General features: G+C 71.3%; 91 protein-coding genes, 1 tRNA gene, 3 pseudogenes and 1 CRISPR repeat array (1 of these 96 running past the window's edge). Of the genes and pseudogenes, 49 read left to right on the plus strand and 46 right to left on the minus strand.

Going from position 1 to position 115,343, the window contains the following annotated elements; genetic code table 11:
• Positions 1-117, plus strand: a pseudogene (locus tag AB0G74_RS10770) (electron transfer flavoprotein subunit alpha/FixB family protein); the annotation flags it as partial.
• A gap of 112 nt (positions 118-229) precedes the next feature.
• Here the strand turns inward: AB0G74_RS10770 and AB0G74_RS10775 are convergent.
• The 3 genes from AB0G74_RS10775 to AB0G74_RS10785 form a co-directional block, all read right to left on the minus strand.
• Positions 230-472, minus strand: a complete 243-nt coding sequence (locus tag AB0G74_RS10775; RefSeq protein WP_361143209.1) for a CopG family transcriptional regulator — start codon at positions 470-472, stop codon at positions 230-232.
• Between the two features lie 136 nt (positions 473-608).
• Positions 609-2,237, minus strand: coding sequence for an ATP-binding protein (locus tag AB0G74_RS10780; protein WP_361143211.1), 1,629 nt, complete (start codon positions 2,235-2,237; stop codon positions 609-611).
• On the minus strand, positions 2,234-3,046 hold the full coding sequence (locus AB0G74_RS10785; protein WP_361143214.1) for a response regulator transcription factor: 813 nt from the start codon (positions 3,044-3,046) through the stop codon (positions 2,234-2,236). The genes AB0G74_RS10780 and AB0G74_RS10785 overlap by 4 nt, the downstream gene beginning before the upstream one ends.
• Positions 3,047-3,284: 238 nt before the next feature.
• On the opposite strand from AB0G74_RS10785, the gene AB0G74_RS10790 reads away from it, so the two are divergent.
• Positions 3,285-4,841, plus strand: a complete 1,557-nt coding sequence (locus tag AB0G74_RS10790; protein ID WP_361143217.1) for an alpha/beta hydrolase — start codon at positions 3,285-3,287, stop codon at positions 4,839-4,841.
• 99 nt (positions 4,842-4,940) lie between these two features.
• Here the strand turns inward: AB0G74_RS10790 and AB0G74_RS10795 are convergent, their stop codons facing one another.
• The gene (locus AB0G74_RS10795; RefSeq protein ID WP_361143219.1) at positions 4,941-5,861 is read right to left on the minus strand and encodes an NAD(P)-binding domain-containing protein; all 921 of its coding nucleotides are present in this window, start codon (positions 5,859-5,861) and stop codon (positions 4,941-4,943) included.
• A gap of 163 nt (positions 5,862-6,024) precedes the next feature.
• Between AB0G74_RS10795 and AB0G74_RS10800 the strand changes: the two genes are divergently transcribed.
• From AB0G74_RS10800 to AB0G74_RS10810, 3 genes are read left to right on the plus strand one after another with little or no spacing between them, the layout of a single operon-like run.
• Positions 6,025-6,594, plus strand: a complete 570-nt coding sequence (locus AB0G74_RS10800; protein ID WP_361143221.1) for a hypothetical protein — start codon at positions 6,025-6,027, stop codon at positions 6,592-6,594.
• A gap of 34 nt (positions 6,595-6,628) precedes the next feature.
• The gene (locus tag AB0G74_RS10805) at positions 6,629-7,192 is read left to right on the plus strand and encodes a VOC family protein (protein WP_361143224.1); all 564 of its coding nucleotides are present in this window, start codon (positions 6,629-6,631) and stop codon (positions 7,190-7,192) included.
• Entirely contained in the window at positions 7,176-8,009 is an 834-nt protein-coding gene (locus AB0G74_RS10810) for a MerR family transcriptional regulator (RefSeq protein WP_361143227.1), read from the plus strand. The genes AB0G74_RS10805 and AB0G74_RS10810 overlap by 17 nt, the downstream gene beginning before the upstream one ends.
• 57 nt (positions 8,010-8,066) lie before the next feature.
• Here AB0G74_RS10810 and AB0G74_RS10815 read toward each other — a convergent pair whose 3' ends face one another.
• The 3 genes from AB0G74_RS10815 to AB0G74_RS10825 form a co-directional block, all read right to left on the minus strand.
• Positions 8,067-13,007 carry a DNA repair ATPase gene (locus AB0G74_RS10815; protein ID WP_361143230.1) on the minus strand — a complete coding sequence of 1,647 codons (4,941 nt, stop codon included), beginning with the start codon at positions 13,005-13,007 and terminating at the stop codon, positions 8,067-8,069.
• Between the two features lie 624 nt (positions 13,008-13,631).
• Positions 13,632-15,641: a flotillin family protein gene (locus tag AB0G74_RS10820; protein ID WP_361143233.1), complete on the minus strand. Its 2,010-nt coding sequence runs from the start codon at positions 15,639-15,641 to the stop codon at positions 13,632-13,634.
• A 57-nt stretch (positions 15,642-15,698) separates the two neighbouring features.
• Entirely contained in the window at positions 15,699-16,268 is a 570-nt protein-coding gene (locus tag AB0G74_RS10825) for a hypothetical protein (RefSeq protein ID WP_361143480.1), read from the minus strand.
• A 153-nt stretch (positions 16,269-16,421) separates the two neighbouring features.
• Here AB0G74_RS10825 and AB0G74_RS10830 point away from each other — a divergent pair, with 153 nt between their 5' ends.
• Complete coding sequence (locus AB0G74_RS10830; RefSeq protein WP_361143483.1) at positions 16,422-17,468, plus strand: helix-turn-helix domain-containing protein; 1,047 nt, start codon at positions 16,422-16,424, stop codon at positions 17,466-17,468.
• 15 nt (positions 17,469-17,483) lie between these two features.
• On the opposite strand, the gene AB0G74_RS10835 is transcribed toward AB0G74_RS10830, so the two are convergent.
• Complete coding sequence (locus AB0G74_RS10835) at positions 17,484-18,071, minus strand: TetR/AcrR family transcriptional regulator (RefSeq protein ID WP_361143236.1); 588 nt, start codon at positions 18,069-18,071, stop codon at positions 17,484-17,486.
• A gap of 136 nt (positions 18,072-18,207) precedes the next feature.
• Between AB0G74_RS10835 and AB0G74_RS10840 the strand changes: the two genes are divergently transcribed.
• The gene (locus AB0G74_RS10840) at positions 18,208-18,990 is read left to right on the plus strand and encodes an SDR family oxidoreductase (RefSeq protein ID WP_361143239.1); all 783 of its coding nucleotides are present in this window, start codon (positions 18,208-18,210) and stop codon (positions 18,988-18,990) included.
• Here the strand turns inward: AB0G74_RS10840 and AB0G74_RS10845 are convergent.
• The 4 genes from AB0G74_RS10845 to AB0G74_RS10860 form a co-directional block, all read right to left on the minus strand.
• Positions 18,977-19,774 carry a hypothetical protein gene (locus tag AB0G74_RS10845; protein WP_361143242.1) on the minus strand — a complete coding sequence of 266 codons (798 nt, stop codon included), beginning with the start codon at positions 19,772-19,774 and terminating at the stop codon, positions 18,977-18,979. The two genes, AB0G74_RS10840 and AB0G74_RS10845, sit on opposite strands and share 14 nt — an antisense overlap.
• A 189-nt stretch (positions 19,775-19,963) precedes the next feature.
• Entirely contained in the window at positions 19,964-20,269 is a 306-nt protein-coding gene (locus tag AB0G74_RS10850) for a hypothetical protein (protein WP_361143244.1), read from the minus strand.
• A gap of 181 nt (positions 20,270-20,450) precedes the next feature.
• Positions 20,451-21,200, minus strand: a complete 750-nt coding sequence (locus AB0G74_RS10855; protein WP_361143247.1) for a hypothetical protein — start codon at positions 21,198-21,200, stop codon at positions 20,451-20,453.
• Between the two features lie 122 nt (positions 21,201-21,322).
• Entirely contained in the window at positions 21,323-22,567 is a 1,245-nt protein-coding gene (locus AB0G74_RS10860) for a helix-turn-helix domain-containing protein (RefSeq protein WP_361143250.1), read from the minus strand.
• A 369-nt stretch (positions 22,568-22,936) separates the two neighbouring features.
• Here AB0G74_RS10860 and AB0G74_RS10865 point away from each other — a divergent pair.
• From AB0G74_RS10865 to AB0G74_RS10875, 3 genes and pseudogenes are all read left to right on the plus strand, one after another.
• A pseudogene (locus tag AB0G74_RS10865) lies at positions 22,937-25,753 on the plus strand (Tn3 family transposase); the annotation flags it as partial.
• Between the two features lie 181 nt (positions 25,754-25,934).
• Complete coding sequence (locus AB0G74_RS10870) at positions 25,935-27,173, plus strand: site-specific integrase (RefSeq protein ID WP_361143252.1); 1,239 nt, start codon at positions 25,935-25,937, stop codon at positions 27,171-27,173.
• A complete protein-coding gene (locus tag AB0G74_RS10875) occupies positions 27,170-29,590 on the plus strand; it encodes a site-specific integrase (protein WP_361143255.1) in 2,421 nt (806 codons plus the stop codon). Before AB0G74_RS10870 ends, AB0G74_RS10875 begins: the two co-directional genes overlap by 4 nt.
• Before the next feature lie 12 nt (positions 29,591-29,602).
• Here AB0G74_RS10875 and AB0G74_RS10880 read toward each other — a convergent pair whose 3' ends face one another.
• Together AB0G74_RS10880 and AB0G74_RS10885 are read right to left on the minus strand one after the other, a co-directional pair.
• A complete protein-coding gene (locus AB0G74_RS10880; protein ID WP_361143258.1) occupies positions 29,603-29,812 on the minus strand; it encodes a hypothetical protein in 210 nt (69 codons plus the stop codon).
• A gap of 126 nt (positions 29,813-29,938) precedes the next feature.
• Positions 29,939-30,838 (minus strand): hypothetical protein, encoded by a 900-nt coding sequence (locus tag AB0G74_RS10885; protein ID WP_361143261.1) that lies wholly within the window; start codon positions 30,836-30,838, stop codon positions 29,939-29,941.
• Positions 30,839-31,037: 199 nt separating this feature from the next.
• Here AB0G74_RS10885 and AB0G74_RS10890 point away from each other — a divergent pair, with 199 nt between their 5' ends.
• Positions 31,038-31,274 (plus strand): Tn3 family transposase, encoded by a 237-nt coding sequence (locus AB0G74_RS10890; protein ID WP_361143486.1) that lies wholly within the window; start codon positions 31,038-31,040, stop codon positions 31,272-31,274.
• 43 nt (positions 31,275-31,317) lie between these two features.
• Here AB0G74_RS10890 and AB0G74_RS10895 read toward each other — a convergent pair whose 3' ends face one another.
• On the minus strand, positions 31,318-32,142 hold the full coding sequence (locus AB0G74_RS10895) for a hypothetical protein (RefSeq protein ID WP_361143263.1): 825 nt from the start codon (positions 32,140-32,142) through the stop codon (positions 31,318-31,320).
• A 194-nt stretch (positions 32,143-32,336) separates the two neighbouring features.
• Positions 32,337-33,311 carry a site-specific integrase gene (locus AB0G74_RS10900; protein WP_361143266.1) on the minus strand — a complete coding sequence of 325 codons (975 nt, stop codon included), beginning with the start codon at positions 33,309-33,311 and terminating at the stop codon, positions 32,337-32,339.
• A gap of 246 nt (positions 33,312-33,557) precedes the next feature.
• Here AB0G74_RS10900 and AB0G74_RS10905 point away from each other — a divergent pair, with 246 nt between their 5' ends.
• The 3 genes and pseudogenes from AB0G74_RS10905 (at position 33,558) to AB0G74_RS10915 (ending at position 35,170) form a co-directional block, all read left to right on the plus strand.
• Positions 33,558-34,283: a GntR family transcriptional regulator gene (locus tag AB0G74_RS10905; RefSeq protein WP_361143269.1), complete on the plus strand. Its 726-nt coding sequence runs from the start codon at positions 33,558-33,560 to the stop codon at positions 34,281-34,283.
• 174 nt (positions 34,284-34,457) lie between these two features.
• Positions 34,458-34,589, plus strand: a pseudogene (locus AB0G74_RS10910) (flavoprotein); the annotation flags it as partial.
• A 110-nt stretch (positions 34,590-34,699) separates the two neighbouring features.
• Positions 34,700-35,170: an SAM-dependent methyltransferase gene (locus AB0G74_RS10915; RefSeq protein WP_361143272.1), complete on the plus strand. Its 471-nt coding sequence runs from the start codon at positions 34,700-34,702 to the stop codon at positions 35,168-35,170.
• A gap of 55 nt (positions 35,171-35,225) precedes the next feature.
• On the opposite strand, the gene AB0G74_RS10920 is transcribed toward AB0G74_RS10915, so the two are convergent.
• The 6 genes from AB0G74_RS10920 to AB0G74_RS10945 all read right to left on the minus strand — a co-directional run bounded on the left by AB0G74_RS10920 (position 35,226) and on the right by AB0G74_RS10945 (position 41,042).
• Positions 35,226-35,693, minus strand: coding sequence for a hypothetical protein (locus tag AB0G74_RS10920; RefSeq protein WP_361143275.1), 468 nt, complete (start codon positions 35,691-35,693; stop codon positions 35,226-35,228).
• A gap of 166 nt (positions 35,694-35,859) precedes the next feature.
• A complete protein-coding gene (locus AB0G74_RS10925; protein WP_361143278.1) occupies positions 35,860-36,702 on the minus strand; it encodes a helix-turn-helix transcriptional regulator in 843 nt (280 codons plus the stop codon).
• A 175-nt stretch (positions 36,703-36,877) separates the two neighbouring features.
• Positions 36,878-38,086, minus strand: coding sequence for an ABC transporter permease (locus AB0G74_RS10930; protein ID WP_361143489.1), 1,209 nt, complete (start codon positions 38,084-38,086; stop codon positions 36,878-36,880).
• 101 nt (positions 38,087-38,187) lie between these two features.
• Entirely contained in the window at positions 38,188-38,925 is a 738-nt protein-coding gene (locus tag AB0G74_RS10935) for an ABC transporter ATP-binding protein (RefSeq protein WP_361143281.1), read from the minus strand.
• Positions 38,922-40,346: a peptidoglycan-binding domain-containing protein gene (locus tag AB0G74_RS10940; protein ID WP_361143283.1), complete on the minus strand. Its 1,425-nt coding sequence runs from the start codon at positions 40,344-40,346 to the stop codon at positions 38,922-38,924. The genes AB0G74_RS10935 and AB0G74_RS10940 overlap by 4 nt, the downstream gene beginning before the upstream one ends.
• Positions 40,347-40,433: 87 nt before the next feature.
• On the minus strand, positions 40,434-41,042 hold the full coding sequence (locus AB0G74_RS10945; protein WP_361143286.1) for a hypothetical protein: 609 nt from the start codon (positions 41,040-41,042) through the stop codon (positions 40,434-40,436).
• 165 nt (positions 41,043-41,207) lie between these two features.
• Between AB0G74_RS10945 and AB0G74_RS10950 the strand changes: the two genes are divergently transcribed.
• From AB0G74_RS10950 to AB0G74_RS10960, 3 genes are all read left to right on the plus strand, one after another.
• On the plus strand, positions 41,208-41,837 hold the full coding sequence (locus AB0G74_RS10950) for a hypothetical protein (RefSeq protein WP_361143289.1): 630 nt from the start codon (positions 41,208-41,210) through the stop codon (positions 41,835-41,837).
• A gap of 88 nt (positions 41,838-41,925) precedes the next feature.
• On the plus strand, positions 41,926-42,285 hold the full coding sequence (locus AB0G74_RS10955) for a hypothetical protein (RefSeq protein WP_361143292.1): 360 nt from the start codon (positions 41,926-41,928) through the stop codon (positions 42,283-42,285).
• Between the two features lie 257 nt (positions 42,286-42,542).
• Positions 42,543-43,631: a magnesium and cobalt transport protein CorA gene (locus tag AB0G74_RS10960; RefSeq protein WP_361143295.1), complete on the plus strand. Its 1,089-nt coding sequence runs from the start codon at positions 42,543-42,545 to the stop codon at positions 43,629-43,631.
• 225 nt (positions 43,632-43,856) lie between these two features.
• Here AB0G74_RS10960 and AB0G74_RS10965 read toward each other — a convergent pair whose 3' ends face one another.
• A complete protein-coding gene (locus AB0G74_RS10965) occupies positions 43,857-44,072 on the minus strand; it encodes a hypothetical protein (protein WP_361143298.1) in 216 nt (71 codons plus the stop codon).
• 193 nt (positions 44,073-44,265) lie between these two features.
• Between AB0G74_RS10965 and AB0G74_RS10970 the strand changes: the two genes are divergently transcribed.
• The 9 genes from AB0G74_RS10970 to AB0G74_RS11010 all read left to right on the plus strand — a co-directional run bounded on the left by AB0G74_RS10970 (position 44,266) and on the right by AB0G74_RS11010 (position 61,018).
• Positions 44,266-45,219 (plus strand): hypothetical protein, encoded by a 954-nt coding sequence (locus AB0G74_RS10970; RefSeq protein ID WP_361143300.1) that lies wholly within the window; start codon positions 44,266-44,268, stop codon positions 45,217-45,219.
• Between the two features lie 162 nt (positions 45,220-45,381).
• Positions 45,382-46,179: a hypothetical protein gene (locus AB0G74_RS10975; protein ID WP_361143302.1), complete on the plus strand. Its 798-nt coding sequence runs from the start codon at positions 45,382-45,384 to the stop codon at positions 46,177-46,179.
• 77 nt (positions 46,180-46,256) lie between these two features.
• Positions 46,257-46,790, plus strand: a complete 534-nt coding sequence (locus AB0G74_RS10980) for a CU044_2847 family protein (RefSeq protein WP_361143305.1) — start codon at positions 46,257-46,259, stop codon at positions 46,788-46,790.
• 57 nt (positions 46,791-46,847) lie between these two features.
• Positions 46,848-49,259, plus strand: a complete 2,412-nt coding sequence (locus AB0G74_RS10985) for a trypsin-like peptidase domain-containing protein (RefSeq protein WP_361143307.1) — start codon at positions 46,848-46,850, stop codon at positions 49,257-49,259.
• Entirely contained in the window at positions 49,256-50,440 is a 1,185-nt protein-coding gene (locus AB0G74_RS10990; RefSeq protein WP_361143309.1) for a MoxR family ATPase, read from the plus strand. Before AB0G74_RS10985 ends, AB0G74_RS10990 begins: the two co-directional genes overlap by 4 nt.
• 20 nt (positions 50,441-50,460) lie before the next feature.
• Entirely contained in the window at positions 50,461-54,762 is a 4,302-nt protein-coding gene (locus AB0G74_RS10995; RefSeq protein WP_361143312.1) for an SAV_2336 N-terminal domain-related protein, read from the plus strand.
• A 280-nt stretch (positions 54,763-55,042) separates the two neighbouring features.
• Complete coding sequence (locus tag AB0G74_RS11000) at positions 55,043-56,119, plus strand: LLM class flavin-dependent oxidoreductase (RefSeq protein ID WP_361143316.1); 1,077 nt, start codon at positions 55,043-55,045, stop codon at positions 56,117-56,119.
• Positions 56,120-56,310: 191 nt separating this feature from the next.
• Complete coding sequence (locus tag AB0G74_RS11005; RefSeq protein ID WP_361143319.1) at positions 56,311-56,985, plus strand: FMN reductase; 675 nt, start codon at positions 56,311-56,313, stop codon at positions 56,983-56,985.
• Between the two features lie 817 nt (positions 56,986-57,802).
• Positions 57,803-61,018 (plus strand): AAA family ATPase, encoded by a 3,216-nt coding sequence (locus AB0G74_RS11010; RefSeq protein WP_361143322.1) that lies wholly within the window; start codon positions 57,803-57,805, stop codon positions 61,016-61,018.
• A gap of 296 nt (positions 61,019-61,314) precedes the next feature.
• Here the strand turns inward: AB0G74_RS11010 and metG are convergent, their stop codons facing one another.
• Positions 61,315-62,931, minus strand: coding sequence for a methionine--tRNA ligase (metG, locus tag AB0G74_RS11015; RefSeq protein WP_361143325.1), 1,617 nt, complete (start codon positions 62,929-62,931; stop codon positions 61,315-61,317).
• A 173-nt stretch (positions 62,932-63,104) separates the two neighbouring features.
• Between metG and AB0G74_RS11020 the strand changes: the two genes are divergently transcribed.
• Both AB0G74_RS11020 and AB0G74_RS11025 read left to right on the plus strand, forming a co-directional pair.
• Positions 63,105-63,758: a response regulator transcription factor gene (locus tag AB0G74_RS11020; protein ID WP_361143328.1), complete on the plus strand. Its 654-nt coding sequence runs from the start codon at positions 63,105-63,107 to the stop codon at positions 63,756-63,758.
• Between the two features lie 158 nt (positions 63,759-63,916).
• Positions 63,917-65,197: a HAMP domain-containing sensor histidine kinase gene (locus AB0G74_RS11025; protein ID WP_361143492.1), complete on the plus strand. Its 1,281-nt coding sequence runs from the start codon at positions 63,917-63,919 to the stop codon at positions 65,195-65,197.
• Positions 65,198-65,294: 97 nt separating this feature from the next.
• On the opposite strand, the gene AB0G74_RS11030 is transcribed toward AB0G74_RS11025, so the two are convergent.
• A complete protein-coding gene (locus tag AB0G74_RS11030; RefSeq protein WP_361143331.1) occupies positions 65,295-67,241 on the minus strand; it encodes a VWA domain-containing protein in 1,947 nt (648 codons plus the stop codon).
• A 453-nt stretch (positions 67,242-67,694) separates the two neighbouring features.
• On the opposite strand from AB0G74_RS11030, the gene AB0G74_RS11035 reads away from it, so the two are divergent.
• Together AB0G74_RS11035 and AB0G74_RS11040 are read left to right on the plus strand one after the other, a co-directional pair.
• Positions 67,695-69,782: a PhoX family protein gene (locus tag AB0G74_RS11035; RefSeq protein WP_361143334.1), complete on the plus strand. Its 2,088-nt coding sequence runs from the start codon at positions 67,695-67,697 to the stop codon at positions 69,780-69,782.
• Between the two features lie 156 nt (positions 69,783-69,938).
• On the plus strand, positions 69,939-70,382 hold the full coding sequence (locus AB0G74_RS11040; protein ID WP_361143337.1) for an RNA-binding S4 domain-containing protein: 444 nt from the start codon (positions 69,939-69,941) through the stop codon (positions 70,380-70,382).
• A gap of 79 nt (positions 70,383-70,461) precedes the next feature.
• Here AB0G74_RS11040 and AB0G74_RS11045 read toward each other — a convergent pair whose 3' ends face one another.
• Positions 70,462-71,508, minus strand: a complete 1,047-nt coding sequence (locus tag AB0G74_RS11045; RefSeq protein WP_361143340.1) for an endonuclease/exonuclease/phosphatase family protein — start codon at positions 71,506-71,508, stop codon at positions 70,462-70,464.
• A 257-nt stretch (positions 71,509-71,765) separates the two neighbouring features.
• Positions 71,766-72,800 carry a hypothetical protein gene (locus tag AB0G74_RS11050; protein ID WP_361143343.1) on the minus strand — a complete coding sequence of 345 codons (1,035 nt, stop codon included), beginning with the start codon at positions 72,798-72,800 and terminating at the stop codon, positions 71,766-71,768.
• A gap of 143 nt (positions 72,801-72,943) precedes the next feature.
• Between AB0G74_RS11050 and AB0G74_RS11055 the strand changes: the two genes are divergently transcribed.
• The 6 genes from AB0G74_RS11055 to AB0G74_RS11080 all read left to right on the plus strand — a co-directional run bounded on the left by AB0G74_RS11055 (position 72,944) and on the right by AB0G74_RS11080 (position 78,491).
• The gene (locus tag AB0G74_RS11055) at positions 72,944-73,351 is read left to right on the plus strand and encodes a hypothetical protein (protein ID WP_361143346.1); all 408 of its coding nucleotides are present in this window, start codon (positions 72,944-72,946) and stop codon (positions 73,349-73,351) included.
• Between the two features lie 653 nt (positions 73,352-74,004).
• On the plus strand, positions 74,005-74,541 hold the full coding sequence (locus tag AB0G74_RS11060; RefSeq protein ID WP_361143495.1) for an NAD(P)H-dependent oxidoreductase: 537 nt from the start codon (positions 74,005-74,007) through the stop codon (positions 74,539-74,541).
• Positions 74,542-74,987: 446 nt separating this feature from the next.
• Positions 74,988-75,995: an ATP-binding cassette domain-containing protein gene (locus AB0G74_RS11065; RefSeq protein WP_361143349.1), complete on the plus strand. Its 1,008-nt coding sequence runs from the start codon at positions 74,988-74,990 to the stop codon at positions 75,993-75,995.
• The gene (locus AB0G74_RS11070) at positions 75,992-76,858 is read left to right on the plus strand and encodes an ABC transporter permease (RefSeq protein ID WP_361143352.1); all 867 of its coding nucleotides are present in this window, start codon (positions 75,992-75,994) and stop codon (positions 76,856-76,858) included. Before AB0G74_RS11065 ends, AB0G74_RS11070 begins: the two co-directional genes overlap by 4 nt.
• A 202-nt stretch (positions 76,859-77,060) precedes the next feature.
• Positions 77,061-77,579, plus strand: coding sequence for an excalibur calcium-binding domain-containing protein (locus tag AB0G74_RS11075; RefSeq protein ID WP_361143355.1), 519 nt, complete (start codon positions 77,061-77,063; stop codon positions 77,577-77,579).
• Positions 77,580-77,705: 126 nt separating this feature from the next.
• Positions 77,706-78,491 (plus strand): sulfite exporter TauE/SafE family protein, encoded by a 786-nt coding sequence (locus tag AB0G74_RS11080; protein WP_361143358.1) that lies wholly within the window; start codon positions 77,706-77,708, stop codon positions 78,489-78,491.
• Between the two features lie 64 nt (positions 78,492-78,555).
• Positions 78,556-79,621: a CRISPR direct-repeat array (repeat unit 29 nt; unit sequence GGGAACAGCCCCGCACGCGCGGGGACGAC).
• 113 nt (positions 79,622-79,734) lie between these two features.
• Here AB0G74_RS11080 and cas2e read toward each other — a convergent pair.
• The 10 genes from cas2e to AB0G74_RS11130 all read right to left on the minus strand — a co-directional run bounded on the left by cas2e (position 79,735) and on the right by AB0G74_RS11130 (position 91,612).
• On the minus strand, positions 79,735-80,097 hold the full coding sequence (gene cas2e / locus AB0G74_RS11085) for a type I-E CRISPR-associated endoribonuclease Cas2e (RefSeq protein WP_361143361.1): 363 nt from the start codon (positions 80,095-80,097) through the stop codon (positions 79,735-79,737).
• Positions 80,094-81,041, minus strand: coding sequence for a type I-E CRISPR-associated endonuclease Cas1e (gene cas1e, locus AB0G74_RS11090; protein WP_361143364.1), 948 nt, complete (start codon positions 81,039-81,041; stop codon positions 80,094-80,096). The genes cas2e and cas1e overlap by 4 nt, the downstream gene beginning before the upstream one ends.
• Complete coding sequence (cas6e, locus tag AB0G74_RS11095; protein WP_361143367.1) at positions 81,038-81,763, minus strand: type I-E CRISPR-associated protein Cas6/Cse3/CasE; 726 nt, start codon at positions 81,761-81,763, stop codon at positions 81,038-81,040. The genes cas1e and cas6e overlap by 4 nt, the downstream gene beginning before the upstream one ends.
• The gene (gene cas5e / locus AB0G74_RS11100; protein ID WP_361143370.1) at positions 81,763-82,509 is read right to left on the minus strand and encodes a type I-E CRISPR-associated protein Cas5/CasD; all 747 of its coding nucleotides are present in this window, start codon (positions 82,507-82,509) and stop codon (positions 81,763-81,765) included. Before cas5e ends, cas6e begins: the two co-directional genes overlap by 1 nt.
• The gene (gene cas7e, locus AB0G74_RS11105; RefSeq protein ID WP_361143373.1) at positions 82,506-83,708 is read right to left on the minus strand and encodes a type I-E CRISPR-associated protein Cas7/Cse4/CasC; all 1,203 of its coding nucleotides are present in this window, start codon (positions 83,706-83,708) and stop codon (positions 82,506-82,508) included. Before cas7e ends, cas5e begins: the two co-directional genes overlap by 4 nt.
• Before the next feature lie 73 nt (positions 83,709-83,781).
• Positions 83,782-84,537: a type I-E CRISPR-associated protein Cse2/CasB gene (casB, locus tag AB0G74_RS11110; protein WP_361143376.1), complete on the minus strand. Its 756-nt coding sequence runs from the start codon at positions 84,535-84,537 to the stop codon at positions 83,782-83,784.
• Positions 84,538-84,571: 34 nt separating this feature from the next.
• Positions 84,572-89,305 carry a type I-E CRISPR-associated protein Cse1/CasA gene (casA, locus tag AB0G74_RS11115; protein ID WP_361143379.1) on the minus strand — a complete coding sequence of 1,578 codons (4,734 nt, stop codon included), beginning with the start codon at positions 89,303-89,305 and terminating at the stop codon, positions 84,572-84,574.
• 111 nt (positions 89,306-89,416) lie between these two features.
• Complete coding sequence (locus AB0G74_RS11120) at positions 89,417-89,602, minus strand: hypothetical protein (protein ID WP_361143382.1); 186 nt, start codon at positions 89,600-89,602, stop codon at positions 89,417-89,419.
• Between the two features lie 143 nt (positions 89,603-89,745).
• Positions 89,746-91,053 (minus strand): DUF1152 domain-containing protein, encoded by a 1,308-nt coding sequence (locus tag AB0G74_RS11125; RefSeq protein ID WP_361143498.1) that lies wholly within the window; start codon positions 91,051-91,053, stop codon positions 89,746-89,748.
• Positions 91,054-91,183: 130 nt separating this feature from the next.
• Entirely contained in the window at positions 91,184-91,612 is a 429-nt protein-coding gene (locus AB0G74_RS11130) for a hypothetical protein (RefSeq protein WP_361143385.1), read from the minus strand.
• Between the two features lie 336 nt (positions 91,613-91,948).
• On the opposite strand from AB0G74_RS11130, the gene AB0G74_RS11135 reads away from it, so the two are divergent.
• The 5 genes from AB0G74_RS11135 to AB0G74_RS11155 all read left to right on the plus strand — a co-directional run bounded on the left by AB0G74_RS11135 (position 91,949) and on the right by AB0G74_RS11155 (position 97,558).
• A complete protein-coding gene (locus AB0G74_RS11135; protein ID WP_361143388.1) occupies positions 91,949-94,021 on the plus strand; it encodes a TerD family protein in 2,073 nt (690 codons plus the stop codon).
• A gap of 284 nt (positions 94,022-94,305) precedes the next feature.
• Positions 94,306-94,794 carry a hypothetical protein gene (locus AB0G74_RS11140; RefSeq protein ID WP_361143390.1) on the plus strand — a complete coding sequence of 163 codons (489 nt, stop codon included), beginning with the start codon at positions 94,306-94,308 and terminating at the stop codon, positions 94,792-94,794.
• Between the two features lie 250 nt (positions 94,795-95,044).
• On the plus strand, positions 95,045-95,602 hold the full coding sequence (locus AB0G74_RS11145; protein WP_361143393.1) for a toxin: 558 nt from the start codon (positions 95,045-95,047) through the stop codon (positions 95,600-95,602).
• Between the two features lie 82 nt (positions 95,603-95,684).
• Positions 95,685-96,935 carry an MAB_1171c family putative transporter gene (locus AB0G74_RS11150; protein ID WP_361143396.1) on the plus strand — a complete coding sequence of 417 codons (1,251 nt, stop codon included), beginning with the start codon at positions 95,685-95,687 and terminating at the stop codon, positions 96,933-96,935.
• Between the two features lie 74 nt (positions 96,936-97,009).
• The gene (locus AB0G74_RS11155) at positions 97,010-97,558 is read left to right on the plus strand and encodes a hypothetical protein (RefSeq protein WP_361143501.1); all 549 of its coding nucleotides are present in this window, start codon (positions 97,010-97,012) and stop codon (positions 97,556-97,558) included.
• On the opposite strand, the gene AB0G74_RS11160 is transcribed toward AB0G74_RS11155, so the two are convergent.
• Both AB0G74_RS11160 and AB0G74_RS11165 read right to left on the minus strand, forming a co-directional pair.
• Positions 97,551-99,536, minus strand: a complete 1,986-nt coding sequence (locus tag AB0G74_RS11160) for a HEAT repeat domain-containing protein (protein WP_361143398.1) — start codon at positions 99,534-99,536, stop codon at positions 97,551-97,553. The genes AB0G74_RS11155 and AB0G74_RS11160 overlap by 8 nt on opposite strands.
• Before the next feature lie 443 nt (positions 99,537-99,979).
• A complete protein-coding gene (locus AB0G74_RS11165) occupies positions 99,980-100,528 on the minus strand; it encodes a DUF3995 domain-containing protein (RefSeq protein ID WP_361143401.1) in 549 nt (182 codons plus the stop codon).
• Between the two features lie 705 nt (positions 100,529-101,233).
• On the opposite strand from AB0G74_RS11165, the gene AB0G74_RS11170 reads away from it, so the two are divergent.
• Positions 101,234-101,500, plus strand: a complete 267-nt coding sequence (locus tag AB0G74_RS11170; protein ID WP_361143404.1) for a hypothetical protein — start codon at positions 101,234-101,236, stop codon at positions 101,498-101,500.
• Between the two features lie 304 nt (positions 101,501-101,804).
• The gene (locus AB0G74_RS11175; protein WP_361143407.1) at positions 101,805-102,656 is read left to right on the plus strand and encodes a hypothetical protein; all 852 of its coding nucleotides are present in this window, start codon (positions 101,805-101,807) and stop codon (positions 102,654-102,656) included.
• A gap of 475 nt (positions 102,657-103,131) precedes the next feature.
• Here the strand turns inward: AB0G74_RS11175 and AB0G74_RS11180 are convergent, their stop codons facing one another.
• From AB0G74_RS11180 to AB0G74_RS11190, 3 genes are all read right to left on the minus strand, one after another.
• Positions 103,132-103,482 (minus strand): hypothetical protein, encoded by a 351-nt coding sequence (locus AB0G74_RS11180; RefSeq protein ID WP_361143410.1) that lies wholly within the window; start codon positions 103,480-103,482, stop codon positions 103,132-103,134.
• A complete protein-coding gene (locus AB0G74_RS11185) occupies positions 103,476-103,802 on the minus strand; it encodes a hypothetical protein (RefSeq protein ID WP_361143413.1) in 327 nt (108 codons plus the stop codon). Before AB0G74_RS11185 ends, AB0G74_RS11180 begins: the two co-directional genes overlap by 7 nt.
• Positions 103,803-104,271: 469 nt before the next feature.
• The gene (locus AB0G74_RS11190) at positions 104,272-104,679 is read right to left on the minus strand and encodes an NUDIX hydrolase (protein ID WP_361143504.1); all 408 of its coding nucleotides are present in this window, start codon (positions 104,677-104,679) and stop codon (positions 104,272-104,274) included.
• A 107-nt stretch (positions 104,680-104,786) separates the two neighbouring features.
• Here AB0G74_RS11190 and AB0G74_RS11195 point away from each other — a divergent pair, with 107 nt between their 5' ends.
• Positions 104,787-105,575: a GntR family transcriptional regulator gene (locus tag AB0G74_RS11195; RefSeq protein ID WP_361143415.1), complete on the plus strand. Its 789-nt coding sequence runs from the start codon at positions 104,787-104,789 to the stop codon at positions 105,573-105,575.
• 362 nt (positions 105,576-105,937) lie between these two features.
• Here AB0G74_RS11195 and AB0G74_RS11200 read toward each other — a convergent pair.
• A tRNA-Gly gene (locus AB0G74_RS11200) sits at positions 105,938-106,011 on the minus strand.
• 461 nt (positions 106,012-106,472) lie between these two features.
• On the opposite strand from AB0G74_RS11200, the gene dcd reads away from it, so the two are divergent.
• Both dcd and AB0G74_RS11210 read left to right on the plus strand, forming a co-directional pair.
• The gene (gene dcd / locus AB0G74_RS11205; protein WP_358829249.1) at positions 106,473-107,048 is read left to right on the plus strand and encodes a dCTP deaminase; all 576 of its coding nucleotides are present in this window, start codon (positions 106,473-106,475) and stop codon (positions 107,046-107,048) included.
• A gap of 2 nt (positions 107,049-107,050) precedes the next feature.
• Entirely contained in the window at positions 107,051-107,548 is a 498-nt protein-coding gene (locus AB0G74_RS11210) for a phosphoribosyltransferase (RefSeq protein ID WP_361143418.1), read from the plus strand.
• Positions 107,549-107,587: 39 nt separating this feature from the next.
• Here the strand turns inward: AB0G74_RS11210 and AB0G74_RS11215 are convergent, their stop codons facing one another.
• The 3 genes from AB0G74_RS11215 to AB0G74_RS11225 form a co-directional block, all read right to left on the minus strand.
• Positions 107,588-108,511 carry a Yip1 family protein gene (locus AB0G74_RS11215; RefSeq protein WP_361143420.1) on the minus strand — a complete coding sequence of 308 codons (924 nt, stop codon included), beginning with the start codon at positions 108,509-108,511 and terminating at the stop codon, positions 107,588-107,590.
• Positions 108,512-108,696: 185 nt separating this feature from the next.
• The gene (locus AB0G74_RS11220) at positions 108,697-110,967 is read right to left on the minus strand and encodes a (Fe-S)-binding protein (protein ID WP_361143423.1); all 2,271 of its coding nucleotides are present in this window, start codon (positions 110,965-110,967) and stop codon (positions 108,697-108,699) included.
• Positions 110,968-111,111: 144 nt separating this feature from the next.
• The gene (locus tag AB0G74_RS11225) at positions 111,112-111,708 is read right to left on the minus strand and encodes a sugar transferase (protein WP_361143425.1); all 597 of its coding nucleotides are present in this window, start codon (positions 111,706-111,708) and stop codon (positions 111,112-111,114) included.
• Positions 111,709-112,018: 310 nt separating this feature from the next.
• On the opposite strand from AB0G74_RS11225, the gene dnaK reads away from it, so the two are divergent.
• The 3 genes in view from dnaK to dnaJ are tightly spaced (at most 60 nt apart) and all read left to right on the plus strand, a layout consistent with a single transcriptional unit that may run on beyond the window.
• Entirely contained in the window at positions 112,019-113,875 is a 1,857-nt protein-coding gene (gene dnaK, locus AB0G74_RS11230; RefSeq protein WP_358826220.1) for a molecular chaperone DnaK, read from the plus strand.
• Positions 113,872-114,555, plus strand: a complete 684-nt coding sequence (gene grpE / locus AB0G74_RS11235) for a nucleotide exchange factor GrpE (protein WP_361143428.1) — start codon at positions 113,872-113,874, stop codon at positions 114,553-114,555. Before dnaK ends, grpE begins: the two co-directional genes overlap by 4 nt.
• A 60-nt stretch (positions 114,556-114,615) precedes the next feature.
• Positions 114,616-115,343: the 5' portion of a molecular chaperone DnaJ gene (gene dnaJ / locus AB0G74_RS11240; RefSeq protein WP_361143431.1), read on the plus strand. The gene runs 469 nt beyond the window's last position; the window shows 728 of its 1,197 coding nt (coding positions 1-728); it begins with the start codon at positions 114,616-114,618; its stop codon lies beyond the right edge, outside the window.

Raw genomic sequence — 115,343 nt, forward strand, 5'->3', positions numbered from 1 at the left:
GTGGTGAACAAGGATCCGGAGGCGCCGATCTTCGAGCTGGCGGATTACGGGGTGGTGGGCGACCTCCACACCGTCCTCCCCCAACTCACCGAGGAGATCAACAAGCGCAAGGGCTGAACCGGACCGGTACCGGCCCGACGAGCGGGGCCCGGCGAAGAGGACGTACGACCTCTTCACCGGGCCCTTTTTGCCGTACCGGAGGGCGCTGCCCCGGATAGCGGCGGGGCCGTCAGCTGTCCCCGCGCCGTGCCCGCGCGAGCTCGTCGCGCAGTGCTCGGATCTCCTCGTCGGAGACGGGACCGTGCTCCGCCTCGGCGGCGGTGATGATCTCTTGCAGGTTGTCCCGCTCGACCTGCCGGGCGACGGCCGCCGCCACGTAGGCGGAGAGCCCGCCCGTTCCGCCGCGAGCCCTGGCCGCTTCGGCGACGGCACACGGCATGGTGATCGAGTACCTGCCGGTGGGGTTGCTCATACGAGGTGCTCCCGCAGCGTGTCGGCGAAGCGTGCCACGCCCGCCTTGGCGAGTCGGTCGATGGCTGTGGCGAGCGTATTAATAACTGTAACCCTGACCTCGGGGGTCGACCCCGGATGTGTGCCGCTACGAGGCGTCACACCCGGTCGAGGACGATCGTGAAGGTCGTGCCCTCGCCGACCGTGCTTTCGACGTCGACCGTGCCGTCGTGGTCGCGGACGATCTGGCGGACGATCGACAGGCCCAGGCCGCTGCCGCCGGTGGCGCGGCCCCGGGCCGCGTCCGCGCGCCAGAAGCGGTCGAAGAGGTGGGGGAGGTCGTCGGGCGGGATGCCGTGGCCGGTGTCGCGGACGTAGAGGATCGCCAGTTCGCCGTGGGGGACCAGGGCCAGGGTGACCGTGCCGCCGTCGGACGTGGCGCGGATCGCGTTGCCGACCAGGTTGCCGATCGCCTGGCGCAGCCGGTCCGGGTCGGCGTGGACCAGGAGCGGGGGGCCGTCGGCCGGTTCGTAGGAGAGGACGAGGTCGACGCCCGCGTGTTCGGCGCGTGGGAGCTGGGCCGTACGGCAGGTCTCCAGCAGCTCCGCCAGGTCCGTTTCGGCGCGGTGGTAGGTGAGGGCGCCCGCCTCGGCGAGTGCCAGGTCCTGGAGGTCGTCGACGATCCGCTGCTGGAGCATCACCTCTTCGTGGAGGGAGTCCAGCAGTTCGGGCGTGGCCTCCACATAGCCGTCCTGGAGGGCTTCCACATAGCCCCGCAGGTTGGCCAGCGGGGTCCGCAGTTCATGGGCGATGTCGCCGGTGAGGCGGCGCTGGCGGTCCTCGGAGCGCTGGAGTGAGGTCGCCATCCGGTTGAAGTCGCGGGCCAGGGCCGCGATCTCGTCGCGGCCGGTGACCGGGACCCGGCGGGCCAGGTCGCCTTCGCCGAGGGAGCGGGTCGCCGCCGTGAGTGCCCGGACCGGTCGCAGTACGGTACGGCTCAGCAGCAGTGCCGCCGCCGCGACGGCCAGCGCCACCCCGGCCGCGACCAGGACGGTGGGGGCGATGTCGAGTCCGGGCGGTGCCTCGTTCCGTACCCCGAGCCGTACTTCGAGCCGGGGCGGGGCGGTCGCGGCGGTCCGCTCCCGGAAGATCCGCTGGAGGCAGGCGTTGACGCCGTCGGCCCCCTGCTCCTCCAGGCAGGCCCGGGTGTCCCGGAGCACCGGGTCGGGGAGCCGGGTCGCCTTGGTACGGCGGCACTGCGGCCGGGACGGGTCGAGGACGGGTGCCGGGGTGCCGAACTCGTCCGTACGGACCCGGGGTACGGCTCCGGCCCTGGTGAGGCAGGCGGTGTAGCGGACGTTGTGCCCGTACTGGCCGATCTCGAATGCCGTGATCTTGGCGGCGGACTCCGGGAACGACGCGTCGGGCACCCGGAACCGGGGCGCCGGGTCGACCAGCAGCGGCGGTTCCGCCTTGACCTGGCGCGGTTTGCGGCCCGCCAGGGTGTCGGAGTCGGCGAGCAGGACGCCGTCCTCGGTCGATACCCGGATCCGCTGGCCGGTGTCCTCGGCGAGGGCGAGTACGGCCGGGGAGACCCCGTGCCATGTGCCGTGCCGGTAGCCGTAGTCGCGGAGTCCGGTGGTGATCCGGCCGGTCTCGGCCCGGCTCGCGGTGACGCTCTCCTCCACCGCGCCCGTCGCCTGCCGCCAGGTGAGCGAGGCGGTGGCGGCGGTGGCGGCGACCGCGACGAAGAGGAGCAGCCCGAGGACGCGGAGCCGGAAACTCACCGGGGGGTTCCGGAGCGGTCGGGGGCGTCGGGGATGTCGTCGGGAACGGGGCCGGGAGCGGGGGTGTCCTGGCTGCTCTGCTGGTCTCGGGTGTCCTCGCCGTCGTCCGGTGCCGCCGCGCGGGGGACCGAGAGGCGGTAGCCCCGGCCGTACACCGTCTCCACCATCCTCGGCGACCGCCCGTGCGCCTCCAGCTTCCGGCGCAGATTCATCACATGCGCGTCCACCGTGCGTTCCAGGACCATCTGGTCGAAGCCGAAGACCTGGTCGATGATCGCGCCCCGGGTGAAGACCCGGCCCGGTGACCGGGCCAGCAGCTGGAGGATCGCGAACTCCTTCCCCGTGAGGGCGACGGGGCGGCCGTGGGCCCTGACCTCGTACAGCTCCGGGTCGATCTCCAGCCCGCCCGCCCGGATCACGGCGGGCGGCGGTACGGCCGCCGGGCCGCCCGCCCGGCGGAGCAGCGCGCGGACCCGGGCGGTGAGTTCACGCGGGCTGTACGGCTTGGTCATGTAGTCGTCGGCGCCCAGGTCGAGGCCGAGGAGGAGATCCTCCTCGGTGGTGCGGGCGGTGAGGAGCAGGATCGGCACCCGGGACTCCATCCGCAGGACCCGGCATACGTTCAACCCGTCGACCAGCGGCATCATCACATCGAGGACGACCAGGTCGGGTCTGGTGGCGCGGGCCCGTTCGATCGCGGACCGCCCGTCGGTGACGATCCGGACGTCGTGGCCGTCGCGCTCCAGATAGATCCGGATGAGCCGGGCCTGTTTGACGTCGTCCTCGGCGACCAGGATGCGCGATGTCACGGCCCCTCCCGTGGTGGACTCCCGTGTGTCGGGCGACTCTACGGTCCGGATCGCGGCGGGGCGTCCCCCGCTTCACAGGGCCTTCAATATTGGGGCCGCGCGCCCGGCGGTGGATCCGTTGTGCCGGGAATGTCGGCGGGTGATAGCGGGGTGATCGATTTTGGGGGGTTAGCCCCCGCCCCGGCCCGCCCGGCTGCCGGATGGGCCGGGGCGGACCTGGGCCGGAAGGCTGGTCCGCATGGTTGATACGAAGTACGACAGCCGCCGGAGCCGGTCCCGTACGGCCCTGTTGCTCTCCGGGGCGACGCTCGCCTCCCTGCTGACGGCCGGAGCTGCCGGAGCCACTGGTTCCGCCGGTGCCACGACCGTCGGCGCCGGCCCGACCGCTGCCGCCGGGTCCGCCGCCCCGGCCCTGAACTGGACCCCGTGCGCGAAACCCGGCGGTCCTCCGACGCAGCAGTGCGCCACCCTCACCGTCCCCGTCGACTACCGCCGGCCGCACGGCCCGACGACGTCCCTCGCCGTCTCCCGGGTGCTCGCCGACGCCCCCGGCGAGCGGCGCGGCACGCTGATGGTCGTACCGGGCGGCCCCGGCGGCTCGGGGGTGAAGCGGCTGACCGACAAGGCGGCGGCGTTGCGCGGCCAGTTGGGCGGAACGTACGACCTGGTGGCCCTCGATCCGCGTGGTGTCGGCGGCAGTTCGGAGGTCACCTGCGGGGTCGCCGAGAGCGACCGCTTTCTGCACCGGGTCCGCTCCTGGCCCGGACCCGGCGGCGACATCACCGAGAACGTCGCCAGGGCCCGGCGGACCGCCGAGGCGTGCGCGGCGAACGGCGGCGCCGAGGTCCGCGGCCTCAGCTCGGCGAACCAGGCCCGGGACATGGACCGGCTGCGGGCGGCGCTCGGCGAGCGGAAGCTGTCCACCTGGTCGACCTCGTACGGGGTGTACGTCACGGCGCTCTACGCCCAGATCTTCCCGCACCGCACCGACCGGCTCGTGTTCGACAGCACCGCCGACCCGGACCACCGGCGGGTCGCCCGGGGCTGGCTGACCAACCAGGGCCCGGCGGTGGAGGAGCGGTTCGCCGACTTCGCGGCTTGGGCCTCGGACCCGGCCCGGGGCGCCGACCGGCTCGGGGAACGTCCCGAGGACGTCCGGCGGCTGGTGCTCGCCCTCGCCGAACGGTTCGACCGGCAGCCCGAGACCCGGACCGACGGAATCCCGCTGGACGGGGCGGCGCTGCGGAACTCCGTCCTGGGCGGGCTTTTCACCGACGCCGCCTTCCCCGCCCTCCGTACCCTGATCGCACAGGCGGCGGACCCGGCGGCGACGGTCGCGCTGCCGAACGATCTGAAGGGCGCGCTCCCGGACCGGGACATGGCCGTCTGGGTCGGCGTGATCTGCAACGACGTCGACTGGCCCGGCCCGGACACCGCCGCCTTCCAGCGGGACGTGACCGCCGACCGGGCCCGGTATCCGCTGACCGGCGGACTGCCCGCGAACATCACGCCCTGCTCGTTCTGGCCGGACGAGCACCGGGAGAAGACGATCCGGATCACCGACGACGGACCGTCGAACATCCTGATGATCCAGAACCGCCGCGACCCGGCGACCCCGCACTTCGGCGCCCTGAAGATGCGTGAGGCGCTGGGCGACCGGGCTCGGATGGTGACCGTGGAGCGGGGCGGCCACGGGTCGTACCTGGGGACGGGCAACGCGTGCGGCGACGCGGCGGTGACCACGTTCCTGAAGACGGGCGAGCGGCCCGCGCGCGACACGGTCTGCGCGGGCTGACGGCTCGTCCGGCTCCGGGGGTGTACCTCCGCCCGACCCGGTGGGGGTACGTTTCCGGTGCGCGCCGGGCGTTTGTCGCCGCCCGGGGTCCGCGGCCCGTCACTTCCCGGCCGGGCCCGCCTTCATCAGCTCCAGCAGACCGGAGAAGCTGTCGGCGGCCCGGCCCTCCGCCATGCCCCGGCGGAAGAGGTCCACGACGGCGCCCGGCAGGGTCGTGTCGACCCCGGCGTCGGCCATGGTGTGCAGTACGTGCTCGACACTGGCGGTACCCATCGCCAGCCGGTCGACGTCGCCCTCGTGGTTCCCGGCGTCGATCCGCTCCGCGTAGAAGCCGGTGAACATGTCGAGGGAGGCGAAGGTCTCCCGCGCGTGGGGGAGGACGTCGGCCGCCTTGAGGCCGTTGGCGTCGGCGAGGGCGACGGCCTGCCAGTAGCTGAGCATCGACGTCCAGAACATCATCATGCCGAGCTGGTACATCAGGGCCGAGAGCCCGGGGTCCGCACCCCGGTAGTCGGTCCCGGTCAGCACCCTGAGGGTGCTCTCGTGCCGGTCGAAGGCGGTCCGCGGCCCGCTGTAGAAGGTGTACGTGGTCTCCGGGCTGCCGATTCCCGACGGCGGTGTGGTGACCCCGCCCGCGAGGAACTCCGCGCCCTGCCCGGTGACCCAGCGGGCCCCCTCGCGGGTCCGCTCCGGGGTGTCGGAGCTGAGATTGACGACCACCCGCCCGGCCAGCGCGCCCGCGACCGGCTTCAGCAGCGCGTCCATCGCGTCGTAGTCGGTCAGACTCAGGATCACCAGCTCATTGGCCCGGATCGCCGCCTCGACGCCGTCGGCGAGTACGGCCCCGCGCGCCACCAGCGGCTCGGCCCGGGCGGGGGTCCTGTTCCACACGGTCACCTCGTGGCCTTGGTCGAGGAGCGCGCCGACCATGGCCGCGCCCATGGGGCCGAGCCCGATCACGGTGACGGGAGCGGGGGTGACGGGAGCGATGTCGGCGGCGGTGGTGGCGGACGCGGGCATAGGGGTCTCCTCGGTTCGAAGCTTCTAAAACGAGCGCTCTATTTAGCGCGCTGGAGGTGACTGTAACAGTAAGTAGAGCGCTCGTTCTAGGAGGAGTGGGGGTGGCCGGAACTGCCCCCGGGCCGTCCGTCCCTGTCGGTGCCGCCGGTTACGGTCCGGCGGTATGACCGAGTGGATAGACGAAGGCGCCATGGTGTGGCTGGGAGAAGCCCACTACGACGAGGAGACCGTCCTGGTGTTCCACCAGGGCATCGGCACCGCCGAGCTGCGCGAGGGGCTGACCGCCCGGCACCGCAGGCCGTTCGCCTACTGCCCCGAAGCCCCGCCCGGCGGCTGGGGCGTCGTCGTCCACCCCATGCACGATCCGGCGCGCGACGACTACGGCGATATCGACTACCGGGGGCTCTGTCCCCCCGGCGCCCAGCTGATGGTCTTCGTCCCGAAGCCGTGCGCGGTCAAAGGACACGCCCCCAAGGCGTTCCACTACCGCGACGGGGAGATCGTGTCCTGTATCGACTACGAGGCCCCCGAAGAGACCAGTGAGTACTGGCCCAGCGAGATGGCGCCCCTGATCGCCGCCGCCGGTCTCGACGAGGAGGACGAGGAGTACCACCGCACCCTGACCCGGCTGATCCGCGACCACCTCGGCCTGACGGAACCGGACCCGGCCGCCTGCACTGTGGACCGGGAGGCCATAGCCGCGTACCACCACCGCCCGCCCGGACCGGCTTGACCCTGACGTCGCGTAAGGCCCGAGGGTGAGCCGCATGAGCGACTACTACAACGCCTTCGAGATCAGCCCCGTCCCCGCGCCCGGCCCCGACGCCGTGCCGCCGGAGCCGTACCGGGGGATCTACGGCATGCCCGCGTTCGCCACCGTCCCCACGGCCGATCTGGCGGCCTCGGTCGACTTCTGGACCCGTGGCCTCGGGTTCTTCGAACTCTTCGCCGTCCCCGGGCAGCTCGTCCATCTGCGCCGCTGGGCGTTCCAGGACGTCCTTCTCGTCGCCGCCGCCGATGTCCCGGACCGCCCGGCGGCGCTCAGCCTGAGCTTCGCGTGCGTGCTCGGCCAGCTCGAATCCGTCCTCGAATCATGCCGCGCGCTGCGGCCGGACGCGGTCGAAGGACCCCGGGACACCCCCTGGAACACCCGCGACATCACCGTGATCACCCCCGAGCACACCCGGGTCGTGCTCACGGCGGCGAAGGTCTACGACCCGGAGAGCCAGGAGGCCCGCAATCTCGCCGCCATGGGGATCACCCCACCGGACACCACCGGGGACGGGGCCGAGGACCGGGTCCAGAATGGGGAGCATGCCCGAGCCCACTGACGCCGATGGTCACCACGACGGCGGTGCCGACGACGGCGGGCTGACCGTCGGCCGGGTGGCCGCCCGGCTCGGTGTGACCGTCCGCGCGCTGCACCACTGGGACCGGATCGGGCTCGCCCCGCCGTCGCTCCGCACGGCCGCCGGATACCGGCTCTACACCCCCGCCGACCTGGAGCGGCTGCACCGGATCGTGATCTACCGCGAACTGGGCCTGGACCTGGACCGGATCCGTACCGTCCTGGACGAATCCGCCGCCGACCTGCCCGGCGCGCTGCGCGCCCAGCGCGCCAGGGTCACCGAGCGGATCGACCGGCTGCGGCGGCTCGGCGCCGACCTGGACCGGATGATCGACGCCCATGAACACGGCCCGCTGCTCACCCCCGAGCAACAGACCGAGGTGTTCGGACCGGACTGGGATCCGGACCGTACCGCCGAAGCCCGCAGGCAGTACGGCGATACGGCGCAGTGGGCGCAGTACGCCGAACGCTCCGCCGCGCGCGGCCCGGCCGAGTGGCGGGCCGTCACCGAGGCCGCCGAGCGGTTCGACCGCGCCCTGGGGGAGGCGATGGACGCGGGTGCGGTGCCCGGAGGACCGGAGGCCAACCGGCTGGTGGAGCGGCACCGGGAGGTCTTCTCCGCGTACTTCCCCCTCAGCCGGGAGATGCAGGTCTGCCTGGCCCGCCGGTACGAGTCCGACCCCGGCTTCGCCGCCCACTACGACGGCGTCAGGCCCGGACTCGCCGCCTGGTTCCGCCGGATCGTGGACGCGAGCGCGCGGGCGCACGGCATCGACCCGGAGACGGCGACCTGGCGGTGACCCGCGCGGCGGAGAGGCGGGTCGGCCGCCCGGCGGCCCGCCCCGGGACCGCCTGGGTCAGACCTCTCGCCCGTCGCCCGTCGCCCGCTCGATCGCCCGCTCCACCGCCGTGAGACGTTCCGCCAGCCGGTCCGTGAGGGCGGCGAACGGATCACGTTCCCGGGCGCGGGCCGTGACATACGCCGACTTCACCGCCGCCCAGCGCGCCGCGCCCGGCTCGTCGAGCGTGCCGCGCAGTTCGGCGAGGCGCAGCAGGCTCGCCTCGGTGTCGCCGGGGAGTGTCTGCGCCTCGGCCGTGTAGTGGTCGCCGATGACCGCCGCGACCTCGGCGGCGGTCATCGCCGGGCTGAGCCGCTGCGCGATCCGGTTCAGATTGCGGTACGACCCCTGGAGCCGGAACGGCGGCTCCGTGCGGGACGTTTCCGACACCCCGGCCGACGCGATGTACGCCCCGTTCACCGCGAGCACCGTCTCGCGGACGGTCAGCAGATGGCCCAGTACGGCCAGGATCCGGTCCAGTTCCCCCGTACCGTACGGATGCGTCAGCCGGTCCCGTACCGCCGTCGGGTCGCCGGACGCCAGCCGGACCAGCAGTTCGACATCGGACCTGTCCCGGCCCGCGAGCGGCGCCAGTTCGGGGTGGGACGTCAGCGCGTTCTCCACGAAGCTGAGGGCGAACGCCGACTCCTTGCCGGTCAGTACGTCACCGAGGTTCCACACATCGGCCCGGTTCGCCAGCATGTCCGGCAGCCGGAACCGCTCGCCCGCCTCCGTGTACGGATTGCCCGCCATCACCACCGCGAACCGCTTGCCGCGCAGATCCCGGCCGCCGAGGGTACGGCTCGCGTCGCACAGCGGCAGGAACTTCTGGAGCAGTTCGGGCGAGGTGTGCTGGATGTCGTCCAGATACAGCAGCACGTTGTTGCCCGCCGCGATCGCGAACTCGATCTTCTCCAGTTCGGCGCGGGCGGCGGCGTCCGGGGCGCGCTCCGGGTCCAGTGACACGGTGTCCCGGCCGAGCGCCGGTCCGTCCACCTTCACCAGCAGCAGCCCGAGGCGTTCGGCGACGTACTCGACCAGGGTCGTCTTGCCGTATCCCGGCGGGGAGAGCAGGAGCAGCAGACCGCCGCTGTCGGTACGCCGGGCGTCGCCCGCCGCGCCGATCTGCTTGGCGAGACTGTCGCCGACCAGCGGCAGATACACCTCGTCCACCAGCCGGTTGCGGACGAACGCGGACATCACCCTCGGCCGGTACTCGGCCAGCCGCAGCCGGTCCCGCTCCGCGTCGACCAGCCGGGAGCGCAGGGCCCGGTAGGCGCGGAAGCCGGGGACGTCGCCGACGGCGAAGGCGGCGGTACGGGAGAGGAACTCGTCCAGCCGCAGCGGCAGCGCGCCCCCGCTGATCCGGGGATGCGTGCCCAGCAGCCCCTCGACCACCGTCCCGGCCGGGGCCTTCGGCTCGTACCGGATCAGTTCGGGGCAGAGTTCCAGCGCCACGGCCTCGGCGAGGACACCGGGCGGGACGTCGGCGCCGGTGGACTCGGCGTAGGCCGCGAGCCAGCCCTCGACGAGCCGGGCGTCGGGGCGGGAGGGGGTGCCGGATCCGAGGTTGCCGGACTCGGGGGTTCCGGACCCGAGGTTGCCGGACGCGGGATTGCCGGAGCCGGGGGCGCCGGGGAGTTCGGCCGGTACGGCGGCCTCGTCGACCCCTTCCCCGCTTTCGTCCCCGTACGGTCCCTCCCCCTCCGACACGTCCCCGTACGGCGGCTCGCCGCCCACCGCGTCCCGGAAGCCCGCCACCAGCTCCCGCGCCTCCGGGGACACCACGAAGCCCCGGCCCAGGGCCAGTTCCTCCACCAGGTACGCCGCAGCCTCGGCGGAGCCCGTCGCCGCCGCCAGTTCCGCGCGGAGCGCCTCCAGCGCCGGGGACGCGCCGAACCGGTCCCGGGCCGCGATCAGCGACTCCGCCTGCCGGGTCCAGCGCGCCCGGTCCGCCGCCCCCGTCTCCCGGGCCCAGAACAGCTGGGCCCCGGCCCGGGCCCCGCCCCCGTACCGGAGCAGTCCCGCGTCCCGCCACAGCCCGGCGGCGGCCCGCAGTACGGCCACCGCGTCCCGGTCGTGGACGCCCCGCTCGTACCCCTCGTCGAACGCCTCGGCGACCGCCCGCGCCACCAGCCCGGCCGGGTCGCCGCCCGCGACGGCCGCCGGGAGCAGCCTGGCCGCCAGATACTCGGCCCGGTAGACGCCGGGCGACTCCGACGCCAGGGACCGGCCCCAATAGGGCGCGGTCGCCGGGAACTCCGGGTCGCGGACCGGGCCCCGCCAGTCCGTCCCCGTCAACGCGAAGACCATCCCGTCACCGTGCGGTACGAGGGTCAGCTCCGGCTCCTGCGCGGTCACCGCGAACGTGTGCCGCCCCAGCCGGATCGTGCCGCCGTCCGCCCCGAACAGGTCCCGCCGGTCCCGCAGCGCCCGGACGGCCTCGTCACGGGCCGCCTTCAGCCGACCCGCCAACTCCTCGGCGCGTACCGAGTCGCCGAACTCCCGCAGCTCGGTCACGGTCCGCCGGAGCCGGGCCACCATCGGATCGGAGCCGAAGAAGGCGTGCAGTTCGTCGGCGCCGGAGAGGGCCGACGCCCGGCGGGCCACCGCGTCCAGCACCCGGCGGGCCGACTCCGCGAGCCGTTCCGTCCGCCGGGCCCGCTCGTCGTGCAGCGACTGGCGGCGCGCCGAGAACGCCTCGTACACCTCCGTCCGCTTCCCCGCCAGCTCCGCCAGGAAGTCCTCGTGGTCGGGGAAGCGGGACTCCAGGTTCTCCAGCCGCAGCAGCAGCCCGGCGAGCTGCTCGTCGCACTCCTCCGGCGTCCCGGCCGCCGCCAGCGCGCCCGTCACCGACTGCGCAAGCAGGGCCAGTTCGGCCGCGAACTCCGCCCGGCCCTCGCCCTCCGCCAGCTCCCGGCGGCGGGCCACCAGCACCGCCCGCGCCCCGTTGACCAGGCCCGTGACCGCCGCGATCCGCTCCAGGATGCCGGTACGGACCGTGGTGTCGGCGATATCGAGACCGGCGACGACCTCCGTCAGCTCCCGCAGCCCGGCGGCCCGCCCGTCCAGCTCGCCGACGACCCCGGCGGCCTCGGCGGCCGTCGTCAGCTCCGCCGCGCGGTCCCCGAGCCCGCCGATCTCCGCGCGGTAACCGTCGAACGCCTCGTCCCGGCCGAGGAACGCGACCGCCCGCCGGGCCGCCGCCGCCGTATCGGCCGTCATGTCCTCCGCGAGGGCGTCGATCGCCGCCGTGTCCGCGTACCGCAGCTCCTTCAGCGCCAGCAGCCGGCCGCGCGCCACCCGGAGTTCGGTGATCCGTACGATCCACTCCTCCGCCGAACCCGGCGACTCGCCGCGCACCCGGCGCACCAGCCGGGCGATCCCGGCCGCCTCGTCCGCGAGGGCGCCCGCCGCGCGCCGGGTCAGCTCGCGGACCGTCGCGAACTCCTCCAGCGCCTGGACGGCCGTGACCCGGATCTCCTCCAGCGGCGACCGCAGATCCCCGGCCTCAAGGTCGCCGAGCCACGGATGCCGGTCGGCGGTCCGCTCGCAGTCGGCGGCCAGGGCTTCGTAGAGCGCGGCGCGCGCCTCCGTCTCCCCCTCCGTTCCGGCGGCCACCGGCGCGGCGTCGAGTTCGACCGCCGTCCCGGCCACCGCGAGGACGTCCGCGACCGCCCGGACCAGCGCCGCGTTCCCGATCCGCGCCAGCGGCCCGGTCCCCTCCGGCACCGGATGGTCGTCGGAGACGTACGGACTGGTCCACACCCGGACCTCGTGCGTACGGGTCGGCTCGCCGACGGCCGACGGCGGTTCGGCGAGTACCACGATCGTGCCGTCGCCCAGCAGCGCCCAGCCCCCGCAGGCCAGCGGCGCCACGACCTCCTTGCGGATGGTGTCGTACGGCAGCAGTACGCTCGGGCCCCCGTCGGCGGGCCGGAACGCGTACAGCACGCTCTCACCGCCCGGCGACCGCACCGCCCGCTCGAACGCGGCGTCCGGCCGGGGATCCTCGAACGCCTTCACCGCGCCGCCCGCCGGACAGTAGCCGCCGGGGAAGACGATCCCCTGGTCGTCGGGGAGCCGGCGGATCGCCTCACCCGTGCCGACGCCCTCCAGGCGGGTCACCGTCGCGGTCAGGGTGTGCACGACGAGATGACGTACGACGGTCTCGTTGTACGGGCGCACCCGCAGCAGCACCAGCGGCCCCACCCGGGCCCAGGAGACATCCGCGTCCGCGAGGGACTGAAGCGGCTCGGCGACCGGCTCGGTGAAGAGCGCGTCCGAGGCTTCGGAACCGTCGGCCGCCGCCGCCGGGTGGACCGTCAGAGTGCCACCGACGGTCGACACATAGACGCCGTCCGTGACACGGATACGCGGCTCGGGGCCCGTGGTGTGGTCGTCCCGGGACGTCGGCGTCCACACCACGTCCCCCGGCGGGGGCGCCGCCGCGAGATCCCGCTCACCCCGGCCGTCGAGGAACCGCAACGGCGCCAACTGCCAGCGCAGCACACGTACGTCGTCGTTCTTGCCGGTGTGGAAGACCGCCAGCAGCCGGTCGTGCGTCAACCGCAGCCGGGCGGGCCGCGCGCCCTGGAAGAACCGGCACAGCGCGGCGAACTCGGCGACAAAAGCCGGATCGTCGAGGAGCCCCGGCACGGCGCCCTCGGGCAGCGGCTCGAAATCCCGCCCGAACAAGGCGAAGACATCCCCCGGCACGGACGTCGGCGACAGGGGCGCGGGCGCGTCCCGCAGCAGCAGGAGTACGTCCCCGACGGCGACGAGATCCCGGGCGGTACCGGGGCTCCCGGTCCGCAGCCGCCCCGACGCGGCGAGCGCGACCTCGGCGGTCCCGAACTCGCCGGTCCGCGCCGCGTCCAGCGCCTCGGCCCGCCGCGCCAACTCGGCCCCGCGCGCCCGCAGCCGGTCACGCAACACCTCGTACGTCCCCGCGTCCATCGTCGTGCCGCCCTTTCCGTTTCGATCCGTGTAGACCGCGTGGCGTGCGGACCGGGACACCCCCGTGGCCCCGGCCCGCACGCGGCGGCCCTCGCGGCTGCCGTCCCCCCTGGCGGCAGCCGCGAAGTCTTTGGTCCTGCGCCCTCCCCGGCCCCCCGTGCCCGCGTCCGGCGACCTGGCGTTGTCAGCGGTCCGCAGCCCGCCCGTGGCTTGTCTCGCAGTTCCCCGCGCCCCTGGTTGCCCTTCTCACCGCCCTCCCAGCGAGACGGCCCCCCCTTTTTCCAGGGGCGGCGCCTGGGAGGGCATTTAGGGGCGCGGGGAACTGCGCGACCAGCCAGCCACGGTCCGCAGACCGCGTACAAGCTCCAGCAGCCGGGCGGTTCCCGGGATTTTCAGCGGTGCTCTGGAGAGCCAAGGCGCTGGGGGTCCCCCCATTGCCGAAGGCATAGGGGGCGGAACTGCGCGACCAGCCAGCCACGGTCCGCAGACCGCGTACACGCTTCAGCAGCCGGGCGGTTCCCGGGATTTTGAGCGGTGCTCCGGAGGACCGAACCGCGCCGGGCGCGGCCCGGGTTGTCGGGGCCGCGCCCCGAGAGCTGGGGCGCGGCCCGGACGGGGCCGGTGTCAAAGAGACGGCGTGCCGTTGAGGGACGTCAGGGGCACATCCGCGAGGCCCGCGTCGCGGGCCGCCGCCAAGAGCTCCTTGAGGCGGGCGTCCCCGCTCCCGTCACGCATCAGCTTCGTCAGGAACGCCGACACCGTCAGGTTCTGGACGTCCCCCGTGGAGACGGACCCCAGCAGGGACTTCAGGTCCTCCGGGAAGGACGCGGAGCCGTCCAGCCACGGCTCGGCGAGCCGCTGCACCGTCGACGAGTTCTCGACGAATCCGTCGACGCCCTTGCCGAGGGACACCGCTCCGACCAGCCGGTCGAAGAAGACGGAGTCCCCGCCGACGATGTCGATGTCGGCGTGCTCCAGGCCGGTGGAGATGATGAGCGCCTGCGCCTCCGCGACCTTCTGCTGCGCCTCCAGTCCGGCCAGCCGGATGTCCTTCTCGGCCTCCAGCCGGAGCCGGTACTCCTCGTGGGTGCGGGACGCCTCGTCGAGCGCGGCCATCGCGGCGGCCTTCTCCGTCAGACCGGCGGCCTCCGCGGCCATCCGGTCGCGTATGCCGTCGGCTTCGGCCTTGAGGCGTTCGGCCATGGCGACGGCTTCCGCGCGGCCAGCCTTCTCGACGGCGTCGGCCTCCTTCTCGCGGACGGCGACCGCCGCGAGGCCCTCGGCGGCGGCTTCGGCGCGTACGCCGTCGGCGAGGCGGATCTTGGCGCGGGCGTCGAGGTCGGCGGCCTTGTTGCGGGCTTCGGCGAGGGTCAGTTCCTCGGCGGCGCGGTGGACGGCCGCCTGCTCGGCGGCTTCCGCGGCCTTGATGTCCCGTACGAGCTTCTCCTGTGCGGCGCCCTCGGCCGCGATGACGACGGCCTGCCGGTCCCGCTCGGCTTCTTCGACGGCCCGCAGCCGCTTGATGGACTCCTCCTGTTCGGCGACGGTACGGTCCACGGCGACCCGCTCGCGGATGACTTCGGCGATGTCGCGGCGCTCGGCCTCCAGCTCCTTCTCGGCGGCGATCCGGGTGAGTTCGGTCTCCCGTTCGCGGGCGATGACTTCCAGCAGGCGGTCCTTCTCGATCCGCTCGCTCTCGACGGCGATGACGCGTTCGCGGTTCTTCGCGGCGACGGCGACTTCGCGGTTCTGGTTCTCCCGCTGGACGCCGAGCATTTCCTCGGTCTTGAGGAACGCGGTCTGCGCGCGAAGCCGCTCCTCTTCCACGACGCGGGCGGTCTCGGCCTCCTCGCGGGCCCGTACGGTGTCGATCTCGCGGCGCTGCCGGATCTCGGCGTCGGCCTGGCGGCGTTCGAGTTCGAGGATGGCCTCGCGGGCGTCGACGTTCTGGCGGGTGATCTCCTTCTCCTCGTCCCGCTGGAACTCGTTGGTGCGGACGTGTTCGACGGCGGTCAGTTCGGTGATCTTCCGGATGCCCTGGGCGTCGAGGATGTTGTCCCGGTCGAGCTGGGCGAGCGGGGTCTGCTCCAGATAGTCGATGGCGGCGTCTTCGAGGCTGTAGCCGTTGAGGTCGGTGCCGATGACCTGGATGATCCGGTCGCGGAATTCGTCGCGCTTGGTGTAGAGGTCGGTGAAGTCGAGTTGCTTGCCGACGGTTTTCAGGGCCTCGGAGAACTTGGCGTTGAAGAGTTCCTGGAGGGTGGCCTGGTCGCTGGCGCGGGCGGTGCCGATGGCCTGGGCGACCTTGACGACGTCCTCGACGGTCTTGTTGACGCGGACGAAGAACGAGATCCGGATGTCGGCGCGGATGTTGTCGCGGCAGATCAGTCCGTCGCGGCCGGTCCGGGAGATCTCGATGGTCTTCACCGAGATGTCCATGACCTCGGCTTTGTGGAGGACGGGCAGGACGACCTGACCGGTGAAGGTGACATCGACCTTTCTCATTTTGGAGACGATCAGGGCTTTGCCTTGTTCGACCTTGCGGAAGAGGCGGCCGAGGACGAGGACGATCGCGACGGCGAGGATCAGGAGGACGACGACGAGGAGCGCGGCGCCCGTGGTGATGGCATCCATGGGTATCCCGGGTGTTTCGAGGCGGAGGGGTCCGCCCGCGAGCCGTACGGAACGGGCTCAGGCGGGTGCGACCCAGAAGAACTCGCCGGACTCGTCGTACGCGTACAGCAGCCCGGTGCTGCCGTGGGTGAGCGCGTAGGAGTCGTCGGCGGACTGGCGGACCTGGACGACGGCCGTGGAGCCGTCCCGGGCGGTGACCTCGGCCTGGCCGAACCGCGCGTCGACCCGTCCGGTACGGATGACGCAGGTCAGGCCGATGAAGTCCTGCCGGGACGGCCCGGGTTCGTCGGGGAAGAGCTTCGCCAGGGGGCGGATGATCAGCCGGGTCAGTTCGTAGGCGCCGATCAGCGCGGCGGCGAGGACGAGCAGGCCCCGGAGCGGTCCGATACCGGGGAAGAGGGCGGTGCAGGTGAGGCTGATGAACCAGCCGATGGCGATGATGAGGGAGGCCGAGACGGAGACGGGGACGCCGCGCAGCCCGATGACGGGCATCGCGATATCGGTATCGAGGTCGTCGTGGCCGATGAGTCCGGTGAGGACCAGCAGCCAGAACCCGAGGACGACGGTGAGCGCGGCGGTGAGGAGCAGGGTGGGGAAGGCGGTGGTCGCCACCAGGAAGTCGTCCAATCCGGTCCCCTCCTCTCCGGTCTCCGTCGTTTCCCGTTCCCGGCCAACGGAGGACATCATGCCGGGGGAATGTGCCCCTCCGCACTGCCGTCGACCGGCAGTCTTTACGCTTCCTTAATGCCGGTGAACGACAGCGGAGGGGGAGCCGGGCGGATGCTGGACGAGCGACTCGACGTATATGCCCTGATATTGGCCGATGCGTGTATGAGTGGTCGGCGGCTGACCCGGGACGAACGGGAGTCGCTGCGGGACGGCGGCGAGCGGGCGGCGGAGTCCGGTATCGGTCTGCGGGAGCTGGTCCGGCAGCAGCTCGCGGAGGCGGAGTCGGTACGCGCCGGACTGCCCCGGGCCCGGGCGGACCATCTGCTGTCCGTGGTCGCGGAGGCGGTAGACGCCTTCGCGGAGGGCCATGAGCGGGCCCAACGGCTCGCGGTCCGGCGGCAGGAGGCGGCCCGCCGGGAGTTCATCGACGATCTGCTGTACGGGCGGAGCGATCTGGGGCGGCTGGCGGCCCGGGCGGAGCGCTTCGGGCTGCTGCTGTCGCAGGCGCACGCGGTCGCGGTCGCGGAGGGCCCGGAGCCGTACGACGACGGCTATCCGACGACCCGCGGGATCGAGGCGGCGCTGGTGGCCCGGTTCGGGGACCGGCACATCCTGCTGACCACCAAGGACGGCCGGCTGATCTGCGTGGCGCCCGGGGACCAGCCGGAGGTGCCGAAGTTCTTCGCCAAGCAGGCGTACGCGGCGACCGACGGCGGCCGGATCGCGATCGGCCGGGCGCATCCGGGCCCGGGGGGTGTCGTGCAGTCGTACGAGGAGGCACTCAACGCGCTCGACCTGGCGACCCGGATGGACCTGGACGCGCCCGTGCTGCACGCGGCGGATCTGCTGGTCTATCCGGTACTGACCAGGGACCGGCAGGCGATGGCGGACCTGGTCCGTACGGTCCTGGGCCCGCTGCGCTCGGCCCGGGGCGGCGCGCGGCCCCTGGTGGACACGCTCGCGGCCTACTTCGACACGGGGTGCGTGGCGGCGGAGGCGGCCCGGCGGCTGTCGTTGAGCGTACGGGCGATGACGTACCGGCTGGACCGGATCCACAAGCTGACGGGCGCGGACCCGGGCGATCCGGTGCACCGCTACACACTTCAGACGGCGGTCATCGGGGCGCGGCTGCTGGACTGGCCGGAACGGGAGCTGTGAGCCCCCGGGCGTGAATCAGCTCCGGCCGCCGACGCCGTGCAGCAGGGTGTCGACCACCCGGCCGGCGAGGGCGTCCACGGCGGTATCGCCCTCCGGGGCTTCGGCGATGGCTTCGTGGAGGAGGGCGTAGTAGACCCGGCGGGCCCAGTCGAGATCGGCGTCGGCCGGGAGCAGTCCGGCGTCCCGGGCGCGGGTGAAGAGCCGTTCGCAGGCGGCGAGTACCTGGGCGTGCACCCGGGCGACTTCGGGCGCGTCGGTGGGCAGGGCACCCATGGCGAAGCCCCAGCCGAGCTTCACCCGGAGCACGTTCGCGGTGACCTGGTAGAGGGCGACGGCGGGCGGGGTGGTGTCGGGGCGGGCCGCCTCGACGGCCTCGTACAGCCGCCCGGTGGCCCAGGCGGCGAGGGCCGCGATCAGCGCGTCCCGGGAGGCGAACCGCCGGTGCACGGTGGTCCTGGCGACCCCGGCGGCCTCGGCGATCTGCTCCATCGTGGCCGCCGGATTGGCGGACAGCACCCGCTCGGCGGCCTCCAGGATCGTCCGTACGGTCCGCTCGGTGTCGGCGCGCATCGGCTTGGGCTGCGCGGGGGTGGACGGCGCCATGAGGGTCCTTACCGGTGAGGGGACGACAAACCCGAGGTTACGCCAGTGCGGCAACTCATCAATAACGTGCAACATCAATGATGCATGTTCTAGCTTGATGGCGTCATCAGAGACGCATCGAGCAAGGGGGAACTCCATGGATCTGCGACTGAACGGCAAGACGGCGCTCGTCACGGGCGCCAGCCGGGGCATCGGACTGGCCACCGTCCGGGCCCTGACGGCGGAGGGTGTCCGCGTCGTCGCGGCGGCCCGCAGGCCCGGCCCCGAGGTGACCGCGACGGGGGCGGTCCCGATCGCGGCCGACCTCTCGGACCCGGCCGCCGCCGACCACCTGGTCGCGTCGGCCATCGCCGAACTGGGCGGACTCGACATCCTGGTCAACAACGTCGGCGGCGGCGACAGCGGCGGCGCGGGCGGCTTCCTCGACACCACGGACGCGCAGTGGGCGGAGGTCGTGGACCTCAACTTCCTCGCCTCGGTCCGCGTCACCCGCGCCGCCCTCCCGGCCCTGCTGACCGCACGCGGCGCGATCGTCAACGTCTCCTCGATCGGCGCCCGCGTCCCCTCCGGCGGCCCCATCGCCTATACGACGGCCAAGGCCGCGCTCACGGCCTTCGGCAAGGCGATCGCGGACGAGTTCGGCGCCCGGGGAGTCCGGGTCAACACGGTCTCACCGGGCGCGGTCCGCACCGACCTCTGGGAAAGCCCCACGGGCTACGGCGCCGACCTGGCGGCGGCGATGGGCGTCCCCCAGCCCGAACTGCTGGCCGCGCTCCCGGCGGCGACGGGCATGCTGATCGACCGCCTGATCGACCCGGCGGAGGTCGCGACGCTCATCACCTACCTCGCCTCCCCGCTCGCCGCCGCGACGACGGGCGCGGACCACCGTATCGACGGCGGCGGGGTCAAGACGGCTTAGCGGACACGGCTCCGGCGGCCCGCCCGGCGACGCGGTCGCTCAGCCGGACGATCCGGATGTCCACCTGCCCGTGCCCGTCCTCGAAGCCCGCGACCGGTTCGCAGCCGCTGGTCTCCAGACCGCCGGCGTCGGTGTCGTCGAAGAGGGGCACCATGCCCGAGTCGCCGTCGGAGAAGAAGAAGCCGAGATGGGTCCGGAGCCCGGGGTGGGCGATCGCGGCCAGCTCCTCCGCCCACTCCTCGTCCGCCTCGATCGCGGTATCCATCAGCTCCTCGGGCGTCCGGCCGATGCCGAGGGCGGCGCGCAGCGCGTCGACGAGGGTGCCGTCGGAGACGAGCCGGGGGAAGTAGACGGTCCAGGTCCCGGCGAAGGCGGGGTCGTCGAGAGCGACGCCGTACCGCTCCACGAGCGACGCGAGATCGGCCCCCCGGACGAGCCCCGGTTCGAAGGCGACCTCGGCGACGGCGTCGGCGAACTCCCCGGGCAGCGGGCTCTCCGCGCCCTCGGGCCGGTGGAGTTCGAAGACCGACCCGCTCGCGTCGAACACCGACGGCCGCGGGGACTCGTCGAACACATGCCAGACGACGGGCTCGTCCCCCCGGAGCGCGGCGGCCCGGACCCAGGCGGGATCCCGCAGGAACCCGACCTCGTCCATGAAGTTGCCGTTGATCGAGGCGGCGTAGACGGCGTCGTCGTACGCGTCCAGGGGACGGCCGAGTACGACGGCGAAAGCGTCGCCGAGCTGCCGATCCCAGTCGCCGGACGGGGAGGGTTCAGATGTCATACGGGCACGGTAACTCCGCCCACTGACAGGCCCGGTGGGCCTGAGCCGGAGATGTCATGGCGTCGAGGATGTGGTCGGGGCAGGTGACGTGTCCGGGGTGGACTTCGACGGGTGCGGTGGTGGTTCTCCGGCAGACATCGCATTGGGCGGTGACGGGCTCCGGCGGTCTGGTGAGGAGCCCGTCCCGGGTCACCGGATCCACGTCCAGGCCGGTCCGGGCCGGGCTGCTCGTACGGCGACGGGCTGTTCGAAGTGGAGCCCGTCGCGGGCGACGATGAGCCTGCGGGCTTGGGGTGGGGCGGGGGTTCCGGTGCGTGTGGCGGTGGACCGTAGGCGCAGGATCTCCCGGGCTTCGTCCTGGGAGGGGCTGGTCCAGGGCCGGACCCACGGATCGGTCCGGGACGGCGGGACGATCACGATCACCGTGTGGCGGCTTCGGCGCGGCTTGAGTAAAGCCCGTACGAGGGTAATCAGGCTGAGGATAAGGTCACGCATACGACAGATCAGCTCCTTCGGAGGGCTGGTCGGTTGAGCCCCGATGGACCGCTGGACACGGTCGGTCGGGGCGTCTTGGTTTTGTGTGGGTGGTCCCGGCCCCGTGCCGCGGGGGATGGGTTGTACGGAGCCGGGACCCGTTCCCGGGCCCGGGGCGTGGGGCCACCGAACCCGGGAGCCATCAGGCCCGCCGGGCCCGCTTCGGGGCGAGCTGACGCGGCTTCGGACACTCCGGATGCGCATAGAGGGACGGCCGGGCCCCGGACGCCGAGAACCCCAGCATCAACAAGGTCTCCTCGGTCCGCTCCACCAACCGCTCGCAGTACACGCAGTACTCCGGAAACCCGCCCAGCACCGGACCGCAGACGTCGCTCATCGCACCGGCATGCCGTCCATGGCCCAGGGCTTCGAGCAGATGGCTCCGGATCTCCTGACCGTGCGGCAGCAGAACCGGGTGCCCGGTCCGGTCGTGCCACGGCGGGGTGTCCCAGCGGGTCCGGTGGGACGGCGGAAGGGCGATCCAGCCGGTGGGTCCCGTACGCAGTTCGACGGTGGGCAGCAACCCGTTCTCCAAGGCGTGCTGCCCTGTCGCGGCACGGACCAGGAGCACCGCACGAGTCTCGTCGACCACACACGGCACCACCACGGCCTCGCCCAGGGCCGCCAGCGTGGCGAGTCCCGTCTCCTTCGGCATCACCAATGCGTCGAAGTACCTCGTGGCAGCGATGAGAGCACCGCCGAGGGCGACTTCGTCACCGGTGAGCACCGCGACTTCCCGTCGCGGATGGGCGCCGGGAGTGGAGCAGCCCGGTTCGCCGCAGGTACAGCCGGACCGGGGTCGGTAGCGGTGTCCCGTCGTCACGGGCCAGCCGAGGAGTTCGCGGTAGGTCCGCGAAGCGCGTTCCGGAACGCTGGTGTTGATCGGCCCCATGGCCGCTCCCCTGAAATGATCGCTCGAATACGGAGGGTGACAGCTCCGAGAGTGGCCCAGGGAAACGGCGACACCCCCTAGAAAATCTAGGGGGTGTTACGGCGTATGCGCCGACCAGCCATTCAGTACACAAGTTCCATATTGCGGACCAGGAAAGAAAGCTGGGATGCCTGGGTCGGTACGCCTTTCATAGCCATATCCGCGACTGCGGCCCGGGCCATGGGGTCGCCGAATACATAGGCGGGCGCGTCCTTCGCGGCCTCCCTCAGTTTCAGCACCGCCGAAGCGCTGCGCCCCATCCGGTGCAGCGCCCTGGCCTCGTCGATCCGGTAGTGGACCCGGCGCTCCTTGCTCGGCACCGTGCTGATGTCGAACTCCGGCACCCTGCGGAGGCCCGTGTCCGGCTGGTCGACCTCGACACCGGCTTCGGCCGCGTGCACCGCCACCGTGCCCCGGCCGAAGACGGTCTGGGAGCGCAGGTCGTAGTAGCCGGGGCCGAGCCGGTCGGCGTCCTCCAGGGCGGCGGAGATCCGGGCCCACGCGTCCGGGCCGTCGGCGCCGCGGGCGAAGGCGATGGCACACCGCAGATGCAGGGCGCCCCGCAGGGACAGCGCCTCGGCCGGCGCGTGGGTCGCCGACGCGATGGGCTCCAGGTCCCGCAAAGCGGCCTCGGCGACGACGACGGTGTCCTGAAGGGACGCCTGGTGCAGCAGGGCCCCGCAGCGATCCCAGGCCACGGCCGCCTTCACCAGCGGGTCATCGAGCAGGGTGGCGGCTCCGGCGGCTACCTCTGCCGCAGCCCAGGCCAGATCCGGGTATCCCAACTGGTTGAGGCACATCCGAGCCGTACGCGCGGCGTCGACCAGCCGTCGGAGCGCATCCGCCCGGGCGGCCCCTTCCGCCATCAGGAGTGCCGTGTTCAGGTCCTCGATCATGACCGGCAGCCGGGTCGCGAGGGCGGGCAGGTCCGCCGCCTGCCGTTCCCGGTTGGAAGCGGCGGCGTTGGCGTCCATCACGGCATCGGCCGGGGGCGCGCCCTGCGGGGTGAGACCGGGGTGCCCCGAAAGGATGAGCGAAGCGCGCCGCAGCCCCGTACGGAGTGCGGGGATATGCGCATGGGCCAGGGACCCGCCGCCGCGCCGGAGCCGAAACGGCTGGCCGAGCAGCCACACCACATCCACATCGCATTGATGTGCGATGGCGGTGATGACGGAGTACCGGTCGAGCGGCTGACGCCCGGACTCGACATTCGCCATCCACGACTCGGTCCGACCCAGGAAATCCGCGAGTTGGACCTGGGAGAATCCGGCGGCGTTCCGGGCGATACGTACCCGGGTACCGATGTGATCAGTGACAGGAAAGTGCATGTCGGGCTCCGTTCCGTCCGCGGCCTTCAGAACGGTACTCCCACCTTGCGTAGCGCGGCACAACGCGAACAACAGTCCCGCTAGGGCCACTTGCGCGGTCCGGCAGCCGACCGCGGGCGCTCGCCCGCTTCGTGGAGCCTGCCGCAGGCGCATACCAGCAGCCATCATCATCGCTACTAGTACCGCTGGCTATCTACACGAAATAGCCTCTAACGTGCGGCGCTGCACCAGGACTTGGGGGTTGAGGAACATCCATGTCAGATCGTGCGCTAAGGGGTCGCTGGGCCGATTGGCGCTTTGCCCTGCACCTGCACTGATTGAGCGTCGGAGTCTTCGTGGGTCGCTGTTGTCGATCTTCGGAGTGTTGTTGTGGCGGTCGAGTTCCTGACGGATGAGCAAGCGGCCCGGTACGGGTCGTTCCATGAGGTGCCCTCGCGGGCGGAACTGGAGCGGTACTTCTTCCTGGACGACGCGGACCGGGAGGCGGTGCAGGCCAAGCGGCGGGCTCACAACCGGCTCGGGTTCGCGGTCCAGCTGACGAGCGTGCGGTTCCTGGGCCGGTTTATGCCGGACCCCCGGCAGGTGCCGGTCGAGGTGGCGGAGCATCTGGCCGGGCAGTTGGAGATCGCGGACGCCTCGTGTCTGAAGCTGTACGGCGAGCGGGACGGCACGGCCCGTACGCATGCAGGGGAGATCCAGGAGGCCGGGGGCTGGCGGGACTTCGCGGAGGTCCGGGAGGAGCTGACGGGCTGGCTGGACGCGCGGGCGTGGACGACGGGGGACGGGCCGAAGGCGTTGTTCGACGCGGCGGCCGGGTGGTTGCGCGAGGGGCGGGTGCTGCTGCCGGGTGCGAGCCGTCTGGCCCGGTTGGTGGGCTCGGTGCGGGAGGCGGCGAACCAGCGGTTGTGGGACACCTTGTACGGGCTGCTGAACACCGGCCAGCGGGCGGTGCTCGACTCGCTGCTGACCGTGCCGCCCGGGGCGCGGGTCTCCGAGCTGGACCGGCTGCGCCGGGGCCCGGTGCGGGTGTCGGGGCCGCAGATGAAGTGGTCGCTTCAGCGGGCGGAGGAGATCGCCGATCTGGGGATGGGTGCGCTGGACGTCGCCGGGATACCGCCGCGCAGGCTGGCGGAGCTGTCGCGGTACGGGGTGGACGGCAAGGCGACGCTGCTCAAGCGGCACGGTGATTCCCGGCGGCTGGCGACGCTGCTGGCCACCGCGGTGTACTTGACGACCCGGGCCGTGGACGACGCGCTGGACCTGCTGGAGGTGCTGATCGCCACGAAGCTGCTGGCGAAGGCCGAGCGGGAGACGGTGAAGGAGAAGATCAGGACGCTGCCGAGGGTGGAGCGGGCGGGAGCGAAGCTGGCGACCGCGTTCCAGGTCGTCTTCGAGACCACGAGCGAGCAGGTCGACACCGACACCGGCGAGATCAGTCCGCCCTCGGTGGAGACCTTCCAGGCGATGTGGGAGCAGATCGAGGCGGTGGTGCCCCGCCAGGAGCTGGCTGCCGCGATCGCCGCGCTGTTCGAGCTGACGCCGCCGCTCGACTCGGACGCGGACGAGGCGTGGCGGTCCATGCTGGTCACCCGGTTCGGCACGGTGCGGCCGTTCCTGAAGCTGCTGGTGAAGGTGGTGGACTTCGACGCGACGCCGGAGGGCGAGCCGGTGCTGGCCGCGCTGAAGACGCTGCCGGACCTGATGGGGCGCAAGAAGGTCGGCCCCGCCGAGATCGACACCGGCCTGCTGGCCGGGTCGTGGCGGCGGCTGGTGCTGGCGGCGCCGCACCTGGAGCCGGGCACGGTGGACTGGAAGGCGTACACGTTCTGCGTGCTGGAGCATGTCCACCGGATGCTGCGGAGCAAGCAGGTGTTCGCGAAGAACTCCTCGAAGTGGGGCGACCCGCGGGCGAAGCTCCTGGCCGGTGAGGCGTGGGAGCAGGCCAGGCCCACCGTGCTCGCGTCCCTCGGCCTCCCGGCGGAGGCGGGTGAGCATCTGGCCGCGCGGGCCGCGCTGCTGGACGGCACCTACCGGGAGGTCGCCGGCCGGGTGCCGGACAACGCGCAGATCGTGTTCGGCGACGACGGCCGGCTGCACTTCGCCGCCCTGGAGCCGGAGCCCGAACCGGCCTCGCTGCTCGACCTGCGGGCCGCGGTGAACGCGATGCTGCCCCGCGTGGATCTGCCGGAGGTGCTGTTGGAGGTGTTCTCCTGGACCGGCGCGGACCAGGCGTTCACCTCGGTCACCGGCGGCGAGGCCCGCCTGCGGGACCTGAACGTCACGATTGCCGGGCTGCTGGTCGCCCACGGCTGCAACGTCGGCTACACCCCCGTCATCGGCGGCGTGGACGCGCTGAAGTACGGGCGGCTGTCCCACGTGGACCAGACGTATCTGCGGCTCGCCACGTACCGGGCCGCGAACGCCACCCTCATCGAGGCCCAGGCCGCGATCGGCCTCGCCGCGGCGTGGGGCGGCGGTCTGGTCGCGTCGGTGGACGGGATGCGGTTCGTCGTGCCGGTGCAGTCGGTGTACGCCCGGCCGAATCCCCGGTTCTTCGGGCGCCGGGGCGGCGCGACGTGGCTGAACATGATCAACGACCAGGCGGCCGGGCTGGGCGGGAAGGTCGTGGCCGGCACCCCGCGCGACTCCCTCTACGTGCTGGACGTGCTCTACGACCGGGACGGCGGCCGCCGTCCGGACATGATCGTCACCGACACCGCGTCGTACAGCGACATCGTCTTCGGGCTCCTGACCCTGGCCGGGTTCGCCTACGCGCCGCAGCTCGCGGACCTGCCGGACCAGAAGATGTGGCGGATCGACCGTACGGCCGACTACGGCGCGTTCCAGGACGCGGCCCGCGGCCGGGCCGATCTCGCCCGGATCGAGCGGCACTGGGAGGACATCCTGCGGATCATCGGCTCCATCCACACCGGGGCCGTCCGCGCGTACGACGTGATCCGGATGCTGTCCCGCGACGGGCGCCCGACCCCGCTCGGGGACGCGATCGCGCACTACGGGCGGATCGCGAAGACCCTGCACATCCTGCGCCTGGCCGACGAGCCCGGCTACCGCCGCCAGATCAAGGTGCAGGCCAACCTCCAGGAAGGCCGCCACGCCCTCGCCCGGAAGATCTTCCACGGCCGGGCCGGACAGCTCTACCAGCGCTACCAGGACGGCATGGAGGACCTGTTGACCGAACTACCGGGGGGCGGGCCGACGAGCCCTTGGAGATCGACGCACCGTGACGGGGCCAAGTATCAGGCCGGTCCGCTTGCCCCGAGGCCGTGCCACACCACCGTCCTCATGTGCTGTCATCACGAGCTGTTGGAGACCACAGCAACTCGTGGAGGCTCAGGTGCAAGAGAGCATGCAGTTACGGGACGTCACGGCGCTGACGGTGCCGAGGGTCGGCCGGGTCGAGGAGACTGGCGATCCGTCCCTGCCGTACCGGCTGCTCGACCGGGACGGGATCGAGGTGGCGGCAGTCAGCGAGTTCCTGCTCGACATGCTCGCCGACGATGACAGCCCGGCCTCGCTGCGCTCGTATGCGTATGAGCTGCTGGCCTGGTTCCGGTTCCTGTGGGCCGTCGACGTGCCGTGGGACCGGGCCGGGCGGGCGGAGGCGCGGGACTTCGCACTGTGGCTGAAGGTGGTCAAGAAGCCGCCGCGGCCCCGGCGGCCGGACGCCCCGGCGCCCGGGTCGGTCAACTCGGTGACCGGCAAGCGGTACGCGGGCGAGAACTACGCGGCACGCACCCGGAGGCACGCGCGGGCAGTCGTCCGCAGCTTCTACGAGTATCACCGCGACATGCACGGACGTCCGCTGCTCAACCCGTTCCCGAAGACCAAGCGCTCCGAGGACGAGCACCTCAACGCCCACCACAACCCGATGCACGCCTTCAAGCACCCTGTCCTCCGGGCCCCCTACCAGCCCAAGGAGCCCCGGCGAACCCCGCGCGGCATCCCCGACCAGGCATTCAATGAACTGTTCGCGGCCCTGCCCTCGCACCGCGACCGCGCGCTGGTCGCCTTCTACATCTCGGCCGGCCCGCGCGCCTCGGAACTCCTCGGCGTCAGCCGGGACCGGGTCAGCCCCGGTGACCAGACGATCGGCGTCATCCGCAAGGGCTCCCGGGCCCTGCAATGGATCCCCGCCTCCAGCGACGCGTTCGTATGGCTACGTCTCTACCAGCAGCAGATCCGCCCGCAGGCCCTCGACGGGCCGGAGGAACCGCTGTGGTGGACCCTCCGACGCCCGATCAGACCGTTGAGCTACGACGCCGCACGCATGGTGTTCACCCGGGCCAACGAGACTCTGGGAGCGAACTGGACCCTGCATGACCTGCGGCACAGCGCGGCCAAACGCATGGTGCGCGATCCCAAGCTCTCGCTCACCGACGTCCAATGGGTCCTTGGCCATCTCCACATCAGCACCACGGAGCAGTACCTCGAACCAGCCGAGGACGAGGTCGTCGCGCACGTGCTGGCCCACCACGCCCGGCAAGCTGCGGAGCCCGTCAAACCGGTGATGCCCGCCCCGGGCTACCGTTCCGAGGTTCTCCAGACGCTACTCGGCACGGCCGTATTCGGTGGAGGCCCGGCATGACCACCGCGACCGTGACTGCCCGGCCCTCCGCCCCGCCCCGTCACGCCCCTTTGCCTCCCGGCCAGGAGAAACGCGAAGCGCTGACGACCTGGTGGCAGACGGAGGAACCGCGCGAACAGGTGCTGGAGCGCACACTCGCGCTGCCGTTCGCCGCGGACAGCGACGCCAACCTGCGCACACGGCACCGCGGCCTGATCAAGCTGCTGGACTGGCTGGAGGACCAGCCCGGCCACACCTGGCAGGAGCGCTGGATGGCCAGCGGAGCCGAGGAAGCAGGCCGGGAATGGACGCGGCTGCCGATGCAGTGGCTCGCCGAGCGCCAGCGGGCACGCAAGTACGACCGCGCCGATCTGTGCTGCGGCATGATCCCGCTGCTGGGCGGACAAGTCGTACGCCCCGCCTACCGGTGGCTGCTGCGGCAGCGCCCTTCGCAGCTGCTGGCGCACATCCGCAGCGTCACCGATCCCGACGGCTTCGCGGCGCTCAAGCACCAGTACGCGGCCACCGGCCACGCGGGATCCAACGACTGCAACAACGCACTCAACCGCGTCACCTGGATCGTGGTCTCCAAGGGCGGGACCGTCCGCGACGTCACCATTGGCGACTGCGTCGAGCTGCAGCACGCCATCGGCGAGCACCAGACCAACGGCTACCACGGCAAGCACCTCTTCTACGCGCTCCTCGCGGGCCTCGGCGTATTCGGCCCCGACGCCCCGGCACGGCTGAAGACGGTGATGCTGCCAGGGCAGCTGACACCGGCCGCACTGGTCGACCGGCAGGGCATCACCTGCACCGCGATACGCGACCTCCTGGTCGACTACCTCGCCGAACGCGCGGTGGACGTCGACTACACCACGCTGGAGGACATGGCCCGCACCCTGGCCGGACTGTTCTGGCGCGACCTGGAGAAACACCACCCGGGCATCGACTCGCTGCGGCTGAACGCCGACACCGTCACCGCCTGGCGGGAGCGCGTCCGCATGGTCCGTGACCGGCACGGCACCCCCATCCGGCCCCGGGTCAACGCACACACCGTGTTCAGCTGGGTCCGCACGTTCTACCAAGATCTCGCCCGCTGGGCCGCCGACGAACCAACGCGCTGGGGCCCGTGGGTGGCACCCTGCCCGGTCCGCGACAGTGACACCGACCACAAGAAGAACCGCGCCCGCCGCAAGGCAGCCATGGACCAGCGAACCCGCACCCTGCTGCCCGCACTCCCGGCCCTGGTCAAAGCCGTCGAGCGCCAGCTCAAGGACGCCCAGACCTGTCTCGCCACCGGACGGGAGACCCCGGCCGGAGCCCCGTTCACCACTCCGGCGGGCGAGACCCTCCTCCGCCGCGCCGGAGCGTCCTCCCGCGTGTACGCCGACGACCCCGCCACCAGCCGGCGCCGGGACCTGACCGTGGAAGAGGAACGCGCCTTCTGGGCCTGGGCCATCGTCGAAGTCCTTCGCCACACCGGCATGCGCATCGAGGAAGCACTCGAACTCACCCACCACAGCTTCGTCGCCTACCGGCTGCCCACCACCGGCGAGATCGTGCCCATGCTCCAGGTCGCCCCGTCCAAGCTCGACCAGGAGCGGCTGCTGTTGGTCTCACCAGAGCTCGGCGAGGTACTCACTGCGATCATCCATCGCGTCCGGCGCGGGCAGCAGGCCATGCCCCTGGTCTCCGCCTACGACAGTCTGGAACGGCTCTGGAGTGCACCGATGCCCTTCCTCTTCCAGCGCCGCTGCGGCCCAGAAGACCGGGCGATCCCGCGCAACTACATCTATACCTGCCTCAACGACGCCCTCGCCGCCAGCGGGCTGACCGGGCCCGGCGATGAGCAGCTGCGATACACGCCGCACGACTTCCGGAGAATCTTCGTGACCGACGCCCTCCGCTCCGGCCTGCCCCCGCACATCGCCGCCCGCATCTGCGGCCACCGGATGGCCGACACGACTCTCGGCTATGCCGCGATCTATCCCGAGGACGTCATCAACCACCACCGGTCCTTCATCGCCCGCCGCCGGTCACTGCGACCCGGAGAGGAGTACCGCGAACCCACTGCACAGGAATGGCAGGACTTCCTCGCCCACTTCGAGCTGCGGAAGGTCGCCCTCGGCGTTTGCGCACGCGACTTCGGCACCCCCTGCGTCCATGAACACGCCTGCATCCGCTGCCCTGTCCTGCGACCCGATCCCGAGCAGAGGCCCCGCCTGGAGGAGATCCATGCGAACCTGCTCGACCGGCTCCAGGAGGCCAAGGAACAGGGATGGCTCGGCGAGGTCGCCGCGATCGAGGCCAGCCTCGCCGCCACCGAGCAGAAGCTCGCCGCCATGCGCGACCTCGCAGTCCGGCACACCACAGTCCACCTCGGCATGCCCGACTTCCGTACCACCGCCGGCCGACTCCCCGCTGCCAGGGAGGCGTGACAGCCAGCCAGGTCAGCCGGAGGCGTACACCTTCGGAGTCCGGCACTTGCCCCTCATCCGCCGCCGGTGCGAAGCGGCGACGTTCCCGACATGCTGCCGTCCGGAGCCGACATAGCTGTCACCACACGTGTCACAGCGCCAGCGGTAGACCTCCGAGCGGGGCAGGGCGTCGGGCTCGCGGTTGGACGTGATCGCCTTGAACAGCAGCTTAAACAGGTTCATTGTCGTCGTGCTCCTCGTCTGGGTGGCCCCGACCCTTGCCGGGGCCATCACATCGTTCCGTAGGGGGCCAGCCAAGGTGAGGCCGAAAGCCGCCACGGGATGATCTTGAAGTTCCGGTAGGGGTACTCAGGCGATGACGAAGGGGATGAACGCCACCTCGGCGCGGGGAGCGCTGCCCGGATCTCCGCTGCCCCGGACAACGAAACCCCACTGCCGGTCCTCGTCAGCTCTGCTGGAGTCGAAGGACTCGTACTGCGGGTGGGAACGGATCGCGGCGATAGTGTCGGCGATCCGGGCATCCGGTTCCTTCTCCCGGTAAAACATCAGCAGAGACGTCCGGCGGCCGCCGTTGTCCGTGTATCTGAGCAGTTGGTCCAGCGCGTTGGTGACCGACTTCGGCCCGGTGTAGAACTTGCACTCGGAGATCGACACGTTGCGGTCTCCGACTCGGATCAGGATGTCCGTCTTGCCCTTGCCGTTCAGGGTCTCGCCCGTGGACTGCCCTTCAAAGTAGGCATTGAGGGCGACTAGCAGCACGTCTCGCAGCCGCTCCTCAGGCATGTCAGAGGTCAGGAGGCCCAACCGCTCCATCGAGTTGCGGGCCCCCCGCAGAAGCCTGAGGGAATCCGCATACGCCCTGGCGTCGTGCCGCGCCACCTCGGGCCGCCACTCTCCGACCGGCAGGATCTGGAGGGTCGGGCTGACTTGGTAGCCGTCCCGGGCCAGCGCGGCTGTGACCTTCGCCAGCGTCCCGTCCCAGCCGTAGGAGCCGGTGCACTCATCAAGCATGCCCTCGAACGCGCGCAGGGCCCGCTGGACCTGTCCTCCGTCGGTCCAGTCAACACCTTCGGCGAAGGAGCTGAAGAGCTGCTTGCGAGCTCCACCTGAGCGAGTCTGCGTGGCTTCCACGGGAGAGAAGCCCTCACCTGTCCAGCATGCTCGCAGGGGACTCAGCTCGATGATGGAGCTGAGCTCCCAGAAGAGCTGGCGCGTCCGGGCGCTGACTATCTCGATAGCTGTATCCATCGGGCCAGGTTAAGAGCCCAAATCGTGTCGGTGACGACGTTTCAGATACATCACCCTCTGTACGTGGAGGCTCCATGGGAGGGGAGCGCCGACACGCCCGACGACACTCAGCTCTCCAACTTCTTCACCACTACTGTCCGTGGCGAAGAGGGGAGCCGGCCGGATCAAGGCGATGCTGGGCTAGTTCGGATAAGACCAGATCGGCGCGCTCGGCCTGGTCCTCAACGCCCTCGTGCTGTTCACCACCCGCTATATGGACGCCGCCGTCACCCGGCTCCGCGCCGACGGCTTCTACGTCCGCGACGAGGACGTCGCACGCCTCTCGCCGTTCGTCCGCCACCACATCAACGTGCTGGGCCGGTACTCCTTCCAGCTCCCCGAGCTGCCCGGCGGCCTGCGGCCCCTGCGCGACAAGCACGCCACCGACGGCGAGTGACCGGCGGGCTCCCCGTACCCGGTGACGTGGGCCGTCTGGGTCACTAGTGGGCCGGCGGCCCGACTAGCAGGTGCAGGTAGTGCGATAGCGGGCGGTCCCAGGCCGGGGCCGGGGGCTCCCCGGGTTCGAACTTCGGGCGAAGCGGGGCGCAGATGACCTTGTCGCAGTACTTGTAGGTGTTCAGGGTGCCGGAGGTGGTACCCACGATGATGGCGACTCCCTCGTCGCTGTCGCGGCTGCCCCGGACCAGGATCTTCTTGCTGTCACTGCTGTCGAAGTCGATGGTCTCGTAGTGCCAGCTCCCGCTCTCGGAGCCGTACCCCAGCGTCGCGTACTCCTGGGTGGTGCTGACCTTGTCGTTCTTGGCGATCAGCCTGCCCTCGATGGCATAGCCCTCGGGGCCGTCCGCCCAAGCGTGCCCGCGGAAGATGACGTGGACGCCGCCCTCGTCGTAGCGGGCCTCGATGAGCTGGCGCGGGCCGCCGGCGGGGGCGGTGACCTTGTCGCCGTACTCGTAGCTCCCGTCGTTGTGGAGGTTGATGCCCAGCCGGAAGTCCACGTCCTCGTTCAGCGCGCGCTTTCCGCGGCCGGAGATCTCGTAGACGTTCTCGTCGGTTCCCTTGATCTCCCGCTTCTCGTAGGAGAAGTCGGCGGACGCTCCGCCGTGCCCGAGGGCCACCGTGTTCGTGATACCGGCGTCGACGACCTGGCAGGTGGCCGAGAGGGTCCCGGAGAAGACGTAGCCCTCGGGGCCGTCGGGGTCCACGGTGCCCTCGAACAACGCGCCGTGCTCCCTCCACCGGTCGTGGTCGTCGCGGCTCAGGTCCTCGCGGCGGGGCTTGTAGAACCTCACGGTCACGGCAGGCATGGTTCGCTCCATCTCCCAACGAATTCCCACAGAGCGGCCAATACCGGCCGCTCCATGAGGAAGTTACCGTAGGTGATCACGCGATTACTATGCCGTGGCGCGGGGGCCTGGGGCGCGTGCGGTCCTACGGCGGCGTACCACGGGCGTCCGCGCGCCCGGTACGGCCCACCGCAGGGCATACCGCTGACACAGGGTCAGCGGCGGGCATCGCCGGGTGCGAGGAGGCTGGTCAGCTCGGCGATCGCCTCGGGAGACGGCTTGAAGTAGCGGCGCACGTTGTCCGCCTTCCGGTGCCGGGACTTGGCCATCAGCATCAGCAGGGAGGCGCCCCGCTCACCGAGGTGCGTGAGCCCGGAGTGCCGGTATTCGTGCAGGTCCCAGCCCGTTCCGGGCTGGCCGCCGACGGCGGTGTGCTCGTCGAGCAGCGCGCGGGCCTGGCCGTAGGAGAGGCGGGCGAGGCCGGTGTCCGGGCACACATCCCGGGGGCTCACGACCTTCCCCGGGCCGGGGCGGCGGTGGGTGACGAATACCGGTCCGCAGGTGCGGCCCTTGATCAGGCGGGGCAGGAGCCGCGCGGTGCCGGCGTCCCAGTAGACGGTCTCCAGGACGAAGTCCTCGCGCACCCGGCCGCCCCGGCGGCGGGCGGCGGCGCCCTTCGCCTTCACCGGGGCCCGGCGCCCGGCGAGGTCCAGCTCCTCGATGTTGACGTCCAGGATCTCCTCGGCGCGGGCGCAGGTCTCGTAGAGCATCCGCCACAGCGTCTTCTCCCGCAGCGCGACCTCGCGCCGGGCGATCAGCCGGTCGACCGCCATCTTCGAGCGGGCCGGGGTCTGCGAGTCCGGCGGCGGCATCCGGCTCGCCCAGGCCGGGACGGCCGGGCCGTCGTACCCGCGCTCGCGGCACCAGCCGAGCCAGGACAGGACCGACGCCCGGCGCGCGTTCCAGGTGTTCGCCGCGGAGCGGCCCCACAGCGTCTCCAGGGCTCCGCCGATCTCGTCGTCCGCGACCGACGCGAGCGGCCGGGCCTCGCCGATCCGCTCGGCGGTCTTGCCCACCCCGATCCCGTAGTTCCGGACCGTGTTCGGGTTGCCGAGCGAGTCCAGGAAGACGTCGGCCGCCCCGCGGACCGTGAGCGCCTTCCCGGCGGGCAGTTGTACGACAGCGGGCACCGCTTCCCCCTTGCCACAGATAACAGGGTAGCTTCACGCGGAGGCCCGGCGACGTCTCCGCAGGTCGCGTTCGGCAATGCCGCAGATAATAGGGCGTTATCTGTGGGAAGACTTCAGCCCGGTGCCGAGGGCGAAGCCCCGTCAGCCGCTCACCAGGGCCGACGGAGGCTTAGCGCACGATCTGACATGGATGTTCCTCAGACCCCGACTTGGCCCCGTGCGGCGCGCAACGGAAAGGAGAGAGGAATGGCCCAGATGGGATACGCGGCCATCGCGGATCACTACCGTCGCCAGATCCAGGACGGAGTCCTCGCGCCGGGCGCCGCGATGCCGTCGCTGCGGGAGGTGTGCGAACAGTTCGGCGTCGCCAACACCACCGCGAACCGCGCCTACCGCGTCCTGAAGATGGAAGGACTCACCCTGCCCAAGCCCGGTGTCGGGACCGTCGTCGCCGGACCGATCAGCAACAACATCTCGGCCCGGGTCCGGCTCCACCAGCACACCGGCGCCGCACTCGGCGGCGGGGAGACCTCCCGCGTCCTGGAAACCGGCACCATCGGCGCCGACGAACTCGTCGCCCCGCGCCTGGACGTCACACCCGGCACCCCGGTCCACGTCCGCCGCCGCATCGTCAGCCGCGACGGCTCACCCGTCCACATCAGCAGCTCCTACTACCCCGCCTACGTCATCGCCGCCGCACCCGAACTGACCGAACCGGTCTCCACCGGCGGATCCCGCGAACTCGCCGCCGAACGCCTCGGCGTCGAACAGGACCACGTCCTCGAAGAAGTCACCTCCCGGCTCCCCACCGCAGCCGAGAAGGAAGCCCTCGGACTGACCGCCCACAACGTCGTCGTCACCCAGGTCGTCCGCACCGTCCACCTCGCCGACGGCCGCGTCGTCGAAGTCGCCGTCAAGGTCACCGGAGGCTCCACCGTCCTGCGCTGGATCACCACCCTCCGCGACCAGTAACCACCCCCGTGGCAGCGCCCGCACGACCCCAGATCACGGGTGGGCCGACCTGGACCGCAGCACGCCGCCACACCAACCACCACCACGGGCCCGGCCACCTCGGACAATGGCCGGGCCCACAACACCACCCCGGAACACCGAACCCCCGACAGCAGCACCGCGGCCGTCAACACCGTCGCCGCACTCCGCGAGACCGGCGTCACCGTCCTGTACGGCGAAGGCGGCTTCACCCCCAACCCACCCGGCGAGCGCCACCCCTACCCCTGGCACACCGCCCTCGACACGGCCGAAGAAGCCCACCGCTGACGGATACGACTAGGCTCCGCTGGCTTGTTCCCGACCGGAGGGGCGCGAGCGGGCGACATACTTGAACGCTTCAATGGACCGGCGGGCATCAGGCGCGAGGAGCACACCGCATGGCACCGACGCTGAAGATCACCCCCATCGGCACGGTCGTCGGCGGCCGGTCCGAACCCACCGACGACCGTTGGACCGGCGCCGCGATCATCCGGCTGGACCCGGGGTTTCCCGTCGAAGTCGTTCAGGGGCTGGCGGAGTTCTCCCATCTCGTCGTGGTCTGGCACTTCCATCTCGCCTCCCCCGACGACGTCGCCCTGCACGCCCGGAGCCCGAGGAACGACCCCCGCTGGCCCGCCACCGGCACCTTCGTCCACCGCAACCACCGGCGACCCAACCAGCTCGCCCAGTCGTTCCCCCGGCTGCTGGAGGTCGACGGGCTCGACCTCCACGTCACCGATCTCGACGCGGTCGACGGATCACCCGTCTACGACCTCGCCCCCTACTTCCGCGAAATGGGCCCCCGGGGCGCCGTCCGCCAACCCGCCTGGCCCGGCGAGATGCTCGCCGACTACTGGGCGGACGCGTGAACTCCCGTCGAGCAGCGCATGGCCCGCCCTCGGGCTGTCGGCCGGCTGCGCCCGGTCACCGCAGTGGGCAGTCCAGTTCCAGTCTGGTGCGATTCGGGGAGCAGCACACCAGGGCCAGCGACAGATAGGAGGGGCGTTCGAGGTAGAAGCCGTGGGACACGTCCCCGCCGCGAGCCAGCCGGTCACAGGCGGAGGCGAGCAGCAGGGCCAGCCGCGTACTGTCCCGGTCCGACTCGGACATGAAGCGGGGCGCGTATTCGGTGAGACGTTCCCCCAGCCATACGGCCGCTTCCTTCGGCTCCTGCCAGGTGCCGCGAACCAAGCCCTCGGGCTTGATCAGCCAGTACGCCGTCTCCAGCGGCGGAAGGTCCACGACGGGGAACTCCGCCTTTAATTCCCTGTGCCGCTGGATCAACTCCGGCTTGCCGTCCGCCGGAGGGGAATGGGGGTACGGGGGGCGCCTCAGCGCTTCGTCGTCGAACCGCTGCTTGGAGCCGGTCCACAGATAGCCGTGGTGGTGCAACGGGCCGTTCCGATCGACACGGGGCGGGAGGCCGCGACCGGTCCGCGCCTCGTCCGGTTCGGCGGCCGTAAAGCACAGGCGAAGCGCAGGTGGGGCGCGGCGAAGGCAGGTCGGGGCGCTTGTGGGCGATAGGAATTCTCAGACCTTCTCCGAGGGGTTTCCAGCGCTATCGCTGTTGTCGGGTAAATGCCCTGGACCACTCGTGCAGGAGGTCTGCGCACTCGTCGCCGAACGCCGCGTACGACTCGTATCTGTCGAAGTCCTCGCGGTACGCGTTCACATCGCGATGGTCGCGCAGGATCAACGCGCCGGTGCCGGTTTCCACCGTCGCGAGTCGCCGGTCGTAGACCGTGAAGGTATTCAGAGGCATCTCGGGGATATGTCCCGCCGACGGGATGACCCCGAGGCGGACATTCTGAATGCGGGAGACCGAAGCCAGCCGGTCGAGCTGTATCGCCATGGCGATGGGCGGCAGCAGGGGCCAGCGGACGGCATGCTCCGTCAGCAGGAACGTGAACGACTTCGACGGATCGCGGAGGACGCTCTGTCGTTCCAGTTTCTTCGCGATGGTCCTGGACTGGTCCCCGGGGACGTCCGCGAGGCTGGCGCGCACGTACTCCGGTGTCGCCAGCAGTCCCGTGATCGCCGAGAGCAGGAAGAACCGGAACTCCGTTGTGGCGGCTTCGAGTCTCGCCAGCTCGTTCTGTTTCTTGTCGAGACCTCGGCGGCGGGAGGACCACCGGTCCTGCCACTCGATATTCGCCGTGCGCGCCAATTCACGGAGCTGTGCCGCTTCCGGATCATCGGTATCGAGTGCGTCGAGGATCAGCTCCACGTCGACAAGGACGGGGGTGAGTCTTCCGCTTTCGATATTGCTGATCTTGGTTTGTGACATGTTGCAGCGGCGGGCGAGCCAGGTCTGTGTCCTCCCGGCTCGCTTCCGGAGGATTCGGAGTGCTTCTGCCAGGTCCGATCTGGTCCGGCCCAGCCGTTCGGGCTCAAAGGTCAAAACCCTTCACATACTCCTCGAAGGGGAGAGGACCCCTTGTCCCGCGCCCCACACGGGGCGTCACCCCGACCCTACGGAGAGGCACCGGCCGTCGTCCACGCGGGCGGGCCCGTATTCGCGTTGTCGGATAAAGGAAGGCCCGGCGGCGGGGCTGGGGGCCCGCGCCGCCGGGGGTTCAGGAGGAGGTCAGGGCCTCCGTCGGGGGGAGGCGGCCGGCGCGGAGGGCCGGGTAGAGGCCCGCCAGCGCGCCGATCGCCAGGGTTGTGCCGATGGCGACGCCGGACGCCCACGGCGGGACTTCCGTCGGCCAGCCCCGGGCCGTGGCGTAGGCCGCTGTGATCAGGGTGCCGAGGAGTGTGCCGCCGAGGCCGCCGAGGACCGAGAGGAGGAGGGATTCGGCGACGAACTGGCCTCTGATCTGGCCGCTGGTGGCGCCCAGGGCGCGGCGGAGGCCGATTTCCGGGCGGCGTTCGAGGACCGAGATGACCATGGTGTTGCCGACGCCGACCCCGCCGACCAGCAGCGCCACCCCGCCGAGGCCGAGCAGCAGGCCCGTTAGGGCCGATTCCGTGGCTTCCCGGGCGGCCAGCGCGTCGGACGGGCGGGAGACTAGGACCGCGCCCGGGGTGGCGGGGTTGGCCGTGGCCGAGAGGACGTTCCAGACCGACTTCACCCGGTCGTCGGCGGCCCGGACGTACACCGTCGTCGGATGGCCGTCGAAGCCGAGGTATGTCCGTGCCGCGTCCCAGCCGACCAGCGCCGTTTCGTCCAGTTCGGGCGCCAGCGGCACCGGGCGCAGCACTCCGACGAGGGCGAACCACTCGCCGCCGAGCCGCAGTCGTGTCCCGGGGGTGTACGCGTCGAGCCGCTGGGCCGCCTTCGCGCCGAGGACGACCGCCGGGTAGCGGTCGGTGGCCGTGGACAGCCATCGGCCGAGACGGATCTCCGCGCCCGTCGTCGGCAGCAGGTCCGGGCCCGCGGCGGCGACGCCGACGCTGTTGGTACGGCCTTCGGGGATGTGCTCGTTGCGGTAGACCGCCGCGTCGGGGACCGCGCCGGCCGACGCCACCTGCCGGACCGGGCCGATCCGGCGGATCATGGGGACCGTCTCGTGGGGGAGTTTCGCCTGTTGGCCCGTGGCCGTCTCGCCGGGCGCGACCTTCAGCATGTTGGTGCCGAGTTCGTCGAGGAGTCGGTCGACCTCGGCCCGGCTGGAGCTGGAGATGCCGACGACGGCGGTCATCGCGGCGACGCCGATGGCGATGCCGAGCGCGGAGAGGAAGACCCGGAGGGGGCGGGTCCGCAGCCCGGTGCCGCCGAGCCGGACGAGGTCGGCGAGCCCGAGCCGGGCCGGACGGAAGGCCGGACGCCGGGCATGGCGCAGGGCCGGACGCCGGGAGCGCAGGGGCCGCCGGGCCGAAAAAGGCGCGGGGCGCTGCCCGAAGGGCCGTACGCCCGGCTCCCAGCCGCGGTCGTCGCGTCCGTTCACGACCTCACCCCGGCCCCGATACCGGTATCGGCCCCGACACCGCTGGTGTCCCCGACGACCCGGCCGTCGCGGATCTCCACCCGGCGGTCCAGCCGGGCCGCCAGCTCGCGGTCATGGGTGATGACGACCACCGCCGTCCCCGCGGCGTGCAGTTCCCGCAGCAGCCCGAGGACCGCCGCGCCCGACGCCGAGTCCAGGTTGCCGGTGGGTTCGTCGGCGAGCAGGAGCGCCGGTTCGCCGACGACCGCGCGGGCCACCGCGACCCGTTGCCGTTCCCCGCCGGAGAGCTGGTTCGGCAGATGGTTCGTACGGTGGTCGAGGCCGACTCCGGCCAGTGCGGCGGCGGCCCGGCGGCGGCGCTCGCGGCGGGGGACGCCCGCGTAGAGCAGGCCGTCGGCGACGGCGTCGAGTACGGGGACGCCGACCGCGAGATGGAACTGCTGGAAGACGAAGCCGATGCGCTGGGCGCGCAGGGCGGAGAGTTCGCGGTCCGACAGGCGGGCCACGTCGTGGCCGTCGACGGTGATCCGCCCGGTGGACGGCCGGTCGAGGGTGCCCATCAGATGGAGCAGGGTCGACTTGCCGGAGCCGGAGCGGCCGACGACGGCGACGAGTTCGCCGTGGCCGACGGCGAGGTTCACCCCGTCGACGGCGGTCACCCGGCCCGGGTACGTCTTCGACACGTCGCGAAGTTCGACCACGGGCGCGGGCCCGGCCGTCGGGGTCGCCGTCATTCGGGGATCCTCACCTTCGTGCCCTCGCGTACGCCCGCGCCCCGGATCTCGACCCTGCCGTCGGCGAAGAGCCCGGTGGTGACGGCGGTGAACCGGCCGGAGCCGTCGTCCGGGGCCCGTCCGCCGCCGTCCGCCAGTTCCAGTCCGTGGCCTCCTTCGGCGAGGGCGACCAGCGCCGCGACCGGTACGGCCAGGACGTCCTTGCGCTCGCGGGAGGTGTAGCGGACGGTGACGGGACCGCTGTCGATCCGGCCCACGGCGTCCGGGTCGGCGAGGGTGACCGTCACGGAGACCGTCGGATCGCCCGGCCCGTCACCCCCGCCCCCGCCCTCGTCCCCGGGTCCGCCGCCCGGGGCGGCGGCGGCCGATGTGCCGACGCTCGCGACCCGGCCGGGGACCGTACGGCCGTCGGGCAGGTCGACGGTCACCGCACGGCCGCGCGCCGCCCAGGTCAGTTCGGCCGCCTTCGCGTCGACGGTGACCATCCGCGTGGTGCTGGTGTACGTGGCCATCTCGCCCCCGGTCTGCGCGCCGGGCCGGGCGGTGAGCCCGGCGATCCGGACCGGTCCGGGGGCGTAGACGACGTCCCCGACGGCGATCCTGCCGGTGCGCGGCACTCCGAGGTCCCGCTGCCAGCGTTTGACGGCCGCCTCGGTGCGTTCGGTAAAGGTGTCGTCGACGGTGAACCCGCCGTAGCCGAGGGCGCCGAGGTTCCGTTCGAACTGCTGGACGTCCTGGCCGCGCAGGGGCGCGGACGCGGGGGTACGGGTACGGGGCCCGGGCGCCGACCCCGGTACGGCCGCCCGTCCTTCGGGGCCGCCCGCCTGCCCGCCCCCGCCCCCGGCACCGGATCCGGTGCCGTCCCCGGAAGCGCCGGTGCCCTTCGTCGTACCGCCGCCGCTGACCGTACCTCCGGTGGCCGTAGCCCCCACCCCGGATCCGTCACCCGTGCCTCCTCCGCTGCTGGTTCCGCCACCGATCCGCCCCCCGGCGGTCGGTTCGCCTTCTCCGGCCGGGCGCAGGCCGAGTTCGCGGTAGACCGGCAGGGCGCCGTACAGCAGCGTCACCGGCCGGTCGTCCACCCGCAGTACGTCGTCGCCCCGGCGCAGTACCGCGCCCTCGGCGGGCAGCCAGGTCACCGTGCCCTGGGCCCGGATCGCGAACGGCACCGCCGGGCCGTACCCGAGGCGGCCGTCCAGCTCGGCCTTGTCGACCAAGGTGGTCCGGGCGACCGCGACGGTCCGCCCGGACCGGTCGGGCGCGCCGGAGCCGCCGCCGTCACCCCCGCCGCCGAGACCGAGCGCGGCCACCGTACTGACCGCGCCGACCAGGACCACACCGGTACCGGTGAGCAGGGCGGCCCGGCCCCGGGGCCGTACGCCGCCACCGGCCCGGTGCCGTCCGTCGGCCGCCCCGGTCATAGGCGTTGGTGCCGCGGGGGCCTCGGGCCCGGTCTCGGTCCGCGGCCTCTCCGCCGTCTCCGGATTCTCGTACGCCGACACCGCCGATCAGCCCCTCGGAGTGACGTTCTCGGGCACCGGGCCGAGGATGGGCTGGCACTTCCGCATCGCGCGCTGGGCAGCGGCGGTCGTCCCGTCCCACGGGACGTCCTCGTACGAACCGTCGTCCCGGGCGTCGGGGAAGTCGGGGGCGCCGCTCTCCTGCATACAGGTGGCGTACCTCTTCCGCTTCTCGGTCTCCTCGCGCGTCGGCTTGGGGTTCATCTCCCGTTCGACGGAGTCGGGGACGACCGGCTGGAGGCCGGAGCATTTCTCGCCCGCCTTCAGGAACTTCGGGTCGCTTTTCAGGTCCTTAGTAGAGGCGCCGTTGTTGTACTCGACCCGCCCCATGGCGTCCGGGTCGGAGACCTCGACACCGTTCTGCCGCATACAGGCGACGTGCTTCCGTACGCCGTCGAGATAGACGGACAGTTCGGAGTCGGCCTTCTCCTTCTCCTTCCCGTTCGCGGCGGCCTTCTCCCCGTCCACGGAGGCGATCTCGTTCTTCGGTTCGTCCCCTTCCCCGCTGCCGCAGCCCGTCAGCAGGACCGACAGCGCCAAAGCGGCGGTGCCGACCGCCGTCCGTGCCGCGCTCCGACCACGACGACGTCCGTTCATCACGACAACTCCTCGACAGGTTCCACGGGACGCCAGGACGGTAGGCCGGACCCTTTGAAGAACTGATGAAGTTGCCGTCAAGAACCGTTGGGTCGAGCGGGCTGAACGGTGGGCTGAGTACCGCTACTCAGGCGGGCCGCGCCGGGGCGCCCGTATCGTCGGGCCATGCGTACCGGCCCCGAGCGCCGCCGTCACCTCCGGTTCCTGGTGCTCTCCTGTCTCGCCGCCCTGACCCTGCTGGGCGCGGCGGCGACCTATGCGGTCATTGGGCCGCCGGGCGACCATCTGTGGCGGGGCAAGCCCTATCCGGTCGCCGACCCGGACACGGTCGCCGAGCGGGTACGGGACGAGTCCCGGCGGATCCATACGGCCCTGGGCGCCCCGGCGGACCGCGCGCCGGTCTTCAACTCGCTGCGCTCCACGAGCTGCCGGGCCCGCGCGATGATCGCCACGGAGCGGATCGACCGGACAGCGGTCGCGGTGCGGCATGTGTGGGAGATCGACGGCTTCGACGGGCGGACCGCGCGGACGGCGATCGACCGGGCCGGGGAAGGGATCGCGGGCAGCGGTTGGAAGAACACCTTCCGCTACGACGACGAGATGAACGGCCGGGGCGGGGCCGGCGGCAGGTACGAGCAGCCGGACACCGGCTACACGCTCACCCTCCAGTGGGTGGCGTCGCGGCGTACGGTCCAGATCAATCTGGAGACGCCGTGCCGGAAGTTCCCCGCCGGGCATCCGAAGGCGGACGACGGGCCGCTGGAGTGGGTACCGGAGAGCCCGCTGCCGTCGTAGGGCGGGGCGTTCGGGTTCCCCGGCGCGGGGGAGTGGCGGGTGGTCGCCATCGGGGATTCGGGGGTGGGCCCGGGGGCACATTCCCCTCGTGACCGAAGAAACCGACGAGAGACAACCGGACCGGGCGGAGGGCTCACGGCTCCCGCCGCCGTCCGTGCCCGAGGCACCGGACGGTTTCTACGACGACGAGGAGATATCCCGGCTGACGGTGTCGATCGCCCCGTATCCCGGGATGGCGGCCAATGATGTGGTCACGGTCCATCTGGCGGGCTTCGGCACGCTCCACCGGGAGCCGGTCCGGATCCGCGGACCGTGGGTCGGCGGTGTCCTCGCGGTCCGGGTCGCCAAGCCGTATCTCTCCTCGTCGGCGACCCGGGTGCACTACGAGGTGGCGTACGCGGCCGGGGGCACGGCGGTCTCGGAACCACTGATGCTCAACGACCGCTGACGCGGGGCACGGAGCCGGGTCACGGACCGGGGACCGCCCGTCCCGGAGCCCGCCCCTGCGCCCGGCGCGCTCCCGGTCGCCGCCCGTCCGCGGCCCTCGGCCCCCCGGTCCTCGTTCGGCCCCGGTCCTCGTTCGGCCCTGTCCCCGGCCGTGCCGGGTCCGTACGCTCGCCCGTACCTCAGCCCGCCGTCCCCTCTGTCCCGTCTATCCCGTTATCCCGTCCCCGCCGGTTCCGTACCGGTCCGAAGGAGCCCGCAGTGCCCGTCATCCGCCGACTGCGCCGTGTCGTACGCCGTGCCGTGCGCCGAAAGGTCGATCTCTCCCACCCGAGGCGCTCCCCGCTCGGCAGTACGGTCGTCAACTGCGTCGTCTACGAGAACGGGCGGCGGCAGCCCTGCGACGGGAGCGCGGCCGACGCCCTGCGCAGGGTACGCAAACGCGGCCGGGGCTTCGTCTGGATCGGGCTCCACGAGCCCACCGAGGTGGAGTTCGCCCGCTACGCCGAGGTGTTCGGCCTCCATCCGCTCGCCGTCGAGGACGCCGTCCAGGCCCACCAGCGGCCCAAGGTGGAGCGGTACGGGGACACCCTCTTCACGGCCCTCAAGACGTGTGTCTACGTCCCCCACGACGAACTCACCCCCACCAGTGAGATCGTCGACACCGGCGAGCTGATGGTCTTCACCGGCCCCGACTTCGTGATCACCGTCCGGCACGGGCGGCACGGATCGCTCGGTCCGCTGCGGGAAACGCTGGAAGCCGCGCCGGAGCAACTGGCCAAGGGCCCGGCGGCCGTTCTGCACGCCATCGCCGACCAGGTCGTGGACGACTACCTCGCGGTCGCCGACGCGGTCCGGGACGACGTGGACGACGTGGAGAACGTCGTCTTCAGCGAGCGGGCGCAGCGGGGCGACTCCGGCCGGATCTACCAGCTCAAACGCGAACTCCTCGAACTGCGCCGCGCCGCCGGTCCGCTGGAACGCCCGATGCTCGGCCTGGCGACCAGACCGGAGCCGCCGGTCGGCCCGGAGATCCAGCCGTACTTCCGGGACGTGGTGGACCATCTGACCCGGCTCAACGAGCAGATCGCCGGATACGACAGCCTGCTGGACTCGATACTCCAGGCGCATCTCGCCCAGGTGACGGTCGTCCAGAACTCCGATATGCGCAAGATCACCGCCTGGGCCGCGATCATCGCCGTGCCGACGATGGTGTGCGGGGTGTACGGCATGAACTTCGAGCATATGCCGGAGCTGAAGTGGCGGTATGGATATCCGCTGGTCATCGGCCTGATGGCAACGGTCTGTGTGGTGCTCCACCGCAGCTTCCGCCGCAACGGCTGGCTCTGACCCCGCGCGTCCCCCCGGCTTCGGGATCCGGTCCGCGCCCATCATTGCCGACCGAGAGGCGGGCTCCCTTTTCAGGGCGGGCCCGGGGAGGGCATTCAGGGGCGCGGGGAACCGCGAGAGCAACCGACGACGGCGCGCGGTCGGCGATGACGGGTGGGGACCGCCTACGGGTTCCGGGGTGAGGCGGTCAGCCGGTGACCGGCGGCGCTCCGGAGCGGGCGCGGGCTATATCACCGTGACGAAGAGGCTCAGGGAGAGCACCGCCAGCACCGCGCCGTAGAGCGCGAGCCGCAGGGAGCCCGCCTCGTCGGACGGTTCCGTGCGGCCGGCGCTGGAGAGGCGGAGCGCGGAGACGGCCATCAGCAGCAGTGCGACGAAGGTGAGTCCGGCGACCGTGAATCCGGCGCCGGACCGTACCGCGTCGATCAGTGATTCCCTCACCCGGCGAAGGTCTCACGCACCGCCGGTCACCGCATCCCGGAGTGCTCCGTCCGGCACGGGGACGCCGACGGCCTCGGTGCCCCCGTCCCACCAGCGGTGTTACGCCTGTGGGTGACCGATCCGACAAATGTCTTATTCATCAGTCGAAGTGATAGTGCTACCTGTGTCCTCACTGCGCCCATAACGTGCTGTTGTGGCCCGTTCGGAGCAGTGGAGCGCAGTGGCGATCGCGGCGGTTCTTCTCGGCACACAGGCGGGCGGTACGGCCTTCGCCGCGGCCGGGGGCGCGGGGGAGACGGCGATACCGGCCCGGCCCGTGACCGAACCCGTGACCAAATCCGTGGGCGAGCCCGCGGCCGAGCCCGCGTCCCGGACCTTCGCCGACCGGCCCGGGTACGCGGCCGTCCCCCGGCCGTCGGCGAGCCCGGCGGCCGGGGACGTGCTCCGCGCGGCGGGTGAGCGGAGCCGTAGGGCCCCCGCGATGGTCATCGACCGGGTTCACGAAAAGGCTCACGACAAGGCCCTCCGCGAGGCCCCCGGCGCGCGGCCCTCGTTCTCCGCCGGGGCGAATGTCCGGATCGACGTCCCGGGCGTCGTCTGTGTCTGCGCGCGGGCCGCCGCGTCGGGCCCGTTCCCGGTCCGGGTCTCCGTACGGATCCGGGTCGACGTACTCACCGAGTGCCCCAAGCCGACTCCCACGCCCACACCCACCCCGACGCCCACCCCGACTCCCACGCCTACGCCGACCCCCACACCCAGCCCCACGCCTACCCCCAGCCCCACGCCCACACCGACCCCCACACCGACTCCGACGCCGAGCCCCACCCCCGTACCGACCCCGCCTCCGGCTCCGCCGCCTCCGCCGCCCGCGCCTCCGGCCCCGGCACTCCCGGCGCCGGAGCGGATCGTCGCGGCCCCGCCCGTACCGCCCGCCGCCCGGCGTCCCCCCGCGCCCCGGCCCGCCCCGGCGCCCGGCCCGACCAGGCCGCCCGTCCGGCCGGTCCCGGCCGCGCAGGAGATCCCCGCCTATCGGCCGCCCGCGGCCGCCCAGCGGCACGAGGGCATGTCCATCGTCGTTCTCGTCCTGGTCACCACCACCCCGGCGGTACTCGCCGCCGCGCTGCTCAAGCCGCGTCGGGGCCGCTGACCCCCGAGGCGCCGGGCCTGTACGTCATGTACGTGCCGTGTACGCCCCGTACACCGCACGTCCGTCGTCGCGTACATCGCGTCCGTCGCGTACATCGCGTACGACCCCGGCACCTCCCCGCCCCGGCCGTTCCCGCACCTTTTGAACTGGAGACAGAGCCCCATGTCCGAATGGCTGGTCCTCGGAATCGCCATGGCGTCGGCCATCGCGGTCGTCGTCGCCGTCACCCTGCTCAACCAGCGCAGACGCAATCTGAAGCTGGCGCGGGGCGAGGAACCGGACGGCGACGGCGTCGAGACGCCCGACGTCCTCGAATACATGACCATGATGGTCGGCGTCGTCTACGCCATCGTCCTCGGCCTCGCGATCGCGGGTGTCTGGGAGGCCCGGAGCGCCGCCCAGGACGACGCCCGCCGCGAGGCGCAGGCCCTCTACGAACTCGTCCAGCGCGCCGAGGTCTTCCCCGCCGACTACCGGGCCCGGCTCTCCAACGACGTGGACGCCTACGTCTCCCACGTCGTCCACCGCGAGTGGCCCCGGATGGTCGACGGCGGCGAGATCGACGGCCGGGGCGACGAACTCCTCGCCGAGATCCGCTCGGACGTCGCCCCGCACGCCCCCGAGGGCGAGTTGCAGTCCCATGCCTACCAGCCGATGCTCGACCGGATCGCGATCGCCGACGAGGCCCGTAACTCCCGGGTCCAGAGCGCCGGGGCGACCCTGCCGGGAGTGGTGTGGTTCGGGTTGATCGTCGGTGCCCTGGTGACCGTCGGCCTGATTTTCACCATGAACATCGGCCGCAGTTACCAGGAGTTGCTCCTCGCGGGCTTCTTCAGCGCGCTGATCGCCTTCCTGTTGTTCCTGGTCTGGGACTTCGACGCCCCCTTCGGGCGCTCCGGCACCGAGTCGGCCGAGGTCTTCCGGGCGCTCTTCCCCAAGGCGGCCGGATCCGGAGGGTGACGCTCATCTCCGCGCCACGGCAACCGAGTTGGCTCATTGCGTAGGTACGGAGCCGTACCGATCGGCACAATGTGTATGTGGCTGATTCCGCGGAGTTGACATTCGAGGACGGTACGCCCGTCCGATTTCTGCTCTCATCCGGTCCGGCGGCGGCCGAACCGCCGGGCCCCGGGCAGGGGTACGGGACACCGGCCGACGGGTCCCCGTCCGATTCCGCCGGAATCTACGGGGACCCCGACGACGACGATCTCCCGGCGGGCATGGGCCCGGCGGTGCCCGTGGCCCGGGGCGACCGGCGGCCCGGCTCCCGCCCGACGGTCGCCTCCTTCACGGCGGGCGCCCTGCGGGGCGCGCTCCGCCCGCTGGGCGCCCTGCTGGAGGAGGTCCACCACGCGGTCTCCGCCGCGCCGGTACCGCCGTCGGACATCAGCGTCAGCTTCGGCGTCCAGATCGGCGAGGACCTGAAGCTGGGCATCGTCGGCGGCAACGCCCTGGCGCACATCACCGTCACCGCCAACTGGCAGCCGCTCGGGACCGGCGGCGGACCGGGTACCGGGAACGGCGCGCTGCCGGGCCCGTCGGCGAACGGCGCGGCAGCCGGAACGGAGTGACGTATGGACTGGTTCCTCCCGGGGGCGTCGGAAGCGACGAAGGAGCCGCTTACATGCGTGGTGAGCGTACGGAGCACCCTCGACCGCAAATCGGTGGGCGCCGGGCTGCTCCTCGCCCCCGACACGGTTCTGACCTGCGCTCATGTCGTCAATGACGCCTTGGACCGGACGATGTTCGACACCCGGCTGCCGGGGGCGTACGAGATTCCCGTCGTCCTCACCGGCGCCGGGGAGCGGACCGAGTGCTCCGCCCGGATCGCGCACTGGATCCCGCCCCGGCCCGTGCGGGGCGAAGGACCGGTCCAGGAGGGGGCCCGGGAATGGCGGGGCGACCTGGCCGTGCTGCGGTTCCCCACACCTTCCGTGGACAGCGGCCGGGCGACGGCAGGGCGACGGCTCGCCGACCGTACCGACATGGAGCCCGGACAACAGGTCCGGCTCTGGCACGGCAGCGCCAACCCGGCGACCTTCGCGGACGCGACCGTCGGCGACGTCCTGCCGTACATCGGCTATATCGACGGCGCCCCGACCGGGATGGCCGTCGACAGCGGCTACAGCGGCGGCCCGATGTGGTCGAAGGACGACGAGGCCGTCGTCGGGATCGTCGTCGCCCACTTCATGCCCCCGACGGACACCGAAGGGCGTCCCCTCCCGGCCGGTCCCCAGCAGCTGATCCGGCGCAGCTGGGGGATGCCCTGGCAGCGGATCGAGGCCGAACTGCGCGCGGTGGGCGCGCTGCGCCCGGAGGAGCCGCCGCGGATCGAGAAGGACGACCCCGCCCATGTCCTGCTCGCCGCGGCGCTGCACGGACTGATGCCGTCGTCCAGTACCCGGCTGGAGTACGGCCAGCGGCTGGCACAGGAGTTGGGCCTGCGGGGGGCGAGTGAGATCTCCGGCCCGTCGGCGGAGGAGTTCGCCCGGGTGCTGCTGCGGGAGCCGAGGGCGCTCGCCCTCTTCACCGAGTCGTCCCGGGGGCTGGACGCGACGTCGACGGACGAGATCCTGGCGGCGGGCGCGCTCTCCCCGATACCGAGGCTGCTGTCGCCCACCGAGCACCGCAGACTGCACAAGCTGCTGCACGACACCGACCGGTCCGTACGGGCCCGCTTCGCGGAGGCGGCCCGCGCGGCCCTGCCCATGGCGGCGCCGATCGGAGGAGGCAGGGGGCCGGGGACGGAGCCCGAGGGGTCCGGTGCCGGGTCCGGCGAAGACGGCTACGGCGACGGCGGTCCCCGTGGCACCGGCGGCGCGGGGGCCGACGGTGCCGCCGGAGCCGACGGCGCCGACGCGAACGGGTGCGCCGTCGCCCCCGGTGGCGATCCGGACGGCCGGGTCGGCGGCGGGGACGACGGCCGGGACGGCGGGGGCGGCGGCAGCTCGGCGGGCTGGACACCGACGCTCGACGAGCTGATCGACCATCTGGAGACCCTGCACGGCGACGGCCGTACGGACGGCGACGGCCCCCGGGTCCCGGCGCTGCTGCGGGTCGTGGAGTATCTGGCCGTGCTGTGCGAGTCGTCGCGGTGCGCCCAGTTCCGGATGTGGTCGAACGGGGTGGCGTCCCGGCTCGGTATCACCCGCTCGGCCCTGAACGAGCGGCGCGGCGACGCCAAGGAGTGGCAGCGGATGCTGCGCACCCGGACGGCCCGGGCCCGGGTCCTCGTCCAGGTCATCCCGCACGGCCGGGACGAGGAAGGGCGTGAGCTGCACCGGTTGCGGATCTGGTGCGACGAGGGCGGCGGGCCGCGCCAGGTGTCGACCGCGTCCACCACCACCTATCTCGCCTCCGAGGCGGCGCGGGAGCTGCTGCGGGTCCTGGAGTCTCTCGCCCCGGCGGCCGTAGCCGAGCAACTCCCGCTGGTGGAAGTGCTGGTGGAACCGTCGGGGCTGAATCTGCCCATCGACGAATGGGACGGTATGCGTCCCGGCGGGATCGTGCCCGGTGTGCTCGGTGTGGAGTTCCCGCTCGTCGTCCACTGCCCCGAATTCCTGCGGCGGCAGGAGCGCTTCCAGCCCGTATGGCGCCGCCGCTGGCAGCAGCTCGACTCGGGGCGGAAGATCGTCATCTCCGACCGCGGCCGCTGGCAGCAGCTCAAGTCGGAACGGACGATCGTCATCTCCGACATCCATCAGGGGGTCCGGGGGTTCTACGCCACGCTGATGGAGCATCTCGACGCGGTCCGGGTCCTGGTGGACGTACCCGCCGAACTGCGGGACACGATCGTGCAGGTCTGTCTGGCCGTCGGCGTACCGGTGGTGGTGTGGGACCGGGAACGCGGCGAGGCGTCCCACGCGGTGATCGAGATGGACGCGGTCGCCACCCGGGAACTGCCCGACGGGGTCCGGTCCTACCGGGCCAGAAATATGCGGCAGCCCCGGGAGTACCCGGGGCGACCGGTACTGGCCTGGGCCGACGCGGACCGCACCGTACCGAAACTTCATCTGTCCGAGCCCGTGGAGAGCGCATGAGCACACGACCTTCGGAAGTGCCGCAGCCGGAGCCCGAGGCGGGCCGAGGCGACTGCGGCGACTCGGCCGGCTCCGCCGGCTCCGCCGACTCCTCCGGTTCCGGCGAGGACCGGGGCGGCCGTCCGGACGGTGACGGTCCGGCCGCCGGTTCCACCGGTTCCGCCGGTTCCGCCGGGGAGCCGGGCGGCGACTCCGGCGACGGTGAACCGCCCGCGGGGGACTGGCGACTGTTCCGGGGAAACGGCACGTCCCGGCCCGTCCGCTTCCCGAAAGCCCCGAAATGGCGCCGCTTCACCCCGGTCGACCACGACGCCCGCCCGGACCCGAAAGCCGGGACGAAATCCCGGTCGAACCTCCCCTATCTGATCGAACCGCGCCATGCGGACGTGGTGAACGCGGCGCTCCACCTGCGCCGCCCCCTGCTGGTCACCGGCCCGGCCGGGACCGGCAAGTCGTCCCTGGCGCGGGCGATCGCGTACGAACTCCAACTCGGCGAACTGCTGCGCTGGCCGGTCAACAGCCGCTCCACGGTCCGGGACGCGCTCTACCAGTACGACGCCATCGGACGGCTGCGGGAGACGACCCTGCGACGGGACAGGGGCGAGGAGGAGCCGTCCATCGGGACCTTCATCCGGCTCGGCCCGCTCGGTACGGCCCTGGTCCCGGCGAAGCGGCCGCGCGCCCTGCTCGTGGACGAGATGGACAAGGGTGATGTCGATCTTCCCAACGATCTGCTGACCGTCTTCGAGGAAGGCGTCTTCGACATCCCGGAGCTGACCCGGCTCCCGGAGGAGTTCGAGTACGTCCCCGTGGAGACCGCGGACCGGGGCGACCCGGTCCGGGTGCGCCGGGGCGTCGTACAGTGCCACGAATTCCCGGTCGTGGTCATCACCAGCAACGGCGAGCGGGACTTCCCGCCCGCGTTCCTGCGCCGCTGCGTCCGGCTGAACCTTCCCGTACCGGGCGAGGAGCGGCTGCGGGCGATCGTCGCCGCCCACCTCGGCGAATCGGCGCTCCGGGACGCGGACGATCTGATCGAGACGTTCCTGCGCCGCCGCGCGCCGGGGGAGCTGGCCACGGATCAGCTGCTGAACGCGGTATTCCTCCGGGTCGGCGGGGTAGACCTCGATGCGGACGGTCTGTTGGACGCGGTGCTCCACCAGCTGACCGGATCGATGTAGGCGGCGGGGCGGAGTCGGCGATGACGAGGCCGGATGGCGCGGGGGACGGAAACGGCGGTGACCGGAGACCGCCCGGCTCCGACGGGGGCCGTGACCACTCGGAGCGGCGCGACCGGGACGCCGTGGCGGAGGACAGCCGGAGCATCCACGTCTGGGACGGAACGGTCTGGGGCGGCGAGATCCAGGTCGGCAACTTCGAGCTCGGGCCGGTCTACTTCGACGACGACGAGCGAGTGGTCCGGGAAGAAGGACGGGACGCCGAATCCGACGCGGCCACGGACACCGATGCCGACGCCGAGCCCGAAGCGGAGAACACCGAGCCCGATGCCGAGGAGGCCGAGGAGGAGGACGAGGGTTCGCCCGCCTTCCGCGTCGCCTACGACGATGCCCCGGCCTTCATCCCCTTGCCCGACGACTACTGGGCCGGTCTGCCGGCGGCCGCGCGCGCACACGGTACGGACGAGGTCCCCGAGCCCCTGGAGGTTCCCGAGCCCCTGGAGGTCCCCGAGCCGCCGGAAGTCCCCGAGCCCCCGCACGTACCGGAACCCCCGGACCCCGCGACGCCGTTGGTCGCCCCGCCGCCGGATTCCGGCTCGGCACCCGGATTCGTGCCGGGCCCGATGCTCGGTCCGCCGGGCGGTCGGGAACGGCTCCGCGCGGGCGGGGGAGCCGAATCCGCCGACTTCGTACCGTCTTCGGCCGCCGGGCCCGGCGGGTACGACGCCGGGCCCGCCGACCCGGACCCCGCCGACCCGGACCCCTCCGGCCCCGGTCCGAACCCGCCCCTGTCCCCGTCTCCGCCGCCGAACCCGGCCCCTGACCCGAACCCGAATCCCGTTCCGCCGCCCGCCGGGGAGCCGCCGCGTACGGACCGGGAGCCCGAGACCGGGGTCCCCGTACCGCCCCCGTCTCCGGCGCGGTCGCCGTCACCAGAACAGGAACCCGGCGCGCGGATCGGGGAGTTGCTCGCCGTCCTGCGCGGCGCCGGGCGGGAGCTCGACGCCGAACAGGTGCTGGACGTGCTGTGGCTGGCCCGGCTGCTGCCCACCGGCGTCGACAGCGCGCCGATCGCCGCCCGGGCCGAACCGCCGCCGCCCGGGCCCGCCGTGCCCGCGCGGCCCGGGCCGGGGGACATCAAGGACCCGGCCGTCGACCAGGAGGACCGGCTGCCGCCCGGATTCACGGCGCCCGCGCTCTACGCCTCGGCCCGGCAGCGTCCCGTACCGCGCGACCCGTCCGAAATGGAGCTGCGACCGCCCGACAAGAGGCCGCGGTCCGCCCTGCCGGTGCTCATCCCGGAGAGCAAGGCCCTCACCGACCAGCTCGAACTCGGCCGGGCGCTCCGGCCCCTGCGCCGCCGCCGGGCCAGCCGGGATCTGAGGGAGATCGACGTCGAGGCGACGGTGGCGATGTTCGCCGAGACCCGGGTCCCCGATGTCGTCCAGCGGCCCGTGCGGGAGCGCTGGCTGCGGCTCGCCCTCCTCGTCGACGACGGCCTGTCGATGCTGCTCTGGCACCGGCTCGGCGCCGAACTGCGCGGACTGCTGGTCCGGCTCGGCGCCTTCGCGTCGTTACGGGTCCACGGCCTCGACACCCGCGCCCGCGGCGGCCCCAGACTGCGCGCCCGCCCGTTCCGCGAGGACAGCTCCGAGCTGCCGCTCACCGGCGTCAACGACCCGTCGGGCCGCACCCTGGTGCTGGTCGTCAGCGACGGCATGGGGACGGCGTGGCGTACCGGGGCCATGCACCAGCTGCTGCGTTCCTGGTCGGCCCGCGGCCCGGTCGCCGTCGTCCACACCCTGCCGCCGGAGATGTGGGAGGCGTCCGGGATCCACGCGGACCGCTGGCGGGTGACGACCCGGTCGTCCGGCGGCGCCAACACGTCGTGGGAGATCGCCGACCCGATCCTGCCGCTCGACCTCGCCGACTTCGACGGGGTGCCCGTACCGGTCCTGGAGTCCAATCCGCGCTCCCTCGCCCAATGGTCCCGGCTGCTGGTGTCCCCGGGCACCACGGTCGATCTGCCGCTGCTCGCCCGGCCCAGCCGGCACGCCCCCGTCGCGTCCGCCGTCTCCCTCGGCAGCGCCCAGCACTTCCGGGACGCGGCGACCCCGGAGGCGTACCGGCTGGCCGCGCATCTGGCCGCCGTCGCCCCGCTGTCGGTACCGGTGATGCGGCTGGTGCAGGAGGCGGTGCCGTGGCGGGCGGAGACCGCGCATCTGGCGGAGGTCTTCCTCGGCGGACTGATCCGGCCCCATCCGGCACCCGTACCGGCCGGTGAACCGCTCCCCGCCAAACACCGGATCTTCGACTTCACCGAGGAGTCCAAGACGGCGCTGCTGGACGCCGTACCGCAAGCCGAACTGCTGCTCACCGGCCGCCGGATCGGCCGTCAGCTGGAACGGCTCGCGGGCCGCTCCCCGGACTTCCCCGCCTGGCTGGCCCACCCGTCGGGGATCGCGGACCTGCCCGCGGACCGCCGCCCGTTCACCCAGGTGGAACGGCGGCTGCTGAGCCGGTTCGGAGTGCCGCTCGACACATCGGCGCGACGCCTCGCGCCCCCGTCGCCCCGGCCCGGGGACGACACCGGCACCGAGGGCCCGAACGCGGACGGCGGCTGGCGGCCCCTGCGCCCCGACGACCCGGAGCGGCTCGGCCCGTACCGGCTGTCGGGACGGCGGCGCGGGCGGCGGACGATCGTCTACCGCGGTGAGACCAGGACCGGCCGCAAAGCGGTCCTGCGCGTGCCCCGCCCCGATCTGCCCGCCGCCACCGCCCGGCTGATCGACACCGAGGCGGAGGCCCTGACCAGGCTCGACGGCCGGTACGCCCCCGTACTGCTCGACCGGGGCACCGAGGGCAATACGCCCTGGCTGGCGATGACCCCGATCGCCGAGGACGACGACGCCGACGGGGGGTCCGCGCAGCCGCCCCGGATCAGCGACTTGGTCGACGCGGCGGCCTACGACGGCCAGGCGCCCTTCGATACGCTGCCCGGTCTCTTCGCGGCCTGGCAGCTCGCCAGCGCCGTCGACGTCTGCCATGTGAACGGCCTGGTCCCGGCGGTACTGACGGCCGACAGCGTCTTCGTCCTGCGCCGCTCGATCGTGCTGGGCGATCTGTCGGACTGCGCGATCGACGGCGAGTACGCGGGCGCCGGCCCGGTGCCGACACCCCCCGACACGATGCCCGCCCTGGGTGAGCTGCTCCAGACGATCAGTACCCGGGTGGGCCCGGGGCTCCCGGAGATGCCGGAGGGCATGCAGCGATGGCAGGGCGGCACCTGGGATCTGCTGCGCTCGACCGTGCTGCGCTGTTTCGACCCGGACCCGGCGAACCGGCCGACGGCGGGTGAGCTGGCCGATCTGCTCTCCCGCTATCTCGCCATGCACCAGGTACGGGACGTCGGCGGCACCGGCCCGACCCGCCCGGCCGCCGAGGAGGGCGGGGACGAGGAACGGCCCCGGCTGATCCTGTCCGAGGCCAGGCCCCGGCACGAGCTGATCCGGCTGGGCCGCTTCCAGGGCCGCGGCGGGCCGCGCCGGGCGGAGGACCGGGAGCTGCTGGAGTCGCTGCGCACCCCGGTGCCGCACAGTGTGCGGCTGACGCTGACGGGCGGGCGGCTGTACGACGGGCGGGCCGCGTTCACCGCCGCGCTCGGATCGCTGCTGACGGTGGTGCGCGGGGAGCCGGTACTGGCGCTGGACGGGTCGCCGGAGGGCGGCGTACTGGAACAGTGCCTGGTGGAGGGGCGGAATCCGGCGTCCTGGAAGGAGTTCGCCGGGCTGCCGGACGGGGCGTCGTACCGCGAGGTCAGAGGCCGTACGACCACCCTGCCGTCCGGTCTCGACGTGGTGGCGCACCACCACGCGCGGACATTCCGGGTGAACCCCAGCCACGCCCAGGAGTACATGCGGGTACTGGCGCTCACCGCGCCCCACTACTCCTTCGTCCTCACCGACTGGACCGGTGAGCTGGACAAAAGCTCCGTGGTGGTGCTGAACCACACGGACCGGCTGCTGGTCTTCTGCCATCTGGGCGTCCGGGCGGACGCCCAGATGACCCTGACCTGGTTGCGCCGGACCGGCCGGGAGGCGCTGGCGGAGCGGGCGCTGCTGGTGGTGATGGAGCCGATGGGCGGGGGCGTGGGCGCGACGGACCGGGCGTCGGCCGCCGAGGCGGCCCGGATATCGCCGGAGCAGGTGGTGACCGTGCCCTACGAGCCGCAGGCTCCGTACCGCTTCTGGGATCTGGCGAAGCTGCCGGTGCCGACCGTACGCGGACTGCTGGCGGTGGCGAAGGCGCTGGTCAGCGACTTCTGAGCGGGCTGCGAGCGGCTTCTGGGAGGCTCGGCGGCGGGTCGGCGGCGGGTCGGCGGCGGGTTCGGTGGGGCCTTCGGCGGGGCCTTCGGCGGGGCGGCTGCGGGGTCTTCGGCGGCCCCGTATCCCCTGGTGGGCGGGCGCGCGGGGGGCCGTCGGGTTCAGGCTGGAATAGACCGAGGGGGGTACCCGTTGGTACGGTTAGTTCAACATTCAACCAACCGGGTCCTCTGGATCCGGGACCGGGCCCACGGCCCGGAGAGCGAGCCGGGAGGCGAGCGACATGCAGTTCGGCATCTTCACCGTCGGTGATGTCACGACCGACCCCACCAACGGCAGCACGCCGACCGAGCACGAGCGGATCAAGGCGACCGTCGCCATCGCGCGGAAGGCCGAAGAGGTCGGACTGGACGTCTTCGCCACCGGCGAGCACCACAACCCGCCGTTCGTGCCGTCGTCGCCGACGACGCTGCTCGGCTACGTCGCGGCGAAGACCGAGAAGCTGATCCTGTCCACCTCGACGACCCTGATCACCACCAACGACCCGGTGAAGATCGCCGAGGACTACGCCTATCTCCAGCACCTGGCCGAAGGCCGGGTGGACCTGATGATGGGCCGGGGCAACACCGGACCCGTCTATCCGTGGTTCGGGCAGGACATCCGGCAGGGCATCCCGCTCGCGATCGAGAACTACGCGCTTCTCCACAGGCTGTGGAGGGAGGACGTGGTCGACTGGGAGGGCAAGTTCCGTACCCCGCTCCAGTCGTTCACTTCGACCCCGCGCCCGCTCGACGGCGTACCGCCGTTCGTCTGGCACGGCTCCATCCGCTCCCCGGAGATCGCCGAACAGGCCGCGTACTACGGTGACGGCTTCTTCCACAACAACATCTTCTGGCCCATGTCCCACACCAAGAAGATGGTCGAGCTGTACCGGAAGCGGTACGCGCACTACGGGCACGGCACCCCCGAGCAGGCCATCGTCGGCCTCGGCGGCCATGTCTTCATGCGGAAGAACTCGCAGGACGCGGTCCGGGAGTTCCGCCCGTACTTCGACAACGCGCCGGTGTACGGCCACGGCCCTTCGCTGGAGGACTTCAGCGAGCAGACGCCGCTGACCGTGGGATCGCCCCAGCAGGTGATCGAGCGGACCCTCTCCTTCCGGGACGGGGTCGGGGACTACCAGCGGCAGCTGTTCCTGATGGACCACGCCGGACTGCCCCTGAAGACCGTGCTGGAGCAGCTGGACATCCTCGGTGAGGAAGTCGTCCCGGTACTCCGCAAGGAATTCGCCCGGCTGCGGCCGGAGGGCGTCCCCGAGGCCGCGCCGCTGCACCCGGCGGTCGCGGCGACCCGGGACTGACCCGAAGGCGTACGGGGCGGGGCCGCCCGGCCCCGCCCCCGCCCCGGGCCTGGCCGGGCGGCTCCCGCCCCGGGCTCCCGAACCGTGGTCCCCGAGGGCTTCGACGGGGAAGCCTTCGACCGAGCCCGAAAAAGAAGTCCGGCGAGGAAGTCCGGCGAAGTTCTACGAAGTTCGACCAAGGAGGAAAGATCATGACCATGAGGCTGGTGGTCGTCTCGGCCGGGCTGAGCGTGCCGTCGTCGACCCGACTGCTCGCGGACCGGCTGACGGAATCGGCGCGCCGGTCCCTGGCCGAGGCCGGAGAGACGGTCGACGTCGAGATCGTCGAACTCCGCGAACTGGCGGTACCGATCGCGAACAACCTGGTCACCGGTTTCCCCCCGGCGCCCCTCGAAGCGGCGGTCGAGGCGGTTGCGTCGGCGGACGGGCTGATCGTGGTGACCCCGGTCTTCTCGGCTTCGTACAGCGGACTGTTCAAGTCGTTCTTCGACCTGATCGAGCCCGGCGCGCTCACCGGCAAGCCGGTCCTGATCGGCGCGACCGGCGGAACCGCCCGGCACTCCCTGGTCCTGGAGCACGCGATGCGCCCCCTGTTCGCCTACCTCCGGGCGGAGACGGTGCCGACGGGCGTCTACGCGGCGTCCGAGGACTGGGGCGGCAGCGGCGACCCGCTGACCGACACCCTGCCGGACCGGATCGACCGCGCGGGCGGCCAGCTCGCCCGGGCGATGTCGCTCCACCCGGCGCGGTCGGCGGCCGACGACGCGGGCCTCGGCGGCTTCGACATCACAACAACCCTGGGCGCCCCCCGTGCCCCGGAGTCGCCCGCCCCGGCGCCTCCCGCTGTGGGCCCCGCCACGTTGTAGCTTCTCGCCGCCGCTACGCCTCCGGCGGTGGGGCCCGGAGCCTTGGCTCTCCGGGTGAGGCCATGCCTTCCGCCCAGCGGGGCGAGCTTCTCGGGCGCCCGCGCGCCGGTGGGGGCTTGTCTCGCAGTTCCCCGAGCCCCTAAACGCTCTCCCCGGCGCCGACCCTGAAAAGGCACCGCCCCTGGGGAGGGCCCGCCTTCCTACGAGGGCGACGAGGAGGGCAACCCAGGTGGCGCTGGGGGTCCCCCCATCGCCGAAGGCATAGGGGGAGGAACTGCGCGACAAGCCACTCACGGTCCGCAGGCCGCGAACAAGAATCAGTGGCTGGGCGCGGCCCGGGTAGTTCGGGCGGCAACCCGGAGGGCCGAGGCGCTGGGGGTCCCCCCATCGCCGAAGGCATAGGGGGCGGAACTGCGCGAACAACCACGACGGCGGTGCGGACCGCCGACAACGCCCGGTCGCCGGACGAGACCCGGGTAGTTCAGGCGGCAACCCGGAGGGCCGAGGCGCTGGGGGAGCATTTAGGGGCGCGGGGAACTGCGCGACCAGCCACAGGCGGGCCGCAGACCGCCGACAACACCACGCCGCCGGGCGCGGCCCGGGTAGTTTCGGGCGGCAACCCGGAGGGCCGAGGCACTGGGGTCCCCCCGCGCCGGAGGCGTAGGGGCGGAACTGCGCGACCAGTCACAGACGGGGCCGGGAACAGCGTCGCGGCGCGGCCCGGGCGGGGACCCCCTAGCCGTCGCGTCCCGCGGCGACCCGTGAACACACCTCGTGCTCCTGCGCATTGACGGCTCGGGCTCCTATCGTTTGAGGCATGACCACTGCACTGATCGGGCGGGATCACCCGGCCGCCGTCCTCCGGGCGGAGATCCGGCGGGCGGCGGACAGCCACGGTGGACTGGCTCTGGTCACCGGTGAGCCGGGGATCGGTAAGACGTCCCTGGTCACCGAGGCCGCCGAGGAGGCCCGGCGGCGCGGTGCGCTGGTGCTCAGCGGTACCTGCTGGGATTCCGACAGCGCCCCCGGCTACTGGCCGTGGGTCCAGATCGTCCGCTCGCTGCGCCGGGCGGACGGCGACGCCTGGGACGCCGTGGAGAAGGCGGCGGGCGGGTGCCTGGCCGCCCTCCTCGGCGAGGATCCGATGGCCCGTAAGTCGTCGCCCGCCGAGACGCACGACGCGTTCCCGCTCTACGACGCCGTGACGACCGCCCTCGTCACCGCCGCCGAACGCCGTCCGCTCGTCGTCGTACTCGACGATCTGCACTGGGCGGACCCGGCCACTCTCAAGCTGCTCGCCTTCGCCGCCCAGCACACCTGGTACGAGCGGATCCTGCTGATCGGCGCCTACCGGGACGCCGAGGTCGAGGCCCCCGACCACCCCCTGCGGCCCCTGCTTTCGCCGCTGGCCTCCCGCGCGGCGGTGACCCTGCGGCTCACCGGGCTCGACCGGGACGGTGTGGGCGCGCTGATCACCCTCTTCACCGGGGTCGAGCCGGAGGGCCGGGTCGTCGACGAGGTGCACCGCAGCTCCGGCGGTAACCCGTTCTTCATCGAGCAGACCGTACGGAACTGGTCCGGCGACATGCCCGCGTCGCCCGGGTCGCCCACCGGCCCCGGGCCGGTGACGTCCGGTACGGTCGCGCCCGGTGTCCGGGAGGCCGTACGCCGCCGGATAGCGCCGCTCCCGGACGCCGTGACGGAGCTGCTGAAGTCGGCGGCTGTCATCGGGCCCGAGTTCCACCGCCAGGTGCTGGCGGCGGCCACCGGCGTCCCCGTACCGCATGCCGACCGGCTGCTGGCCAGGGCCGTGGCCGCCCGGCTGGTCGTGGCCCATCCCGGGGGCCACTTCACCTTCGCCCACGACCTCGTACGGGAAACCCTCTACGAGGAGTTGGACGAGCCCGCGCGGCAGGCCCGGCACGCCGCCCTGGCCCGGCTCGCCGACACCGCCCCGGCGCTCCACGACGGGGTCGCCGTCCCGGCGTTCCGCGAGGGCCTCGCCCTCACCGAACTCGCCCGGCACGCCTATCTCGCGGACCAGCTGATCCCCGCCGCCCGCCGGATCGAACTACTGCGGGCCGCGGGCGCCGACGCCTCCGGACGGCTCGCGATCGACGAGGCCGTGGGCCACTACCGCCGGGCCCTGGAGGTCTCGGTCGACGATCCCCGCGCCTCCACGATGACCTGTCTCGACCTCGCCATCGAGCTGCGGCAGAGCGGCGACCTGGCCCAGTCGTGGAAGCTGTTCGACCAGGCCGTCGCGCACGCCCGGCTGACGGACGACACCGATCTGCTCGCCCGGGTCGCGGTCGCCATCCACCGGTACGACTTCGGCTCCAGCGCGACCTTCGCCACGGGACGGCAGGCCGGGGCCCTGCTGCGGGAGTTGTACGACGCGGTGGTCGGCCGCCCGCCGGGGGCCGAGTCCGTCGTACCGTCCTCCGACGAGATGGCCGGCGCGCTCGCGGTCAGGCTCACCGCCGCCGCCCGCCGCAGCGCCGACGACGATCTGCTCGCCTTCGCCCTCTGGTCCCGCCACGACACGATCTGGGGTCTGGGCACCGCCCGCGAACGGCTCGCCCTCACCGACGAGATGGAGCTGGTCGCCCGGCGGATCGGCAATCGTGAGATGGAGCTGCTGGCCTCCTCGATGCGGTGGGTGAGCCTCCTGGAGCTGGGCGACCCCCGCTACCACGACCAGTTCCGGGACTTCAATGCCCTGGTCGAACGGCTCGAACTCCGCCGCTTCGAGATCTTCCGCACCATCGACCGGGCGCTCGTCGCGTCCTTCACCGGCCGGTTCGATGACGCGATGCGCGGGGCCGAGGAGGTGGACGTGCTGAAGAACGACCATGTCGTCTTCCGGTACGTCACCGTCCATGTGCGGTGGGCCATGCTGATCCTCCAGGGCCGGTTCGAAGAGGCGTACGCCGCCGTCGACCTGCTGACGGAGCTGGGGCATTCATTTCCCCAGCTCGCGCTCGGCGTGACGGCGGCGGAGACCGGGGACGCGGCGCTCGCGCTGCGGATCGACGACGAACTGACCCTCCTGGACGAGTCGCTGCCCCGCCTCTTCGCCCCGCTGCGGATGCGGCTACGGGCCCAGGCCGCGGCCCTGTCCGGCGACCCCGCCCGGCTCGCCGTCAGCCGGGCCGAACTCGCCCGCTACCCGGGCCAGTGGATCGTCGCCTTCTACGGCTGTGACCTCGGCGGCCCGGTCGATCTCTGGCTCGGTCTGGTGGAAGCCGCCGCGGGCAACCGGGAGGAGGCGATCGCGTACCTCACCAAGGCATGGCACTCGGCCGACCGGATGCGGGCCCGGCCCTGGTCGGTCCGGGCCCGGGCGGAGCTGCTGAAGGTGCTGGGGGACGAGGCGCCTGCGGAACTGTCGGAGGGCGTACGGCGGGAGGCCCGGGAGCTACGCCTCCGCCACCTGCTCCCCGGCCCCGCCGAGCCGTCCGCCGCGGCATCCGCCGCCGGGCGGGGCCCCGCCTTCCGGCGGGAGGGCGCCGTCTGGGCCCTGCACTTCGCGGGCCGCTCCATCCACGTCCCCGACGCCAAGGGGCTCCGCGATCTGCACACCCTGCTGACCCACGCGGGCCGTGAGATACCAGCGGTCCGGCTGCTCGCCCCCGACGGCGGCGACACGGTCGTCGCGGCCCGCTCCCTCGGCGGCGATCCCGTACTCGACGACGAGGCCAAGGCCCGCTACCGGGACCGGCTCGACCTCCTCGACGACGAGATCGACCGGGCGGCGGCCCGCGGCGACGCGCCCCGGGCGGCCGAGTTCACCCGGGAACGGGACGCCCTCCTCGACGAACTCCGCAAGGCCGCCGGTCTCGGCGGCCGTACCCGCCGCCTGGGCGACGAGGCGGAACGTGCCCGTAAGACGGTGACGGCCCGCATCCGGGACACCCTGCGCCGCCTGGACCGCCTCCACCCCGAACTGGCGACCCACCTCCGGGCCTCCCTCACCACCGGCACCCACTGCGCCTACCACCCCGCCCCATCCGTCCCCTGGACCCTCTGACCGCCCCGCCCGGTTTCTTGGGGGGCGCGGGGAACCGCGCGAACGACCACGATGGTGGCGCGGACCGCGTACAACATCAGCCCGTCGGGTGCGACCCGGGTTTCTCAGGGGCTCGGGGAACTGCGAGACAAGCCACAGGCGGTCCGCGGACCGCGTACAACATCAGCGGGTCGGGGCGGACCCGGCCCCGAAAAGCCCAGGGCGCGACCCCGCACCGAAAAGACCCCGCACCTCGCGGTACGGGGTCCTCTCCATGTCGAACACCGCATCGGGCCGAGGCCCGACCGCCCGACGTCCTACGACTTCGCGGGCTCCTCCAGGCGCGGGAACAGCACCGCGCCCTTCGTCACCGTCGACCCCACCGGCAGCAGACCCCACTCGCCCGCCCCGCCGACCCGCTGGTCGGCCAGCGCGCCGAGCGCCGGCTCCGCGCCGAGGGAGTCCCACAGCGCCTGCGACGTACGCGGCATCACCGGGTTCAGCAGTACGGCCACCCCGCGCAGCGCCTCCGCCGCCGTGTAGAGGATCGTCGCCAGCCGGGCCTGCCCCGCCTCGGACGTGTCCTTCGCGACCTTCCACGGCTCCTGCTCGGTGAGGTAGCCGTTGACCTGCTTGACGAAGTCGAAGATCGCCAGGATGCCGCCCTGGAAGTCCAGCTCGTCGCCGATCTTCCGGTCGGCCTCGGCGACGGCCTTGGCCAGTCCGTCCCGTACGGCCCGCTCCGCGTCGCCCGGCGCCGTCGCCTCCGGCAGCTCCCCGCCGAAGTACTTGCCGATCATCGCGGCGACCCGGGACGCCAGGTTGCCGTAGTCGTTGGCCAGCTCACTGGTGTAGCGGGCGGTGAAGTCCTCCCACGAGAAGGAGCCGTCCTGGCCGAAGGCGATGGCCCGCAGGAAGTACCAGCGGTACGCGTCCACGCCGAAGTGCGAGGTCAGGTCCTGCGGCTTGATCCCGGTGAGGTTGGACTTCGACATCTTCTCGCCGCCGACCATCAGCCACCCGTTGGCGGCGACCCGCCCCGGCACCGGCAGCCCGTTGGCCATCAGCATCGCGGGCCAGATGATCGCGTGGAAGCGGAGGATGTCCTTGCCGACGAGGTGCACGTTCGCGGGGAACGTCGCCGCGAACTTCTCCGGGTTCTCGTTGTAGCCGACGGCCGTGGCGTAGTTCAGGAGCGCGTCGACCCAGACGTAGATGACGTGCTTCGGGTCCCACGGGATCTTGATGCCCCAGTCGAACGTGGACCGGGAGATCGACAGGTCCTGAAGGCCCTGCTTGACGAAGTTGACGACCTCGTTGCGGGCCGACTCCGGCTGGATGAAGCCCGGGTTGGCCTCGTAGAACTCCAGCAGCTTGGGACCGTACTCGCTCAGCTTGAAGAAGTAGTTCTCCTCCTTCAGCAGCTCGACCGGCTTCTTGTGGATGGGGCAGAGCTTCTGCCCCGCGTACTCGCCCTCGCCGTCGATCAGATCGCCGGGGAGCTTGTACTCCTCACAGCCCACGCAGTACGGGCCCTCGTAGCCGCCCTGGTAGATCTCGCCCTTGTCGTACAGGTCCTGGACGAACTCCTGCACCCGGTCGGTGTGCCGCTTCTCCGTGGTCCGGATGAAGTCGTCGTTCGCGATCTCCAGATGCTCCCAGAGGGGCTTCCACGCCTCCTCGACGAGCTTGTCGCACCACTCCTGCGGGCTGACGCCGTTCGCCTCCGCGGTACGCATGATCTTCTGACCGTGCTCGTCCGTGCCGGTGAGGTACCACACCTTCTCGCCCCGCTGGCGGTGCCAGCGGGTGAGCACGTCGCCTGCGACGGTCGTATAGGCGTGGCCCAGGTGAGGAGCGTCGTTGACGTAGTAGATGGGGGTCGAGACGTAGTACGCCTTCGCCCCCTGCTTCTCGGATCCAGTGGCCGCCATGACCGGAATCCTACCGACCCCGGAGCACCCCCTCCGCCGGGTTTACGGGCCGGGGACCGGCCGTGACCGGGCGGCGCCGGAGGGTGCGAAACATCGGCGAAACACGGTCCGGCGTAGAAAGCACGCATCCTGGGGGAGACATGCCGCAAATCTGAACGGATGGGGACAGTGTCATGCGGGTACTCGTCGCGGAGGACGAGCAGGTTCTGGCCGAGCTGGTCGCCACGGGGCTGCGCCGGGCGGGATTCGCCGTGGACACCGTCTACAGCGGTGACGCGGCCCTCGCCTATCTCGGCCTGCACGACTACGACGTCGTCGTCCTCGACCGAGACCTCCCCAGGGTCCACGGCGACCAGGTGGCCCGCGAACTGGTCGCCTCGGGGTCGCGGACCCGGATCCTGATGCTGACCGCGTCGTCGTCCGCCGAGGACCGGGTCGCCGGTCTCGACCTGGGCGCGGACGACTATCTGGGGAAACCCTTCGACTTCCCCGAGCTGGTGTCGCGGGTCCGGGCGCTGCGGCGGCGCAGCGCCCGGCTGGTGCCGCCCCGGCTGGAGCGGCACGGCATCCGGCTGGACACGGTCCGCCGGATCGCCGACCGGGAGGGGCGGGAGCTGGATCTCTCGCCGAAGGAGTTCGCGGTCCTCCAGATCCTGCTGGAGGCGGACGGCGCGCTGGTCTCCGCCGAGGAGCTGCTGGAACGGGCCTGGGACGCGCATACGGATCCGTTCACGGGCGCGGTCCGGGTCTGTATGAGCAAGCTGCGGTCGAAGCTGGGGGAGCCGTCGGTGATCCGTACGGTGCAGGGCGTGGGGTACGCGCTGTGAGCGGTGAGGGTGGTGCGCGGGGCGACGGTTCGGGCGGCGGTTCGGGTGGCGACGGCGGTTCCGGCGGGTTCAGGGGGTTTAGCGGTTCCGGTCGCGGCGGGCGGCTTTTCCGCCGTACGAGGCTTACGCGGCCCGGGGGGTCTGCGCGGCCTGGGCGGCTGGCGCGGTGGCTGAGCGGGGCGGGGCGGCGGATCACCCGGCGCCTCCCGGCGCCGTCGGCCCGTACCCGGATAGCCCTGATCTTCGGCGCGGTCTTCCTCGTCCTCGGCGGCACCCTGCTGACCGTGGTCAATCTGCTCTCCAGCGCCGGTACGCAGACGGAGGCGGCGGCGATCGCCGAACGGTCGGAGTATCTGCCCGCCGTCCTCAAGGAATACCGGGAGTCCAGGGAAACGACAGGACCCGCCGGATCCGGTGGGTCGGCCCCGTCCGGCACGCCCGCCGAGAACGGCGGCACCGCGACACAGGGCCAGAGCCAGAGCCCGTTCTCCGGAATGGAACTGGACGTGGTGCTCGCGGACCGGCTCACGGACAACGTCAGCGATGTCGCCTCGCAGCAGATGTTCTTCTGGTCGATGATCGCGCTGCTGGTCACGGCGTTGTGCGCGGTCGCCGTCGGCTGGTGGACGGCGGGCCGGGTACTCCGCCCGGTCCATGCGATGACCGCGAAGGCCCGACAGCTCTCCGCCCGTACGCTCCATGAACGCATCGGCCCCGACAGCGGGCCCGACGACGAGCTGAGGGAACTGGGCGACACCCTGGACGCGCTCCTCGGACGGCTGGAGAAGGCGTTCGACGGTCAGCGCCGCTTCATCGCCAACGCCTCCCACGAGCTGCGCACCCCACTGGCCACGCAGCGGACCGCGATCCAGGTGGGCCTCGACGCGGCGGCGGGCCCGGAGGAGCTGGCGGCGACGAAGGCGGTCCTGCTGGAGAGCAACCGCCGCAGTGAGCGGCTGATCGAGGGCCTGCTGATGCTGGCACGCGGCGAACGCGGCCTGGAGGACGCCGACGACGTCGACTGGGCGGAGGTGGTCACGGAGGAGGCGGCCCGGCACGACGTCCGGGCCGAGATCCGCCCGGCCGGGCGGCCCCCGGTGGTCCGGGGCAACCGTCCGCTGCTGACCCAGCTCGTCCGCAACCTGGTCGCGAACGCGGTGACGTACAACGTGCCCGGCGGCACGGTGACCGTGACCGTCTCCGGCGGCGTACTGACCGTGGAGAACACGGGCCCGGTGATCGCGGCGGCGGACGTACCGGCGCTCTTCGAGCCGTTCCGCCGGGGCGAGGGCCGCGACCGGATGGGCCCCGGCGCCGGCCTCGGCCTCTCGATCGTCCGCTCCATCACCGATGCCCACGGCGGTACCACCACCGCCCGCCCCGGCCCCTCGGGCGGCCTCACCATCACGGTCGCCCTACCCCTCCGCCCTCCCGGGTAACGCCGGGGGAGCGGCGGGAGGAACCACACGCGGCGCGCGGGGCGCCCTGGCACTTGGGCGCCCCGTCACTCCGGCAACTGGGCGCCCCGGTACTTCGTCAGCGCCGCCAGGACGACAGCAGCCCGTCGAACAGCTCCCCGTCCGGGAGATCCTTCGGTGCCGGGCCCGCGTGGAAGAACCCGACGTTCGCCGCCGCGTCCCCACCGTCCGAGGTCAGCTTGCGCAGATAGTCGAACGCCTTCGCCTCGTACTCCCCGAAGGCCACGAACTGCCAGAACACCGGCCGGTCGGCCGCCGCCGCGAGTGCGGCGGTGGCGGCGGTACGCGACTCGGGCGCGCCGTCGGTCTGGAAGACGACGAGAGCGGGCGCGCCGGGGTCGTCGCTCTTGGCGTGCAGGGCGAGGACCTCCTCGACGGCGAGGTGGTAGTTGGTCCGCCCCATCCGCCCGAGGGACGCGTGCAGCTCGTCGATCCGGTTCTCGTACGCGTCGCCGGTCAGCTCCCCGACCCCGTCGATCTCGGTGGAGAAGAACACCACCCCGACCCGGGCCCGACCGAGCTGCTCGGCCAGGGCCAGCGTCTGCTCGCCGAGCCGCTGGGCGCTGCCGTCCTTGAAGTACCCCCGCATGGATCCGGACCGGTCCAGTACGAGATAAACGGACGCGGCCACCCCTTCCAGCCCGGCCCGCGCGAGGGCCGCCCGAGCGGCGGAGTGATCCTTGGCGACACCCCCCACGACGGCGACGACGGGAGCCTCGGCGTTCTCGATGTCCTCGGCGTTCTCGGCGACGGTCACGGCAGCGGCCTCGGGCTCCTCGGCCCGCTCCGCCTCGACGTCCGCAGCGACGACCGGCGCTTCCGCCTCTTCGGGCTCGGCAACGGCGGCGGCGGGGGCATCGGCCTCGGCGGTCTCGGCCGCGACCGGCGCTTCCGCCTCGTCGGCCTTCTCGGTCGCGATGGGCTCGACGGTCTCCACGACGACAGGAGCCTCGGGCTCGTCAGCCTTCTCCGCTTCCGCCGCCTCCGGCTCCATGGCTTCGGCGACTGCGGGAGCATCGGTCTCGACGGCCTCCGCCGCAGCCGGGGCTTCCGGTTCTGCAGCCTCGGCAACCGCAGGGGCCTCCGGCTGGTCGTCGGCCTTCTCCGGCTCGACGACGGCAACATCGGCGGCGGGAGCATCGGCCTCCACGGTCTCCGCGACCGCAGGCGCAACCGCAGGAGTCTCCGGCTCGGCGTCGGCGGGAGCCTCGGCTTCGACGGTCGCCGCCGTAGCCGGGGCTTCCAGCTCTACGGTCTCCGAGACGACGGCAGCGGTCTCCGGCTCGTCGGCCTTCTCCACCTCCACGGCCTTCTCGGCCTTCTCGGCGTCCACGGTCTCCGTGGACTCCACGGCTGCCACGGCCTCCGCCGACTCCGCCCGCTCCACCGTCTCCGCGACGGCAGGCGCGGGCTCATCGCCGGTGGACGGGCCGGGTCCGGACTCGGGCTCGGGCTCCGTACGGGTCTGCGCGGGCACCGAGACCGTCGGCGGACGCGGGTTGTCGAACGCGGCCGACACCAGATCCGCCGCCCGCTCCTCCGGCGACTCGGATCCCGAGTCGGCACTGCCCTCGTCCCCGGCCCCGCGCGCGGCGGATTCCTGCCGCGCCTCCGCCTCGACCACGGACTTCGGCGCCGAGGCTTCCGAGACCGCCGAGACGTCCGAGGTAGCCGAGGCCACCGACGCCTCCGCCCCGGTCGTCTTCTGCTGCGCGGCCTGCTCCGGCTCCGCGGTCGCCACTGCCGAGGCCGTCGCCGAGGGCGCGGCTTCCGCCGCCCGCTCCGATTCACCGGGCTTTTCGGCCGACGACGACACAGCCGACGCCGTATCGGCCGCTACCGTCTCCGAACTCGACGTCCCGGTCGTGGCCGTGCCGGTCGTGGCCGGCTCCGGCTCCGTGGCCGGTTCCACCCGCTCGGACTGTGCCGGAACCGTGGCCGCCGACCCGCTGGGCTCCGAGCGGTCACGGCCGAACACCTTGCGCAGCAAACTCCGAATGCCCATGAGCGAGCCCTTCCGCATGAGTTGAGTGCCGTGATTGTCCACGCTTGCTCCAGGCTGTCCCAGTCGTGTCCTGGTCAGGGCGGACACGTAAGGTTAGCCGCCGCTCCCGACACCGCCCGGTCCCGGCGGCCTTTCCCGTACGAGACCGCTCCCGCGACCGCCTTCCACGGCTGTCCTCCCGTCACCGTCTCCCATCACCGCTGTCCGTGACCGCTGTCCGTCACCCGCCTCCCCAGCGCCGGCATCGGCATCGGAATCGGCGCCGACGCAGGCGCCCGGGGCATCCGGGAGACACACCCTTCCGACACGCCCCACCCGTCCCCACCTCCTCCCCGGCATGGATTCATCCCCCGTTCACCCGACGTCCGCCGTTTTGCACGCGTTCCCCCATAACGTCACGCCCGGAGAGATTCCGACACGCTGTCGGCGCGGTGCGCGCCGGAGGAGGACGAAGTGCGCAAGCTGCTGCCCTTGTTGAGCGCCGCACCCCATGCCGGTGGCCGTTCGGCCCTGACCTGCCGCTATCGCTGTGGCGACGCCTGTTTCCGGGAGGTGCCGAACACCAGCGGCAACGAGTACGCCGGGGACATCATCGCGAGCGCCCTGTCGCGCCGCTCGATGGTGCGCGCGGCGGCCGTGGTGACCGTCGCGGCGGCGGCCGGGGCCGCGACCGTGGCGGGACCGGGCGGCGGGGGCGCCACGGCGGTCGCCGCCCCGGCCGGTCACCCGGGCAAGGGCCACGGTCACGGCAACAAGCCGGGTGCCGGGGGCGACGGGGCACGGGGGTTGCGCTTCGAGCCCGTCGCGCCCAACACGGACGACAAGGTGACCGTCCCGTCCGGCTATACCCAGGGCATCGTGATCCGCTGGGGCGACCCGATCCTGCGGGGCACGCCCGCGTTCGACGCGTCGCGGCAGACCGCGAAGGCGCAGGCGGGCCAGTTCGGCTACAACAACGACTTTCTGTCCCTGCTGCCGCTCCCGGGCGAGCGGGGCCGTCAGGTGCTGGTGGCCAACCACGAGTACACGGACGAGGTGCTGATGTTCCGGGGGTACGACCCGGAGAACCCGACGCGGGAGCAGGTGGAGATCGCCTGGGCGGCGCACGGTCTGTCGGTGGTCGTGGTGGAGGAGGAGCGCCGGTCCGGCCGGCTGACCCCGGTGACCCGGCACCACCTCAACCGGCGGCTCACCGCGACCAGCCCCTTCCGGCTCACGGGCCCGGCGGCGGGCGGCGCGCTGCTGCGGACCTCGGCGGACCCGACCGGGCGGCATGTGCTGGGCACGCTCAACAACTGCGCGGGCGGCGAGACCCCCTGGGGTACGACCCTCCACGGCGAGGAGAACTTCGACCAGTACTTCGCCAACGGCTCCAGCGCCACCGACAAGCGGTACGGCCTCGGCTCCGGTGCCACCGAACGCAAGTGGGAGCGGTTCGACAAGCGCTTCGACGTGGCGCGGGAGCCTCAGGAGTCGCACCGCTTCGGCTGGGTCGTCGAGCTGGACCCGTACGACCCCGACTTCACCCCGCGCAAGCGGACCGCCCTCGGCCGGTTCAAGCACGAGGCGGCGCAGCCGAGACTGACGGACGACGGCCGCCCGGTGGTCTACATGGGCGACGACGAACGCTTCGACTACTTCTACAAGTTCGTCTCCTCGAAGCGGATGATGCAGGGCAGGTCGCGGGCCGCCCGCGAGCACAACCGCACCCTGCTCGACGAGGGCACCCTCTATGTCGCCAAGCTCAGCGGCGACAGCCCGGTCTCCGAGATCGACGGTTCGGGCAGGCTCCCCGCCGACGGCGAGTTCGACGGCTCGGGCGTCTGGATCCCCCTGGCCACCGGGAACACCTCCCACGTCCCGGGGATGACCGCCGAGGAGGTGTACGTCTTCACCCGGCTCGCCGGTGACAAGGTCGGCGCCACCAAGATGGACCGGCCCGAGGACGTCGAGCCCTCGCCGCGTACCGGCCGGGTGTATGTGGCGCTGACCAACAACACCGACCGGGGCAAGGCGGGCAAGCCCGGTGCGGACGAGGCCAATCCGCGCAACCTCAACAAGCACGGCCAGATCCTCGAACTCGCCGAGAACTGGGACGACCCGGCGGGCGACGGCTTCGCCTGGCGGCTCTTCCTGGTGGCGGGCGACCCCAAGGACCCCGCCACCTACTTCGCGGGCTTCCCGAAGGAGCGGGTCAGCCCGATCTCCTGCCCGGACAATGTCGCCTTCGACCCGCACGGCAATCTGTGGATCTCCACGGACGGCAACAAGCTGGGCTCCCACGACGGTCTGTTCGGCGTGGCGACGCACGGTGACCGGCGCGGTGAGCTGAAGCAGTTCCTGACGGTGCCGAAGGGCGCGGAGACCTGCGGCCCGGTGATCCAGGAACGCCGGGTACTCGTCGCGGTCCAGCACCCCGGCGAGATCGACGGCGCGTCGGTCGAGCAGCCCGCGAGCGCCTGGCCCGACGGCCCGGGCCGCCTCGTCCGCCCGGCGGTCGTCGCGGTCTGGCGCAAGGACGGCCGAGACATCGGCGCCTGACCCCACCCTTTCCGCTTCCTCGTCCATCCGGTCCCGTCCCTCCTCTCCCATCCCATTTCCCGTCTCGTGTCTTTCGCCCGCCCCCGGTCCGTGGTCCGGGGGCGCCGCGCGGAAAAGCCATCCGCCCCGCACCCGCCACCGGCGTAGGGTCGGGGCATGGCAAACCAGGGCCCGAGCACCGCACCGCCTCCGTCCGGCGAGGCCGTCCGCGTCGACGCGTGGATCTGGTCCGTACGCCTCACCAAGACCCGCTCGCAGGCGGCCGCCGCCTGCAAGGCCGGGCACGTCCGGGTCAACGGCGAGCGGGTCAAGCCCGCCCACTCCGTCAAGTCCGGTGACCGGATCCGCCTCTTCCACGAGGGCCGGGAGCGGCTGGTCCTCGTCACGAAGATCATCCGTAAGCGGGTGGGCGCGCCGGTGGCCGTGCAGTGCTACGAGGACAACAGCCCGCCGCCCCCGCCGAGGGAGTTCACCGCCCCGATCGCCGTCCGCGACCGGGGCGCCGGCCGCCCCACCAAGCGGGATCGCCGCGAGATGGAGCGCCTGGCCCGCCGCCACACCGAACGCCACGGCGGCGGCCACCCCACCCCCGACGCCTGACCGCCCGCGCCCCCTTTTCCCGGTCCGCCACCCGCCACCCGCCGCCTGCCGTCAGTCGCCTACTGCTACCGCGTGCCGCTTACCGCGTCTCGTGCAGTTCCAGCTCCGTCACCAGGGCCCGGTGGTCGGTGTCGGCGAGTTCCACGAAGCGGGCCTTGCGGACCGAGAACTCCTTGCTGATCAGGACATGGTCGATCTGGGTCCCGAGCGGGCGGCTCACCATCGTCGGCCACGAGGGGGTACGGGACGCGCCTCCGAGCGCGGCGGCCGACCGGAGCCCGCCCGCGTCGAGTATTCGCCGGAAGGCGGCATGGTCCTGACCTGCGTTGAAGTCACCGGCGAAGATCCCGGGAGAGCCTTTCGCCTCCCCCGCGTACTCACGCATCCGGCTCAGTTCCCGCCGCCAGTCGTCCATACCGCTGGGGACCGGCGGCAGCGGATGCGCCAGCTGCACATTGACCTCACGGCCCGCGATCGTGGCGACGGAGCCCGGCATCGCCAGGGTCGACTCGATCCCCGGGCCCTTGCGCAACGGGTACTTGCTGAGGATCGCCGAGCCGAAGGCGAGCTTGCCCTCCACCACGTTCCGATACGGGTAGTCGGCCATGGGCACCTCGGCCGCCAGCCCCCGCGAGCACTCCTCGGCGCACTCCGTCACGAAGACCAGATCCGGCCGCTCCCGTTCGATCAGGGCCAGCAGCCCCTTCGTCCCATTGCCGAACTCCACGTTCGAGGTGAGGACCTCGACCTTGGCTATGACCTTCCCGGAGGGTCTGTCGGCCAGCCCGGTGTCGTACGGCCGGACGAACCAGCCCGTGACGGCGAGCACCACGGCCGCCCAGATCATCCCCGGCACCCAGCGGGCCAGCACCATCAGCAGCAGCGCCGCCCCGGCGGGCACCAACAGCCACGGCAGGAAGGCGAGGAGCTGCGGAATCGGGGTCGTCAGATCGGTATCGGCCGCCCGGCAGGCGACGACCACCGTCGGCACTATCAGCAGCAGCACCGCCGCCCACCCGGCGACCCGGCGGCCCGTGCTGCCGCCCCGGGGCCGGTCGTGGTCGTCGAGGGGTGGGTCCGCCTGGTCCCCGGCGTCCTCCGCCGCCGTCGAGATGGCGCTGTCCATTACTGCCTCCGGTCATACGCGAGGCCGCTGCTCGGCATCGCTGTCGGTCACTGAGGAAAACTTGAAACCACTGAAAGTACTGAGAGCACTGAAACCGCTGAAAGTGCGAAAAGCTGTGGAAACCGAACTGAGAGAGCTGAGCAGGCCGAAGAAGGAAAGCGCCCGGTCAGGCCCTCGACACCGCTCCCCGTGCCGCCCCCTCACCCCTACCGAACTCCAGTCTCCGCGACATCGTGCCCGCCCGGTCGCGCATGGCGTCAACTCGCCGCTTCCGTAGTCTCCCCCTCCGCTTTCACCGCCTCCGCGCCGCCCGCGTCCCGCGCGACGCGCCTGCGCCGACGACCGCGATAAACCGCCGCCACCACCAGCGCCCCACCCCCCACCAGGCACCAGGCCGTGATCCACAGCGACGCGGTCAGCGCGTCGACGGCGGCACCGGCGGCGGGCCGGTAGAGCCGTAGCGCCGGATCGTCCAGCGCCAGCCGCCGCGCCAGAGCGACCACGGCCAGCAGCAGCGCCCCGCCCACCGCCAGGGCCACCGCCAGCTCGGGCACCCGGCGCGGCGCCGCCACCAGGGCGGATACCGCCAGCAGCAGGGTCAGCAGCGGAAGCGCCACCCCGGCGCTCTGCAATCCGTCGAAGAGTTCGCGCGCCACCCCCAGCCGCTCCGACTCCAGGACCACGATCCGGGTGTCGCCCACCGGAATCCGCTCCGCGTACGGGACGCCGTCCCTGCTCAGCCGGGCCTTCAACTCCTCCGTCACCGGTGCCAGATCGATACTCGCCGTACTCCCGTCATAGCCGGTCAGCGCCTTCTCGACGGCCGTGTGCGCGGCCTGGTTCACCGAGTTCCACGCCGTGCGGTAGGCGTCCGTCGTCGCGAAGGACAGCACGGCGTCGTACACGAGCGTCCACAACTCGGCGTCCCCGGCCCGATCCCCCGGACCTTCGCCCGCGCCGCTTCCCGTCCCGATACCGGATCCGGAACCGGTATCGGAACCAGAACCGGAATCCTCATCGGTGCCGGTGCCGGTGCCGGTGCCGGATCGCGTATCGGAGTCCGTACCGCCGCCGCCGGAGCCGTCCAGCCGCCCGCCGAGCCGGGCCAGCACCTCGTCCGCGATCCGGGCCGCGATCACATCCCCCACCTCGCGGTCGGCCGCCAGCGGGGCCATCGCGGTGACATAGCCGTCGGCGTCGCCGATCTCCCGGTCCGCCCATACGGCGAGCGCGCTCAGCGGGGTCAGCACGGCGACGAGGGCGATCAGGACGGTCGACAGGAGGCTCCGCACCCCTCCAGGGAAAGCGCCCCCGGGCCCCGGCGCGACCGGGCCCGGTCCGTACGAGTTGCCGGGACCCGGGACCGGGTGTGCCCTGGGAGGAGGACTCGGCGGTACGACGTACCGCCGTCCCCGCGTGGGAAGGAGCGCCCACCATGGCCGCACCAGCAGCAACGCCCGCCCGGCACCATCGCGGAGCCCATCGGGTACAGGTCCCGGGCTCGACCCTCTCCTGGGCCGTACCCCTCTTCCTCGGCGCGTTCTTCGGCTTCTACGCCGGATTCCTGCGCCGCACCGGCACCGCCGTGAGCTGGTGGGACGTCCTCTTCGGCGTGGTCGCGGGCGTCGTCTTCGCGGGACTGGTCTACGGCCTCGGCCGGATCCAGGGCGCGATGATCCAGGAGGTGCGGGCCATCTCGTACGGCGCGCTGGCCGGTGCCGCCGTCGGCTTTCTGCACAGCCTGACCGGCGACAGCGTCCTGAACTCCACCGGTATCGGACTGGCCGTCGGCCTGGCGACGGGCGTGGCGTCCTTCTACGTCTTCCACACCCGGGAGCCGTAGCCCCCGACCGGCCCCGCGGGGCCCCTTGCCCCGGCTCCGCGAGGCCGCGCCTCGCAGCGTCCCCGTCCGTTCCCGTCCGTCGTCGCGCGGTCGCCAGATCGGATCTGGCGACCGCGCGGCCACGTCTCGCGCCTCCCTTACGAAGGGCTGATCGGCAAGGCGGCCGACGGACGAGGGAGCAGGAGATGGGCAAGGCACGGGCGGAGGCGCAGGCGCGGCGGCCGCGCGATTCACAGGCGCAACACGAACCAGAACACGACCCAGAACAGGAAGCGGAATCGGAATCGAAACCGATCCGGAAGCGGCGACCGGTCCCGGCTCCGGCCGTGTCCCCGGCAGCGGCGTCGGCGTCGGCGACTGCGTCCGTGGACCGGCCGCCGTCGTCGCACCGGCACGAGAGCCACGAGGCCCCCACGGCCCCCGACAGCCTCGGCAGCCCGGGGGGCCCGGGAAACCCCGACGGCCCCGGCAGCCCCGAGGGCCGCACCCGCCGGGGTGTACGTACCACGCCCGATCTCGCCGGGGACAAAGCCGGGGACGAGTCCGGCGGCTGGTGGGACGCGGCCGGGGAATGGGACTGGGACATCCCCGAGGAGTGGCGTGTCCGGGACCGCTGGGAGCAGCGGCGTCCGGCCCGGACGGACCGGACGGTACTGCCGCTGCGGGTCGCCGTGATCATCGGCAGTACCCGGGAGGGCCGGGTCGGGGAACGGATCGCGCACTGGTTCACCGAGCGCGCGTCGGCCCGGAAGGACCTGCGGCTGAGGGTCGTCGACCTGATCGACTTCGACTTCCCCGCGCACTACCCGGACCGGGCCACGACATCGATGCGGAAGTTCACGAACCTGATCGCGGAGGCGGAGGCGTATGTCGTCGTCACGCCCGAGTACAACCGCTCGTACCCGGCGTCCCTGAAGCAGGCGATCGACTTCGCCTATGACGAGTGGCAGGCCAAACCGGTCGCGTTCGTCAGCTACGGGCACGGTTCCTGCGGACTGCACGCGGTGGAACATCTGCGTTCCGTCTTCACCGAGCTGCATACCGTGACGCTCCGCAACGGGGTGGCGATCAACCTCCTCGACGAGCCGCTGACCGGCCGGGACCGTTCCATCGCCCTGATGCTGGACCAGTTGGGCTGGTGGGGGACGGCGCTACGGGCGGCACGCACGGCGCGGCCGTACGTCTCCTGACCGCCCTCCCGCCTCCCCGGTGCCCGCCCGCTCTCCCACTGCCCCGGTGCCCGCCCGGCTCCGCGTCCAGGACCCCGCCTTCCCTCGGGATCCGGCCCGGATCCGGGCCGGGGGCCACGGCCGGAGCCCGGGCCCCGCCTCCACCCCCGGGCCCCGCCTCCACCCCGGAGATCCGGGCCCGCCCACCCCCGTACCGCCGGTAAATCACTGTCCTCTGTCAGTGCCCGCCCCTACACTCCCGCAGGCTCGATCGATCCACCGGCACACCGATCCATCGCTTGATCTTTGCCTGCTTTGATACCGTTTTTAGCTGGTTCGCTCCGCGCGACCCCGGAAGTCGGACGTACGAGCGGCCCACAGGCGATGAGTTTTCGCGACCGGATGAGTCGAACCCTCCACAAGACCGAAGATATTTTCGATTCATCAAGGACCACAAGGACAGACGAATGAGTACAGAACTGGCAATCGAGACCCAGGGCCTGGTGAAGGTCTTCGGTGAGAACCGCGCCGTCGACGGCGTCGATCTCTCCGTCCCCGCCGGCACGGTCTACGGCGTCCTCGGCCCCAACGGCGCCGGCAAGACCACCACGGTCAAGATGCTGGCCACCCTGCTGCGGCCGGACGGCGGCGAGGCGCGGATCTTCGGCAAGGACGTGGTCAAGGACGCCGATACGGTCCGCGGCCGGGTCAGCCTCACCGGCCAGTACGCGTCGGTCGACGAGGACCTGACCGGCACCGAGAACCTCCTCCTGCTGGCCCGGCTGCTCGGCCACTCCAAGCCCGCCGCCCGTGAGCGCGCCGAGCAGCTGCTGGCCGCCTTCGGTCTGACCGAGGCCGCGGACCGCCAGATCAAGAATTACTCGGGCGGTATGCGGCGCCGTATCGACATCGCGGCGTCCATCCTCAACACCCCCGACCTGCTCTTCCTCGACGAGCCCACCACCGGACTCGACCCGCGGAGCCGCAGCCAGGTCTGGGACATCGTGCGCGCGGTCGTCGCCCAGGGCACCACCGTCCTGCTGACCACGCAGTATCTTGACGAGGCCGACCAGCTGGCCGCCCGGATCGCGGTGATCGACCACGGCCGGGTGATCGCCGAGGGCACCAAGGGCGAGCTGAAGGCGTCCGTCGGCTCCGGCTCCGTCCATCTCCGACTGCGCCACGCCGATCAGCGGACCGAGGCCGAGAAGGTGCTGGTCACGGTGCTCGGCGCCGGGTCCGAGGTCCAGCTCGACGCCGACCCGGTCGCCCTGACCGCCCGGCTGGCCGACCTCGCCGAGGGCGGCGACGCCACCGAGCACGCCGGACGCGCCCTGGCCGAACTGTCCCGCGCCGGGATCACCGTCGACAACTTCTCCCTGGGCCAGCCCAGCCTGGACGAGGTCTTCCTCGCCCTCACCGACAAGAGCGGCACCACCACCAGCAAGACCGGCACGAAGGGGGCGGCGGCATGAGCACCGCGACGGCGAAGACCGACACCAAGGACATCGACGACCTGGTTCTCGACACCCCCAGGGCCGAAGACCTCGCGGCACTGCTCGTAAGCCGGGAACGGCCACCGCGACCGAGTGCGCTATCCGCCTCCGTCACGTTCGGATGGCGGGCGATGCTCAAGATCAAGCATGTGCCGGAGCAGCTGTTCGACGTGACGGCGTTCCCGATCATGATGGTGCTGATGTACACGTACCTCTTCGGAGGGGCGCTGGCCGGGTCGACCCAGGAGTACATCCAGTTCCTGCTGCCGGGCATCCTGACCATGAGCATCGTGATGATCACGATGTACACGGGCGTCGCGGTGAACACCGACATCTCCAAGGGCGTCTTCGACCGGTTCCGTACGCTGCCGATCTGGCGGCCCGCTCCGATGGTCGGCTATCTCCTCGGCGACCTGGTCCGCTACGTCATCGGCTCCGCCGTGATCATCGCCGTCGGCATGATCATCGGCTACCGGCCGGACGGCGGGTTCGTCGGTGTGGTCCTCGGTGTCGCCCTGCTGATGGTCTTCGCCTTCGCCTTCTCGTGGGTGTGGACGATGTTCGGCCTGATGCTGCGTACGGAGAAGTCCGTGATGGGCGTCAGCATGATGGTGATCTTCCCGCTGACCTTCCTGAGCAATGTCTTCGTCGACCCGAAGACGATGCCGGGCTGGCTGCAGGCTTTCGTCAACAACAGTCCCGTGACCCATGTGGCCACGGCGGTACGCGAACTGATGGCGGGCGAGTGGCCCGCGGCGGACATCGCGTGGTCGCTGGGGTGGGCCGCCGGACTGGTCGTGGTCTTCGGAACGGTCACGATGCGGCTGTACAACCGCAAGTAAGGACCGGCGGACCGTTCCGAGGTACGGGGGAACAACGGGGGAACGGGGGAAACGGGGGAAGGAAGCGGTGGGGCGTCCTCGCGCGGGGGACCAGGGCGCCCCACCGCTTCCGCGTTTCCGTACCCCCGATTTCGCCGATCCCGCCCGCTCCTCTCCTCCCGGACGCTACGGTTCCTTCACCAAATCGGCACAAGGGGGGACCTTGAGCAATCCGTACATCATGCCGCCGCCACCGCCCTTCCCCGGGCCCGCGACCCCGCAGCGACCGCTGTGGAAGATGAAGCGCGTCTACGCCGGAGGCGCGCTGCTCATGCTGCTCGGCGCCGCCTGCGGTGCGGCCGGGGGCTCGGACGAAGCCGGGGCCTCGGCGGCGAAGCCCCGTACCACCGTGACGGCCACCGTCACGACGACGGCGACAGCGGCGGCAGCGGCGCGTGCCGAGACACCCGAGCCCCGTACGACGGTGACTGCGCCCGGCCCGACCGTGACGGTCACCAAGACCGCCGAGCCGAAAGCCGGTACCCAGCCGAAGGCCCGTACGCAGCCGAAGGCGCCGCCGAAGACGACCACCCCCGAGGCGGAACGCCCCGCCGAGCCCGCCGCGGTCTACTACCCCAACTGCGCGGCGGCCCGCGCCGCCAACGCGGCCCCGGTCCGCGCGGGCGACCCCGGCTACGGCAGACACCTCGACCGCGACGGTGACGGCGTCGGCTGCGAATAGACGGGGCCGACGGCCCCGGCGGGGGACGACCGTGAACATCCGATGACGGCCGTCCCCACCGCCCCGAACTCCCGTTCAGCGCCCCGATAATCGACCCTCCGAACGGTCGGCGACGGGGGAACGACGGTGGACTGGGCGATACTCGGCGGCGGGCTGGCAGTCGGACTGGTGATCGCCCTCGTGACCTCACCGGTCGGTGTCTCCGGCGCCGTCTTCCTCCTCCCGGTCCAACTCAGCGTCCTCGACGTCCCGAACCCCGCGGTCACCCCGACGAACCTGCTGTACAACGTGGTCGCGGGCCCCGGAGCCCTCTGGCGCCACCACCGCACCGGCGCACTCCGCGACCCCCTCGTCGGCCGCCTCGTCCGAGGCACCCTCCCGGGCGTCGTCGCGGGCGCCGTACTCCGGGTCTTCGTCGTCCCGGGCCCGACGGTGTTCCGCCTGCTGATAGCGGCCCTGCTGCTGCCACTCGGCCTCTGGCTGTGCGCCCGTACGCTCCGCACCACCCGCCCCGCACCCCCCACGGCCGAACCGTCGCCCCGCGTCCTGACCACCCTCGCCCTCGCGGTCGGCACGGTCGGCGGCGTCTACGGCATCGGCGGCGGCTCCCTCCTCGGCCCGATCCTCGCGGGCCGCGGCCTCCCGGTCGCCCGCGTCGCCCCCGCCGCGCTCGCCACCACCTTCACCACCTCGATCGTCGGCGCGACGACCTACGCCCTGCTGTCCCTGATCGGCACGGGCGACATCGCCCCCGACTGGTACCTCGGCCTGGCCTGCGGCACGGGCGGCCTCTTGGGGGGCTACCTCGGCGCCCGCCTCCAGCCCTACGCCCCCGACAGAACTCTCCGCCTCCTCCTGGGCACTTTGGCCACGGCGCTCGGGGCGCTCTACGCGACACAGACACTGCTCTGACGGCAACGGGGCGCCCCGCAGGCGCGGACGACTGCATCGCTGAGCCTGGCTGTGTAGCGTTTGTGGGAACAGCCCCGCACGCGCGGGGACGACCCCTCGACGGCGACGCCGTCGATCACCTTCGAGGGAACAGCCCCGCACGCGCGGGGACGACTCCAGGCCCGAGCAGTCGAGCTTCACGCTGATGGGAACAGCCCCGCACGCGCGGGGACGACATGATTTTCCCCGTGCCGTGGCAGTTCGAGCAGGGAACAGCCCCGCACGCGCGGGGACGACTCGACCTCGCCCGTCTTGACGGCTCCGGCCGAGGGAACAGCCCCGCACGCGCGGGGACGACTCGATGCGGTACTCGGGGTCAAGGCCGATCTCGGGAACAGCCCCGCACGCGCGGGGACGACTTGCTCAGGACCATGCGCTTGCGACGCTCGGTGGGAACAGCCCCGCACGCGCGGGGACGACGTCTGTTACGCCGGGCTGTGTGCCGCCGCGCCGGGAACAGCCCCGCACGCGCGGGGACGACGCGACCACCGCTGAACTGCCGGTATCCAGCTGGGGAACAGCCCCGCACGCGCGGGGACGACACTTCGTCAGGCTGCGCGAAGTCTTCGGCCTGGGGAACAGCCCCGCACGCGCGGGGACGACGGCAGCGAGGAGGACAGGGCCGCGCTGGCGGAGGGAACAGCCCCGCACGCGCGGGGACGACCCTGTTGACCCGGCCGGGGCGTGCATGGGGAAGGGAACAGCCCCGCACGCGCGGGGACGACCCGTCGCGGGCCGTCTCGGACATGAGGTCGGTGGGAACAGCCCCGCACGCGCGGGGACGACAACGCCGCTTGGAGCGGGGTACCTGTTATGTGGGGAACAGCCCCGCACGCGCGGGGACGACCGCTGCCGAAGTGGAGCTTGTCACCGAAGAGGAGGAACAGCCCCGCACGCGCGGGGACGACCCGGGGTGTTGGTGGCCCCGGGGGCGAGTGCCGGGAACAGCCCCGCACGCGCGGGGACGACGCCTTCAGGCCATCCTTGCGCTCGCTTGCCCGGGGAACAGCCCCGCACGCGCGGGGACGACGCGGCCTCGGCGAGTAGCTGCAGCAGTGCGTCGGGAACAGCCCCGCACGCGCGGGGACGACACTCGCCCACCTGCGGTTTTACGGGCGGTGAGAGTGGTTTTTAATTACTTCCGCAGATCTCGACCTAACGGGCCTATCGGAAGTTTCATCTCTAAAGGTTCCTTGAGTCATGTCTACCTTCCTCCGAATCTCCGGCGCTTGGCCGCCTTGCTCCAGCCCGACTGCGGACTCCGAGGCGCTGGGGTTCGTTTCTGAGGCGCGTCGGGGTTCGGGCGGCGGATCAGGGTCAGGCCCTCGTGGTCGACGGGGTGCCAGGCGTGGTCGTGGGTGTGGAAGGTGAAGCCCTGTTCGTTGTCGGATTGTTGGACCATGAGCGCGCGGCCCTTGTCCGCGTACTGGCGGACTTCTTCCCACAGGACGTCACGGACTCGGGCCGAGGGGGACCCTACGAAGACGCCGGCGGAGATCTCCAGCAGCCATCGGGTCAGGAAGCCGCGAAGCCCGGAGGGGCAGTTGGCGAGGACGATGACGATCACCAGATCGGCTCGTCACCGTAGTTGCGGCCGCTGGTGACGTGCAGGCCGCCGTCGGACTGGAGGGTCATGTTGTCCTGGCCGTCGGCCTCGTCGCGGCTGTCGTCGTAGCGGAGGAGCCGCTGGATGTCGCGTACGCAGCGGTCGAGCAGACCGGTTTCGTTGATTCGGTCCCGGAGGGCCCGGCGGGTGCGGGACGCCATGTCTTCCTCGCCCTCGGCCGCCGCGTCGAACGCCGCCGGTATGGCGACGTCGGTCTTGTACAGGTCCGCGATATCCATGACGAAGGAGCGTTCATTGCCCGAGTGCACAAAGCCCAGCGCCGGTGAGCAGCCGATTGCGGCGACGACCGCGTGGGCGATGCCGTACATGCACTGGGCCGCCGCGGTGATGCCCTGGTTGGGGGCGTCACCGGCCGAGAAGTCGTTCCGGTCGTACTCGCGGCGCTTCCACGGGACACCGGTGCGGGCCGATTCGCGGCGGTAGCACTCCTTCATCCGGCTGCCTTCCATGCCGAGGAGTTCCTGCCGGGTCTTGCCGGACGGGTCCTCGCCGGGGAAGCGGAGGGAGTACATCGCCCGAGCGACCTCCAGCCGGGTGCGCCGGTTCGCCCAGGCCGTCGCCTGGGCCTCGGCCAGACCGGACGAGCGGTTGAGTGCCCTTCCGCCCGCGTAGAAACGCACCCCTTGTTCCCCGACCCATACCACCGAGGCCCCGCACTCGCCGAGGACGGCCATCGCCTGGTGGGTGATGCGCGTGCCCGGACCCAACAGCAGGGTTCCGATGGTCGCGGACGGGATGTGGGTGACGCCGTCGGCGTCCGTGGCGGTGATGGCGTTGTCATCGCGGTGTACGGTGCACCGCTCCAGGTAGACGAAGGAGAGCCGGTCCCCGACCCGGGTGAGTTCCCGGGGCGACGGGGCGCCGCGGCGGCTGACCGTACTCATCGGTCTCCCAACGGGGCCAGGGTCATCAGTCCGCACCCGTACGCCTTGGCCTTGCCGAGCCCTTCGGTGAGGGTACGGCGGAGCAGGCCGGGATCGGTGACCGTCAGCCGCCCGTCGAAGGTGACCCGGGTGATACGGACATCCGGTACGGACCGCTGCGCGGGCGCGCGGCGGAATTGGAGCGGCTGGTAGTCCCGGACGATCAGCTCGTACTCGTCGCCGTGTTCGGTCAACCGCCGCTCGACGGGCTTCTCCACGACGGCGAAGCCGGCCGCCTGCTGCCGCTGGATCAGCCAGCCCAGCTGGTGACGGGGGGTGACATGGGGTGCGCGTCTCGTCCGGGCGCCCTTCTCGTCCTGGGGTCTGCGGATGTTGTGTACGGGGTTGGCGGTGAGCCGGAAGCCCCAGGTGTCGCCCTTGCGGAGGGCGTCGAGGAACTCTCCGTAGGCGAATGTGTTCCAGCCCGGGGTGTCCAGTGTCGGCCAGCCCGCCTGCTCGACCAGATGGGTCAGGTCGGGGCGGGTGGGGCTGACGACGAACAGTTCCGGCCTGTCCTGGGGGCGGCCTCGATCGACCCGCCACAGGACGCGGGGGCCCTGGCCTTCGCGGTCCGGGAGTTCGGGAAAGGCCATGTTCACAGCGCCGTGCATGAGATGCGGCGAGCCGAGCAGCCGACGGGCCTCCGGGCGGCCCGTGTTGAAGCGGAATTGTGTCAGGTACATCAGGAGGTCCTCGGTGGCTCGTGCCCCGCGAGCGGGAGACCGGCCGTCGGGTCATGGGCCGGTACCTTGGGAGTAGGCGCGGATTCCGCGCGGGGCGGGGTGGCGACATCGCCGGTCCGGACCCCTCGCAGCCCGTACTGGCGGTGTCGCGGATCGAAACTCAGCGGCGCGTCCCGGATGGTGATGTCCGGCCGCTCGCCGGACCGGCTGTCGATGAGTACGTCCAGTTCCGGCGTCGCGGCCGCCCCGCCGGGTCGTCTTGCGTAGTACTTGGACACCTGCCACGGGGTGGTCCGCAGCGCGTCCTCCAGTGGTACGTCTTCCGGGGGACCCATGGTGATGGGCCGGGACGGCGGACAGGAGCGACGGCCCAGATACGGCAGGAAGACCGGGGCGAGCAGTGCTTCGTACAGACGCTGAAGGAAGGCCGTCTCGCCCTCCACACCCGCCAGGAACACCGCGTCCGCGAGATAGAACCGCTCGGACAGCGGCATCGCCTTCCCGGAGTCGGCGTGGTGCGCGGTCTGGAAGTCCCGCAGCCGCGTGCCGGGCTGGTCGATCCGGACCCCGAACCGGAGGGCGGCCAGATCGGAGAGGTCCGCCGTCCGGGGCCGTCCCTGGGCCGCCGCCAGGAGGCCCAGGACGCCGCTCTTGGTCGGCGCGTTCTCCGTACCGCGCCGGGTGAAGCGGGAGGCGGAGCCCCATGACTGGAGCGGTCCCGCGAGCCGTAGCAGCAGTGTGCTCATGCCCCGTCCCGCAGTTGACGGCTGACCGCGTCCTCCACATCCTTCACCAGCTGGGCCCGTGTCACCTCGGTACCGAGGTTCGCGAGCGCGTCCGTCTCCGGGCCGACCCGCAGGACCCAGCTCGGGACGTCTGCCCCGTCGCCGTACTGCTTCTCCAGATCGGGGACATAGCCGGCGAGCCGTTCGCAGCTCGCCCGCATGAAGCCGCCGTCCTTGCCCTGGCGTACCGGCTGCTCGAAGGCGCCGACGAAGCTGATGGGCCGACTCGTCCGCAGCTTGACGATGACGGCGGCGGGCAGGGTGTGGTGGCCGAAGGTGTTGATCTTCCCGGTGGGGAGTGAGGTGATGAATGCCTCGACGAATGCCCCCACCGCCTTCTCCGCCGGTGTCGGCGCGGACTCGTCGTCGTCCAGACCCGAGCCGAGGTTCTTGTGCAGCTCATTGACGTCGACCGCCGCGTAGCGGTAGAGCGTCGCGGAGTTGAAGTCGATCGAGCCGATCATTCCGGCACCGGACTCGTGGTCCTCGTTCTTGTCGTCCACGGCGGTGAAGTAGTCGGACTCGATCTCGCTCTTGTGGACCCCGATGGCATGAGCCACCTGGGTAGCCGCGTCCACATTGAGATCGGCGGAGTCGGCGACCATCCGGCCGAAGAGGGCGATATCCACGGAATGCCGGGTGTTGACGGCCTGGCGGGCCTTCGCCTTGTTCTCCCGGTCCTTGAAGAAGGTCTTCAGCTCGTTGAGGTCCCCGTCCGGGCTCGCCTCCACGGCCAGGGCGGCCAGGGTGTCGAGCTGCCGACTGCTGAGGAACATCAGATACGAGGACTCCGGCGCCGCCTTGTCCTCGGTGTCGCCGTCCTTCGCCTTCCGCTTGGGCACCTCCATCTTGGAGTTGGTCGCCGTCTGCATCAGCTCGGCGGACAGCTTGACGGCGTCGGCGTCTTCGAGGGACTTGTTCAACTCCTTGATCCGGTCGGCCAGGACTTCGGCGACCTTCTTCGTCCGGACGCCCAACGCGGAGGAGGGCAGCAACTCCTCGAAAGTGTTACGGGTGGCGCGCTTCCATGCCTGGCTGGAGACCCGCGCCCGCCGCACCCCCCCGTACACGGCGGACTTGGGGCTGCCCGTGTCGTCACGGTTCAGATTGCTGGGGGGCACCGACTGAAGAATGTGGATGTCGATGATGGTTCGCGCCACCGGTGGTTCCCTTCATTTCATCGTTGTGCGGTGGTGAATGGTCTGTGCGTGCCGGATCAGGCGGTCGGCCGGACTACTCTCCGGAGTCGTGGTCGTCGCCCGGGAGATCGCCTTCCTTCTCTCCGGAGGTCCCGGTGTCCCCGTCTCGCCTGGCCGGTACGACGTGGAAGTCGCGGCCCCAGGAACGGCGTACCTCGGACCGCTCTTCCTCGTCCTGCCAGCGGAAGAGCTGGTCGGCGAGGAGCCCGTAGTCCAGCGACACCCGCGCGCCACGCAGCAGCAGGACCATCTCGCGCAGCCGGACGGCGAGTACGTCGTACGACGTGGAGGTGCCGATTCTGACGAAGCGCTTGCGGAGGGATTCGTTCAGCTCATCGTTGGCCCGCCCCTGCCGAGCGGGTTTCTCGTCGTCTCCGGCGCCGTTCGGGTTGGCCTTTGTCACCGCCAGGTGGCGGACCGCCCGGCCGAGTCCCCACCCCGGTCGGTGCATGTTGTCGTCGTAGACGGACTGCTGGTGCAGCGCCCACAGGGTGACGGCGAGATGAACCGCTTCCTCTTCCCTCAGGTCCCGGTCCTCGTCCCGGCCACGTCCGGACTCCTCGGCCCGTACGGTGACCAGGTCCTCCAGGCCGTCGATGCCCCAGCTGTCCGGGGAATCGTGAACGGCGCGCCCCGCCTCGCGCCGCAGCCGGGCGAGTACCGCCACGGCGGCCGGATTGTCATTGCGATACCGGTGCTGGAGCCGGGTGATACAGCGGACCGTTGCCTTGCCGGGGGAGCTCAACTCCCCTTTGCGCGCCTCCGGCGCAGGCTGATCGGTCGTGGTCATGAGGCGGCCTCCGCCCAGTCGTCATCGGTCGTCGTCAGTCGTCATCGGTGGGGTGCGGGTCGCTTCCCCCGGGCCGGCCTCCGGTCAGGCCGAGTACCTTCGTCAGCCGTCTCTTGAAGATCAGCTCCGCCCGGGCGTCATTGATCCAGTGCTGACCGGATCCGGGGGCGTCCACCATTCGTCCTTCGGCCGCCGCCGGGCCCGTCGAGTCGAGCAGTCCCCGGCTGAGCCCGCTGATCCGGGCCCGTACGGTCCGCTGCCAATCCCTCCGGGCCGACTGGAGGTCGGTGGGCGGGATCAGACCGGCCAGCCATCTCCGGTACGGCCCGTCCAGGGCGCCGAAGCCGAGATCGCGCGCCGCGTCGACGGCCGAGGCGGGGTCCGAGCCGACGGCCCGGGCGAGGTCTCCGGCGAGGTGGCCGAGTGCCATGACGGCGCCCTCGGCGTCTTGTACGGCGTCCGTCGCGGTCGCGCCGTACTCCGGGTTCTCCTCGTGCAGCAGGACCACCGGCATGGCGAGGGTGTCGTCGACCATCTCGTCGACCACGGACTGCTGGGTGCCGTACACGGCTCCGACGAGCCGGACTCTGATCAGTTTGTTCGGCTCCAGCTCCCCTTCCGTGGTGAGCATCGCGAACCACCGGACCACCCCGGAGGCCAGGGCGTTCTGCGGCTCGCCCGCCGACCCTGCCACCTCGGAGGCCCGGGACGGCAGCAGCGCGGCCAGCCCCCGCCAGGCCGCCCGGCTCGGGTCGTGCTGCCGTGGCATATAGACCGGGGAGCGGCCCTGCTTCTTCTCCTGGACCGGGCTCCGCCGCCAGCCGGTCATGGGCTCGGTCTGCCAGTGCACATGGGGGACGAGGGGATCGCCGTAACCGAGGACGACCCCGGTGACCTCGCCCTCCCCGGTGTGCAGCCGGGCCCGCCGGGACTGCCAGGTGTAGAGGTCCCGCAGGCCGCCCGGCTGTCGTCCGGCGGGCTCCTCGGGCGCCGCCCCGGGTGGGGTACGCCGCCAGACCGGCAGGTCCGCGGGCCCGGCGCCCTCACCGAATGTGATGACGTCGCGCTCGGCGAGGGCGATCAGATTCAGCAGCAGCGTCTCGTGCAGGTTGTCGCCTTCCGCGAAGACGCCACCGAGGTTCCCGGCGGAGCCGACACCCAGCGGATAGACCTTTCCGGCCTTCGCCCGGCTGTCGCCCCTCATGGCGGACTTGATGCCGGACGGGTCGTAGGCGTGGGCATGGACCAGCCAGCGGGCTGCCTCCGCGTACGAGAGCCGGTCCACGCCAGGGCGGCGCATGGCGAAGAACGGATCCCCGTTCGGTACGTCGGCCACGATCCGGTTGAGGGACGAGATCTCGTCCTTCTCCGTCTTCAGATCACCGACCTGGAAGAACGGTGTCGTCGGATGCAGCAGATCGAAGCGGTCGAGGTGCGCGTCGAGATAGCCCGGCACCGGGGCGAACGGATCCGCCGACCGCCACAGCTCGCCCCAGTCCTCCAGCTCGGCCGGGCCGTCCACGGCGTCGTAGAGGATTGCCAGCAGCAGCCGGAGCAGGGCCAGTTCCTGTGTGGGTACGTCACCCACGAGCCTGCGGAGATCCCTGGCCCGGGCGAAGACGTCCCGTACGGACAGCTCGCCGGTGCTGCCGTCGTGGAACTGGACGGGCAGCCAGGGCTGGGCGGTGAGGTCGAAGGACGGCGGTCCGGGCGGCATCGCGACGGGCACGGACTTCGCGACGGGGTTCACCTCATCCGTGCCAAGGCCGGCCGTCGTAATGCCTGAGAAAGTGTCTTCCTGCTCCGGCCGTTCATGTTCGCCGTCCTCTCCCGTGCCGTCCGCGGAACGCTTGGCCTCGACCGCGTCGGCGGACGACACCCGCAGTCCGTCCTCGCGGCTGTACCTGATGTCAAAGCCTGACAGGCGGGTCTGACAGTCCTCGTCGAGAACCAGCAGCAACTCCCCGGCCAGCCAGGGGCATTCCTTGGTCTGCCAGGCCGGGACGACGAATCTCTCCAGCTCGGCGATGGTCCGGTCGACGAGCCAGGGCCGGGTGAACTGCCATGGGAGGGTGATCGCGCTCGCCGCCACGGCCTCCGCGGCCCGTCGGCTCGGCGGGAAGTCGGTCGGCAGCTCCAGGCCGCCCCGCCCGTCCGCCAGCCACGGCACGGTCGTCAGCCGACCGCTCCGCAGCCGCCGTACGACCAGCACCTCCAGGGTCTCCTCGGAGTCCCGGACCTGCGCCCGGCCCTTCGGGCTGTCGTCGGCGTCCCCGACCCCCGCACCCAGCCAGCTGTACACGGGCCGCCCCGCGCGGCGTACCGGGGCGAGGAGGAAGGCTTCGGCCTTGCCGCGCTTCTCGGCGAGAAGCCGCCGATGGTCGTCCCGGGCCGATTCCATCACCCCGGCCCACTCGTCGGGGCCCAACGGCTGATCCCCGTATGCGGCCTGCACCAGCGGACTGATGTGATCGGGCAGAACGAGCGGCGCGCCGTCGAGATGGGGGCCGAGCGCGGCCAGGGCCCGGAGCAGCGTGTGCTCCCCGTAGACGGAACGCGATCCCCGCACCGGCTCCGGCGGGCCGTCGCCGCTCCAGTCCACCCCGGTCACCAGACAGCGCGCCGTCGCGAGCCGCGCGGGCCGGGAACGCGGATGCCGGTGCAGCCGCCCCATCCGCTGGAGCACGAGATCCACCGGCGCCAGATCCGTGACGAGCAGATCGAAGTCCACATCGAGGGACTGCTCGACCACCTGGCTGGCCACCACCACATGCGGTCCGGCGGGCCGGTCGCCGCCGGGACCGAACCGCTCCCGCAGCAGGGTGTCCTTGACCGCGCGGTCGGCGGCGAGGAAGCGGGAGTGCGTGACCGTGACCTGCCCGTCCCCGAACCGCTCCCGCAGCACATCGGCCGTCCGCAGGACGCGGTCCACGGTGTTGCGGACGACCAGGGCACAGCCGCCGTCCGCCAGCTCCACCGCCAGCCGGTCGGCCAGCAGCGCCGGATCGTCGTCCAGCCGTTCCAGTACGACTTCGGTACGGCGCCCGGAGGCGGCGGCGGGCCGTGCGACGAGGGCCGGGGCGCCGGGTGCGACGGCGGTGATCAGAGGGTACGTACGGTCCGTCGGATCAGCTGCCTCGACCGCGTCGAGATCGCCGCCGTCCGGTCCGGCATAGGCGGCGGCCAGAGCCCGTCGACGCTCGGCCGGAAGTGTGGCGGAGAGCAGGACGACGGGGACGCGATAGGCCGACAGCCACTCAAGTACGCGGTCCAGGTAGCGGCTCATATAGGCGTCGTACGCGTGCACCTCGTCGATGATCACGACCTTGCCCGCCACCGCGAGATGCCGCAGGGCCAGATGTCGGCTCTTGAGCCCCGCAAAGAGGACCTGATCGATGGTGCCCACCGCGAAGGAGGCGAGTAGGGACTTCTTGCGACCCCGCAGCCAATGGTGGGCGTGCAGTTCCGCGGGGCCCGGACGAGTGTTCCGTACCCGGTCGACCTTGTCCGGCTGATCGAGGTCGATGGCCGCGAGGGTGCGACTGCCCTCGCGCAGAAGACCCGACCAGATGTCGTTGAGCGCGGCCTTCGCATGGGCCAGCACGATCGACCGGGGTCCTTCAATGGGCAGATGCTCCAGCCAGCTGATCAGCCGGGGGAACATCGCGTCGCCGGTGGCCCGGGTCGGGAGGGCCACCAGACAGCCCCCGGCACCCGTCCGGGCGGCCAGAATCTCCGCTGCGGCAAATGCGGCTTCTGTCTTTCCTTCTCCCATAGGTGCCTCGATCACCAGCAGACCGGCGGCGGGCATCCGGCGCGCCATCCGCACGGCCTCTTCCTGGACCGGCCTGATGACCGCCGTCTCCGGCAGCTCGAAGCGGTCCGCGAAAAGCCGGTCCGCTGACTGCTCCGGCTCGACCGGCGCCCAAGGCCCCGGCAGATCGAGCCCCGCCCAGGCGGCCCCTAGCCGACGGGCCTCACCGGTGGGCCCGTTGGGCAGCCAGGAGTTCGGATCGTAGGGGAACAACTCCGTCGAGCTGGCGATCCAGTCGGAGACGATCACCACCGCCGTGACAAGTACTTGTACGGTCTGCGGCAGCCGAACCGCGCCCCACGCCCCGAGCCGTTCCGTCACTCCGGTCAGCTCGGCGCACCCGTCCATCAACTCGTGCTGTACGGAGCGCCATCGGGCCTCACTACCGCCCGGGTGCCGCAGCAGACGGGGACGGGCCTGGAGATCGTGGATCTGCTGATGCTCGGGCGGCGTACCGTGATGCCCGCCCGCGACGACCGCGAACGCCCCGGAGGTCCGGGTGGCCATCCCGTACCGTTCGAGCAGCCACTCCTGGAGGAGGAGCTGGCCCGCCAGCCCGTGCGGCGCGATCCGGCGATCGGGGCCGTACTCCTTGGCGGAGAGCATGCCGAGACCGGCGGCACGCATCGCGTCGGCGAGCGGATCCACCTGACAGGAGAAAACCGGCGAAGCCTTTCCGACGTCGTGGACACCGGCAAGGAACGTGACCAGCAGCCGTGCGTCCGATTCCCCACTGGGGAGCGCTTCGGCGATGAGTTTCCTGACGTTCTCCGGCAACCACTCGTCGAACAGCTTTCCCGCCACGGCGGCGCTGTCCGTCATATGCCGCCACAGCGGCAACCAGTCGTCGGTCTTCCGGTCGTGCTTCGCCCAGACCGTCCGGGCGGCCGGGGACAACTTCGAGAAGGGGGCCGCGTCGGCGGATCGCGTCGACGGCAGGGGCGCGTGCGGCATGACTGAGCCCATTTCAGGGGTGCGTTGACCGTATGCGGAGGCGGGGGTGGGCTTCGGCGGCCCACCCGGAGGTCCGGTGCCGAACGGAGCGGCACCGGACGCGGGGCGGCGTCAGACCGTACGACGCCGGAAGCCCGGCCGCGCGATGACCACGACCACGATCACCACGGCGCCCCACACCCACGGCGCGAGGGCGGGAGGAGCGGCAGGGGAGACGGCGAGCAGCGCCATGAGCAGCACATGCCGTCTGGCGGAGGGCTGCGGAGGTTGAGGAGGAGGTTGTTCCGTGGTACCCATGAGATGTTCCTGTTCAGGCTTGATGGGCCGGTAGGGACACGCCGGGTCCGGCTCCTCTCGGTGCAACGAGAGGGCATAGCGGACCCGGCTTCTGCGTCTGTACGGCGGTGCGCCACGGGGGCGACTGCCGACGTGCCGCCACGCTAGTCCATCCGAGAGCGCGTGGCGCACGCATCGAAATGCGCCTGTTTGGCGTGGAGTTGGGGACAGTGACAGACCTCAGTTGTTGGTTCACGTGACTGAGGCCGCGACCAAGCTGACCTACACTCAACCCCGCGCGTACGGGGATCACGGCGACACGGACAGCCCTCAGGGGCCACCCCCCGCACACGCGGGGGAACCTCGGCACGCGTCCCGGACCCTACGACACCCCACCCCCGCCCCGCAGCGGTTCCCCGGAACTCGACCCTCCTGCGGCCGCCCCGGCAGATCAGCCACAACGGCGCCACGTACTGCCCGGGCCGGTACCGGATCAGCAGCGCCTTCAGGGGCTCCCGGTGTTCCCCCGGCAACCCCAGGGCCTCCGTCATTCGCCGGACGGTGGTGTGGCTGATCTGCCGGGCGCGGACGCCCTGTTCGAAGTCGGTGACGCGGTCCAGTACGTCGCCGCGGTCCAGCGGGCGTACGGGCGCGGACCGGAGCCGGGACGCCTTGGTGCACTCGTAGTCGATCTCCGAGAAGCCGATGGTCTCGCAGCTCAGCGTCTCCGCCTCGGTGAGGGTGCGGGTCCGGGCGACCGTGCGTGCCAGGGTGCTGCGAGCGAAGGCCACGGCCGGGTCGTCGGCGTGGACCGTGGAGCCCTCGTCGGTGAGGGGAACGGGGAGTCCGGCGTCGCGGACCTCGCACCGGCCGCGTACGCCCCGGGCCGTGGCCGCGAGCATGGCCGCCGCCTCGGAGGGGCGCCGCTCCAGCACACCGGCTCCCCCGACGTCGTCGGGGGAGAGGGTGAGGACGTTCCGGCCGAGCAGGGGGTACAGCTCCCCGACCGTGAGTTCCCCGTCCAGCCCGGGTCCGGCGAGGAGTAGCCGTACGTCGGCGTCCAGCCGAGGGCACGCGGCCAGTACTAGTGCGTCCGCCAAGGGGCTTCGTAGGGTGGCCTCGTCGCCCCAGGCGAGGATGTCGCCGCCGACGTCCAGTCTGTCGATCGACTCCGGCCGCAGTAGCTCGACCACCTCGGTGAGCTGCCGGAGCACGCCTTCGGCGCCGTACCGGGGATCGATCAGTCCGATCGTCTGCCGGACCTCCAGGGCCAGCCGGGGGAGTGTGGAGTCTGCGGGCGGCACCGGGCGGCTCTCCGCCGTGACGACGAAGACGTTCGGGGTGAGCGTGGTCAGGCCGGTGAAGTCGGCCGGGCTCCGTGGGCCGGGCAGCGGGTCGATCAGCAGCCGGTCCCATGCGTAGGTGAGAACGATCGCGGGGTTCCCGCTGCCGTACAGGGCGGCGTCGACCATCACGGCGGCGACCGCGTCGCCGCCACCGCCCGACCGCCCGCCGCCACGATCAACCGCGTCGCCCTGCCAGGGTACGGTTCCCCGGCCGGGGAGGCCGGTGTGGCGCCATGGAGGTGAGGCGCCCGGCCGACTACTGCGGTTCCGGAGCGGACGTGTCCCGCGTGACGTTGAACGTGAGACCGGAGAAGTCCCGGCCCAGGACGACCGGACCGTTCTGGGTTCCGCCGCTGATGGTGTTGTGGACCACGGCCTCCGGCTCCGACTCGGCCCGCCTCCGCCAATCCTCCAGCAGTACGCGGAACTCTCCGTCCAGGGCCGCTCGCACACCGAGGGCCGTGGCCAGCGCCTGCGCCCGCAGCGGATCGGCCGGGTCGCTCTCCAGAGCTGCGATCTCCGACTCGCCCGAGCTGATCTGCGGCGCCGCGTCAGCGTCTTCGGCGGACCCCCGCCGGAACGGGCGTCGTACCAGTTCGGTGAGTCCCTGCCACGTCTGGCGCCCGGCCTCACTGCCGAGGCCGCCCGCCAGAGCTGCGAGAGCGGCCGCGGTGATCGGATCCATGGGGTCCCCCTCGATCGGCGTCGATTCCATCCACCATAGGACCGCGGCTCGGGATGTACGGGGCGTACGGGCGGCTCTTACGCGATCGGGACACAGGCGTCCTCACATCACCGGCCACGAGCGCGTCGGCCCTTGAAAGTACCGCCGGTTACGGAACGGGCCGCTCCACGGTACGCCCGACCATCACATGGTCAACTTTTCGCCCCGTGCGCCTCCTTATGACTCCTCGGCTGCGCTAGGTTCGAGCATGCGCGCTGAGTGTGCGCGGCGTGACGGAAAGAGATGGCGGGGGCCGCTCGGGCGGGTCCGCCACCGCCCATATGTCCGGGGGGTCATATGCAGGAGATGTGCAAGGGGGCCAATGTCGCCCTGGCGGCGCTGAGCGAGGACAGCGGTGGTGTCATCGTAAGTCTGAGCTGGAGCAGCGCGGAGGGGGACGGCGACGCGGATGTGTCGGTCCTGCTCCTGGACGACGGCGGCAAGGTCCGGGGCGACGCGGACTTCTACTTCTACAACCATCCGGCCGCCGAGGACGGCAGCGTTCAGCTGCTGGGCAAGACGCCGACCGACAGCGGGAGCGAGGACCGCATCAGCCTCGATCTGACCGCGGTACCGGGGGACGTCGCCCGTATCGTGGTCGCCGCCAGCCGGTACGAAGGCGCCAGGTTCGGCGATCTCCACGACATCCGGCTGACCCTGGCCGACCGGGCGAACGAGGTTCTGCTGGGCTTCTCCATCGTCGACGCGACCGTGGAGACGGCCTTCGTCTTCGGCGAGTTGTACCGGCGCGGCGAGGAGTGGAAGTTCCGGGCGGTGGGGCAGGGGTACGAGAGCGGCCTGGCCGGTCTCGCCACCGACTTCGGTATCGACATCGCCGATGAAGCCGAGCAAGTCGAGGAAACCGACGGTGCCGCCGGTACGGAGACCCCGCAGGCGGTGGCCACCGTACCGGCACAGCCGTCCACCGCCGAGGCCACCGCGGACCCGGCCCCGGCCCCGGACCAGGCCCCGGCCGCGGAGCCCGCACCAGAACCGGCCGCGCAGAAGCCCCCGGCGCCCCGTACCTCCGGGACCCGTACGGTGAAGAAGAAGGTCACCCTCCCCAAGGTGGCCAAGAAGTCCCTCGCCGAGAACGACTCGTGGCGGCCGGCCCGGCTCTTCCCCGTACCGACCCTGCGGAGCGACAAGGAGCGGGAGTTGCGGGCCACGTCCGTACTGCTGTCGGTGATGGCGCAGGTCCCGGAGTTCGGACGCCGTCTCACGGCCGGATTCGGGGCGCCCGCCGGGCGGATGCAGACCTTCACCGAGGTCTCCCTGCCCCACGGGGACAGCCCCCGGCGGCCGGACGGGGTGATCCGTGTGGAGCGGGCGGGGAAGCTGTGGACGGCGCTGGTCGAGACGAAGACCAACGGCAATCAGCTCAAGTCCGAACAGGTCCAGGACTATATGGACATCGCGGCCCGGCGTGGCTACGAGGCCGTGATCACCCTCTCGAACGACGTGGCGCTCGAAGGCAGTCCGCTGGTCGACGTCAAGATCGACGGGCGGCGGAAGCACAAGGTCGCGCTCTGGCACCTGTCCTGGGCGGAGGTGGCGCACCAGGCCCAGATGCTGATCCGGCACGAGGGTGTCGGCAACGCCGCGCACGCCTGGCTGCTTCAGGAGCTGCTGCACTACCTCCAGCACGAGAACTCCGGCTGCCACGGCTTCCAGAACATGGGCCCGGCGTGGGTCCCGGTCCGCAACGGCATCGAGACGGAGACCCTCTCCCAGGGGGATCCGCGCGCCGTCCAGGTGGTGGCGAGCTGGGAGCAGCTCGTACGGCAGATCTGTCTCCGGCTGGGCGGTGAGCTGGGCCAGAAGGCCCTGCCCGTACAGCGCGTCAGCCGCGGCGCCGATCCGGCCGCCCGGCGGGCCCTGCTCGCCGACCGGCTCTGCGGCGAGGGCCGGTTGACCTCGGAGCTGCGGATCGACGGCACCCCGGGTGTCTTCACGATCACCGCCGATCTGCGGACCGCGAAGCTGCGGACGTCCGTGGATGTTCCGGTACCCGAGGGCGGCTATCCGCTGACCTCGGCGAAGCGGCTGATTCGTACGCTCGCCGAGGCTCCGGCGGACCTCCATGTGGAGACGCTGGTGGAGACCGGCAACGGGCCCCGGGGCACGCTGGAGCGGCTACGGCCCGAGCCGGGCGATCTGCTGCCCCGGGACGGCGCGGCGATCACCGGGTTCCGGCTCTCGCTCTTCAAGGGCATGGGCGGGACGAGGGGCGCCACGGAATCGGGTTTCATCCGGAGCGTCGACGCCGCCGTGGACCGCTTCTACGGGACGGTCGTCGCCCAGCTCGGGCCCTTCGAACGCCGTCAGCCGCGCCGCGCCCAGACCGCCGATCCGGCGCCGTCCGGCTGACCCCGGCCGCACAGTCGGGGCGCCCACCGATGTCGTGGGTGCGCTGTGGAACGGTTTCTGACGGGCTGGCATACTGCACGGGTGTAGCCCTTCGCGCATCCCCCGTCGCGAAGGGCTACACCTGCTTCGGCCGCGTGCCGGGGCGGATCGGCGCGCGGAAGATAAGCACGGACAGGGGACTCCCCTGTGGCCCCCTGGCCGTGTTTTTTGTAGTTAACAGTGGCGTAGAGTGTTTGTGCAAGCCGGACACTTGCGCCGGTCAAGAGGTGAACATAGGTAACCGGATGGACATCGGCGAAGAACGCGCACCTGAACTGCGGACGTTGCGGCAGAAGGTCGAGTACATGCTGGAGAAGACCTTCCCGGGCCAGAAGGTCTCCGGGCGGACCTTCGCCGAGCTGGTCAAGGAGCGCGGCGGGTCCCTCTCCCACAGCTACTTCTCGAACATCCTGGCCGGCAAGGTCACCCAGCCCTCCGAGGAGATCCTCAAGGCGCTCGGGCTGGGCTTCGGTGTGGACTGGCGGTTCTTCAAGGAGGAGTCGGAGGTCGTCGGTGACGTGGTCGCCGGGCTCCAGTTCCTCGCCAAGCGGCGTACCGGCGAGATCGGCGGCGTGGCGGCCCGGGGGGCCGACGAGGACGGGCTGCCCGCGGAGCTGCTGGAGTTCGCCCTCTCCCTGCTCGCGGACACCAAGGCCGGGCCGAAAACCGACGACGCGGAGAACGGCGGTACGGGGGGCGGCGGGACGGGGAACGGCGAGACCGGGCGCCCCTGACGGACTGCCCCGTACGCCCCGAAGTGCGTGAAGGTGCCCCGCGCGCCAGGCCCTCCGTGTTTCCCGGCGCGCCCAGGCGTTCCCCACCTTTCATGATCCCCATTGCCTCCAGGTCCCCGGATCCCCGGATCCCCGCATTCTCCACGTTTCCCTGCGGACTCCGGCACATGCTGATCCGTACAAGCGACCGGTTTTGGCTAGACTCGGCGCCGCATGCGTCGCACGCGTGATGACGACCAAGAGGCCCCCCATGTCCCTGCGTGAACTGCGCAAAGAGTGTGAAGCCGGACTAGCCGACCTCCCCATACCCGCCCCCTTCAGCATCGAAGAACTGGTCGCGAACATGGAGGCCGCCCGCGGCCGAACCATCGTGCTCCAGGAATTGCCCGAGCGACTGGCACGAGTCAACGCGGCCTGCGGCCTCCGGCTCAAGTCCGGTACCACCAGTTATGTCCTCTATCGGCGGCGCCCCACCGCGTACCAGACCCAGCATGTGATCCTGCACGAGCTGTGCCACGAGTGGTTCGACCACGGCACCAGCCTCGACGCCGACCAGTTGCGCGCGCTGCTGCCGGTCTTCGACACATCGCTGATCAAACGGGTTCTCGCCTCCGACTCCGTCCAGGCCAGGGCCCAGTACGACACCCACGACGAGCGGATCGCCGAATTCGGCGCCTCCCTCATCCCGCGCATGGCCAGAGACGTGACCAGCGACGACATGGTCGGACGGCTGGCGAACTCCCTCTCCCGGCCGGTCGCCCACCGGCGCCGCGCCTTCTCCCCCCGTACGCTGTTCCGCCGCTCGTAGCGCCACCGGTGAGCACCCCCGCCGAGCTCACCGGCACCGGCCACACCCCCCACCCTGCCCGCAGAACACCGAGGAACTAGATGTGACCGCGCTCGACTTCGCCGGCTATCTCGTCGCCGGTCTGATGACCGCCGTCGCCCTGTGGCGGATGCCGGCCGCGCTCTGGGGCGACGAGGAGGACAAGCGCCGCCGCGCCCTGTGGGGGTGTTACGCGGGCTTCGCCATCGCCCTGTGGACCAAGACCCATGTGGTCCGGACCGCCCTCAACGACAGCCCCGTCGTGGACCTCGGGGTGCTGATCAAGCACTACACCTCCACCCTCGCCATCCTCGCGATCCTCAGCTACATCGTCGCCATCTACGGCCACTTCCCGAAGGACGGGGTCATCCCCCGCCATGTCCGGTTCGCCCGGATCGTTCAGCGGGTGGCGACCAAGGCGTCCGTGGTCACCCTGATCCTGCTGACCGTGCTCTTCTTCACGGTGGTGGACCGCTCGGAGCCGACGGACCGGTTCGTCTCCGAACACGCGGGCCAGTGGGGCGCCACCCTCTATATGAGCGTCTTCTACCTCTACTTGGGTGCCGCGTCCGCCGTCTGCGCCTACCAATGGGCGCTGGCCACCGCCGATACCCGGGTCCGTCATCTGCGGATCGGCCTCGGCATGATGACCTTCGCGATGTTCATCGGCGTCGGCTACACCCTCAGCCGGACCGGGTTCCTGTGGATCAGCGTGATCGACCAGCCCGGCGAGAGCTTCGCGCTCACCTTCGACAAGATCACCGAGGCGGCGCAGGTCGTCCTCTTCGCCTTCTTCGCGATCGGCGCCTCCATCCCCGCCTTCAGCAAGGGCTGGCGGCGGGTCCGGCTGTGGCGGGCCCAGATGAACCTCCACCCCCTCTGGCGCGAGCTGATGACGGCCTTCCCCGACCAGCCGTTCGCCCCGCCGGCCTCCCTCGCCCGGGAGATGACCCGCTTCGACACCCCCGCCGACCTGCGGGTCGACCGCTGGGCGGCCGATATCGCGGACGCGGTCGAGAAACTGCGCCACTACGTCCCCGATACGCTGCTGGCCGCCGCCAAGGAGGCCGCCGCGAACGAGGGTACGGACCCCGGGCGGACCGACTCCCTCGCCGACGCCCACTGGATCAAGGCGGCCCTGGTCGCCAAGGCCGAGGGCGCGCCCGCCGGGAAGGCCGCCGCCTTCGACACCAGGCCCGCCACCGACCAGGACGGCGAAGTCGCCTGGCTGGTACGGGTGGCCGCCGCCTACAAGACCATTCCCGAACAGCGGACCCGGCTGGTCCTGCGAACGTCCCTGGAGCGCGGCGCGTGAACAACACCACCACCACCACCGTTGTCACGACCACGACCACGACCACGACCAGCGTTGCCACCACCACGGCCCGGATCGTCACCGACGTCCTCCAGCCCCGCAATGCCCTCCTCGCGGGCATGCTCGGCATCGGCCTGGCCGCGGCGGACCACTGGACCGGCCTGCTCTGGGGCTTCCTCGGCGCCCTCTGCGCCGGACTGATACCGGCCGGCTACATCGAATGGGAGCGCAAGCGCGGCACCTGGGGCGACCGCCATGTCGTCGACCGTACCCAGCGGGCCCCGATCTTCTTCGTCATCCTCGGCTCCGTCGGCACCGGCTCCCTGATCATGCTGGTCGGCGACGCGCCCACGCCCATCCTGATCGCCATGCTGGGCCTCTGGGCCATGACCATCGGACTGCTCGCGGTCAACACGGTCTGGAAGATCTCGGTCGACGCGGCGGTGGCCTCGGCGGTGGTGGTCCTGCTGGCCGTGGTCCACTCCCCGTGGTGGCTATTCGCCTACACCCTCACGATCGCGATGTGCTGGTCCCGGGTCGCCCTGAGCTATCACACGGTCGCCCAGACGGTGGCGGGCGCGTCGCTCGGGGTGGCGACCTCGGCGGGGTTCCTCCTCACCTGACCCGTTCCGCCGCGCGAAGCAACTCGCCGACGGCGGTACGGATGCTCTCGTCCTGGAGGAAGCCGCGCCAGCCGCCGTTGGAGCGCAGCCGCCGGTCATGGTCGGCCAGTTCGCGCAGCGGGTACGCGGCGGTCCGGGCGGCCGGTCCGATCCGGGTCAGGTGCCGTACGGCGGGCAGCATGACGGGTTGGCAGATATCGTCGGCCAGCCCCTGTACGACCGTGGCCAGGACGGGGACGGCGCGTTCGGTGTCACCGGTGGCGGCCCACAGGGCGTGCGCGGCCTCGACCCGGATCCAGGGGTCGGTATCGGTGGTCAGCGCGGCGAGCCGGTCCGCGAGGGGTGCGGCGTACGTCCCGAGGTCGGCGATTCGGCGCAGCTCCGGATGGCGGTACCGCCGCTCGGTGACGGTACGGCCGAGCAGTTCGACGGCCGGTCCGGGTTCGCCGCCGACCTTCCAGTACGCCCAGGCCGCGAGTTCCCGGTCCGATGCGTCGCCGGTACGCGACCGGAGCAGCAGCCGCTTCCGCGCGTCGCGCCCCGCCGTACCGATTCCGGCCAGGGCGGTCGCCGCCGGGGCCCAGGTCCGGTCGTCCTCCAGCAGCCCGAGCAGGGACGGCACCGCGGCTTCGGCCGCGGGCCCCCAGTCGGCGAGCAGCCCGCAGAGGCGGTGGAGCGAAGGCCCGTCCATGGCGGTACGGAGCCGGTCGCCGATCGCCGGAAGCAGCGACTCCGCGTGGTCTCGGAGGACACCCAGGACCTCGTCGAGTGCGGGGAGGACGGCAAGGTGCAGATCCGAGGCCGGATAGTGGACCGAAGCCGACGCGAAGCCGGGTCGGGTGCCGTTGATCAGTTCGATCACACCGGGCAGACACCGTGGGTCGTTCATCCGGGCCAGGGCCCACAGGGCGCCGTCGCCGACGGTCTCCTCCGTACGGTTGGAGCGCGTGGCGGTATCGGACAGCAGGCCGGCGACCTCGTCCGCGTACCCGGCGGCGTCCGTCCCCGAACAGGCCAGCAACTCGACGGCCCGGAACCGGACCTCGGGTACGGGATCGGCCAGCCGCGCGACGAGGGACGGCAGCAGGGCGGGGGCCGGTGAACGCCACCGGGAGAGCAGCACGCCCGCCTGCCCCAGGGCGCCGATCCGCTGTTCGTCGTCGTCATGGTCGGCCAGCAACCCTTGTACGAAGGCGGGATCGGGCCCGGGCATCAGCCCTCCGGTCCAGGACTGCACACCCCGTACCCCGGTCTGGATGGAGCTGGTGTGCCGCCACAACTCGGCACTCGGGTCGCGAACCGCTCCGAGTACGGTGCCCAGCCGCCGCGCGGGCAGCCCCGGATCGCCCGGCGCCAGCGCGTGCACCGCCGCCAACCGCGTCTGCGGCTCCGGGGCGTCGAGCAGCCCGTGCAGCAACCCGGATACCTCGTCACCGCACACCCCGACCGGCGCCCGCCGTACGGCCTGCCCGAGGGCGAGCACCAATTCGAGCCGGGCCGCCGGATCGCCCTCCGCCTCCCAGGCCCGCAGCAGCCCGGGAAGTACCAGCTCACCGGGGCTCCCGCAGGCCCCGAGCACATCGGCGGCTGCCCGCCGGACCTCCGGCTCGGGATCGTCCAGCAGCCGCGACACCTCGGGCAGAGCCCGCTCCCAGGCCGCCGCCCACCCCTGATCGAGAAACCGCTCCTCGATCTGCCCGGCCTCCGCCGCCAGCATGGACACCAGCTCCAGCAACGCCCGCCGACTCGGCACCTGCGGCTCCGCCGCCAGCCGCACCACGAACGGCAACGCGGCCGAGGCGGCGGAACAGATCCAGCCGCCCTGGTGGAAGAGGAGATTGAGCAACTCGTCGGCAGCGACGTTCGCATCCCTGACCTCGGGCCCGGCACACCGCCGCAGCAGCCCCGGCACGTCCTCGGCCGACCCGTAATTGTGCTTCAGCCGACCCCAGCCGACCGCGTCCATCCCCACCCACATGCCCGCGACCCTACGGCCTCCGCCGGACATGTCGGCCGAATATTGTCCTACTGCGTAGCGTCGCAGGTCTCGCAACGACTCACGGCCACTCGCTCGGTGTTCCCTCCGGTGCCCCGAAGCGGACTGGACGGCGAGAGCCGCCGCCAGGCCCCGGGCGAGGGCGCGAGCACCCAGCCGTAGCGCGGCGGCCGGATGTCGCCCGGGATGATGTGCGTACACCCCGGCAGATGAGCCTTGCCGCTGGCATGAATGATGATCGATGCGGCGGGCCAGTCGTCCCATTCCGCGCCGACGGCCACGTTGCCCCGGGGCCCGCTCGGCGCGCAGTCGGCGCAGTTGTGCATCTCATGTCGTTCGCAGTACCGCATGCCCTGACCCTGCCAGCCGCCACCCGCCGCTCGACAGGATCGAGCCACCCCGGCCCCGGATGGGCTGGGTTCGGCTCAGCGGGCTGTCCGGGCGTACCGGAGATGGCCCCGCAGGGCCGTCCCGAAGACCAGCCCGCCGAGGACGAAGAAGCCGTCGGTGACGCGCATCGACCACATCGTGTACGTGGAGGGGTGCGGTTCTCCGTACACCTCTTCGACGGTCAGCCCGCTCAGGCCGTTGGCGAGGACGTCGGTGGAGCGCAAAATGTCATCGACGACGCCGACGCCACCGCGCGCGACGAGGGCGATGGTGGCCGTCCAGGCCATGGTGAGGAATATCCAACGGGGGATCAGGGGCCGCGCGGCGGGCGCCTTGCCCAGCTCCTGCGCGACCCAGGCACCGACGAAGCAGAGCACGCCCACCACCAGGTCGTAGGCGAGCATCCCGCCGGTGAGCCCGGCTTCCACCTGGGCGCCGTCCCCGAGCCCGAAGCTGCCGCCGAGGGCCCAGTAGAAGTGAAAGACGCCGAACACGACGGACCACACGGTGGCGGCCCGCGCGGCGGCCTGCCCGATCGGGGAGACGGCGGGCCGGAGAATGGTGAGGGGTGCCTGAGAGGTCATGGCATGAGCATGTGCCAGCCGACATGGGCCGGGCTTCGCCCTCGGGTACCAATGGGGCCGCGTGGCCTCCCCCGTGCGGCGGAGCCCGGTCGACCGCGATGAGTACCCGACGACGAGCCCGGACGAGGCGACGGTGGTCGGCAAGGCGCACGCCAATGGCGGTGGCCCTGAAGTGGTCTGGACAACAACAAAGCCCCGGGCCGTTGGCCTGGGGCTTTTCTTTGGAGCGGGTGACGAGAATCGAACTCGCGCTCTGAGCTTGGGAATCAGCGCTCCTCTGGGCTTTGTCAGTGCTCTGACCTGCGAGAATATGGACCAATGCGTTCCCGTGGGGGTTCCAAAGTGCCCGCTGTTGACCGTTGCTTACCGGCCGATCGGGCACGGCTGGTGGGCGCCGCCTGAGCTCGGTATCCATGTAGCCCAGCACACTCTGCCCACGCTGGGCCTCGAAAACAGTTCCCACGCTGCCCGAGGTTCCCACTCACCGTGAGTGACCGCTTCTTCTTCCCGCACTGGCCTCGCTTCACTTTCGCGGGCCCGAGCGCCGGCGCACGCTTTCCAAGTCTGTTGCCGCCGGGCAGGGCGGTGTACAACCCTGTTCACCTGTGTTCACCCCGGGTCGGCGGTCCGGCGGCCACCGGCTGCGGGCCTGCCGTGAACCCGTGTGAACCGTGTTGACTGAGACGAAACTGAGATGGTGCTCCGATGGAACGGATAGAGGCCGAGCTGTTCACCGACGGTGGCAACGACGCGGTGGTACGCCTCCCCGGTCGGCGCTACCCCGGCGTCCTGATCCAGGGCGACACCCTCAGTGCCCTCCAGTCGGACGTGGCCGAGCTGGTCGACCTGTGCGCCGCCGGTGATCTTGAGGAGGCCCGGTACGTAGCCAGCCTCCTCCATGCCGACCTGGGCTCGAAGCTCCAGCGCTATAGCGATGCGCTCGAAGAGCATGGGGTCCCGCGACCCTTCTGATCCGTAGCTCTAGCCAGACCGGTCAGACCCGGCCATCCCGGTCACCACAAGGACCCGAAGGCTCGCTACGGGACAGCACCAGTCGCTGCGGTTGCGGTACCGCGCTGCTGTACGGCAACCACCCGGCCACTGCTTCACATAGGCGCCTGTGAGGTAGTTCAGGTCCGGATCAGGCTGCCCACGCCGCAGGATCACGCCCCCCGCCGACCAGACTTGGACCAGACGGGAGAACGGAAGAACACCCCTCACCGTCAGTGCCGTCTGCGATGCTATTGCTCCCCTGGCTGGAGGTGCGGCGCGGATGATGTCGGAAAGTAAGCGTGCAGAAATCGACCGACTGATCAATGAATCTTACGAGATCGAATCCCTGCTTGCGCAATGGCAGGAAAGAGAATTTGCAACCCAAGTCGAACTCCGTGCCGGGCAGGAAAAATATCAATCCTGGTACGCGCGAGCCATCCCTCTCGTTTCGGAATCAGTCCGCGCAGAGTTTAAGGATATGTATGAGGGAGGTATGGTGATCAAGCGAATTAAGTCTTTCCTCTCGAGGCCACTGGAAATTAATCAGTTCTACGACCCCGCTTCGACGGAGTCAATTTTCCCGAAATGGTCTCACCTATACTCCACAACCTTCCAAGACAGCTTCCACAATCAGCGCGCCCTCCTGCAGGCCGAGATCTACGCGGTTGCCGAACCGTCCACGGTGCTGGCCGAGATTGCCAGCGCCTTTTCTAGGTTCCCGAACTTCTTGCAGGCGCTCCAGAATTCAACGAAGCCGAATGTGCCAGCGCCAAAGATCGAGAAAGAAGAGGATCTTCAAGTACTGGTAGAAGCCTGTCTTCGTCTGATGTACGAGGACGTCCGCCCCGAAGATTTCGTGCCCCAGCGTGCAGGCGGGCGTTCGAGGGTTGACTTCCTGATCCCCGCAGTGGGCGTTGTCGTAGAGACGAAAATGACCCGCGAATCATTGGGCGACAAGAGGGTGGGCGAGGAACTGGCCGTCGACTGGAATAGATACTCTGGGCACCCAGACTGTCGAGGGATTCTGGCCCTGGTATACGACCCGGGTAGGTATCTGGTGAACCCTGCAGGGCTGGAATCAGACTTGACGCAAACGCAAGGGCATCCCGCCACCAGAGTTCTAGTGATTCGCTGACTGAGTCCTTCTGTCGCTTGCATTCCTGCTGTGCGCGGCCGATTTCGGCCAGCGCTGCACTTCAACTCCCATCCCGTCTGCCGTCGACCCATACGTATGTGGAGCAGACACGGCACCGGGCGCCCAGGTCGTTCGTCCAGTTGGACGCTCCACCTGGGCGCCCGGCACCGTGTCTGCTCGGCTTGCCTGGGTCGACGGCAGACGGGATGGGAGTTCCCCCACCACAGCCATCCACGGCCAGCGGACGCAAGCGGCCCCCGCCATCCCGGAGCCTGAGCGCCCCCGCCGGAGGCATCAGTGTTGACCGGTAGACGACAGACCTGGCACGTCTCCCATTCAACCCCCAGCCGATAGGCACGCGGCCGGGGGTCCGGGCTGGAGCGGGGCGGAGACAGGAGCGCATGCCCGGTGCGACGGGCGCGCGACGCCGCCTTGGCGGCGGGAGCGCCCTTGAAAGCCTAGGGAAAGTTGTAACTCACAGGGTGGGGCTGAAGGCTTCGGCGCAGGCGGGGAGTTCGACGTTGTGGCGGTGGGCCAGGGGGAGGAAGTGGGCCGGGCGGGCTGTCCATGTGATGTGGGTGGTGGTGGCCCTGATGGTGAGGGTGACGGGCTCGCCCTGGTGGAGGGCTTCGGTCATGGTGTGGCGGTCCTGCTGGAGCCAGCGCCGGGCATCTGCTGAGGCGTCGGGGTCGAGGGCCGGGAGGATTGTGTGGAGGGTGATGGCGATCCAGCGGACCGCGTGGGCGGCGGTGGGGGCGTCGATGGATGCGATGAATGTGTCCGTGGTTCGGCATTCGCACCAGTAGCCCGGGGTTGTGGTCACCATGAGGTCGTCTCCGGCGGGGTGGCGGCGATGACGTAGGTGGTCTGGTCGTCGTGGAGCGTGACGCGGTAGGCGTGGCCCGTCGCCAGGAGGGTGAGGGCTTGTTCCTGTTCGGTTTCGTCGGTGAGCCAGTCATGGCCGACGCGGGCGTATCGCGGGTCGAGCTGGGCCGTGACGGCGGCCGTGCGGTGGCGGAGCCAGCGGAGGGCCAGGCGGGGGCTGGGGGCCGTGCAGGTACCGAGAGAGATGGGCTTGGTGTTGTCGTGGGCGCGGGCGGCGGCCCAGCAGTGGTAGGTCCGTAAGGCGGTGGCCGTGGTCACCATGGGCGGTCTGCTTTGCGCGGGCCCGCGAAGAGCTCGGCGGTGATGGTGCGGCCCTTGGGGCTGTCGAGGATGACGAGTCGGTGGGCCAGCATGTTCACGATGTCGAGGCCCCGGCCGTGGGCCGACTCGTCGGCGGCGTAGGTGATCTCGGGGACTCGGTCGGTGCCGCCCTCGTCGGTGACCGAAAGCGCCAGGACCCCGGGGCGAGACGGCGATGGCCAGGTGGAACGTCCCGCCCTTCCGGCCGCTGGCCGTGTGGAGGACCGCGTTCGAGCCGAGTTCGCTCACGATCAGCTCCGCGTCTTCGGCCATGGCCGATCCGTCGAGGATGTCCCGGGTCAGACGGCGGGCTCGGCCGATCTCTTTCCGCTCGACCCGGGCAGGGTGAGTCCCCAAACCGCGCCCTGCTCGTATACTCGTGCATACAAGTTCCTCCGTGCTGGTAGGCCGCATGTGCAGCGGGTTCGGGCTAGATGAGTTTCACGCCGTCGTGGGCGCGTACGGCCGGTGGCGATGTCGCGTCCAGGGCGTCGAGCACCCGGATCGCGTACGCCTCGTCGGCGAGTTCGATGACCTCTTGGCGTGTGGCCCAGCGCAGTGCGCGGGTCTCGCTTCCGGTGGTGGGCGTGCCGTCGGCGGCGTCGCAGCGGAAGACCAGGGAGACGATCAGGCCCGTCATGTTCTTGTAGACGCCGGTCAGGGTCGCGGGAAGTGCGATCTTCAGGCCGGTTTCTTCGAGAACCTCGCGCCGAAGCGCCTCGGGGATGGTTTCCTCGCGTTCGAGGACTCCGCCCGGGGGCTCCCACTTGCCGTTGTCGCGCCGCTGGATCAGGAGGGCCCGGCCCTGTTCGTCCACGACGACCCCGGCGACGCTCACGGAGTGCGGACGGTCAGTGCTCACGTTCCTCGGCCCTCTCGGCTGGCTAGGCTCACCACCGTAGCAACAACACTCACCCACTCGTCTAGATATCTAAAGGAGTAAGCATGCCGACGCTACCGACCGGCGCCCTCGGTGATCTCGACCCCACGAGCGACCGCGCCGTCTTCCGGCAGATCGCCGACCAGCTCCGCGACGCCATCGACCGCGGCCGGTTCCGGGAAGGGGAGAAGCTGCCCTCCGAAGCCGAACTGGTCGAGCACTACGGCGTCTCGCGCATGACCGTCCGCAACTCCTTCTCCGTCCTCCAAGGCGAGGGCCTGGTCCACGCCGAGCACGGCAAGGGCGTGTTCGTACGAACCCGGCCGCCCGTGCGGCGACTCGCCTCCGACCGCTTCGCCCGCCGCCACCGCACCCAGGGGAAGTCCGCGTTCCTCGTCGAGGCCGACGCCGCTGGCGGACACCCCCAGGTGGACAGCCTGGAGGTCAAGGAGGAGAAGGCCAGCCAGGACATCTCCACCCGCCTCGGCTCCGTACGCCGCGTCCTCGCCCGGCACCGCCGCTACCTCCTCGACGGCCGCCCCGTCGAGTTCGCCACCTCCTACCTCCCCCTCGGCATCGCACGCGGTACACAGATCGCCGAGCCCAACCCCGGCCCCGGCGGCATCTACGCCCGCCTCGAAGAACTCGGCCACCACCTCGACCACTTCGAGGAGGAGATCCGCGCCCGGATGCCCTCCCCCACGGAAGTGAAGACCCTCCGGCTGGCACCCGGCGTACCCGTCATCCACCTGATCCGCACCGCCTACGACACCGAAGGCCGAGCCGTCGAAGTCTGCGACACCGTCATGGCAGCCGACGCATACGTCCTCAACTACCAACTCCCAGCCACCTGATGGCCCGACCAGCAGTGAACGGTGGCGCGCGAGGTCCCCTCTCCGAACTCGTCCCCCCACAGACATGCTCATATAGACGAGTGAGCAAGTTACGTGTCAGGTGGTCTCTCGTGCTGTGCTCGGCGCCGGGCCGCCTGCACCTGGATCCGGCTGGCGGGCCTCCATTGGGCGACGGCTGCCGCCAGCGGCAGCTCGACTGTTGGTCACATACGTTTCGCCCATGGAGGTGACTGGGCTGACGGTCCAAGCTGGCCGGACCAATGCTGGGTACGCCGTGTCTGTTGAGGACGGATCGGGCACGTCGCCCCTGATGTGGTCTGGACAACGACAAAGCCCCGGGCCGTTGGCCTGGGGCTTTTCTTTGGAGCGGGTGACGAGAATCGAACTCGCGCTCTGAGCTTGGGAAGCTCATGTTCTACCATTAAACTACACCCGCACGCGGAGCTGAAGATCGGCAACCGCAGTGCCGTCACTCTACCGCATCGCAGACCCCCGGCGTAGGAAGCCGTGGGGTCTTTCCGTTGTGGGGGTTGTCACGGGTGGCGGGAAGTGGGTGCGGGGTGCGGGAGTTGGGGCTTAGCGTGGCGGGGCGAGTGGCGCGCGTGGAGTGGTGAAGGGCATCGCCTAATGTGGGGGTTCGTCCGCATTTGTTGGGGAAGGGACCCGATGGATCTGATGGAGCGCACCGTCGTCCGTTGTGCCGAGGGGCATGTCTTCGCGACCACCTCGTTTCCGATGCAGCAGCTCGGGGCCGGGAGGATCGGGCCCGCGCGGCTCGTCCGGTGTCCGAGGTGTGCGCGGTTGCGGAGCGTCGTGCCGGTTGCCGTAGGGAAGTGATCGGGGAGCGCACGGGCGTCCGGTTCGGTGGGGTCCGTGCGCTCTGCGTATCCTCGGGGGGTGCTTCTCTCAGACAAGGACATCCGGGCCGAGATCGACGCCGGACGGGTGCGCATCGACCCGTTCGATGAATCCATGGTGCAGCCGTCGAGTATCGATGTGCGGCTCGACCGCTTCTTCCGGGTGTTCGAGAACCACCGGTATCCGCATATCGACCCCGCCGTGGAGCAGGCCGATCTGACCCGGACGGTGGAGCCGGAGGGGGACGAGGCGTTCATCCTGCACCCCGGGGAGTTCGTGCTGGCCTCCACGTACGAGGTCATCAGCCTGCCGGACGATCTGGCCTCCCGGCTGGAGGGGAAGAGCTCCCTCGGCCGGCTCGGTCTGGTGACGCATTCGACCGCCGGGTTCATCGACCCCGGGTTCTCCGGGCACGTCACGCTGGAGCTGTCGAATCTGGCGACGCTGCCGATCAAGCTCTGGCCGGGGATGAAGATCGGGCAGCTGTGTATGTTCCGGCTCAGCTCGCCCGCCGAGTTCCCGTACGGGAGCGAGCGGTACGGGTCGCGCTACCAGGGGCAGCGGGGGCCGACGGCCTCGCGGTCCTTCCAGAACTTCCACCGGACGCAGGTGTGACCATGGGTGCCGTACGCGAGAACCTGACCTACGAGACCTTCGGCACGGCGGTCCGCGAACTGGCGCAGAGCATCGCCGACGACGGCTTCGAGCCCGACATCGTGCTCTCCATCGCGCGCGGCGGGGTCTTCGTCGCCGGTGGGCTGGCCTACGCGCTGGACTGCAAGAACATTCATCTGGTGAATGTCGAGTTCTATACCGGGGTGGGCACCACCCTGGAGATGCCGGTGATGCTGGCGCCGGTGCCGAACGCGATCGACTTCTCCGACAAGAAGGTGCTCATCGCGGACGACGTCGCCGATACCGGCAAGACGCTGAAGCTGGTGCACGACTTCTGTCTCGACCATGTCGCCGAGGTCCGGTCCGCCGTGATCTACGAGAAGTCGCACTCCCTGGTGAAGTGCGAGTACGTCTGGAAGCGGACCGACGACTGGATCAACTTCCCGTGGTCCGTCGAGAAGCCCGTCGTACGGCGTGAAGGGCAGATCCTCGACTCCTGAGAGGGGAGCGGAAGGGCGGGGCGGTACGCCCCGCCCGGCTCAGATCGTGCCCAGCTTGATCAGTGACAGCAGGGCGAGGAGCTGGATCGCCGACGCGCCCAGCGCCTTCGGCCAGGGCAGGTCGTGCGACTTGCTCACCATCACCGTGAACAGCACCCCCGCCGCCAGCCAGGTCGCCCAGCCGAGGAGCTGGACGAACGAGTTCGTGCCGCCCAGGAAGAGGGCGAAGAAGAGCCTCGGCGCGTCCGTGACCGCCATGATCAGCATGGAGAGGCCCACGGTGGGCTGCCAGGCGCCGGTACCGCCGAACTGCCGGGCCAGGGTGTGCGTCACCGCGCCCAGGATCGTTCCGCCGATCACGAAGGCGACCGCCGTCATCAGGACCGCGGGCACCGCCGACGACAGCGTCGCGTTGATGACCTCGTCCCGCGGCTCGTCCAGGCCGAAGATCGCCAGCGCGCCGTAGAGCAGGGTGACCACCAGCGCCGGGCCCCAGACGGGGTAGTCCCGCATCTGGAGGAAGGTCTGCGCCGGTCGGGTGACGATTCCGGTCAGCAGCTGCTTCCAGTGCAGCCGCGGGCCCGCCGGGGCGGGCGCGCTGCCCGCCTGGTACGTGGCGCCCTGACCGTACGGGTCGTCGACCGTGAACGCCCGGGTGTGGCCCGGGTTGTCCGCCGCGTACGGATCGTGCTGCGGCTGCTGGTACTGCTGCTGATGGTGGTGCGGGGGCTGCTGCTGGTGCTGCGGGGGGTACTGGCGGCCCTGGTGCGGATCGCCGTAGTACTCCGGCTCCCCGTACGGGGGCTGCTGTCCCCCCTGGTAGCCGCCGCCCGCCTGGGGCCAGGGCTGCTGCTGCCCGTACTGCGGGGGCTGGCCCTGGGGAGGCCCCTGCGGCGCCCCTCGTGGGGGGCGCTGCTGCTGCGCGCGGTTGTCCCGGCCGCGTCCGATCCTGAATCCAGCCACGCTCTCGAACGTACCCCGTTCCGGCGGATCGCGACTCCACCGGGGGGACGAGACGGGCCCATTGCGGCGGAGCTGTGACATCCCTTAGGGGGACCCGGAGGGGAGAGCCCGAGTACGGAGAGAACGGAGAGAGGGGCCGGGGGGCGTACGCGATCCCCGGCCCCCGCCCTCCCGTACGCGCGCTGCTACTTCACCGGCTCCGGTTCCGGGGCGTCCTCCGGCTCCTCCCGCGGCTCCGGGTCCGACGGCGGCGTCTTCACCGAGTCGAGCAGCAGCTGGGCCACGTCCACCACCTGGAGCGATTCCTTGGCGGTGCCCGCGTTCTTCTTGCCGTTGACCGAGTCCGTCAGCATCACCAGGCAGAACGGGCAGGCGGTGGAGACGATGTCCGGGTTGACGGAGAGCGCCTCGTCGACCCGCTCCTCGTTGATCCGCTTGCCGATCCGCTCCTCCATCCACATCCGGGCGCCGCCCGCGCCGCAGCAGAAGCCGCGTTCCTTGTGGCGGTGCATCTCCTGCTGGCGCAGGCCCGGCACGGCCGACATGATCTCGCGCGGCGGGGTGTAGACCTTGTTGTGGCGGCCCAGGTAGCAGGGGTCGTGATACGTGATCAGGCCCTCGACCGGGGTCACCGGGATCAGCCTGCCCTCGTCGATGAGGTGCTGGAGCAGCTGGGTGTGGTGGATGACCTCGTACTCGCCGCCGAGCTGCGGGTACTCGTTGGCGATGGTGTTGAAGCAGTGCGGGCAGGTGGAGACGATCTTCTTGGCCGACTTGGGCTTCTTCGTCTCGGGCGCCTCGTCATCCTCGCCGAAGGCCATGTTCAGCATGGCCACGTTCTCCTGGCCGAGCTGCTGGAACAGCGGCTCGTTGCCCAGCCGGCGGGGTGAGTCGCCGGTGCACTTCTCCTCGCCGCCCATGATCGCGAACTTGACGCCCGCGATGTGCAGCAGTTCGGCGAACGCCTTGGTGGTCTTCTTCGCCCGGTCCTCCAGGGCTCCGGCGCAGCCGACCCAGTAGAGGTAGTCGACCTCGGTGAGGTCCTCCACGTCCCGGCCGACGATCGGGATCTCGAAGTCGACCTCCTTGGTCCACTCGACCCGCTGCTTCTTCGCCAGGCCCCAGGGGTTCCCCTTCTTCTCCAGGTTCTTGAGCATCGTGCCCGCCTCGGAGGGGAACGCGGACTCGATCATCACCTGGTAGCGGCGCATGTCGACGATGTGGTCGATGTGCTCGATGTCGACCGGGCACTGCTCGACACAGGCGCCGCAGGTGGTGCAGGACCACAGCACGTCGGGGTCGATGACGCCGTTCTCCTCCAGCGTCCCGATCAGCGGGCGCTCGGCCTCGGCGAGCGCGGCGGCGGGGACGTCCTTCAGGGCCTCGGCGGACGCCTGCTCCTCGCCTTCCATGTTCTTGCCGCCGCCCGCGAGCAGATAGGGCGCCTTGGCGTGGGCATGGTCCCGCAGGGACATGATCAGCAGCTTGGGGGAGAGCGGCTTGCCGGTGTTCCAGGCGGGGCACTGCGACTGGCAGCGGCCGCATTCGGTGCAGGTGGAGAAGTCGAGGATGCCCTTCCAGGAGAACTGCTCGACCTGCGAGACGCCGTAGACGTCGTCGTCGCCCGGGTCCTCGAAGTCGATCTCCTTGCCGCCGCTGGTCATCGGCTGGAGGGCGCCGAGGGCCGTCGCGCCGTCCGCGTTCCGCTTGAACCAGATATTGGGGAAGCCCAGGAAGCGGTGCCAGGCGACGCCCATATTGGTGTTGAGCGAGACGGTGATCATCCAGATCAGCGATGTGCCGATCTTGATCGCGGCGGTGAGGTAGATCAGGTTCTGGAGGGTGCCGGTGTCCAGCCCGTCGAAGGCGGCGACCAGGGGGTACGAGACGAAGTACGCGGCCTCGTAGCCGGTCACGCCGTGGATGGCGCCTTCGAGTCCGCGCAGGACGAGGATCGCCAGGCCGATGGTGAGGATCACGTACTCGACGAAGTACGCCTGCCATGCCTTGGAGCCGGTGAAGCGGGACTTGCGGCCCGCCCGGGAGGGCAGGTTCAGCAGCCGGATCGCGATCAGTACGAGGATGCCGACGACCGTCATCAGGCCGATGAACTCGGTGTACATCTCGAACGGGATCCAGCCGCCGATGACCGGCAGGATCCAGTCGGCCTCGAAGAGCTGGCCGTACGCCTGGAGCAGGGTCGGCGGCAGGGTGAGGAAGCCGATCGCGACGAACCAGTGGGCGAAACCGACGATGCCCCAGCGGTTCATCCGGGTATGCCCCAGGAACTCCTTCGCCAGGGTGATCGTGCGCTGCTTGGGGTCGTTGACCCGGCTGCCCGCGGGGACGGGCTGGCCGAGCCTGACGAAGCGGTAGATCTGCGCGACGGCTCGGGCGATGAGCGCGACGGCGACCACGGTCAGGACCAGCGACACGACGATCGCGGCGAGCTGCATTTCGGGCTCCTCGGGACTGCGAGGGGAGCGGTCCGGCACGACCGCACTACTAAGCGGTAACTTAATGGTTTCGGGCCGAGACTACCCACTTATGACGCCGCACTGTAGCCGCGCGGGCGGTGATCTGTATCGCTCAGGCTTGCCTCAGTCCCGGTGGGTGCGGTACGCGGGCTCCGCCTGGTCCGGGGGTCGTACGGACGGGCGGGGTACGGGGGCGGGGCCGGGCCCGGCGGCCGTACGGGCGGGTCGGCCGCGCCGGAGCACGGGGAGCGTGCGGGCCATGATCGCCAGATCGAGGCCGAGCCAGTGCTCCCGTACGTAGTACAGGTCCTGGACCGCCATCTCCTCCCACGGCAGCCCGGATCTGCCGCCGGTCTGCCAGAGTCCGGTCATTCCGGGGCGGACGGCGGTACGGGCCCGCTCGGCACCGGCCAGGATCCGGTCCGGGGGCAGTGGGCGCGGGCCCACCAGCGACATCTCGCCCCGGACGACATGCCAGAGCTGGGGCAGATGGTCCAGGTAGTGGCGGTGCAGCAGCCGTCCGGTCCGGGTGCCGGGGACGGTCCGGAGCATCAGCATCCGGAACGGCCGCCCGCCCGCGCCCGCCCGGGCCCCGCCGGTCAGGATCCGGCCGCGCGACGAGACGGCGACGGCGATCGCGAGCGCTGCCAGGGCGGGGGCGAGGAGCAGTAGAAGGAGTGAGGCGCCCAGGAGGTCGACGGCGCGCTTGGAGGGGGACATCGTTCTTCTCCCACCGGAGGGGCGGCCAGGAGGATTATGAGGAATGTTGGCTAATGGTGCCGTATGGGAGTTTTGTGAATTCCTCGGTTGACGACTGTGGCAGATCGGGGCCGTGGGGTGGAGGTGCCACGCCCGCCCGCGCCGCCCCTGCCCTGCCCCGTTGCCCGGCTCCCTGCTCGGCTCCCGGGTCGGGGTGCGGATAAGGGGCGGATAAAAGTTGAGTGGGCTCGACTCAGGTCTGTTGACTCCGGCAGAGGTGTGGGGCATCCTTGAGTCAGTTCCACTCAAGTAGTCAGCTGGAGGAATTGACATGGCACGTGCGGTCGGCATCGACCTGGGCACGACTAACTCCGTCGTCAGCGTTCTGGAGGGCGGCGAGCCCACCGTCATCACCAACGCCGAGGGAGCCCGGACCACGCCGTCCGTCGTCGCCTTTGCGAAGAACGGCGAGGTGCTGGTCGGCGAGGTCGCCAAGCGCCAGGCGGTCACCAACGTCGACCGGACGATCCGATCGGTCAAGCGCCACATGGGCACTGACTGGAAGATCGAGATCGACGGCAAGAACTTCAACCCGCAGCAGATGAGCGCCTTCATCCTGCAGAAGCTGAAGCGCGACGCCGAGGCGTACCTGGGCGAGAAGGTGGCCGACGCGGTCATCACCGTCCCGGCGTACTTCAACGACTCGGAGCGCCAGGCCACCAAGGAGGCCGGTGAGATCGCGGGCCTCAACGTCCTGCGTATCGTCAACGAGCCCACCGCGGCCGCCCTGGCGTACGGCCTGGACAAGGACGACCAGACGATCCTCGTCTTCGACCTCGGCGGCGGCACCTTCGACGTGTCCCTGCTGGAGATCGGTGACGGCGTCGTCGAGGTGAAGGCCACCAACGGCGACAACCACCTCGGTGGTGACGACTGGGACCAGCGCGTCGTCGACTACCTGGTCAAGCAGTTCCAGAACGGCCACGGCGTCGACCTCGGCAAGGACAAGATGGCGCTCCAGCGCCTCCGTGAGGCCGCCGAGAAGGCCAAGATCGAGCTGTCGTCGTCCACCGAGACCACGATCAACCTGCCCTACATCACGGCCTCCGCCGAAGGCCCGCTGCACCTGGACGAGAAGCTCACGCGCGCCCAGTTCCAGCAGCTCACCTCGGATCTGCTGGACCGCTGCAAGACCCCGTTCCACAACGTGATCAAGGACGCGGGCATCGCCCTCTCCGAGATCGACCACGTGGTCCTGGTCGGCGGTTCCACCCGGATGCCCGCGGTCGCCGAGCTGGTCAAGGAGCTGACCGGCGGCAAGGAGGCCAACAAGGGTGTGAACCCGGACGAGGTCGTCGCCATCGGCGCCTCCCTCCAGGCCGGTGTCCTCAAGGGCGAGGTCAAGGACGTCCTGCTGCTCGACGTCACCCCGCTGTCCCTCGGTATCGAGACCAAGGGCGGCATCATGACCAAGCTGATCGAGCGGAACACCACGATCCCGACCCGCCGCTCCGAGATCTTCACCACGGCCGAGGACAACCAGCCGTCCGTGCAGATCCAGGTCTACCAGGGCGAGCGCGAGATCGCGGCGTACAACAAGAAGCTCGGCATGTTCGAGCTGACCGGGCTGCCCCCGGCGCCGCGGAACGTCCCGCAGATCGAGGTCTCCTTCGACATCGACGCCAACGGCATCATGCACGTGACCGCCAAGGACCTGGGCACGGGCAAGGAGCAGAAGATGACCGTCACCGGCGGCTCTTCGCTGCCGAAGGACGAGGTCGACCGGATGCGCCAGGAGGCGGAGCAGTACGCGGAGGAGGACCACCGCCGCCGCGAGTCCGCCGAGAGCCGCAACCAGGGTGAGCAGCTCGTCTACCAGACCGAGAAGTTCCTCAAGGACAACGAGGACAAGGTCCCGGGCGAGGTGAAGACCGAGGTCGAGACGGCCGTCACCGAGCTGAAGGAGAAGCTCAAGGGCGAGGACGGCGCCGAGATCCGTACGGCGACGGAGAAGCTGGCCGCCGTCTCCCAGAAGCTCGGCCAGGCGATGTACGCCGACGCGCAGGCCCAGCAGGCCGGCGCGGCCGACGGCGCCCCGCAGGGCGACGCCGGTCAGGCCAAGGCCGACGACGACGTCGTCGACGCCGAGATCGTCGACGACGAGAAGCCCAAGGACGGTGCCGCGTGACGGAGGAGACCCCGGGCTTCGACGAGAAGCCCGACGTCCCCTCCGGCGCCACCGACGACGCCGCCGCCGAGACCGCCGCGCCCTCCGAGAAGGAGGGCCCGGCGGCCCCGGCAGGGGACGCGGAGAAGACCGCGGGCCTGACGGCCGAGCTGGACCAGGCGCGTTCGGCGCTCAACGAGCGCACCGCCGACCTCCAGCGGCTCCAGGCCGAGTACCAGAACTACCGCCGCCGGGTGGAGCGGGACCGCGTCACGGTCAAGGAGATCGCCACGGCGACCCTCCTGTCCGAGCTGCTGCCCGTGCTGGACGACATCGGCCGCGCCCGGGACCACGGGGAGCTGGTCGGCGGATTCAAGTCCGTCGCCGAGTCCCTGGAGACCGCGGTCGCCAAGATGGGCCTCCAGCAGTTCGGCAAGGAGGGCGAGCCCTTCGACCCGACGATCCACGAGGCGCTGATGCACAGCTACGCGCCGGATGTCACCGAGACGACGTGCGTCGCGGTGCTCCAGCCGGGGTATCGCATCGGCGAGCGGACCATCCGCCCCGCGCGGGTGGCCGTCGCCGAGCCCCAGCCGGGCGCCGGGCCCGCCGCCAAGGAGGGCGACGAGTCCGACGGCGGCGAGGAGACCGGTGGCCGCGAGGCCGACGGTGAGGAGAGCGGTGGCCCGGACAAGGGCTGACGCACAGGAAGGCGTACGCGTACGGAGCGTGCGCGGCACCGCCCGGGAGGAGGGACGTCGATGAGCACGAAGGACTTCGTCGAGAAGGACTACTACAAGGTCCTCGGCGTCCCCAAGGACGCCACCGAGGCCGAGATCAAGAAGGCGTACCGGAAACTCGCCCGCGAGTACCACCCGGACGCCAACAAGGGCGACACCAAGGCGGAGGAGCGCTTCAAGGAGATCTCCGAGGCCAATGACGTACTCGGCGACCCCAAGCGGCGCAAGGAGTACGACGAGGCGCGCGCCCTCTTCGGCAACGGCGGCTTCCGGGCCGGCGGCCCCGGCGGTCCCGGCGGCGGCAGCTTCAACTTCGACCTGGGCGACCTCTTCGGAGGCGCCCAGGGCGGAGGGCAGGGCGGCGGCGCCGGGGGCTTCGGCGGCGGTCTCGGCGATGTGTTCGGCGGGCTGTTCAACCGGGGTGCCGGTACCGGTACCGGCACCCGGGTCCAGCCCCGCCGGGGCCAGGACATCGAGTCCGAGGTGACGCTCAGCTTCACCGAGGCCGTCGACGGGGCCACGGTCCCGCTGCGGATGTCCAGCTCGGCGCCGTGCAAGGCGTGTTCGGGCACCGGCGACAAGAACGGCAACCCCCGGGTCTGCCCGACCTGTGTCGGCACCGGACAGGTCTCGCGCGGCGGCAGCGGCTCCTTCTCCCTCACCGATCCCTGTGTCGACTGCAAGGGCCGCGGGCTGATCGCCCAGGACGCCTGCGAGGCGTGCAAGGGCAGCGGGCGGGCCCGCTCCTC

This window comes from Streptomyces sp. NPDC020875, from assembly GCF_040641415.1.
Classification (GTDB): domain Bacteria; phylum Actinomycetota; class Actinomycetes; order Streptomycetales; family Streptomycetaceae; genus Streptomyces.

Coding starts and splice junctions, on each gene's coding strand:
- AB0G74_RS10775 (WP_361143209.1), bottom strand. CDS start 472: ATGAGCAACCCCACCGGCAGGTACTCGATCACCATGCCGTGTGCCGTC.
- AB0G74_RS10790 (WP_361143217.1), top strand. CDS start 3,285: ATGGTTGATACGAAGTACGACAGCCGCCGGAGCCGGTCCCGTACGGCC.
- AB0G74_RS10795 (WP_361143219.1), bottom strand. CDS start 5,861: ATGCCCGCGTCCGCCACCACCGCCGCCGACATCGCTCCCGTCACCCCC.
- AB0G74_RS10800 (WP_361143221.1), top strand. CDS start 6,025: ATGACCGAGTGGATAGACGAAGGCGCCATGGTGTGGCTGGGAGAAGCC.
- AB0G74_RS10805 (WP_361143224.1), top strand. CDS start 6,629: ATGAGCGACTACTACAACGCCTTCGAGATCAGCCCCGTCCCCGCGCCC.
- AB0G74_RS10810 (WP_361143227.1), top strand. CDS start 7,176: ATGCCCGAGCCCACTGACGCCGATGGTCACCACGACGGCGGTGCCGAC.
- AB0G74_RS10815 (WP_361143230.1), bottom strand. CDS start 13,007: ATGGACGCGGGGACGTACGAGGTGTTGCGTGACCGGCTGCGGGCGCGC.
- AB0G74_RS10820 (WP_361143233.1), bottom strand. CDS start 15,641: ATGGATGCCATCACCACGGGCGCCGCGCTCCTCGTCGTCGTCCTCCTG.
- AB0G74_RS10830 (WP_361143483.1), top strand. CDS start 16,422: ATGCTGGACGAGCGACTCGACGTATATGCCCTGATATTGGCCGATGCG.
- AB0G74_RS10835 (WP_361143236.1), bottom strand. CDS start 18,071: ATGGCGCCGTCCACCCCCGCGCAGCCCAAGCCGATGCGCGCCGACACC.
- AB0G74_RS10840 (WP_361143239.1), top strand. CDS start 18,208: ATGGATCTGCGACTGAACGGCAAGACGGCGCTCGTCACGGGCGCCAGC.
- AB0G74_RS10845 (WP_361143242.1), bottom strand. CDS start 19,774: ATGACATCTGAACCCTCCCCGTCCGGCGACTGGGATCGGCAGCTCGGC.
- AB0G74_RS10850 (WP_361143244.1), bottom strand. CDS start 20,269: ATGCGTGACCTTATCCTCAGCCTGATTACCCTCGTACGGGCTTTACTC.
- AB0G74_RS10855 (WP_361143247.1), bottom strand. CDS start 21,200: ATGGGGCCGATCAACACCAGCGTTCCGGAACGCGCTTCGCGGACCTAC.
- AB0G74_RS10860 (WP_361143250.1), bottom strand. CDS start 22,567: ATGCACTTTCCTGTCACTGATCACATCGGTACCCGGGTACGTATCGCC.
- AB0G74_RS10870 (WP_361143252.1), top strand. CDS start 25,935: ATGCAGTTACGGGACGTCACGGCGCTGACGGTGCCGAGGGTCGGCCGG.
- AB0G74_RS10875 (WP_361143255.1), top strand. CDS start 27,170: ATGACCACCGCGACCGTGACTGCCCGGCCCTCCGCCCCGCCCCGTCAC.
- AB0G74_RS10880 (WP_361143258.1), bottom strand. CDS start 29,812: ATGAACCTGTTTAAGCTGCTGTTCAAGGCGATCACGTCCAACCGCGAG.
- AB0G74_RS10885 (WP_361143261.1), bottom strand. CDS start 30,838: ATGGATACAGCTATCGAGATAGTCAGCGCCCGGACGCGCCAGCTCTTC.
- AB0G74_RS10895 (WP_361143263.1), bottom strand. CDS start 32,142: ATGCCTGCCGTGACCGTGAGGTTCTACAAGCCCCGCCGCGAGGACCTG.
- AB0G74_RS10905 (WP_361143269.1), top strand. CDS start 33,558: ATGGCCCAGATGGGATACGCGGCCATCGCGGATCACTACCGTCGCCAG.
- AB0G74_RS10915 (WP_361143272.1), top strand. CDS start 34,700: ATGGCACCGACGCTGAAGATCACCCCCATCGGCACGGTCGTCGGCGGC.
- AB0G74_RS10935 (WP_361143281.1), bottom strand. CDS start 38,925: ATGACGGCGACCCCGACGGCCGGGCCCGCGCCCGTGGTCGAACTTCGC.
- AB0G74_RS10940 (WP_361143283.1), bottom strand. CDS start 40,346: ATGACCGGGGCGGCCGACGGACGGCACCGGGCCGGTGGCGGCGTACGG.
- AB0G74_RS10945 (WP_361143286.1), bottom strand. CDS start 41,042: ATGAACGGACGTCGTCGTGGTCGGAGCGCGGCACGGACGGCGGTCGGC.
- AB0G74_RS10950 (WP_361143289.1), top strand. CDS start 41,208: ATGCGTACCGGCCCCGAGCGCCGCCGTCACCTCCGGTTCCTGGTGCTC.
- AB0G74_RS10975 (WP_361143302.1), top strand. CDS start 45,382: ATGTCCGAATGGCTGGTCCTCGGAATCGCCATGGCGTCGGCCATCGCG.
- AB0G74_RS10990 (WP_361143309.1), top strand. CDS start 49,256: ATGAGCACACGACCTTCGGAAGTGCCGCAGCCGGAGCCCGAGGCGGGC.
- AB0G74_RS10995 (WP_361143312.1), top strand. CDS start 50,461: ATGACGAGGCCGGATGGCGCGGGGGACGGAAACGGCGGTGACCGGAGA.
- AB0G74_RS11000 (WP_361143316.1), top strand. CDS start 55,043: ATGCAGTTCGGCATCTTCACCGTCGGTGATGTCACGACCGACCCCACC.
- AB0G74_RS11005 (WP_361143319.1), top strand. CDS start 56,311: ATGACCATGAGGCTGGTGGTCGTCTCGGCCGGGCTGAGCGTGCCGTCG.
- AB0G74_RS11010 (WP_361143322.1), top strand. CDS start 57,803: ATGACCACTGCACTGATCGGGCGGGATCACCCGGCCGCCGTCCTCCGG.
- metG (WP_361143325.1), bottom strand. CDS start 62,931: ATGGCGGCCACTGGATCCGAGAAGCAGGGGGCGAAGGCGTACTACGTC.
- AB0G74_RS11020 (WP_361143328.1), top strand. CDS start 63,105: ATGCGGGTACTCGTCGCGGAGGACGAGCAGGTTCTGGCCGAGCTGGTC.
- AB0G74_RS11030 (WP_361143331.1), bottom strand. CDS start 67,241: ATGGGCATTCGGAGTTTGCTGCGCAAGGTGTTCGGCCGTGACCGCTCG.
- AB0G74_RS11040 (WP_361143337.1), top strand. CDS start 69,939: ATGGCAAACCAGGGCCCGAGCACCGCACCGCCTCCGTCCGGCGAGGCC.
- AB0G74_RS11045 (WP_361143340.1), bottom strand. CDS start 71,508: ATGGACAGCGCCATCTCGACGGCGGCGGAGGACGCCGGGGACCAGGCG.
- AB0G74_RS11055 (WP_361143346.1), top strand. CDS start 72,944: ATGGCCGCACCAGCAGCAACGCCCGCCCGGCACCATCGCGGAGCCCAT.
- AB0G74_RS11065 (WP_361143349.1), top strand. CDS start 74,988: ATGAGTACAGAACTGGCAATCGAGACCCAGGGCCTGGTGAAGGTCTTC.
- AB0G74_RS11070 (WP_361143352.1), top strand. CDS start 75,992: ATGAGCACCGCGACGGCGAAGACCGACACCAAGGACATCGACGACCTG.
- cas1e (WP_361143364.1), bottom strand. CDS start 81,041: ATGAGTACGGTCAGCCGCCGCGGCGCCCCGTCGCCCCGGGAACTCACC.
- cas6e (WP_361143367.1), bottom strand. CDS start 81,763: ATGTACCTGACACAATTCCGCTTCAACACGGGCCGCCCGGAGGCCCGT.
- cas5e (WP_361143370.1), bottom strand. CDS start 82,509: ATGAGCACACTGCTGCTACGGCTCGCGGGACCGCTCCAGTCATGGGGC.
- casB (WP_361143376.1), bottom strand. CDS start 84,537: ATGACCACGACCGATCAGCCTGCGCCGGAGGCGCGCAAAGGGGAGTTG.
- casA (WP_361143379.1), bottom strand. CDS start 89,305: ATGCCGCACGCGCCCCTGCCGTCGACGCGATCCGCCGACGCGGCCCCC.
- AB0G74_RS11120 (WP_361143382.1), bottom strand. CDS start 89,602: ATGGGTACCACGGAACAACCTCCTCCTCAACCTCCGCAGCCCTCCGCC.
- AB0G74_RS11125 (WP_361143498.1), bottom strand. CDS start 91,053: ATGGTCGACGCCGCCCTGTACGGCAGCGGGAACCCCGCGATCGTTCTC.
- AB0G74_RS11130 (WP_361143385.1), bottom strand. CDS start 91,612: ATGGATCCGATCACCGCGGCCGCTCTCGCAGCTCTGGCGGGCGGCCTC.
- AB0G74_RS11135 (WP_361143388.1), top strand. CDS start 91,949: ATGCAGGAGATGTGCAAGGGGGCCAATGTCGCCCTGGCGGCGCTGAGC.
- AB0G74_RS11140 (WP_361143390.1), top strand. CDS start 94,306: ATGGACATCGGCGAAGAACGCGCACCTGAACTGCGGACGTTGCGGCAG.
- AB0G74_RS11145 (WP_361143393.1), top strand. CDS start 95,045: ATGTCCCTGCGTGAACTGCGCAAAGAGTGTGAAGCCGGACTAGCCGAC.
- AB0G74_RS11160 (WP_361143398.1), bottom strand. CDS start 99,536: ATGTGGGTGGGGATGGACGCGGTCGGCTGGGGTCGGCTGAAGCACAAT.
- AB0G74_RS11165 (WP_361143401.1), bottom strand. CDS start 100,528: ATGACCTCTCAGGCACCCCTCACCATTCTCCGGCCCGCCGTCTCCCCG.
- AB0G74_RS11170 (WP_361143404.1), top strand. CDS start 101,234: ATGGAACGGATAGAGGCCGAGCTGTTCACCGACGGTGGCAACGACGCG.
- AB0G74_RS11175 (WP_361143407.1), top strand. CDS start 101,805: ATGTCGGAAAGTAAGCGTGCAGAAATCGACCGACTGATCAATGAATCT.
- AB0G74_RS11180 (WP_361143410.1), bottom strand. CDS start 103,482: ATGGTGACCACAACCCCGGGCTACTGGTGCGAATGCCGAACCACGGAC.
- AB0G74_RS11185 (WP_361143413.1), bottom strand. CDS start 103,802: ATGGTGACCACGGCCACCGCCTTACGGACCTACCACTGCTGGGCCGCC.
- AB0G74_RS11195 (WP_361143415.1), top strand. CDS start 104,787: ATGCCGACGCTACCGACCGGCGCCCTCGGTGATCTCGACCCCACGAGC.
- AB0G74_RS11210 (WP_361143418.1), top strand. CDS start 107,051: ATGGGTGCCGTACGCGAGAACCTGACCTACGAGACCTTCGGCACGGCG.
- AB0G74_RS11220 (WP_361143423.1), bottom strand. CDS start 110,967: ATGCAGCTCGCCGCGATCGTCGTGTCGCTGGTCCTGACCGTGGTCGCC.
- AB0G74_RS11225 (WP_361143425.1), bottom strand. CDS start 111,708: ATGTCCCCCTCCAAGCGCGCCGTCGACCTCCTGGGCGCCTCACTCCTT.
- dnaK (WP_358826220.1), top strand. CDS start 112,019: ATGGCACGTGCGGTCGGCATCGACCTGGGCACGACTAACTCCGTCGTC.